Genomic DNA, 115,343 nt, shown 5'->3' with positions numbered 1-115,343 from the left:
CAAACCCATATTTACCTTGCCAATTACTACGATCTATCTTTTTGGGCTTATCGCACTCTCCTTCATTACCACCATTCCCGTTATCAGATTCACCTGGCGGTTCTTTTAATGAATCTGAACTATCTTTTTTTTGTGATCTGCCTTAAAACCAATCAGCATTTCCTTAAGCTTATTTATACTGATATTTGATGATGCTAGCTTGTCTATTAGCTCGTTACAAAATTTCACAAGCTCTACTATCGTTTGCTGTTCATCTCCCGTTAATGAACTTTCCTTGACATGCTGTATTAGTTCTTCTCGTTCTTCAGCACTTAAGGTCGCTACTTTTGGTTTTTTCATTTGATTAATTATCATTATTATTAATATTTCAAATATTATAATATGACTGCTACTTTTTCAACTAGTTTTTTTATTAATCTGTTTTTTATTAATCGGTGATATTTGCATAGTAGAAATCCAAATTTATACAATAAATTCATACTAGCAAAGAAATTAGATAGTGTTACGCAGTTTTGCTGCAAGTATACGTTTGATCTTAGAACTAGTGGTGGTAAGATTTTAAGTAAAACTGCCCGTCAACTGCTGTCTTTAATAGTGTTTCGTTTGCAAGTTTATCATGATAACAACATCGATGAACTACAAGAAAGTTATTATTTTTTCGAACAAGAACTTAAACTATGTCAAAGACGTATTAGGCAATGTATGCTTGAATTACAAGATGGTGGTTTTATTCATCTTCATCTAGCCACAATAGTCAAACATAAAATCAAATGTCGTAATACCCCCTGTATAAAATTGGCAAAAAATTTTCAGCATTACACAAAAAAATTTTTTGGTAAAAGCGAAGATAATTTCGGATCAACTCGAAAAAATTTTCAACCAGACAATATTATAGATAATAATAAATATAATAAATCTAGATCTAGCGAATCAGTTGTTTTAAAAAATGTTGTTGATAAAGATGATCCAGGGTTGGATTACACCCAAAACCAGCTGCAAGAAAAAAACTTGCAGCCTGAAGAGGTGAGAATAGACGAGAGAATAGATGAAGCTAAGGATATTGTTGAAGGTGCTGTACTCACGGCGACCTGATGAACAATTAGTTAAATTGTATTAAGGCATTAATAAAACGCTTTAAGTTATTTGATGACCAACCCATAGTAAGCATCATTTTTGGTTTGGTCTCTCTTTTGGTCTTTATTCTATTTAAAATATTCAATACAAACCTTCGGATAATAGCCATATTTGCAGGAGCATTGCCTTGACGTATGCTGCTCGCATCTTCATTAAATACCACATCGAGTACCCAATGCATAGATTCAATTCCCCAATGAGACCTTATGCTTTTTAACATCGCTTCAGCGGAATTATTAGAACTACTAATATAATAATTTACTGATTCTGATACTTTATTTTTTTCAACTACTTTTCTTTTTACTTGAATAACACAATTCAAACCAGCCCATTGCTCATAACCAAATATTTTTTTAACATCACGTATTACACAGCATTTTCTTTCTTCAACTCTACCATGTCCTTTATCATAAGTTTCTGCTACATCTGTTTCTAGAAACCTAGCTACATCTGACTCAAAGAACTTTTCAACCTCATTATACAATCCAGGATGATTCATCTTTAACCCTAAAATATAGTCAGCTTCTTTTTCTACAATCTGTTTGGCTATGTTTTTTTGACACCCCATGGCATCAATAGTAACTATTGCATTTTTAATATCTAAACATTCTATTGCTTCTGGAATAGCTGTGATTTCATTGTCTTTGCTATCAATTGCTTGACCAAATAAAGTGACCCCTGATTCAACTGCATAGACATTTAAAAAATGCAATGCTCTACTATCTTTACATTTTGAACCTCTAAGCGTCTTACCATCTATTGCATAATGTTTCTCGTTTAAATCATGATTAAAATATTTTATTAACACATTATTTAATTGCTTAGAATCACATCTAGTAATAAAACTTCTAATAGTACAATCACTAGGAGTGCCATTTTTAAAGGGTAAATATTCTCTTAAAGTATCAATATGAGCTTTACCAAATTCTTCAATTTCTTCCCAACTCTCTGCCCTTGCTGCAACCGCTACTACCGCTAAAAACAATAATTCTATTAACGGATAGGCTATTTTACTCTCTTGTCTATGTTCTTTAATATCGCAAAAATGTTCTGCAAAACTCTTGACAAATTCTTTTTCTTTTAACATCAATATCCCTAAAAATAATTATCTTATTTAGAGATTCTTACGTCATTTCTATACTTTTTGCAAAAACTTTATTATTACAATATCATTAACTTTTATTCATCAGACCGCCGTGGTGCTGTACTAGGGGCAGTACCGCTCTGCACAGCCTTAACAAGACTTACAGAAAAATTTTTTCTAACAACTGAACTGGTAGCATCAAGTTCCTCCAATGTGAAAGTATCAGATAACAGTAAGCCTGATAATAATAAGGGCTGGTTCAAGAAAAAGAAATTAGTTGATTTTTATCCACTAATAGAGGAAGACGCTGATTTACTGCAGTTGAGATCAAACCGAGAATTTAACTTAGCTTTTATTAATAAATTATTGCTAAAACTAGCGGAGCAATATCCTAATCATCATTTTTGTAACAAAAAAGTGGTATTGAACTATATGGCTAAAACTTTAGCATATGAATTGCGGGAGAGTAGCAGAGCTAATCAGGACAATTTTCAGTTTAAATCTAGCAATGAAGATACACTTAAAGAGCGATATTTGAAGAAGATTAAAAATAGTACAAATACTGATAGGCATGCCAAATTAAAGAGTAAGTTAGCAGGAGTTTTTGACTGTGATACTGCCTATGAGTTATTAACTAGTTGTGCATTTGGTTCAGTAATGCAAGATGAACAATATCAGATAAAGCTGTTAAAAGATATTTCTTTGTTAGAACATATTAAAGCTAAGATATTAGAGCAAGTACAAGCAGTATATGGTCATAAGGTAAAGCAGTTACAAATCATACCATTTACCCCCTTTATGATGGTAAAACAACAAGCCAAAAGTGAAAAAGTGCTTGCAGATGGGGAGAAACCTTACATGTCAGAGCTAAGTCCTGACTTAGTATGGGACAGGATCAGACGATCCATAATAGCAAGTTACGGGGTTACTATGGATCAAGTAATATTTAGTAAACTGACAGTAATAGAGGAAGATCGCATCAACAAGAGAGTAATTCTTAAACCACAGACAGATTTTATTAGTTATATGATAACTCGCAGTTATAGAAATATCCTAGAATCAGCTTTTCAAGCAGAAGGCTTCACTTATGAGCTACTTGCGGTAGATAAAAGTAATTAGTCAATAATTAGTAATAATCACTTCATAAGAGACTTTTCTTTGTTGCGATATGGAATATTTAATGTCTACAGTACGGATATTAAAGTCTTTGTATATATCTCTTATAAAATCAGTATCGCTATTAGAAAGTATACTTGCAGCAAAACTGCGTAACACTATCTAATTGCTTTGCTAGTATGAATTTATTGTATAAATTTGGATTTCTACTATGCAAATATCACCGATTAATAAAAAACAGATTAATAAAAAAACTAGTTGAAAAAGTAGCAGTCATATTATAATATTTGAAATATTAATAATAATGATAATTAATCAAATGAAAAAACCAAAAGTAGCGACCTTAAGTGCTGAAGAACGAGAAGAACTAATACAGCATGTCAAGGAAAGTTCATTAACGGGAGATGAACAGCAAACGATAGTAGAGCTTGTGAAATTTTGTAACGAGCTAATAGACAAGCTAGCATCATCAAATATCAGTATAAATAAGCTTAAGGAAATGCTGATTGGTTTTAAGGCAGATCACAAAAAAAAGATAGTTCAGATTCATTAAAAGAACCGCCAGGTGAATCTGATAACGGGAATGGTGGTAATGAAGGAGAGTGCGATAAGCCCAAAAAGATAGATCGTAGTAATTGGCAAGGTAAATATGGGTTTGATGATTATAAGGATGCGAATACCAGCTATTTAACTCCTGAGAATTTTTGTAGTGGTGATAGCTGTCCTCACTGCTATAATGGCAAACTATATAATAGTGAAGCTAGAAAATTGCTACAATTTACAGGTAATGCTCCAATTACAGTCAACAGATATGTAAAGAAAACGTTACGCTGTAATGCTTGCGATTATACAGTTATGAACAATAAAAATATCAACAAATGGACAAATAGTAGCAGAAGTGCAATAGTGTTACAAAAGACCTATGGTACTCCTTTCTACCGTTTATCTAGGCTACAGAGTTTAAGCGGGGTTCCTATAGCATACAGCTCGCTCTGGCAACAATATTTAGATGTTTGGCAAGAAGGTGGTGGAGCTGAAATTTACGGGGTATTATTGGAAATGGCTGCCGAATGTAGTTCACTGAACCTTGATGATACTAGAGCTAGGATTTTAGAAATTACTATAGCCAATAAAAAATTACGTACTCAAAATAAGAAAGGACGCAGCTGTTATACTACTACAATATGTGCTAAGACTGCAAATAATGAGGTAATAGTTTTATATTTTACCGGTAATAGGCATGGTGGAGAAAATATAGGTAACGTACTAAAGAATCGTAAGAATAGAACAGATTCTATCCAATTAATGACTGACGCAAGTAACAATAATAACCCGGTATTATCAGAAGCAGATAAAGAATTACTGGCAATAATAGTGATGATCAATTGTTTGTCACATGGTCAGAGAAAATTTACAGAAAATGAACTATATTACCCTGAAGAATGCGGATATTTTCTCAAACAAACACGTGGGATTTACCACAATGAACATCAATGTAAAGAGATGAGTCCTGAAGAGAAACTTGGGTATCATCAGGAACATAGCAGTAAATATATAGAAAACATATATAACAAAATAGACGAATTATTTAACGACAAGAAAGTTGAGCCTAATAGTAGGCTTGGACAAGCTATGAAATATTGGATAAATAATAAAGAAGGTTTGACCCAATTTTTAAAAATCCCAGTTAGCAATCTTGATAATAATTGGGCTGAGAGATCACTGCGTACCATTATTTTACAAAGGAAGAATTCATTATTCTTTAAAACAATCAATAGTGCTGAGATACATAGTGGTCTGTATAGTATAGTAAAGACTTGTAGTGAGAACGAGATCAATGCCTTTAAATATTTAAATTGGCTACAAGAGCATAGTAGCAAAGCAAAGAAGCATCCTGAGGATTATACGCCTTTTGCCTATGCAAGATATATGAATAATACGGAATTAATCGAGACAGCAGCTTAAACGACAGGAAGCCAATCATTAGAGAATTTGGCAGAACTAGGATCGCCATTATGAATAAGAATGTGTAAGGTTCTATAACAAATTTGGTAAGATGAATTATCAGATGGGAAAAGTTTTGCCGTAAATTTACCTTTGGATAGGCGTTTAGAGCATAGCCAAAAGCCTTGACCGTCAAAGGACAAAATTTTAATGGCAGTTCTGTTTTTATTATAGAATAAAAACAAGGAACCATTAAGAGGGTCAGAAGAAAGTTTTTGTCTACAAACAGCGATTAAGCCATCGATACCCTTGCGAAAATCGATGGCAATAGTGGCAACAAAAATAACTGACGCCGGGGTTAGTTGCAGCATAAAAATGTCTGAATTATAGTTTTTGGCTCTAGTGTTTGGATAATAAGCTTGGTACCATTTGGTTTAATAATGTGACAAGTATAGTGATTTTGCTTGGGAGCAGCTACAGGATCGGTATCTATAGAATTTACTAGTTGAAATGGGAGAAAATTAATATTTTGTTGTAGGGATTGATTTGAAGTTGAGACAGAAGAAGTTTTGATGGTAGGTTCATGGGCTTTTTTAGTTGAACTAATTGTTGCTTTATTAATATTAAGATGTTTAGCTATCTCTTGGTAAGAATAATGATGGAGTAATTGGTGAACTAATTCCTTTAGATGGTTTGGTATAGGATCAAACTTATTAGTTTTAGTTTGACGCCAAGCTTTAAATTGCTGAGCTACTTGCTCAATAGTAATCGATGGTATTTGCATAGTATGAAACCCAAATGTATAAAAAATTCATACTAACAAAAAAATTAGATAAAGTTATGCAGTTTTGCTGCAAGTATACATTAGAAATCATCGTCTTTACACCTTTACTACCTAGTTCTTTAACAAAGTCCCTAAGTCTGATTTGTTCACTTTGGTCAAATGGTAACATAGTATAGAATTTCTCGCCTGATTGATGATATGGTGGATCGAAATAAACAAAATCATTTTTCTGTGGTTCAATAAAGGAAAAATCCATGGCGTAAATGGATGTATCCATTAAAAAACTGCTACATTGTTTTAGCTTTTCATCAATGTCAGATGTGCCATATTTTTTAGTAGAAAAACATAGTGCCAACTTCCCGTCTTTCTTTAGTCGATATATGCTTTTAAAAGCGTACCTAGTGAGATATATGAACCTTGCGGTAATTTTGTTGGGATCGTTGGTATTATTATTTCTAACTTGGTAGTAATATTCTTTTGAATGATTTTCTTTATGTTCCTTCAGTAATTTACTCACTGTAGTTGGATCTTTTTTAACGCTATTATAGCTAGTAACTAAATCAAGATTAATATCAGACAAAAAGCATTTGTTGAACATGGGTCTTACTTGAAAAAATAGTGCACCTCCACCAAGGAATGGCTCGTAATAATTATTTAATCCTGAGGGGATATGTTCAATTAATTTATCAGTAATTTTTCTTTTACCACCGACCCAGTGTAAAAATGGTTGTGGTTTATTGGTAACGGATAACATAGCATTAATAGTTAAATATCTTAATGATAAATTATACCATAAAATAAACTGCAATGCCAGGTGAAAGTGCTATATTTAAAAGGTTTGTTCTATTTTTTATGACACGATTGATATTCTTGATGTCTCTTTTATACAGCTTTTTAGATATATTGGCAGAAATTTGTGCAAAATAGTGAAAAATGCTCTGTACTCCTCAGAAAAAGGGTGATAAATGTGATGGTGATCCTATATCAATCTAGGATCAAGCACAGAGGTTAAGTCATTAAGTTCAGCCTTACAGTTTAACCTCTATGCCTCCATTTTTGTAATCAAAAACAGTACAGATATAGTATGACAAATAATGTTAAGAATCAACAAGAAGATGTAAATGAAATCGATAATATTAAGCAAAATCTTACAGGACAGGGCTGGTATGTTACATTAGCTCCAACATTTGCTACATTAATACCAACATCTGACCAAAGCACAAATATAATGAACTCAGTAGGAAATTATGTTGATATTACTAAATTCAAAATTTTGGAACTAGAATTACAACAAGTAAAGAACAAACTTAAAGAATCAGAATTAATCAGGTTAGACTTAATCAACAATATAGGACATAGTATCAATACTCCTTGTAACGGGATTTTTTCACTATTAACCATTCTCCATGAGGTAGAGACTGAGCCTGACAAAAAGGATTACATAACTACTATTGTGAATTGTACTCAAGAGTTACTAGATTATTCCAATAATATGATTGAGTTTCTTAAAAGTCATGTCATGCCAACAGCTGTAATTTCTAAAAAATTTCACCTGAAGAAACTAGTTGAGCAAAGCATTACTAAAGCACAACCAGCAGCATCGCATAAAGGTTTAAGACTTGCCTGTAGTTTTCAATATGATATGGAGGATATTATCCTTGGTGATAATTACCGATTACAAGCAATATTAGATCAATTAATTAGTAACGCCATTAAGTTTACTGAGCAAGGGCATGTGATGATCACAGTTAATTTATTTGCAGCTAAAACTCAAGAACAAGATAAGGATATTCAAGATGCTAGAAATGTTATTTTAGAATTTATTGTTAATGACACAGGTATTAGTATCCCTATCGATAAGCAACGATATATTTATGAAAAATTAACTAAACTTGAATCTAGGACAAAATATAGGGGTCTTGGTTTGGGTTTGGCATTTGTCAAACAGTTCATAGAGGATTTGCATGGCGATATTGACGTGAGAAGCATCGAGGGTAAAGGTACAACTTTCGTATGTAACGTTCCGGTTAAATTACCTTTACTTGATGGTATGATTTATAATGAATTGTAAGTGATTTTATAGTTAAATATTATAAAATATGTTTAAGCGAAAGCCTTTATACACTAGAAACTTATAGAGGCTTATTATAGCAATCTTTTAGCAGGAGTATTCCAGATTCCTAAGTTATCAGAAAGACAATCAAAAAGATAATTGCTAGTGCTGATAGCTTATTTATGGTACAATTTACGTAATTAAATATTTATTTTTAAATATAATCAAATAATATGACTATTAAACTTTCTAATCATAATACAACCAATCAAGATATTTATATGGAAAGTAATATGCCACCAAGAATGAGAACAGGTACAGATGATTTTAAGACGTTATTGTTAAATAGTGATGTATTTGTTGATAAAAGCTTAATGATAAAAGAGTTATTAGCCGATAGTGGAGATGTCATCCTAATCACCAGACCAAGGCGGTGGGGTAAAAGTTTGAATATGAACATGCTTCAAAAATTTTTTGAGATAGAGGTGGATGAGGGAGGTAAGCCTTTACCTGAAGAGGATAGAGTAAATAACAAGCTATTTACTGGTGGTACAGTAGATTTAGGATTTGACGAAACTAAAGAACTAAAATCTTTGAAAATTGTGAGTGATGCAAGTAGCATGAAACGTCAAGGTCAATTTCCGGTGATTTTGCTCAATCTTAAAGATGTAAAAGGCAGTAGTTATCAGGAAATAGAACTAGGCATTAAGGATCAAATTATAGAATTATTTGCAAATCATCATTATTTAAATCATCATATAACAGAAGATACAGGACTATTAAATAATGCCCAAAAAGAAAAATTAAGGAGATATTTTGATGGGAAACTTGAGAAAAATGACTTAAAAGATAGTTTACGTGTTTTGAGTGAAGTACTATATAAACATTTTGGTCAAAAAGTTTACATATTGATCGATGAATACGATACGCCGATCAATAGTTCATACATTAAGTTTGGTAACAAGCCAGAAGAATTTGAACAGGTACTTGAAATGTTTCGCGGGATGTTTGGCAGTAGTTTAAAAACTAATCCTTATTTAGAGAAAGGCGTAATAACCGGCATATTACGAGTTGCTAAAGCTAATTTATTTTCGGATTTGAATAATGTTAGTGAATATAGCTTGCTTGATGAAAAATATTCTAAGTTTTATGGTTTTACTCAAGCAGAAGTTGATGAATTGTTAACAAAAGTAGCAACAGCAACTAATCCTGAGCAAATTAAAGCTTGGTATAATGGCTATAGTTTTGGTGGGGAGATTATCTATAATCCATGGTCGATTATGCAATGTTTGGCTCATAAAGGAAAACTTGATCATTATTGGCTTGATAGCGGTGGCACTGGGCTTGTTGATAAAATATTACTGTCCGATGAAATGCAAAGCGATCTCCAACAATTAGTGGTAGGTGTAAGTATAATCTCACCTATTACCAAACAAATTACTTTTGCTGATATCAATAAACCAATAGGACTGTTTAGTTTATTGTTATTTAGTGGTTATCTAAGCCCAACTGCCATAGCACCAGAAAGAAATATTTATGAATTATCGATACCTAATGAAGAAGTAAAATATATTTATGAAACAAGAGTATTGCAATGGGTAACCGATCAATTAAAGATAGATAGTTCTAGATACTATTCGTTTGCTAGTTTGTTGCCCGCAGGTAAAATAGAAGAATTCAAAGAAAGGCTGCAAGAATTATTACTAAACGCTACTAGTTTTCATCAAACTGGCGAGAAAAAAGCCGAGTTATTTTATAGCGGCTTTATGCTAGGTTTAATTAACACTTTATCTCCTGGCTATGTCATAGATAGTGAGAGAGAAACAGGCAGTGGTAGAGCTGATATTATATTGCTACCTAAGGCTGGGAAGCAGAATAATGCTATTATTATTGAATATAAAATATGCAAATCTCCTGATACTCTAGAATCTATCGCAAAAGATGGGCTAGATCAAATCATGAGAAAAAAATATGAGACTAAAATAAAAGAACACTCTCATGTTCAGAAAATTATCAAAATTGCTATGGCTTTTTGTGGTAAAGAAGTGGCTCTAGAATATCAGATTGATGTGGTGAATCTTTAAACTATTTAATATATAAATACAAGAACCTAAATAATAACAATTAACTTAATATTTCTTTAGGTTTTTGCAATGTATATGGTGATATTAAATCTTCCAGTAGGAGTCAATCATAAACTCAGAATTTCTTTTCTATGGTAGGAATTAGTCTTGTTTTACCAGCAGCTCCTATAGTCAATTGATGGGAAGTTGGTGACGTCGTCACTCGTCGCTCGCCTATTACTTATAGGCGTCGCTCCATCGTTCCTAGCACCAAATTCCCCTGAATTGACTATATCTGGTTACTATTAAGGTTAAGAGTAGTAATGGAGTTAGTAATTATTTGTTGTATAAGAGCTTGTTCTAATGGCATTTTTCCTCTCTTTTATTTTTGTCAAAATTTATTAATTACTTCATAGTCTCAGGTGGAGTAGACGTAATAGTAACCTATTACGCCCCTCATTAGATACGCATCGTGTCTTATTAAGGTAATGGGCTATAGTCATTCAACTTGATCTAAAAGATTAAATAATAATTTATTAAACAACCTATACTTGTAGCAAAACTGCTTTGCAATTTTTTAGCAGTACAAATCACATTTTAAAACTATGTCGCCAAGTAAATTTTTGGTAAATTCTTCATCTACCAGGTCACAATTGTCAAATTTCTGCTCCTCTGCTTTGGTAGCAAAATCTTGCCCTTGAGCAGCGGCATTAACCATAATGTTAGCAATTTTCTTGTAAACCTCAGACCTAAAATTTTTATCCTGATTTAGGCTGAATGCATGGTGATAATATGTTTTGGCTTTTTCAAATAAACCTATAGACTCAAAATACTCAGCCTGCTTTAGCATTATATCAGGATTTCTTTTATCTTGTTCTAACCATGCTTTAAAACATTCTTTTATCTCAAGTACATTATTAACTACTTTATAGCAGTCAATCGCCTTAGCATATTCACCCTTGTTAAAAAGTAGTTGTCCTAGTTCTTCATATATTTTTGGTAGGTGGCTATTGGCATCTATAGCTTTTGCATAGTAAGCCAATGCGGCTTCATTGGCACCATCATGCTCAGCAATACTATAGTAAATCAAATTGAATTAGGTGACAAAGAATGCAGAAATAGCTTTAGATAATGTACCAATTTCCGCTATTTTGTTTCGAATCCATCGCTTCATATTAGCCCAAAATTTTTCTATTGGATTTAAGTCTGGAGAATATGGGGGTAAAAAAATAACTTCACAACCAACTGATTCTATTAGCTCTTTTGTCTTTTGAGATTTATGAAAACTAACGTTATCCATCACTACAACCTGTCCTGCTGTTAACTCTTTAATCAAAAATTTTTCAACCCAATTATTAAATAGTTCTGTATTACAAGTTTTATTAAAAACAAAAGGGGCTATTGGTTTGTTATTTACTAAACCAGCTATTATATTAGTCCTTTGATAATGCTTCCCACTCTTCTTGCCAATCAATAATTCTCCTATCTTACCCCAACCTCTATCTTGGCAAATTGTCATATCTATCCCACTTTCATCAAGATATACTATTTTATCTTTATCATATTTACTGATCTTTTCTAAATAATCAGATCGTTTCTCTGCACTTGCTTCCAAATAGCTAAAGGTTTTTTTTTATAACTAAATCCTAACTTTTTTAATATATTAGCTACTTGAGAACCTGTAATTCCAAAATTCTTACCAATTTCTTGTAGCTTACTATTAGGGTTATTTGTTACGAAATATTCCAATGCTTTTTTATCAATCTTACTTTTAAATCCTAGTCTAGCTCTTGCCAGCACTGTTCCTTCTTTTCTTCTCCTTACGTTCCAACGGCTAATTGTATTTTTATGTATAGCAAATATTCTAGCAGCAGATTCTTGACTATTACCTTTTTCTATATAATTTATTACTTTTTCTCTTAAATCTTGACTATATGGACTTGTTGACATTTTTTCCTTTATTTATACCACATCTTATCACCTAATTCAATTTGATTTACTATAGCTAAGCAACTATAGGCTATAGCCTTAAGATTCTTGCAAGCAGGAGAGTCTTGATAATTTTCTAGATATTTTATAGCTTTATGATAATATTCTGGGTCAGATTGGTTCTCATCAATCTTCAAACTACTAACTTGGTACTCAAGATTTTCTGTTACTTTAGTATGGCAAGTTGTTATTAACTCTGCAATCTTTGCATGATCAGGTAATTTAGTTCCACAGACATTAGCGAAGAATTTCACATATTCATATTGCTGCTGTAAGCAATAACCATAGTCTTGGACTTGATTCTGAAGCTGAGAATTATCAGAGTCAGCATATTCAGCAAAAAGCTCCACTGCTATCTGCAAGATCATTAAGGCATCTGGTATCTTATCTATTTGATTATAGTTAAGCACTTTTTGCAATCTTGATAATAACTCCAACTCTGGAAAATATTCACCTTCACTATGTTGCTTTAGTTCATTGTAATTAATTGATGACGGAACCCAATCTTTGACAATCGCATAATTTTCGGAAAATGCATTGAGTGGATTAACATTTAAGCAGTGAGTTGCATCAGCAATAGCCTTCACTATAACTTCTAATAGTTGATTAAAATTATTACTCGCAGTATTTAACAGATGAGCAAGTGTACTCTTGTCAACCCCGGTATTACCAAAAAGCAATATCCCCTTTTTGCCATGTTCCTGTAGGTGGTCATTACCATCTCGGATTAAATCTAATACTTGCTTTATAGTAGCCTGATCATCATTGTTAAGCTGATTATCCTCACCTGCTACCTCAAATAATTTTACAACCGGTATATTGGGGATATATTCTTTTACTTCTTGTTCAGCTATGTATTGTTTTACTAGAGCCTCTTTTTTTGCTTCTGCAGGAAAGTCTTTATTAATCTGCAGGGCTGCTTTTATCTCACTTGCTACAATATCTCCTACATTCTTAAAACTAGTGCCAAAATTAGCAATAGATTTATTAATCTTTAAGGCTTCTGCTAGATACCTCACTCCCACAGATCCTATTGGGTTAGTACTATCAATGTAAAAATTAGTAATAGCTTTATTAACCTTTAAGGCTTCTGCTAGAGCCTGTGCTCCAGCATCTCCTATCTTGTTATTATTAAGGTTAAAATAAGTAATAGCTTTATTAACTTTTAAGGCTTCTGCTAGAGCCTGTGTTCCAACATTTCCTATCTGGTTATTATGAAGATAAAGAGTAGTAATAGATTTGTTATCCTTTAAGGCTTCTGCTAAAGCCTTTGCTTCAGCATCTCCTATCTTGTTATAACAAAGATCAATAGAAGTAATAGATTTATTAATCTTTAAGGCTTCCGCTAAATCCTTGGCTCCAGCATCTCCTATCCCTGTATTACTAAGATCAAGAGTAGTAATAGAGTTAGTTGTTATTTGATGTATAATAGTTTTGTCTAATGGCATTTTTTCCTCTCTTTATATTTAGGTCAAAATTTATCAATTACGTCATAGTCTCAGGTGGAGTAAACGTAATAGCCATCTACTACGTCCCTCATTAGATACGTATCGTACCCTATTAAAGCAATGGGCTATAGCCATTCAACCTGATCTAAAAGATTAAATAATAATTTATCAAACAACGTATACTTGTAGCAAAACTGCTTTGCAATTTTTTAGCAATACAAATCACATTTTAAAACTATGTCGCCAAGCAAATTTTTGGTAAATGCTTCATCTACCAGGTCATAATTGTAAAAATCATGTTCCTGTGCTCTGGTAATAAAATTTTGTCCCTGAGCAGCAGTATTAACCATAATATTGCCAATTTTTTCTAAAGCGGCAGCCTTAAAATTGTCATCATGACTTAGGCTAAATGCGTGCTGATAATATTTTTTGGCTTGCTCAAATAAACCTATAGACTCAAAATACTCAGCCTGTTTTAACATTATATCGGGATTCTCTTGATCTTGTTTTAGCCATTTTTTAAAACAGACTTTTATCTTAAATGCATTATTCACTACTTTGTAGCAGTCAATTGCCTTAGCATATTCACCTTTGTTAAAAAATAGTTGCCCTAGTTCTTCATATATTTTTGGTAGGTGGCTATTGGCATCTATAGCTTTTGCATAGTAAGCAAATGCAGTTTCATTGGCACTGTCATGCTCAGCAATACTATAGTAAATCAAATTGAATTAGGTGATAAGATGTGGTATAAATAAAGGAAAAAATGTCAACAAGTCCATATAGTCAAGATTTAAGAGAAAAAGTAATAAATTATATAGAAAAAGGTAATAGTCAAGAATCTGCTGCTAGAATATTTGCTATACATAAAAATACAATTAGCCGTTGGAACGTAAGGAGAAGAAAAGAAGGAACAGTGCTGGCAAGAGCTAGACTAGGATTTAAAAGTAAGATTGATAAAAAAGCATTGGAATATTTCGTAACAAATAACCCTAATAGTAAGCTACAAGAAATTGGTAAGAATTTTGGAATTACAGGTTCTCAAGTAGCTAATATATTAAAAAAGTTAGGATTTAGTTATAAAAAAAAACCTTTAGCTATTTGGAAGCAAGTGCAGAGAAACGATCTGATTATTTAGAAAAGATCAGTAAATATGATAAAGATAAAATAGTATATCTTGATGAAAGTGGGATAGATATGACAATTTGCCAAGATAGAGGTTGGGGTAAGATAGGAGAATTATTGATTGGCAAGAAGAGTGGGAAGCATTATCAAAGGACTAATATAATAGCTGGTTTAGTAAATAACAAACCAATAGCCCCTTTTGTTTTTAATAAAACTTGTAATACAGAACTATTTAATAATTGGGTTGAAAAATTTTTGATTAAAGAGTTAACAGCAGGACAGGTTGTAGTGATGGATAACGTTAGTTTTCATAAATCTCAAAAGACAAAAGAGCTAATAGAATCAGTTGGTTGTGAAGTTATTTTTTTACCCCCATATTCTCCAGACTTAAATCCAATAGAAAAATTTTGGGCTAATATGAAGCGATGGATTCGAAACAAAATAGCGGAAATTGGTACATTATCTAAAGCTATTTCTGCATTCTTTGTCACCTAATTCAATTTGATTTACTATAGCTAAGCAACTATAGGCTATAGCCTTAAGATTCTTACAGGCAGGAGAGTCTTGATAATTTTCTAGATATTTTATAGCTTTATGATAATATTCTGGGTTAGATTGCTCCTCATCAATCTTCAAACTACTAACTTGGTACTCAAGATTTTCTGTTACCTTAGCGTGGCAAGCTGTTATTAACTCTGCAATCTTTGCATGATCAGGTAATTTAGTTCCACAGACATTAGCGAAGAATTTCACATATTCATATTGCTGCTGTAAGCAATAACCGTAATCTTGTATCCGATTCTGAAGCTGAGAATTATCAGACTCAGCATATTCAGCAAAAAGCTCCACTGCTATCTGCAAGATCATTAAGGCATCTGGTATGTTATCTATTTGATTATAGTTAAGCACTTTTTGTAATCTTGATAATAATTCCAATTCTGGAAAATATTCACCTTCGCTATGTTGCTTTAGTTCATTGTAATTAATTGATGACGGAACCCAATCTTTGACAATCGCATAATTTTCGGAAAATGCATTGAGTGGATTAACATTTAAGCAGTGAGTTGCATCAGCAATAGCCTTCACTATAACTTCTAATAGTTGATTAAAATTATTACTCGCAGTATTTAACAGATGCAATGAGCAGTCCTTAGCTTTCTTCGAAATAGCTATGTTGACCATCTCACTATTAGCGTCAGAATATGTGGATGATTTGTCTATTTCCGCAAGTAAGTCAGGTACAGTTAACTCACCTTCTTCAATTGGTTTATAGAATAGATGTATTGATTTGAGCTTACTAATCAGGTCTTTGTGGTCATTTGTTGTCCCTTGGTTATCTTTTAATATTTTTTCTATAGATTTTTGGATATGCTGTGTATCCTTGCCTTTTGGTACCTGGGTAACTACTAAAGATATGCTACCCTCTATAGAGCCAATATCATTAAAACTTTTCATAAAATTAGACAAAGTTTCAAGGAAATCATTGCCTCTTTTACTCCTTAAATCTGATTCAACTATTACCAACACAAATTTTAATTGATCTGTAGTCTCAAAAAGCCTTTTAATATAGAAGTTGTTAGCAATTTCCTGGACAGGCTCGGTATCATTAAAGCCAGGGCAATCCCAAATGATTAGGTCTTTAACAAAACATTTATTAGGAATCTTAGTCTCGGAAGCCAGTTTATGACCAATGACAATATCAGTAAGAGGCTGCATCGCCTCAATAACCAGTTCGGCAGTTTCATCATCCCTAATAGCTTGCAGTTTTCTGCCACTAAGCAAGTGAGCTAGTGTACTCTTGCCAGCCCCGGTATTACCAAGCAGCAATAGCCCCTTCTTGCCATGTTCTTGCAGGCGATCGTTACCTTCTCGGATTAGCTCTGATACTTCCTTGATAGTAGCCTGATCATCATCGTTAAACTGATTATCCCCACCTACTACCTCAAATAATTTGACAACCGGTATATTGGGGGTATATTCTTTTACTTTTGCTTCCTCTATAGCCTTTAATCTAGCCGCTTCTTTGGCTGCCTTAACCTCCTCTTGTTCTTTAAGCTTTGCTTCCTGCTCAAGTCTTTCAGCTTCTTGCTGCTTTGCCTCCTCTATAGCTTTTAATCTAGCTGCTTCTTTGGCTGCCTCAGCTTCCTCTTGCTCTCTAATCTTTGCCTCCTTCGCAAGTCTTTCATCCTCTTTTTGCTTTGCCTGTTCGGCTATTTGTTTTGCTAGAGCCTCTTTTTTGGCTTCTGCAGGAAAGTTTTGATTAATCTGTAGGGCTGTTTCTATCTCTTTCTTTACAATATCTCCTATATTATTAAAAACAGTGCCAAAACTAATAATAGATTTATTGATCTTTAAGGCGTCTGCTAGATACCTCACTCCCACAGGTCCTATCGGGTTAGAATCAATGTAAAAATGAGTAATAGCTTTATTAACCTTTAAGGCTTCTGCTAGAGCCTGGGCTCCAGCATCTCCTATTTGGTTATTACGAAGGTAAAGCTGAGTAATAGTGTGATTAGTCTTTAAGGCTTCTGCTATAGCCTGTACTCCAGCATCTCCTATCTGGTTATTTTGAATATAAAGATTAGTAATAGAGTGATTATCCTTTAAGGCTTCTGCTAGCTCCTTCGCTTTAGCATCGTCTATCTGTTTATTATTAAGCTCAAGATTAGTAATAGAGTTAGTAGTTATTTGTTGTATAATAACTTGTTCTAATGGCATTTTTTTTCTCTCTTTAATTTATAGTTAACTAGATTAGTATGATGTCGTTGCAAGGAGCTGCTTAGCGGTGACGAAGCAAGCCTGTTTTGTGTCATCCCTGCTTCGGTGCGGGATCTAAAATAATGTCCAAAAAACCATGAAATATTATAGATCCCGCACCGAAGCAGGGATGACATAAAAATGGATTGCTTCGTCGGCTTACGCCTTCTCGCAATGACGTTCTTTAGACTCACATGAGTCCTATTCTATGGTATAATAAAGTAATCTTTACTATTAAAGTCTAATATGCTTTGTATAATATTAATATATTTTAATATGTAAAGTGATTTTTAAAGAAATTTGTGAAATATCAAATTTAGTGGTAATTATGCAATAAAAAACACGATGTAAAAATATCACGAAATATGATGCAAATTGTGATTTTTTATGGTATAATAATTCCCTTGAAATACAGATACTACAGGGGATTTATATGAGAAAAGTTACTATCAAATTTAACAAGTTACAAGATATAAAGCAGAGTTGCACATAACAACTACCAACGGCACTGAAATTATAACATTTTCTAAGGCTGCATAATTATATCGTACAGGGTGTTAATTCAGGTTAATTCACTATAAAAAAACAAAAAATTATAAAAATTTTGCTAATTAGCTATTAGTGGACAATAAAAAAGTAGTATAATGGATATTATAGTTGAAAGGAACAAGTGAAAACAATGATAGAAGGAAAAAATAAAAATAATGTTGATGATCAACCAACCATGCTAGTTGGTACTGATGATTTTAAGAAATTATTGCTTAATAGCAAAGTATTTGTTGATAAAAGCTTAATGATTAAAGAGTTATTGGCAGATAGTGGAGATGTCATCCTAATTACCAGACCAAGGCGTTGGGGTAAAAGTTTGAATATGAACATGCTACAGAAATTTTTTGAGATAGAGGTGGATCAAAATGGCGTTCCTTTACCTACAGAAGATAGAGTAAATAACAAGCTATTTACCGGTGGAGAAATCGATTTAGGCATTAAGGGAAAAAGAACTTTAGAGCCTTTAAAGATTAACGGCAATGAATATGCCATGGCTCAGCAAGGTAATTATCCAGTTATTTCCATAAATTTTAAGGATGTTAAAGGCAGTAATTACCAAGAAATTGAAAATGGGATAAAAAATCAAGTAACTAATTTATTTACAAACCATCGATACTTAAAGCGTTATATAACAACAGATGAAAAATTACTAGATGATGCACAAAAGGAAAAGTTAAATCGATATTTTACAGGAAAACTTGATAAGGAAGACTTAAAAGATAGTTTACGGGTTTTGAGTGAAGTACTGTACAAACATTTTGGTCAAAAAGTTTATATATTGATCGATGAATACGATACGCCGATCAATAGTTCATACATTGAATTTGGTGATAAATTAAAAGAATTTGATGATGTACTAAAAATATTCCGCGGAATGTTTGGCAGTAGTTTAAAAACTAATCCTTATTTAGAAAAAGGGCTAATAACTGGCATATTACGGGTTGCTAAAGCTAATTTATTTTCGGATTTGAATAATGTTCGTGAATATACTCTGCTAGATGAAAAATTTGCTAAGTTTTATGGTTTCACTCAAGCAGAGGTTGATGAGTTATTAACCAAAGTACCACTTGACACAAGTCCTGAAAAAATTAAAGCTTGGTATAATGGCTATAGTTTTGGTGGTGAGGTAATTTATAATCCATGGTCAATTATGTTATGCCTAGATACTAGAGGTAAGCTTGATCATTATTGGCTTGATAGCGGTGGCACTGGGCTTGTTGATAAAGCATTGTTATCAGATGAAATACAAATTGATATCCAACAATTAGCTAGCGGTAAAAGTATCATCGCACCTATTACCAAACAAATCAGTTTCAGCGATATTAATACGCGAAGTGGGTTATTTAGTCTGTTGCTATTTAGTGGTTATCTAAACCCAACAGCTATCGAACCTGCAAAAGATATCTACGAATTATCAGTGCCTAATAAGGAAGTAGAATATATATATGAAACCAGGCTATTACAATGGGTGAGTAGCAAGTTACAAATGGATAGTTCTTTATATTATTCTTTTGCTAGTTTGCTGCCGGCAGGCAAAATAGAAGAATTTAAAGAGAAATTACAAGAGTTATTACTAAACGCTACTAGTTTTCATCAAACTGGCGAGAAAAAAGCCGAGCTATTTTATAGTGGTTTTATGCTAGGTTTGATTAACACTTTATCTCCTGGCTATGTCATAGATAGTGAGAGAGAAACAGGCAGTGGTAGAGCTGATATTATATTGCTACCTAAGGCTGGGAAGCAGAATAATGCTATTATTATTGAATATAAAATATGCAAATCTCCTGATACTCTAGGTTCTGTTGACAAAATTTTATGTTAAGTTATCAGAGTAGAATAAAGAAGTTGCAATAGTAAGAAGAAATGGTAGTTTCTAGTTATCGAAACCAAGAAACTACCGATATGAAGTATTACATAGAAGACCAAGCATGGGAAGCAATTTTATCATTTTTTAAGAAAAAAAAAGCTATACACAACAAGAATGAGGAAAAAATAAGACAGTTTATTGAAGCAATATGGCTTATTGCTAGAACAGGTTGTCAATGGCGTCTTCTGCCTGATTATTATGGTTGTTGGTACAGTGTTTATCGCAGATTTAAGAGATGGGTTGACAAAGGTATATGGGAAGCTTTAATGGATCATGTTAAAGTAGATGTAGATATGGAATCAATGATGATTGATGCAACTATTGTAAGAGCACATGCTTGCTCATCTGGATATATTAAAGGTAATCAAGAGGAAGCAGCTTTAGGTAGAAGCAAAGGTGGTTTTAGTACTAAAATTCATGCCCTCGTTGATGCATTGGGTAACCCACTGAAGTTTATACTAACTGCTGGGCAAAGAAATGATATCACTCAGGCTGAAAATCTTACTAAAGATGTTCAGAATACGACGGTGATAGGTGATAAAGGATATGATAGTAGTGCGTTTGTAGAAAGCTTAGAAAATAAGGGGTGCGAGGTTGTTATCCCACCAAAATCTAATCGTAAAGTACAACGTGAATATGATAAACATATTTATAAAGAACGCCATTTAATTGAATGTTTCTTTGGTAAAATCAAACATTTTAGGCGTATATTTTCTAGGTTTGATAAAGCCCCAGCCACCTTTTTAGCCTTTCTAAATTTTGTTGGAGCTTTAATATGGTTACGTTAAAAATTTTGTCAACAGAACCTAGTAGATAAGGGAGCTACTGTTGATATTAAGGATAATAATGGTAATACTTCTTTACATTTGGCAGCAAAAAATGGACAGACTGAAGCAGTAAAATTGCTAGTAGATAAGAGAGCTGATATTGAGAGTAAAGATAATTATGGTAAGACTCCTTTACATTGGGCAGCAGAAAGAGGACGTACTGAAACAGTAAAATTGCTAGTAGATAAGGGAGCCAGTATTGAGAGTAAAGGTAATTCTGGGGAAGCTTCTTTACATTGGGCAGCATATAGTGGACATACTGAAACAGTAAAATTTCTAGCAGATAAAGGAGCTGAAATTGAGAGTAAAGATAATTCTGGTTGTACTCCTTTAGATTTGGCAGCATATAGTGGACATACTGAGGTAGTAAAATTGCTAGTAGATAAGGGAGCTGAAATTGACAGTAAAAATAAGGTTAGTTGGACTCCTTTACATTTGGCAGCATATAGTGGACATACTGAAACAGTAAAATTTCTAGTAGATAAGGGAGCTGAAATTGACAGTAAAGATAATTCTGGTTGGACTCCTTTACATTTGGCAGCACAAAATGGACATACTGAAACAATACAGTTTCTAGTAGATAAGGGAGCTGAAATTGACAGTAAAGATAATTCTGGTTGGACTCCTTTACATTTGGCAGTACAAAAAGGGCAGACTGAAACAGTAAAATCGTTAGTAGATAAAGGAGCTATTGTTGATATTAAGGATAATAATGGTAATACTCCTTTACATTGGGCAGCACAAAAAGGACAGACTGAAACAGTAAAATTGCTAGTAGATAAAGGAGCTAAAATTGACAGTAAAAATAATTCTGGGAACATTCCTTTACATTGTGCAGTACAAAATGGACAGACTGAAATAGTAAAATTGCTAATAGATAACAGAGCTACTCTTGATATGAAGGGTGAGGATGGAAACACTCTTTTACATTTGGCAGCATGTAGTGGACATATTAAGATAGTAAAATTTCTAGTAGATAAGGGAGCTACTATTGATATGAAGGGTAAGGATGGTAAAGCTCCTTTACATTATGCAGCAGAAAAAGGGGATACTGAGGTAGTAAAATTACTAGTAGATAAGGGAGCTACTCTTGATCTGAATTGTAAAGATGGTAAGGCTCCTTTACATTATGCAGCACAAAATGGACATACTAAAACGGTGCAATTTCTAGTAGATAAGGGGGGTAGTATTGATGTTAGAGACACGTGTTATGGTAATACTTCTTTACATTTGGCAGCAGGTGGTGGATATACTGAGACAGTAAAATTTCTAGTAAATAAGGGGGCTACTCTTGATATTAAGGATAAAGATGGTAAGACTCCTTTACATTGTGCAATACAAAATAATCGTACTGAGGTAGTAAATTTTTTGAAGGTAGCTGAGCTACCTGGAGAAAAGGAGGCAAGAGAACAAATAAGAAAAGCTGCAGAAATTTGTAGTGCCAGAAATGCCTACAAGGAAGGTAAAGAGCTATTAAAATCAAATAATAGTGAATTACAAAATAAAGCTCATAGCAAATTTAAGGAAGCTCATAAATTAAATGAGCAAGTAGAGAAGTATAAAGAATATATTCAACTGGCAAAAGGTATTAAGGATGGTAACGGTCACTTTGATAAGCGAGAATATAGCGAAGCATTAAATTATTATAAGAAAACTGCTAGTTTTTTAGGAGCTGATTTCTTTGTAGAAAAATCTCAAAAAGTTTTAGATTGGTTAAGCAATAAATTGCAAAAACAAACTGAAAAAACAACATATACTACTACTGTAAAAGCTCTACTAAAGGAAGTAATCAATTTTATAGATGAAGCCTTAAAACTTAATCCATCAAATATTAATGCTAATAATATCAAACTTAATGCTGAAAAGTAACTTGCAAAACATCAGACTGAAGTTTATATAGCAAAAGGTCAAGATTGTATGGAATCAAAACAATATGAACAAGCTCTAGAATTTTTTCAACAAGCTTTAGCTAATAATAATAGTGAAGAAATTCGTGTACTAAAAAAACAAGTAGAAGACATAATTGAAGAAAGACACACAGTAGAAGAAAAAAAAGCTATTGAAGTTGAACGTGCTTATAAAGAAGGTAAAAAGCTATTAAAATCAGGTAATAGTGAAGCCTACAATAAGTTTAAGATAGTACAGGATTTAGGTAAAATTATAGCTGAAGACTATATGAAGGCGGCAAAAGCCATTAAGTTAGCTAATCGTGATTTTGAAGCACAACAGTATAGTGTTGCATTAGAAAAATATAGTAAAATAATCGATAATCACAAAAACCTTGACTTTTTGATAGACGAGCTTTTTGCAAATAAAGCCAGGAAAATTTTAGAACAACTGGATTTAGAAAAAGCTCCTGGTAATGATACTAATGCAAAACTCCTAGAAATAATAATCAACTTTACCGATAAAGCCTTAAGCATTAATTTTGCAAATAGTAGTGCTATACAAACTAAATGGGAGGCTATAACCCAATTGGTTAAAGAGTTTAGTAATGAGCATGAGTATGTATTAGCCTTAGCATGTCTTGAGCAAGCCAAAGCTATCAAAAAACCATCAATAATTAAGCAAGAAAAATTTGAAATTTACAAAGCAGAAGCTGAGTATTTTATAAACTTAAAGCAGTATGAGAAAGCATATAAACCTATTAAAGAGGCTTTATTAAATAGCGATATTAAAAATCAAAATGCAAAAACATTAGAAGAATTAAAGTTTATAGCAGATACTCTTATTAAAAATTTATTGGAAGTACAAGAAGATAGTAAGCAAGGGGAAGAATTTTTAACAGTGTTAGTGCAGAGTTTTCCTGAAGAGCAATCTGTTGGATATCGCTGTGCATTAGTTAGTTGTTATTTGGTTGACCAAAAATTTGCTCTTGCCAAAATACATGCAGAACAAGTTTTAAAATTTGATAAAGAAGATACAACAGCACAATATATTGTAAATATGTTTGCAAAAAAAGAAGGCAGTGTCCCAAATAGTGTAGAAATGCTTGGAAGCCAAGATGACTATTTATTTGATATTGATCATAACAATCTTTAGTAATTTTTGAAAAAAAGTATGGGATTTGAAATATCACTTAAGAGTCATAACACATGGATGGGTTTTTCTGGATCAAGAAGTTCCCGTGAAATATCACATCATAAGGGTAATACCAATTGAAATAGTTAAGGAGGTATAGTTAAACCCGTTGAATTAGATGACATTATATGGTATAAATAAGAGAAAAAATGTCAACAAGCCCATATAGTAAAGATTTAAGAAAAAAAGTAATAAGTTATATAGAAAAAGGTAATAGTCAAAGAGCGGCTGCCAAGATATTCGATATACATAAAAATACAATTAGTCGCTGGAACGTAAGGAAGAGAAAGGAAGGAACGATATTAGCAAAAGCTAGAGTAGGTTTTAAAAGTAAAGTTGATAAGCAAAAGTTAGCAAATTTTGTAAGAAATAATCCAAATATGAGATTACAAGATATTGGTAAAGAGTTTGGAATTGCGAGGTCTCAAACTGGAAGGATATTAAAACAGCTAGGTTTTAGTTATAAAAAAAAACCTTTACCTACATGGAGTCAAGTGTAGACAGACGAGCTGAATATTTAGAAGAGATCAATAAATATGATAAAGGGCAAATAGTGCATATTGATGAAAGCGGTATAGATACAGGTATTTGCCAAGATAGAGGCTGGAGTAAAACAGGAGAATTACTGATTGGAAAGAAGAGTGGGAAACACTATCAAAGAACTAATATCATAGCTGGCTTGGTAAACAATCAATCAATAGCTCCTTTTGTTTTTAATGGAACGTGCAATACAGAGTTATTTAATAATTGGGTTGAGAAGTTTTTAATTAAAGAGTTAAAAGCAGGACAAGTTGTAGTGATGGATAATGCTAGTTTCCATAAATCAAAGAAAACAAAGGAATTAATAGAATCAGTTGGTTGCAAGCTTATTTTTTTACCGCCATATTCACCAGACTTAAATCCCATAGAGAAGTTTTGGGCTAATATGAAACGATGGATTAAAAATAAGGTAACAGAAACCAGCAAATTATTTGAAATTATTACTATGTTCTTTGTCACCTAATTTTATGGGTTTAACTATATATTATAATATGGGAATATAAACTTGAGCAGGTAGTAAAATGGCAAGAACATTAATATTACCAAAAGGTTTTCATGAGCATGATTTCATATGCCTAATGAAAAACGAGTTGCACGGAAGAAATCGCATACGCTTATTAGCAATGCATCACCTGCAATCAGGCAAGTCATTGAAAACTGTATCGATAATAGTTGGATCGCACTGGAAAACAGTACAATCTTGGCTTAGAAGATTTAGAAACTCTAGCTTTGATGGATTATTTGAATCACATAGGAGTGGTGCGTTTAGAAAATTCAATAGCTTACAAGAATCTTTTCTGTCTGATAAAATAAATATGTTGAGTGAAAGTAAGACAGGTGGTTATATAACAGGAAAGGAATTACATAATATGTTATTTGAAACATATGGTATTAAATGTAGTTTAAAAACAGTTTATAACACTATACATCGACTTGGTTTTAGCTGGATTACTTCTCGTTCAATACACCCAAAATCTAATCAAGCAACTCAAAATACATATAAAAAAACTTCGCCAATATGCTAAAAGTATTATTACCAAAAGATATTGATTGGAGTAAGGTTGACATTTGGTCACAGGATGAAACGTATACTTGCAGCAAAACTGCATAACTTTATCTAATTTTTTTGTTAGTATGAATTTTTTATACATTTGGGTTTCATACTATGCAAATACCATCGATTACTATTGAGCAAGTAGCTCAGCAATTTAAAGCTTGGCGTCAAACTAAAACTAATAAGTTTGATCCTATACCAAACCATCTAAAGGAATTAGTTCACCAATTACTCCATCATTATTCTTACCAAGAGATAGCTAAACATCTTAATATTAATAAAGCAACAATTAGTTCAACTAAAAAAGCCCATGAACCTACCATCAAAACTTCTTCTGTCTCAACTTCAAATCAATCCCTACAACAAAATATTAATTTTCTCCCATTTCAACTAGTAAATTCTATAGATACCGATCCTGTAGCTGCTCCCAAGCAAAATCACTATACTTGTCACATTATTAAACCAAATGGTACCAAGCTTATTATCCAAACACTAGAGCCAAAAACTATAATTCAGACATTTTTATGCTGCAACTAACCCCGGCGTCAGTTATTTTTGTTGCCACTATTGCCATCGATTTTCGCAAGGGTATCGATGGCTTAATCGCTGTTTGTAGACAAAAACTTTCTTCTGACCCTCTTAATGGTTCCTTGTTTTTATTCTATAATAAAAACAGAACTGCCATTAAAATTTTGTCCTTTGACGGTCAAGGCTTTTGGCTATGCTCTAAACGCCTATCCAAAGGTAAATTTACGGCAAAACTTTTCCCATCTGATAATTCATCTTACCAAATTTGTTATAGAACCTTACACATTCTTATTCATAATGGCGATCCTAGTTCTGCCAAATTCTCTAATGATTGGCTTCCTGTCGTTTAAGCTGCTGTCTCGATTAATTCCGTATTATTCATATATCTTGCATAGGCAAAAGGCGTATAATCCTCAGGATGCTTCTTTGCTTTGCTACTATGCTCTTGTAGCCAATTTAAATATTTAAAGGCATTGATCTCGTTCTCACTACAAGTCTTTACTATACTATACAGACCACTATGTATCTCAGCACTATTGATTGTTTTAAAGAATAATGAATTCTTCCTTTGTAAAATAATGGTACGCAGTGATCTCTCAGCCCAATTATTATCAAGATTGCTAACTGGGATTTTTAAAAATTGGGTCAAACCTTCTTTATTATTTATCCAATATTTCATAGCTTGTCCAAGCCTACTATTAGGCTCAACTTTCTTGTCGTTAAATAATTCGTCTATTTTGTTATATATGTTTTCTATATATTTACTGCTATGTTCCTGATGATACCCAAGTTTCTCTTCAGGACTCATCTCTTTACATTGATGTTCATTGTGGTAAATCCCACGTGTTTGTTTGAGAAAATATCCGCATTCTTCAGGGTAATATAGTTCATTTTCTGTAAATTTTCTCTGACCATGTGACAAACAATTGATCATCACTATTATTGCCAGTAATTCTTTATCTGCTTCTGATAATACCGGGTTATTATTGTTACTTGCGTCAGTCATTAATTGGATAGAATCTGTTCTATTCTTACGATTCTTTAGTACGTTACCTATATTTTCTCCACCATGCCTATTACCGGTAAAATATAAAACTATTACCTCATTATTTGCAGTCTTAGCACATATTGTAGTAGTATAACAGCTGCGTCCTTTCTTATTTTGAGTACGTAATTTTTTATTGGCTATAGTAATTTCTAAAATCCTAGCTCTAGTATCATCAAGGTTCAGTGAACTACATTCGGCAGCCATTTCCAATAATACCCCGTAAATTTCAGCTCCACCACCTTCTTGCCAAACATCTAAATATTGTTGCCAGAGCGAGCTGTATGCTATAGGAACCCCGCTTAAACTCTGTAGCCTAGATAAACGGTAGAAAGGAGTACCATAGGTCTTTTGTAACACTATTGCACTTCTGCTACTATTTGTCCATTTGTTGATATTTTTATTGTTCATAACTGTATAATCGCAAGCATTACAGCGTAACGTTTTCTTTACATATCTGTTGACTGTAATTGGAGCATTACCTGTAAATTGTAGCAATTTTCTAGCTTCACTATTATATAGTTTGCCATTATAGCAGTGAGGACAGCTATCACCACTACAAAAATTCTCAGGAGTTAAATAGCTGGTATTCGCATCCTTATAATCATCAAACCCATATTTACCTTGCCAATTACTACGATCTATCTTTTTGGGCTTATCGCACTCTCCTTCATTACCACCATTCCCGTTATCAGATTCACCTGGCGGTTCTTTTAATGAATCTGAACTATCTTTTTTTTGTGATCTGCCTTAAAACCAATCAGCATTTCCTTAAGCTTATTTATACTGATATTTGATGATGCTAGCTTGTCTATTAGCTCGTTACAAAATTTCACAAGCTCTACTATCGTTTGCTGTTCATCTCCCGTTAATGAACTTTCCTTGACATGCTGTATTAGTTCTTCTCGTTCTTCAGCACTTAAGGTCGCTACTTTTGGTTTTTTCATTTGATTAATTATCATTATTATTAATATTTCAAATATTATAATATGACTGCTACTTTTTCAACTAGTTTTTTTATTAATCTGTTTTTTATTAATCGGTGATATTTGCATAGTAGAAATCCAAATTTATACAATAAATTCATACTAGCAAAGAAATTAGATAGTGTTACGCAGTTTTGCTGCAAGTATACGATGAAACTCGAATTGGGCAGCAAGGTAGTTTAAGTCGCATATGGGCTAAACGTGGGAGCAGACCTAGGAAAGTAAGGCAACAACAATTTATCTCAACATACATCTATGGGGCTGCTTGCCATGATACGGGCGAATCTTTTGCGTTAATTTTACCATATACCAATACTGATTCAATGAATAAGTTCTTAGATGAATTTTCTTTGACTATTGATTCTGGTAGGCATGTTGCATTATTAACAGATAATGCCGGGTGGCATGCAGCGAAAAAATTAATTATTCCAAGTAACATTACCTTGGTACCGCTTCCGCCATACGCACCGGAATTAAATGCGATGGAACAAATTTGGCAGTGGATCAAAAATCACTTCCTATCTAATCAATGTTACGGTGTATACGAAGATATCGTTGCTAATGCTTGCTATGCCTGGAATCAACTTAGTAAAAATGTAACTTTAGTAAAATTAATTATGTATAGATAGTAGATTAATATACCGCGTTAATTGTTTCAATTGGTATTACACCAGCTAAGATTATTTGCAATAAGTATAATGTTTAGCCTGAATTCGATATAATAAGTTATTCCAAATTAGGTTATATCTATAAATATAACAGATTTTTTTGCTCCACTAATAGCTGTTTTCATTATTTTTGCAATATTGCTTATTTTTTCATTAGACCTTATATCTTGAAAATGTGATATAAGGTCTAATGTTTATGGTCATGATGATGGACGTAAAAACCAATTGCTGACAAGGTATTTAGGAATTCTTGGTTTTCTGCTAAATCATTTGGTTTGCCACTACAGCAGATATGACCATTTAAACATATTACTTGGTCGGAATTTTTCATTACCGTAAATAAATCATGTGAGATCATAAAAATTGTAATATTTAGACGTTTTTTTATTTGATTAATGATTCGGTAAAATTCTTGTTGGCTAGTAACATCTAATGATTGAGTTGGTTCATCTAAAATAATTAGATCAGGATTGTTCAGTAAGCTAGCAGTTAGCATTAACTTCTGAAATTGACCACCAGAAAGCTCAGAAATATCGTGATGCTTATAATTATCAAAATCAATAAAATTGCTCAATTCTTGCCAATCCTTGTTAGTACTATTTGAAGCTAATAAATACAAAAAATTTTCAGCTGTAATTGGTAAATCTGAAGCAAAATCTAATCTTTGAGGGACATAGCCAATTTTTAGATTAGGGTGAATTATTATGTTACCAGAGGAAGGGCGATCTAAACCTAAGATTAACCTAGCTATTGTTGTTTTGCCAGCACCATTTGAACCAATTAAAGTCGTTACTTCGCCTTTTTTGATAGTAAAATTAATATTGGTAAGGGGAATTTTTTTGCCAAATTGCTTAGATACATTACTGAACTTTATTAATATAGTATCTTCTGATTTAGAAATAGGCATTAGAATCCTTGCGAAACTTTACAAATGGCGTCATTGCAAGGAAGATCGTAGATCGACGAAGCAATGACGATGTGTTGCTAAATTTATGATAGTCTATTTAACAATTTCCCACTGCCCATCTGGTTTACGACAAGCTTGGCCATAAGCTTTCTCCTGCTTACCACCGACAACGACGGTTTGAGTATACTCACGACAATATTGCCCTTGATTGTTTTTAAAAGCTCTTTCTGGTGTTACATATCCGTAATTACCACTATCCGGATTACGCCACTCTACACTTTGACCACTAGAGCCAGTCTCCAATGCTTTTTGAGAGCTTAATTGTGCCAATTTTCTGTCATTCTCATCCATAGTTTGACCAATATGACCGCCAACAAGTGCCCCAATTAGAACACCTGCACCAGTTGCTACAAGTTGTCCTGTGCCTTTGCCAAATTGAGATCCTAAAAGCCCACCAGCTACACCGCCAATTAATGTTCCACCACCTTGTTTATTCATGCCAGAACAGCCGTACAACATTGTTGTTGCCAAAATAATTGCCGTAATTTTGAATGTTAAATTCATAAAAAACCATATAATTTTAAATTAAAGATATACAAAAAATCTTATTAAGTATCGTTAAATTTGATACACCTCTTGACTATAGTACACTAGCTGGATAATAATGTATTTTATATTATAAAACAATTGAAATTTTATATGACGACTTCAGAGCATCAAAATTTAATTAAATCGGCATCTTATGTATCTTTTATTTTAGCTGCATTCATCTTATTTATTAAATCTTATGGATGGATTGTGACTGATTCTCAGTCTATTTTAGCATCTTTAATTGATGCTATACTTGATATTTCATCGTCTTTTATTAATTTGATTGCTATTCGTTTTGCACTGCAACCCCCTGATTATCACCATAGATTTGGGCATGAAAAAATCCAAGATTTAGCAATTTTTTCACAATCAGTATTCTTTTGTGTTTCTGGTTTATTTATTTGTTTCTCTTCGATAAAATCTCTTATTGATAAATCTGTTCCAAGCAATATAGAGTCTGGTATCAATGTAATGTATTTGTGTATTATACTAACTTTTATTTTGGTAGCTTATCAAACTTATGTGATAAAAAAGACTAGTTCGGAAATAATAAAAGTAGATAAATTACATTATTTTACAGACTTACTAACAAATATTGCGGTAATCTTTTCTATAAACTTAACTACTCGTTTTTGGTTTATAGATTCATTATTTGGTATAGCTATTTCATTGTACATAATATACGCTTCTTATGCTTTGTTCAGAAAAGCTTTAAAAAATCTTATTGATGAAGAGTTACCAGAAAAAGATAGAAGAAAAATTATATCAATAATTAGTAGCTTTAAAGAAGTAAAAGGCATCCATGAAATGAAAACTAGATATGCTGCAAGTAAGCCGTTTATACAATGTCACATAGAAATGGATGCAGATATGTCATTATATAATTCTCATTATCATAGTGATCAAATTTGTAGTGCATTGCTATTAGAGTTTCCAGGGGCAGAAATAATTATTCATCTAGATCCATATGGTTATGAAGAAAAAGTTAATTACCGTGAAAAGATCAACAGAATTTAACAATTTTTTTATGGAGGAAGCTCTAAAGCAAGCACAATTTGCTTTAGATAAAAATGAAATTCCAGTAGGGGCTATTATAGTCAATAGAATAACTAACAAAGTTATTGCAAAGGCTCATAATATTGTTGAGCAAACCAAAAATCCGGTATTGCATGCTGAAATTGTAGCGATAAATCAATCTTGTCAGATTCTATCTAGTAAAAATTTATCAGATTGTGATATGTATGTTACTTTAGAGCCATGCGTTATGTGTTCTGGGGCAATATCTTTCGCTAGAATAGGTAGATTATTTTATGCGGCAAATGATCCAAAACAGGGGGCGATTGAAAATGGTGGACGTTTCTTTAATAGCAAATCTTGTTTTTACCGCCCTGAAATATATAGTGGCTTTTCGGCAAAAATTTCTGAAAATCTAATCAAGGAGTTTTTTTACAAGGTAAGATATCAAAAATGTAATCCCTAATCTTAATATTGTATGAAAGGATGGAGGCAAAATCCTCATAATAATGTATAATATATAATGTACATGAGCAAAATAAAGATAGTAATGCAACTTTTCTGAAACCTTTTATTAGCAAAATACAATGAATAAATATTTGATACTATTAATATTATTAATAATGCCTCTTAACTCATTAGCTCAACAACAAATAGCTAACCAGTTATCTAATTTTGTTGCACCAGTTACTTATTTTGTCGATCATGTTAAACAACTAGCTTTGCTTACAAATAACTTAATTAAATATCGACAAGCAAGTATAGTAGGAACTAGTGGCATGGGAAAAACCCAACTTGCTAGAATGTATTGTTATGAAAATCAAAATAACTATAAGCTTATTTGGTTTATTGACTGTAATTTAGATATTAATCAAGAACTACTAAAGCTAGCAAAAGTTATTAATAGTACTGCTAAATCTAATCTAATATCAGAAGATATAAGATTAGTCCGAAAAGAACTAATGAACTATTTATCAAATCAAGATAAATGGTTACTAATATTTGATAATCTAAAAGTAAATAAAAATAAGAAAGTTAAAGAATTCGTTGATTGGGAACATAATGGACATGTTATATTTTGCTCTCAATATAGTGAAATACTATCGAGTATAGTCAAAATGACTGCTTTTGGAAAAAATGATGCAATTACCCTTGCTAATAATATTCTAGAAAATCATAATTCCAAATTAGCAAAATTCTTGAACAAAGAGTTTGCTGGTTATCCTATCATGATAGTACAAGGGGCACAATTATTAAATAATGTAAAAGGTTTAGATAAAGTCGAATATAAGAAAAAATTCATCAATCAACAGACAAAATTAAATTAAATATTACATTAGCTATCAAGGAATTAAAGCCAAATGCTAAAAATTTGCTAAATAAAATAGCCTTAATAAATAATCAAGGTTTTTCGAAAGAACTTTTAAAAATTATCACTGATGATCCTAATACTCTGGATGATGATCTTTATCAACTATCTAAATTTGCCTTAATATCTAATATTGATTCTCATGAAACTAATCCTATCTTTGAAATGCATGATGTTATTGCTCAGAAAATAAGGGAGATAAGCGGAAATAGAAATAATAAAATATTATTAGAAGATATTATTTTAAAGTTACCTAAGCCTAAAGGTTCACAGATAGGGCATTTATTGAGAACCGCAAAAACTATTCCTGAAAATTTAGAAGCTCTGCTAAAAAGTTCTAAAAAATATAATATTAACATATATTCAATGCTTGATCTAAGAGCTGAACTGTTTGTTATATACGTCAATACTCAAAATATACATAAAGAAAGACAAATGATTGATTGGTTGGAACAAAAAGATAAAAAAGGTGACTTTAAGCTTTGGCAAATGTCCGAATACCAAAAATATTGTTACGCTAGATATTTAGGGTTAATAGGAGTGTATAATAGGATGTCATTAGCAAATTTTGAAATAGCCATTTCTTATTTCACTAGAGCATTAAACATTTTAGATACCCTTGGTGAAGAGTATGTTTTTTTAAAATTTAATCTTAATTCACACATTGCGGGGATTGAGGGATCTTTAGGAAATGTAAAAGCTATTGAGGAAAATTTAAAAAAAATGGAGGTATTATTTACACAAGGTGTACAAGAATCTGATATATTTATAATATATTATTTAAAGGCAAAATTATTTTTTATTAAAGGTAGATATCAGGAATCTTTAGATTACATCAATAAATCTATTGATGTAGTGGTGAAAAATGGATTTAATATTAAAGACCTACACCTTACCATTCCTTACATACTTAAAGCAGAAATACTAAATTTTTTGGGTAAATATCCAGAAGCTTATGTTCAAGCTCAGCAATTATATGACATGCATAAACCGGTAAAAAGTGAAGAACACGAAATATTTGGTCGTATTTATACCCAAATGGCAAAAAGTGAATTAGGGATGGGTAAAGTAGACCAAGCCTCAGAGCATGTTAATAAGGCTATTGACATATTTCTAGCTGATGAGCGTAGGAATCCTAAAGATGCAGATTATTCAGAAGATCCAAGTTTAGCAGCTAGTTATGTAATACAAGGTGATATTTTATTTGCTCAAGATAACGTAAAAGCCGCAATAGAGTCCTATAATAAAGCTTATACCGTATATCATTATTTATATAGGGATAATCGTAAAAATGTGGCACATGTTAGCTACTTATATAATCAAGGAGCTAAAGCATCATGTAAAGCAAAAGACTTATCTAGTTATAAATTTTTTGGTAATCAGCAAGTAAAAGAGTTTGGCATAAATCACTCCAATACGGTCTCTATGTTTAAGTATTGTAAAAAATATAATATGGATTTATGGGCAAAAGAAAAATAGATTAGGCAGTTTTTTGTTTTTTTATCTTGCTAAGCTTTATAATTTTTGTTACTATAATACATAAATTAAAGTTTGATTTATCAAATTTTTTTACAGGTAACAACTAAAGTTTTTATATAGATTATTATGATGAGTTATTTAAAATCTTTTCTTCACCTCATATTATTAGTATTTTTAATAAACCATACCGCTCAAGCTAGGTGGAGTAGCTATGAAGATGCCCCTATTGAGTTTAAATTTTATAATAAAGATATTAATATTAACCAAGATGGCACTTCTGAAGTAATAACAGAAATGCATGCAAAAATACTAAAAGAATCAGGACGCAATGATTTTTCCCAATATCGCTTGACTTATAATGAAAATAGTTCTGCAATTTCTATATTAGAAGCTAAAACTATTTATAATGGACAAGAATATATAGTCACTAAAGATATGATTGAGGATAAACCACTAGCCTTTTTTGGTAAAGGTTTTGATCAATTAAGACAAATAACCATATCATTTCCTAAAGCAGAACTTGGAGCAGAAATATATTTAAAATATAAGCATGTTGAAACAAAAGTTCCTGTAGATAATTTTTATGGTACTAGTTTATTTCTTAGTAGGAGAGGTTATGTGCAGGCAAGTCATACTAAGATCAATTCTAAATTACCTCTAAACATTAAAGTAAATGATCCAAAAGGCGTATTAAAAGTTATTAAAGATGCTGAGAGTGATTTTCATTCGGCAGAGATTATCTTAGCAAAGCCTGCTTACGATAACCTAACAAATGAACCAAGTCATGCTATATTAAATATTAAGCATACTACTTGGGTATCCTTGTCAAGTTTAACCAAATGGCAAGACTTGGCTAAACAACTTGCTCCTGGGTATTCTAGTGTAATTAACCAACCACTCCCTGCAATTTTCATGAATATAGCCGAATCTGCTGCAGACAAGAATACCGACGAAGAAAAAATTAATTTTGTCACTTCTGCATTAAATGAAAAAATCCAATATATGGGTGATTGGCGAACTGTATCAGGTCGTTTCTTTCCTAGAGATTTAGAAAAAGTAGCCAGTTCGCAAATTGGTGATTGTAAAGATTTTTCTGCAAGTACTGCTGCTATCTTGTAAAAACTTGATTATAAAGTTCAACCTATTTTTGTAATGCGAGGTATTACTAATTTTTCTAATCCAGATGCCTTACCTAACATGGGGAATTTTAATCATGCGATGCTTAAAGTAACTAATAAAAATGGCAAAGTATATTGGATTGATCCAACAAATCTTGTTAGTATGGCACAAGGAATTTTCCCAGATGTTGCTAATAAAATAGCATTGGTCTTAGATACTCAAGAAGCTGGTTATACCAAAGTTGCCAATATACAGCCTGAAACTTCACAAGCTATATCACGCGAGGAATTAGTTATAAAAAATAATATTGTAGAGTTGTCTGGTCAGTTTGATATGAAGGGAGAAGTGGCATCAAGCATGAGTGGTTGGGGATTATATTATTCAACTGAACAGTTAAAGGATTTTACTTTCCGTAGGTTGAGTGGAGAATATCTTAATGAAGAAGACAAAAAATTCTTAGAATTACCTGATCTTACTTCTCGTATTGTTAAAGATATTACAATCAAATATGCATTACAGCAAAGAAATAGAATTTCTAAAACAAATATGGGGGTTGCTTTAACTTCAAAGTCTAATAGATCAGATGATATCACCCATACAGCTTCTGACCAGATATCAGACATCTTTATAGGTATGCCTGAAACTAACAAGAAATATATGATTATCAAAAATATTATAGTTAAAGATTGTAAAAAATTAAACTTTGAGATTGATACTCCCTGGATATATGTGAATAGATCATGTAAATATCAGGATAAAGATACTGTATTCACAGATATAATAACCATAAAAAAGAGCTTGATTACCCAGGAAGAATTAAAAACTTCTCAGTATAAAAATCTTAAAACTAAGTTAGAAAATGAATTTGCTCAAGTTGCGATAATATTAGGTGAGTAAGCTGAGCTATTTTGTTTTTTTGTCCTACGTAAGACTCATCAATTGACTATAGCGGAAAAGCTATCTAAAATCAGCTCTACCTTCTATAGTCAATTCAGGAGAATTTGGGGCTAGGAGCGATGGAGCGACGCCTATAAGTAATAGGCGAGCATTGAGCGACGACGTCCCCAACTTCTCCTGAACTGACTATAACTTTCGATAGCTGTAAAGTAGAGTTGTACAAGAAATCTATTCTAATCTAGATAAATTTTTACTATCTTTTCGTCATTTTGTTATTATACTACAAGTTATGATTATAATGAACTATAATAACCATATATGAATCAACATATTGTAAATTCCTCTGCTAATTCCTCTGATTTTCTTGATGAAAAGCGTAATAACGCCCGTCAAGGAGGAGGGGGGGAAAGAATTGCATTGCAACATAAGAAAGGTAAACTTACTGCCAGAGAAAGGATAGAAGCATTGCTAGACCCTGAGAGTTTTGAAGAAACAAGAATGTTCGTTGAACATAGATGTGATAATTTCGGAATGGAAGAAAAGAAATTTCTAGGGGATGCTGTAATAACTGGACATGGTACCATAAATGGTAGGTTAGTTTTTGTGTATAGCCAAGATTTTACGGTATTCGGTGGCTCCCTTGGTGAGTATCATGCTAAAAAAATATGCTCTATACTCGATTCTGCTCTGGAGGTAGGAGCCCCAGTTATTGGGATAAATGACTCAGGAGGGGCAAGAATCCAAGAAGGAGTCGATGCTCTTGCTGGTTATGGTGAATTATTTCAACGCAATGTAATTGCTTCCGGTATTATTCCACAAATCACCTTAATTATGGGTCCTTGTGCTGGAGGAGCTGTGTATTCTCCTGCTTTAACAGATTTTATATTTATGGTTAAAAATACTTCCTATATGTTTGTAACAGGACCGGAGGTAGTTAAAACTGTTACAGGCGAAGAAGTAACCCAGGAACAGCTTGGTGGGGCAAGAATGCATACTACCAAGAGTGGTGTTGCTGACTTTGCTTTTAAAAATGATATAGAACTACTTATAGAAACTAGAAGATTTTTTAATTTTTTACCTCTATCAAATCGTAGCCCACTACCATGTCGTCGTACTGAAGATCCAGCCGATCGAGTTGATATGTCTCTAAACACCTTAGTCCCAAATATTCCAAACAAAGCTTACGATATGAAAGAATTAATTGAGCGTATTGTGGATGAAGGAGATTTTTTTGAGTTGCAACCAGATTTTGCTAAAAACATTATAACCGGCTTTGGTTATATGGAAGGAAGGTCTATAGGATTTGTTGCGAACCAACCATTACATTTAGCTGGCTGTTTAGATATTAATGCATCAAGAAAGGCAGCAAGATTTGTACGTTTTTGCGATGCATTTAATATTCCGATAGTGACTTTAGTTGACGTACCAGGTTTTTTACCTGGTGTCTCTCAAGAGCATAATGGAATTATCAAACATGGAGCAAAATTATTATATGCGTACGCTGAAGCAACTGTACCGAAAATTACCATAATTACTAGGAAAGCTTATGGTGGAGCTTATATAGTGATGAACTCAAAGCATCTTCGAGGTGATGTTAATTATGCGTGGCTCAACTCAGAAATTGCAGTACTTGGAGCTGAGGGGGCTGCTGAAATAATATTTAAAGAAGAATGTAAAGACCCAGAATCAAAAAAGCAAAAGATTCAGGAATATAAAGATACTGTTACTTCTCCTTTTGTTGCAGCATCTAGAGGTTATCTAGATGATATTATAAAACCTCAAAACACTAGATGGCGTATATGTAAAGCACTAAACTTTCTTCAAAACAAGAAAGTACAGTTACCATGGAAGAAACATGACAATTTACCACTTTAGTAGGCTCTTCTAAAAACCAGATTAGCATTATGCTAGTACTACAGTTGTAGATTGAATGTGAGTGTTCACGGAAAAAAGGTTAAAGTATAAGATGTAATTGCGAGGAGGTTGCCAGACCGACGAAGCAATCCAGGAAAGTGATTAGAAATGGATTGCTTCGTTGACCTTACGGTCTCCTCGCAATGACGCTTGGTGATCAGGTTTTTTTATTCATCACAAAAAAATAGCAAAAAAATCGTGAATGCTCACATCTAAACTACAACTGTAATACTAGGAGGTTGCCTGCAATAACGAAAGTAATTCATATTTGGTCTTTTTGACGGAGAGACTAATTAGTTATCGCAGGCAACCTCCTAGCCCCAAATTTTCCTGAATTGACTATATCTAAAATCTCAAATCTTGCCTATAAGATAGGAAATGATTTTGAAAAAGAGATTGTCATGAGCAAGGGATAGCACAACTTCTATAGTAATCAATATTATAATGATCCATTCAAGTCTAGTAGAGTGTTTACAGTTTAAGTCATTTGACAAAATATTGTAAAGTTCATGAATCATATTTAGTCGATTATTAAGAATATTCTGACGAATTTGAATATCTTGGAACTCTGCAGTCATTAAGTATAAAGGTTCGTAACTAGGACGACGCCAAAAGAATTCAGGAGTATCCAGTATATCGCTGTGTAAATTAATTGAATATCGTTCGTTAAATAATATCCCAATTTGTTGAGATATTTCTTTTTTGGAAAGTGATACACTACCTGTACTGGCTAGTTCTTGTTGAATTGGGGTGGTTTTTACAATTAGATTACTTACCGATTTTTCTAGTACACTAAGCTTAACTGACTGAGCTAAAGCATGCGAGATAGATAATTTTATAAAAGTTGATTTATCGGCAAGAATGATTTGGTTTTTTTCTTCATCGATAAATGTTTTACCAGTAGTTTCATCATAATCAAAATAAATAAAGTCGGAAACTAGCTCGTCATTTTGATTAGTTTTAAGAGCTGCTATTTCTGCAAGGAGCATTTTTTCTTGGCTTTCTTCAGCTCCCCATATAGTAACGCAACCGAAAGGGAAAAAGAAAACATCGATAGGATTTAAATTTTCCCCTTGTTCTTTTTGAATATATAGTACATCATCGAAATATTTAGGTTCAAGACCGATTTTATTGAGGTTTATTACTAAATCGTTCATTTTGTATTCAGAAGTAGTAAAGTAGGAAGTGCATCTCATATAATAAATAATTTATGGCAAACAATTGTTGCTTCATTATGCTATAGTAGTTATAAAAGTTACAAAGTCAATTAAAATGTAATAGTTGGTAGTTATGTATGAAATATTAACAAATAGATCAATCATTGAAGTTTCTGGTGATGATGCGATGAATTTTTTGCATAATTTGATCACTAATGATATAAAAAATAACGATTATTGTTATAGCTATGCTCTAACTAACCAAGGAAGATATTTGTTTGATTTTTTTGTATTGAAATTATCGGCAACAAGGTTTTTTATTGATATAAATATTAATCAGTCTGATTTATTTAAAAATCACTTAGTGCAGTACAAGTTACGTGCTAAAATTGAAGTGAATGACTTAACTAACGCTTATCAGGTTATTTACTCAAAGCAGCAATTGCCACTTAATAGCCACCAAGACCCTCGTTATAACCAGCTTGGTTTTCGTTCAATTATTAATAAAGATGATTTTTTAACAACCACAGCAACAGAAGGCTTATATCAGCAGGATAAATATAATTTTGCCATAGTTGATGGCTATGATGATTTAATTGCCAATAGGTCTATTCCCATCGAATATGGGGCTGAGGAGTTAAATGCTATAAGTTACAGTAAGGGTTGTTATATTGGGCAGGAAGTTGTTTCCAGAACAAAATACCAAGGAGTTGTAAGAAAAAAAATATTTAAATTATCCATTAACATAGATTCCGGTAATGTTGGTAGTTTAGATATCGCGAAAGACGATGAAATTATCGCCAATAATATAAAAATTGGCGTAGTATGTTCAGCTTATCAGAACATGGCAATAGCTTTAATTAGGGTGGATGATTATTATTCATTAGCAGATACAGTTATTACTGTAAGAAACTTACCAGTTTCTTTGGCTGTTCCACCTTGGCTTTATAGCTAAGCCGATTAGCTATATATTCAAATGATTTGAGTATAATTGTGTCTATACTGGGGTTAAGCCTAATTTTGCATAACCACCACATATTTTTACAATGTTCTCTAACTCTTCTAATGCTGTACTACTTGCATCTGCTATTTTCTCTTTTTGATACGCTAATGCATATGTAGCATAATGTAGTGCTACTAATTCAGCTGCTAAAGTAGCATTTTTCTCGGCAAGTTCGTGTAATAATTCTCTTTCTTTAGCTAGCAAGTTAGTTAATGATTGCAATTTAGCAGTTGTCTGCTCAAGAGCCTTAATATCCTTGGACAATTCATCTTCAAGCTCTTCAATGGTTGGTAAGGATGTTTTGTATACTTGCAGCAAAACTGCGTAACACTATCTAATTTCTTTGCTAGTATGAATTTATTGTATAAATTTGGATTTCTACTATGCAAATATCACCGATTAATAAAAAACAGATTAATAAAAAAACTAGTTGAAAAAGTAGCAGTCATATTATAATATTTGAAATATTAATAATAATGATAATTAATCAAATGAAAAAACCAAAAGTAGCGACCTTAAGTGCTGAAGAACGAGAAGAACTAATACAGCATGTCAAGGAAAGTTCATTAACGGGAGATGAACAGCAAACGATAGTAGAGCTTGTGAAATTTTGTAACGAGCTAATAGACAAGCTAGCATCATCAAATATCAGTATAAATAAGCTTAAGGAAATGCTGATTGGTTTTAAGGCAGATCACAAAAAAAAGATAGTTCAGATTCATTAAAAGAACCGCCAGGTGAATCTGATAACGGGAATGGTGGTAATGAAGGAGAGTGCGATAAGCCCAAAAAGATAGATCGTAGTAATTGGCAAGGTAAATATGGGTTTGATGATTATAAGGATGCGAATACCAGCTATTTAACTCCTGAGAATTTTTGTAGTGGTGATAGCTGTCCTCACTGCTATAATGGCAAACTATATAATAGTGAAGCTAGAAAATTGCTACAATTTACAGGTAATGCTCCAATTACAGTCAACAGATATGTAAAGAAAACGTTACGCTGTAATGCTTGCGATTATACAGTTATGAACAATAAAAATATCAACAAATGGACAAATAGTAGCAGAAGTGCAATAGTGTTACAAAAGACCTATGGTACTCCTTTCTACCGTTTATCTAGGCTACAGAGTTTAAGCGGGGTTCCTATAGCATACAGCTCGCTCTGGCAACAATATTTAGATGTTTGGCAAGAAGGTGGTGGAGCTGAAATTTACGGGGTATTATTGGAAATGGCTGCCGAATGTAGTTCACTGAACCTTGATGATACTAGAGCTAGGATTTTAGAAATTACTATAGCCAATAAAAAATTACGTACTCAAAATAAGAAAGGACGCAGCTGTTATACTACTACAATATGTGCTAAGACTGCAAATAATGAGGTAATAGTTTTATATTTTACCGGTAATAGGCATGGTGGAGAAAATATAGGTAACGTACTAAAGAATCGTAAGAATAGAACAGATTCTATCCAATTAATGACTGACGCAAGTAACAATAATAACCCGGTATTATCAGAAGCAGATAAAGAATTACTGGCAATAATAGTGATGATCAATTGTTTGTCACATGGTCAGAGAAAATTTACAGAAAATGAACTATATTACCCTGAAGAATGCGGATATTTTCTCAAACAAACACGTGGGATTTACCACAATGAACATCAATGTAAAGAGATGAGTCCTGAAGAGAAACTTGGGTATCATCAGGAACATAGCAGTAAATATATAGAAAACATATATAACAAAATAGACGAATTATTTAACGACAAGAAAGTTGAGCCTAATAGTAGGCTTGGACAAGCTATGAAATATTGGATAAATAATAAAGAAGGTTTGACCCAATTTTTAAAAATCCCAGTTAGCAATCTTGATAATAATTGGGCTGAGAGATCACTGCGTACCATTATTTTACAAAGGAAGAATTCATTATTCTTTAAAACAATCAATAGTGCTGAGATACATAGTGGTCTGTATAGTATAGTAAAGACTTGTAGTGAGAACGAGATCAATGCCTTTAAATATTTAAATTGGCTACAAGAGCATAGTAGCAAAGCAAAGAAGCATCCTGAGGATTATACGCCTTTTGCCTATGCAAGATATATGAATAATACGGAATTAATCGAGACAGCAGCTTAAACGACAGGAAGCCAATCATTAGAGAATTTGGCAGAACTAGGATCGCCATTATGAATAAGAATGTGTAAGGTTCTATAACAAATTTGGTAAGATGAATTATCAGATGGGAAAAGTTTTGCCGTAAATTTACCTTTGGATAGGCGTTTAGAGCATAGCCAAAAGCCTTGACCGTCAAAGGACAAAATTTTAATGGCAGTTCTGTTTTTATTATAGAATAAAAACAAGGAACCATTAAGAGGGTCAGAAGAAAGTTTTTGTCTACAAACAGCGATTAAGCCATCGATACCCTTGCGAAAATCGATGGCAATAGTGGCAACAAAAATAACTGACGCCGGGGTTAGTTGCAGCATAAAAATGTCTGAATTATAGTTTTTGGCTCTAGTGTTTGGATAATAAGCTTGGTACCATTTGGTTTAATAATGTGACAAGTATAGTGATTTTGCTTGGGAGCAGCTACAGGATCGGTATCTATAGAATTTACTAGTTGAAATGGGAGAAAATTAATATTTTGTTGTAGGGATTGATTTGAAGTTGAGACAGAAGAAGTTTTGATGGTAGGTTCATGGGCTTTTTTAGTTGAACTAATTGTTGCTTTATTAATATTAAGATGTTTAGCTATCTCTTGGTAAGAATAATGATGGAGTAATTGGTGAACTAATTCCTTTAGATGGTTTGGTATAGGATCAAACTTATTAGTTTTAGTTTGACGCCAAGCTTTAAATTGCTGAGCTACTTGCTCAATAGTAATCGATGGTATTTGCATAGTATGAAACCCAAATGTATAAAAAATTCATACTAACAAAAAAATTAGATAAAGTTATGCAGTTTTGCTGCAAGTATACGTCGAAGATGATAACAATGTAAATATAATAGAACTAATAATTAATGAGTTCAAGGTTGATCTCAGAGAACAAAAAGATTCAGCAGCTAAAGCAACTTTACTTGATCAAGCTGCTATCTATGGATCTGAAAAAATTGTCAGTTTTCTACTTAGCAAAGGATTTAATCCTAATAATCAAGATTTTCAAGGACAAACTTCAGTACATAGAGCAATAATTGCTAATAGTTTGCCAACTGTTATTACACTCATTAAAGCTAAAGCAGATTTAAATGTTCAAGATAATCAAAAATTTGCGTCTCTTTATTTCGCACGTTTACTTGAATATACTCCAATAGTCAACGAATTAAAAGCAGCCGGAGCAGAGCTAATTGCTCCAAGTGGTAAATTCTATAATTATGTAGCATTCGCCAAAGAGGTATTGAAGAACAAGGGAAAAGTAACAGCTAAACTTGTAGAACCGCAACCAGAGGAAGATAAAATCTTAGGCTTTTACAAAGGAATGGCAGATTTTTATAAAGCTATTTTATCAGAAAAAAATAACGAAAAATATTTTGTAGGTGCGATCGATGGTATAAAAAGCTTCCTTGAGCAATTAGCAAAACCTTCTGAGAAGATGTCATCTGATGAAATGCCATATGTCATTAACAGCTTAGAAACGTTAATTAGATTATATAAGCACTATCAATATCAAGAGAGTGCTGAATTGCAAAAATATATAATAGATAAAGCTACAACCTTGGAGTTATCTACTATTCTGACAGTATTATATAATATAATGTGTATAGAGTGCTTAGGAGTAGCAGATGACAATAATGCCATTAAATATGCTGAATATGCCCATAATTATCTAATTAAGAGTTTCAAAAAACTACCAGCTGGAACATATAATGAATCGTTATATGAGATCTTATTTAATCTAGGATTAGCGTGGAAACATTCTGATATAGCAAAGTCTTTAGAGTATTTTTCTCAGGCGGAAAAATTAACGCCAGATGATCAAGGGGCAATAATGGAACAATTAAACCATTATATTAATAATGGTGATATTTACAATATTTCAAGGCAAATAGCAAAAATTAAAGATAGTGCTATTAGAGAGTTGTATCAAATAATGCTTAATATTGTTGGGTCTGCACCAAATTTTTCTATTTTAACAGCATTAGAAAACCATGCAAAGACGTTAACAGATCCAGCACTGCAAAATTTATCTACAATAATGCTGCAATTTGCATCTAAGCAAGATGCTTCCCTTGCAGAATTAGGTACGTTTTTTCAGAATAATACACATCAGAACGATTATTTAGCGATTTATAAAGAAATATGGATAAAATTCTTTTTACAACATAAGGAATTTAACAAAGCCATTGAGTGTTGCAATGAAATCACTATTTGTTGTACAAAGGAGCTTAATATACCAATTAAATTATTTAAAATATTAAAAATTTGTAAAGAAGCTGGGTTATGGCAAGAAGGGTTAGAATTTATTAACCAGCAGTACAAACAATATCCTGAAATTTTAGGACATCATACTTTCCCTCTTCTTAAATATCTAGAATTTATATTTTATAAACAGAATGGTTTGGAAGAAAAATCTGAACCCTGCTTACAGTTTCTAAAAGAGAATGCTAGCTTAGGCGATAGGTCTGCTCTGTTACTATCCTCTGCTCAAGATTTTGCTTTTTATATAGCTGTAGAAAAAGAGGATTTTAACACAGCCATGTGTTATTTAAATAACGCAACTAGTTTAGATTCATCAACTATAGCTAAAATAAAGCTACTTAGTTCATTACTAGCAAAACTTCAAAAAGAGCAGGAACAAGCCCCCCTAGCCCAGCCTGCTATCATAGAGACTGCAGAAGAGAATAATATTGTTTCAATCAACTTGATCAAGGATCCTGGCAAGTTAAATGAGTTTATTAGTAATCTTACTCCGAGGTCAATACATGCTTATTTTCAATACCATTAATATTATAATTCTATTCTTAAATTTTGATTGACATGCTATAAATTAATTTGTCATTCCGAGTACTCTTGTCATTCACGCGTAGGCGGGAATCTAGTATAAACCCCTGCCTACGCAGGGGTGACATAAAGTTGAGATGACATAGAACAGAATTGCTTCGTCGGCTCAAGGCTCCTCGCAATGACGGTTGAGGCTCAAGGCTCCTCACAATGACAGTGCTGATAAAGAAGCGTTGCATCACCATAACTAAAAAATCGCATTTTTTGATCTATAGCATATTTGTAGATATTAGTTATTTCCTGATAGCCAGCAAATGCACAAACTAACATGAATAATGTAGATTTTGGCAAATGAAAATTGGTAACTAACATATCGACAATTTGAAATTTAAATCCTGGTCTAATAAAAATGGCTGTTTCAAATCCACCATTTGTTATTTGCCCATTATTTGCTATGGCGTTACTTTCTAATGCTCGTAAGGTGGTAGTGCCGACGGCTATTATTCGTCTATTTTCTTTTTTTGCCTTATTAATCATATCTTCAGTTTTTTTATCTATATGATAATACTCTGAATGCATTTGATGTTGATCAATATCTTCAGTTTTAACTGGTAGGAACGTCCCTGCCCCAACATGCAAGGTAATAAAGGCAGTTTCAATATTTTTTGCTTTAACTAATGCCAACAACTGTTCGGAGAAATGTAGCCCTGCAGTTGGGGAGGCTACTGCTCCATGGTTCTTGCTATAAACTGTTTGATATCTATTATAGTCAAATTCTTCTGAATTGCCTATATCATCCTCTAAATTAGCGTCCTTTGGTAAACTTTCTCCCCTTTTGATATAAGGAGGTAGCGGGATTTCACCATATTTCTCTAAAAACTCAAAAATTGAGATATTATCTAGAGCAAAAGCCACCTCAACTTGTCCCATTCCAAGCTTTTTACTTATAATAATCTTATTACCAGCAAACTCAAACTGATCTTCAATGGCAAGTCTTTTTGATGGCTTGGCAAAACCATGCCAATAATTATCACTTATTGCCTTGTTTAGGTATAATTCGATCTTTTTACCAGATTTATTCAGTAGCAATTTGGCGTTAATAACTTTCGTGTCATTAAATACCATTAAATCACCAGGGCATAGATAGTCGATTATATCATGAAACTTGGTCTGCACTAAGTGATTATTTGGGGCAGCTACCAATAAATTAGACTCATCTCGTTTTTTTGCTGGGTTCTGGGCTATTAATTCACTCGGTAAAGTAAAATCAAAATCAGATAATTTCATTAGTTCTCCTGCAAAACTTTACGTCATTGCGAGAAGGCGTAGCCGACGAAGCAATCCATTTGGATTGCCGCGTCGCCGCAAAGCAGCTCTGAGCCATGACGCTTGGCAAGAGGTCTATTCAGGCAATACTTCTCCATCATCACTACCATCTTGCATATTTTCTTCTTCTGTTTCAGGGCTTTCAGCAATCAACGCAACAGAAACTACTTTTTCTTCTTGCTCAGTTTTAAATAATATTACCCCGCTAGTATTACGTCCAGTGATACGTACCGATTCAAGTTTACACCTAATTAGTTTGCCGTTATTAGTAATTAGCATCAACTCATCAGATATATTAACCGGCATTACGCCAACAACCAAGCCTGTTTTATTAGACACATCCATATTAACAACACCGCTCCCACCACGATTAGTAATCCTATACTCATATGCCGAACTTCTCTTGCCAAAACCATTTTCCGTAACAGTGAGGATAAATTCTTCAGACAGTGCCATTTCCAAAATTTGTTCTTTAGTTAAATTTACCCCATATTCTTCTGGAGTAAATTCTTTACCATCAGCTATTAACAATCTTTCCTCTAGAGGAATTGATCGGTAAGTTTCTCTTTCATCCATAGTGCAGGAGATGCCTTTTAATATGGTCATAGAGATAACATAATCGCCTGAAGCAAGTCTCATCCCTCTTACTCCATCAGAAGTGCGGCTTTTAAATACCCTAACTGAACTAGCAGGGAATCTTATGGCTTTACCAGATTTTGTTGCCAGTAACACATGATCTTCATCTTTACAAACTTTAACATCTATTAAAAGGTCATTATCATCAAGCCTAATAGCAATTTTACCATTTGATTGAATACGTTTAAAGTCTGATAAATCATTTCTCCTGATATTACCTTGGCTTGTAGCAAAAATAATATTCAAACTATCCCACTCATCCTGATTCTCAGGTAATGGCATAATATTATTGATATGCTCTCCTTCTTTTAAAGGTAAAATATTGACTATTGGTCTGCCCTTACTCTGAGGATTACCGAGCGGTAATTTGTATAATTTTAAGCTATATACTTGACCAATATTTGAGAAAAATAACATTGGTGTGTGAGTACTACCAACAAATATTTGAGTAGTAATATCCTCGTCTCTCATTGACAGCCCTGACCTGCCCTTCCCTCCCCGGTTCTGTGCTCTATAGGTAGCAAGAGGTACGCGTTTAATATAACCGCCTAATGTTACGGTCACAACCATTTCTTCTCTTTGGATAAGATCCTCTATATCCTGATCGAAATCACCAAATTCAATGCTAGTAAGACGTGGTGTAGCGAATTCATCTTTAATTCTAATTAACTCGTTTTTTAAAATCTCTAAAAGCTTTTCACGGGATGATAAAATAGCAGTATAGCCTGTAATTTCCTCAGCAATTTCTCCTAGATCACTTTCTAATTTATTCTTCTCCATAGCAGTTAAACGTTGTAACCGCATTTCAAGAATAGCTTTTGTCTGTGTTTCAGTAAAATAACAGTTACCATCATCGGCTATCACCGCTCTATCATCAACAAGTTTTACTAAATTTATGATAGTTGATGCATCCCAAGTCCTTTGCATTAATTGCTCTTTAGCACTTGCCGGATCACTTGAAGATTTAATAATTCTAATAACTTCATCAATGTTACTAACGGCAATAATTAGTCCCAATAAAATATGAGCTTTATCCCGAGCCTTATTTAATAAATATATCGTTCTCCGAGTGATTACTATTTCTCTAAAATTAACAAAAGCCGCTATTACTTCTTTTAAGTTCATAACTTCTGGTAGCCCGTCTTTTAGAGCTAACATAATCACCCCAAAACTGGTTTGTAACTGAGTATAAGAATATATTTGGTTTAGCACCACTTCGGCTACCACGTCTTTCTTTATTTCAATTACTACTCTAATACCATCTTTATTTGATTCATCTCTAAGATCGCTGATACCCTCTATCCGTTTTTCTTTGACTAATTCAGCAATTTTCTCAACTAATTTAGCTTTATTAACCATATATGGTATTTCTGTAATAATAATAGCCTGTCTATTATTAGCAATCTCTTCAATTTCTGCTCGACCTCTAGTTAGAATACTCCCCCTGCCCGTTAAGTAAGCCGACCTAATACCGTTTGTACCAAGTACAATACCAGCCGTTGGAAAATCAGGACCTTTAACCACTGACATAAGTTCTAATATTTCTATATCATTATTATCAACATATAGGCAGCAAGCATCAATAATCTCTCCAAGATTATGAGGCGGAATATTGGTGGCCATACCAACAGCAATACCATTAGTACCATTTATCAAGAGATTTGGAAACATTGATGGCAATACTGTAGGCTCTTTCTCAGAACCATCATAATTTGGAGCAAAATCAACGGTTTCTTTGTCAATATCTTCAAGTAATGTATGAGTAACTTTAGCCAGTCTTGACTCTGTATACCTCATAGCAGCAGGTGCATCACCATCTCTCGAACCAAAATTACCCTGTCCATTAATTAGTGGTAATCCTAAAGAAAAATCCTGTGCCATTCTTACTAATGAGTCATAAATTGCCGCATCACCATGTGGATGATATTTACCCATTACATCACCAATAATTCTCGCTGACTTACGATGAGGTTTGTTAAAGTAGTTAGAAGCTTCATACATTGCATAAAGGATTCTGCGATGTACTGGCTTTAGACCATCGCGTACATCTGGAATAGCCCTACTGACAATTACACTCATTGCATAATCTAAGTATGAGCCTTTCATCTCATCTTCAATGTTAACAGATATTAAGTTTTGATGATCTATAATAGCCACAGTTAGAACCCACATTTATTAAAGTAATATTCGAATGGTTTAAGTATAGTACATATTCGGAAAGAAATCTATCGTTGAATGAGCATAGGCTAGCTAGGAAAGATATTTTTTTCAAGATGATTGAGATTATATATTTAATGATATATAATAATTATTTGAGGTAAGTATATTTAGGAAATATTTATGGACGATAAAAACCAAAATAAAAAACTGACATGGATGGAAATTTTTGAAAAATTGTCACTAATACCAACAGGGAATTCTTTTGATAAAGAAGGTAGAGCAGATTCACCAATTGAAGAAAAAGGAGAATCAAACAAAAGATATAGTGATACATATCCCTACTTCAATGATTTTTGATAAGGTATAGTCAATTGATGAGAAGTTGGGGATATAATCACTCCTAGTCCCAAATTTTCTTGAGTTGACTATAGAATTAACAACATAGAAGGAAGTAGTTGATATGCAAAAATATTTAGACCCAACAAATGATAGTCTATTTAAGAAAATCTTTAGTGATCTGGAGAGGCTAAAAGAATTTCTTAATAGTATTCTTGATTTACCTGAAAAGCATAGAATTAAGGAAATCAACTTTCTTTCATTAGAACATTTACCTAGAATTCATCAAGGTAAGAGAAGTGTATTTGATTTGAAAGTTAAAGATGAGTCAGATCATTGGTACATTATCGAGATGCAGAAAAGAAATGAAACCGATTATTTAAAAAGATTACAATATTATTCTGCTCATTCATATGTTCAACAACTTACAGAAGGGGTGACTCACAATGATTTATTACCGATAGTAGTAATATCATTAATGAAATCAAAAATATTTGCTGAAGAAGTACCATATATAAGTTTTCATAAAACTATTGAGACCACAACTAAGAAACAGCAACACATATTTGATATATCGTATGTCTTTATAGAGCTTAAAAAATTTAAAGATATTAAGCAACCATTATTGAGTATTGCCGATGAGTGGTTACATCTATTTAAATATGCAACAAAAGAAAATACCCCCCCTGTAGGAATTAAAAGTAGTAAGGTATTAGAAGCTTACCATGTTATCGAGATGCATGGACTAACACCAGCAGAATACGACTTATATGTAAGATGCAAATTGCAGGAAGATGCGGAAGATATTGCTTTAGAAGAAAGCTTTAAAGAAGGTGAAGCTAAAGGCAAAGCTGAGGGTAAAGCTGAAGGTAAAATAACCATGGCAAAGAAAATGTTGGCTAAAAGAAAGCCAATAGATGAAATCATTGAATTTACCGAACTAACCATTGAGGAAATAAAAGCGTTAAAGGAAGAAATAGAACAGTCAAAAAAGAATAGCCTATGAGCAAAAGTAAATGACAACTTACAATTGCTTTTTAGGCTAACGCATTCTTGCAATGATATTAGTTTTTTATAGAATTTTTAAAGAAAATGTTTAGATAAAAAAAACTGTAAATTAAATAATTCTAATGCTTCTGCTAATGATTTTGGTAATGGCACTAAATTATATTGTTGATCAAAAGCATTACCATATATTTTACTGATATTATTAATTTTATCAGGAAATTCCAGACCTAATAATATAGAATTTAAAATAGTGAAAATTGCCAAATAAGGATCGGTTAGTGGGCTTGCTATTCGATGTTCTAGTCTTCTAGGAAACGAATCAGGAATACGTACAGCAACAGTTCTATTGTTATTACCAAAAGACACATTAGTTGGTGCCATAAAATTTTTATCGAAGCGAAGATAATCATCTTCATTCGGCATAAATACCAAAAAACTATCGAGCATATAATGACAGATGCTCTGTCCTATTATATCTAATGAATATGGATTGCCACGATCACTACGTGATCTCGCAATGACGTTTGTATTATAACTCGTCATTGCGAGGCGGCGTGAGCCGACGAAGCAATCCAAATTTAATTTTTCTGGATTGCCACGATCACTACATGATCTCGCAATGACGTTTGGGAGAGTTTGCTTCGCTGCTACTAAAGTATCTTCTCTCAATAACGTTGAAGAATCTATAAAATTTACATGAAAATGCATACTACTACCATAATCGTTGGGAAATGGTTTGGCAGAAAAATTTACCTTGCCCTGCAATTTTTTTGCAATAATTTGTATTTTAGACTTAGTGCTACTAATTTTTCCTATATACTCAATTATGTTAGTAGAAGGTGGTAAATCTATCTCAAATTGATTATCACCTTTTTCTTTCTTAACTACTATGCCAAGCAGAGTTTGCAATTCGAGTGGAGCAATATTTTTGCTCAAATAAAACTCTATTTCCACTCCAATACAAGGGGTTAGTGAATAGTCTGTTTGGAATTTGTTGATGATTTTTTGCAATGCATTGTTCTTTTGCAAATGATCTGATAGTTTATAAATAAAATCCTGTGGAGTTGTCATGTGCATCAGTTAGTAAAGAATAAAGTATATTATAAAATTTTTGATAAAAGCTTCAAGCAATCTAGTCATGTTTATAGTAAAAAAAATAAGTCTGGTGTTTCTAATAACTTAGAAATTGTCCAAAATAATAGGTTAGCAGTAGTTCAACATTATAATGCTGATAACATTATCATTTTGCAGCAAATGCATGGTACCAAAGTTATTGATGCTGATCTTGATATTGATACTGATACTGATATTGAAGCTGATGGAGCCGTTACTACAAAAAAAAATCTAGTGCTAGCAATACAAAGTGCTGACTGTGTTCCTGTGTTATTTAGTAGCGAAGATGGTATGGTTATAGGGACTGCTCATTGTGGTTGGCGTGGGGCTAAAGCCGGTATCATTAATAATGTGGTAAAATTAATGCACAACAAAGGAGCTAAAAACATCAAAGCTATTATTTGCCCTAGTATTCAACAATGTTCTTATGAAGTTGATCAGGAATATTACGATAATTTTATAAAACAACGAGCTGATTATTCAAAATTCTTTATTAATTCCTTGAAAATAGGATATTATATGTTTGATTTACCAGCTTATGTAGAACTTCAATTGCAAGAAGCGGGTGTTAAAGATATAACCAGGATATTAGAGGATACCTATAGTAATCCTGAGAAATATATAAGTTATCGACGTTGTTGCCATACTGGAGAGTTATATAACCATACCATATTATCTACTATTGTAATTTGTAATTAAGAAGTAAATAAAGCAAATGTTTAAAATTTTAAAAATATCTTGTATTTTACTAATCGTATTATGCAAAAATTATGAGCTATGTGCAGCAGAATATAGCTTTGAAGAAGCAAAAAACAAGTATTATGATCTAAAATTATTGCAGCCTAAAGAAGATGATGATGGTCGAATTCAAACTCTTAATAAGAGAGGAGCAATGTCACCACAATTAGATGAGGTAACAAAGAAATTTATAGAATTTTCAAAAAACCGGATGGTTTTAGAAATCGGTGGGGCTTATGGAAAAGCTATGATGGAAACACTAAAGAAGCAACATAACGTTACTTACCATTTAAATGATCTTGATGAACGTCATCTTTTTATTGCAGCACACAACATAGAAACATTAAAATTAAACCAATCAACTTTAGATAAAATTAAATTTATCTCTGGTGATATTACTTCAAACTTAGAAATTCATGATAAGTATGATGCTATTCTGATAGCCCGGGTTTTACATTTCTTTTCTCCAGAGCAATTAGATAAGGCAGTTGCCAACATATTTAATCTGTTAAAAGATGGAGGAAGGGTTTATGCAATTGCTATTACGCCATATGTTAAGCGTTATGAAAGGTTTATTCCTGAATATGAGAAAAGAGTATTAAATAAAGAACCATTTCCTGGTTATGTTCAATCTGTAAAAAATTGGCTAAACACCTCAGTTACTAGCTCTAACCAGCTTGCGTCAATTAATGATGAACCGTTTATGTTTATGGATCAAAATGTACTAACTACCATCTTTAAAAAACATAATTTTAGAATAATTGAATGTAAAATAGCTGGATTAAAGTATAAATCAAAAACATGGTCTCTAGATGGCAGAGAGACGGTGATTTTGATAGCAGAGAAATTAAGTAACTAAAGATATTTAAGGAGATATTATGAAATCACATAGTTTTACATCTGATGATGCTATACAAAGTTCGGATAAAAATTTACAATTTATAGCAGAATGCTTTGATCCTAAATATGACAAAGATTATAAAGATGAGATTGAAGTACAACGTAGATTTAATAAGGATATAGAACGAAAAGCGGTCTTTTATATTGAGACTCCAAATGGGGGGCTAGTAGACCTAATAGCTCAGTGTAAGGTAGGTAAAGATGATGAGTATAAAGTAACCTATCAAGACATGCATAAGGCATTAACCAATGATTATAAATTGTCAACACAACAAACAGAATATATCTTAGCAGCAAATTATCAAGCTGGTATAGCTGGTGGTATGGCTGGATTTAACAAACTAAAAGCAAAAACATACGATGATTGCTACTATAAGGATGGTACGGATGTTATAATGAATGAGTGGCTAAGAGATGGTGTTGTGTCGAAGATTATTATAGATAAAGATAATAATCTATCATATGTTGGAGAACAGAAAGCCATATTTGATTGTAGTAAGTACGTTTTAGCTCCATTTTCAGACCTTAGAGATATGGTAGATACAAAATTTAATAGCCAAGATTTTATGGCGATAAATATTACAGCTACATTAGGAACAGTAGGAGAAGCCGAACCGAAACAGCAAGTAATAATTGATGTAGCTGGTACTGGAGAGGTTGCTAATCAATTTATTGGCAAGTTAGAAACAATCAAAGCATCCTGTCCTGCCAAAGATCCTTTATCAATTATTAAGAGTAATGGTGCTTTATCGAAGGAATTAGTAGCTGATGCTCTTAATGCTGAACAATATAAAGAAGCTGTAACAGAAAAAATTTCAGAAATTTTACATTCTGAACAAGATGAGACTAAAGCAATAACAGCATTAAAAAGACTAGATGGTGTTAAAGAGGCTTTAGCTGATTTGTTAGTAAAACAAATTGACCAAGCAATCGAAACTCAAAAAGATAAAAAAACCAATAAATTAAGTGCAGAGTCAATTAACGATATTGCTAAAGAAACTGTTGATCAGTTAAGTAAGTTTATTGCTCAACCAGACAAATATACAATGAATAAATTTTCTAAAGATTTAGTAAAAGAGCGAGCTACTTCATCGAATGTGATAGTTCCAAGGAAAAATTTTGTTGAAAAAATTTGTCAGTATTTAAAAAATAAATGGCACGGATATTCTTACGATAAAAGCAAGATAGCAGCACTTGAACAATTGCATGATAAAGCAAAAATTGTAGGACAGGCAGCAAAATCACATATTTCATCTAAAATATTAATATCACCACCTCCACATAATAAAAAAGAGGGGGTTAGGACAATTTAGAAAGAGTTATCGTAAGCAGAGGGCTAGATTCCCGCCTACACGCGGGAATGACAAGGGACTCAATGTCACCCCTGCTTACCTTAGTGTCACCCCTGCGAAGGCAGGGGTCTAAATTCCGCACCGAAGTAGGAATGACAAATTCACTCGTCCATATATGACTCTTTTCTGTGTAAACATATAGCCAATTAAAACCCCCGTATCCTTGCTATTGATTTGTTAGATCGCTCTTTGATAAAATTCAAAAATTGGCTAACTGAATCAACTATGTCATCATTTTTGCAATGTGGGAAATTTAACAATTCATTGAGTAATATACTATTAAAAGCCGATTGTTTTGGCAAAACTACGGCTGTAGATTGGAATAAAGCTAAAACTGAGGAGAATCTAGTAATTTTATCAAGTCTGGGCTTTATGGCAACTATATTAACAATCCCATCTAATCTTAGGTCTTGTATAACTTGCTGACCACTGGCTTTATCTTCAATTAATATATATCTAGGACAATATTTCTTGGCTAGTTTTTCTACTTGCCCCTTTAACTCTGGATAAGTAACTTTTTGCCTGAACATTGATACAAGATAATATTTCTTATCTAAAATACCCCAAGAGGTACAAACGCTATAATCAGCATTTTCTGAAATTTTAATGGCAGTATCCCAACTTTGCACAAAATAATCAAATTTTTTTGGTATGGTTTCATAAAAACTAATATCCTCAATATTTAACAATATACAATTATTAGATATTGGCTCTTGCAAATATTGAGCAGCATAATTATGCACACCAATTTCTTGTTCTAATTTTATCAGATAATCAGGATTATCGCGAAAACTATGCAAAATATCACCTGTAACATATTGATATTTATACTTATTGATTGAAAATATTTGTTCTCGTTTTGCCATAGCTGGAATTTTTAAATGATGCCAACAATTGGAATTTGCCAATAAATGTCCGCTTAAATCTTCTTCATGTAATCTTTGCATAACTAATACTATTGCTCCGGTATTTTTGTTGTTAAGTCTGGTGACAAAAGTTTGTTCAAACCATTCAATCACCCGTTTACGCATTTTGGGTGAATTGATTTGAGTAGGGTTATGTGGGTCATCAATAATGAGTATATCACCCCCCTCACCTGTTGCCGAACCACCAACTGACGTAGCAAACCTAAAACCATTATTATTTGTCAGAAATTTACTTTTTTGATTATGTTTCTTACTTAAAATAGTCTTCGGAAAAATTTGCTGATACCAATCGGAAGTAAGTACCAAACGACAATCTAAAGAATGTTTTACACTTAATACTTGAGAATAGCTGGCGGACATAATCCTTTTTGTTGGATCATGTCCTAATATCCAGGCTGGCCATGCTACTCCAATACATACAGATTTTAGAGACCTAGGCGGCATATTAATGATTAGCCTCTTAATATCTCCATTCTGTACTGCTTGCAAATATTCAGCAATTAGCTCAATATGCCAATTGGCTTGATATTCTACTCCAGGATTAATGGTATTAAATACTTTATTGATGAAACTATTAAAATCTTGCCTCAATATTGCATATAATAACTTCTTCGGATAAGTCATTGATATTTACTCAAAAATTCAGCTATAATTTCTTTGTCCTCTTCTTTCATTATGGTGTTTTCATTTAAATACTCATCTTTGCTAAGTTTATTTAGCTGAATAATTAAATTGACTAATTTATTCAGCGTTTCAGTAATATTCTTTTTAACTACTATCTCCCCCTTGGATTTTTTTGATTCTAGCTCATCTATTTCATCTTCAAGCAGAGAAACTATCTTAGCAATAAAACCATATAATGTAGTAATTGTATCGTTTGTCATAATCTATCTCCACCATCTATTGGTTTAAGACCGACAAGAGATCTCTTCTCGTTCAAAGTCATAAAACTAGCATTGGAGATTTTAGCCCATAAATTCTCTCGTTTTTCGGTCAATGCTGAAATACTATCCCGATCAAAATCAATAATAATCTCCTCTTGATACCAGTGAGACAACCAGTTACCTAAGGCGTCTGATAATTTATCAAGCAACGGAATTAACGTCTCTTCCCACAGAGCTAATCTAGCTTCTTGCATATTACTATAAGTATTATCACCATTGATACCTAACAATTGAGGGGGAATACCAAAAGCTAAAGCTATTTCCCTAGCTGCAGAGTTTTTTGCCTCGATAAAATCCATATCCTTGGGATTAATACTCATTTCTTGCCAGTCAAGTCCACCTTCTAAAAGAAGAGGCTTACCAGAATTATTGCTACTGGTAAATTTTTCGGTAAGTTGCTCGTGTAACCTATCAAACTGCTCATCACTAAGATAACCATTAGTTTCTTTGACTATCAATGCTCCACTTGGACGAGCTCCATTCCTCAGTAAAGAACTATTCCAGCTAGTAGCTTGCAAATGCAGATCGATTGACAAGGAAGCCGCATCAAGGCAAGATAGTCCATAATAACAGTTGGTAGGATGATAGTTTTTCAAATGTAGCACCTTGCTCATTCGATCAATTGATGAAATAGGATAAATTCTTTCTCCACTGCTATTTATATATCTATATGCTACTGGAGAATTCCTCTCTAATACTAATTCAGTCGAATTGGCAGGTAATAAGTAAATTTCTCGGGGACGATTATTTATTAATGTTACTAAAATATAAGCATTACCATATAACAGCTTACTTGCTATCACTTCACCAAAAAAATCTGCTCCAGCTTTTTCTGGATTAGGTTTTTTCAATAAATTATAAACAGGATGATTTGGCATTTTTTCAAAAGCCCCTCGGTTGTTTTTACTAACTATCCAAGGGACATGACTTGCTGACTGGGCTATTAAATTCACACATCGATAAACTATAACATTTTTACGATATGCCTCTATCCCAACTTTTACATCCCTAAATTCTGAATTCCCTAAACTATTAAAATCAATAAATGTATGAGATTTACAATTTTTGGCTTTAAAGACCTTTCTAAGATATTCTGTTATCATACTTACCTAAAATAAATTTCTTGTAATTACTTATAACATTATTTTATTGCTGCACTAAGTGTTGACGCATAAATATTTGTCAAATATTTAAATTTTTTTTATTGCATTACATACCTCCCTTGATTACAAATAAACCAACTAACCAATAAACAAGGAGAAATAATATGTCTAAGGAGAATTAAGATGACGAAAAGACCAAAACATGACCAGTTATTTAAGAAAATAATGGGAAATGAAATAGCAGCCCAAGAATTTTTAGAATATTATTTACCGAATAATTTTAAAGAAAAGATAGACTTATCCAAGATCAAAATAGAGCAAGAAAGTTATATTGAAGAGAGTTTGAGACGAAAATATAGTGACATAGTTTATTCGGTAAGAACTAAAAATGATGAGAGTGCATTCATCTATGTTTTGCTTGATCATCAATCGACATCTGATTATTGGATGGCACTAAGACTTTGGAGGTACACGTTATTATTATGTGAAAGGCATAAAAAGAGTGAGGATAAGCTACCATTAATTTGTCCGATTATCATGTATAATGGTGTAGATAAATATCATGCTCCAAGGAATTTATGGAATTTATTTACGGATTCTGAGCAAGCTAAAAAACTGATGACGGAAGATTACCAATTGGTAGATTTACAGAGTATGTCTGATGATGAGATAGTGCAGAAGAAACATTTAGGGATGATGGAATATGTGATGAAGCATATACATCAGCGAGATATGATAAAATTATGGGAGCAGTTTTTAGAAAGGTTTAAGTTAGAAATATTAGTGGATAAAGAGAATGGTTATATTTACTTAAGATCGTTTTTATGGTATACTGATGCCAAATTGCCTGAAGAAAAGCAATCGGAATTAGAACAGTTACTAGCTAAATATTTATCTGAAGAAGAAAAAGGAAATATTATGAGAACCATTGCACAAAAATATATCGATGAAGGAGAAGCTAGAGGAGAAGCTAGAGGAGAAGAGAAAAAAGCTATGGCTGTAGCTAAAAATTTACTTAAAGTTGGTGTGTCAATTGATATCATCTCTACATCCACAGGATTGTCTAAAAAAGCAATAGAAGAGTTGATGGTATAATAGGAAAAGCTTTAGCTAAGAAAATGGTTATAAGTCTGGCATCTGTATACCAAATACCAAAAATAACACCAAAAGGCTTAAGCAAAATATGAATATACCAATAATAAGATGACGAAAAGACCAAAACATGATCAATTATTTAAGAAAATAATGGGAAATGAAATAGCAGCCCAAGAATTTTTAGAATATTATTTACCGAATAATTTTAAAGAAAAGATAGACTTATCCAAGATCAAAATAGAGCAAGAAAGTTATATTGAAGAGAGTTTGAGACGAAAATATAGTGACATAGTTTATTCGGTAAGAACTAAAAATGATGAGAGTGCATTCATCTATGTTTTGCTTGATCATCAATCGACATCTGATTATTGGATGGCACTAAGACTTTGGAGGTACACGTTATTATTATGTGAAAGGCATAAAAAGAGTGAGGATAAGCTACCATTAATTTGTCCGATTATCATGTATAATGGTGTAGATAAATATCATGCTCCAAGGAATTTATGGAATTTATTTACGGATTCTGAGCAAGCTAAAAAACTGATGACGGAAGATTACCAATTGGTAGATTTACAGAGTATGTCTGATGATGAGATAGTGCAGAAGAAACATTTAGGGATGATGGAATATGTGATGAAGCATATACATCAGCGAGATATGATAAAATTATGGGAGCAGTTTTTAGAAAGGTTTAAGTTAGAAATATTAGTGGATAAAGAGAATGGTTATATTTACTTAAGATCGTTTTTATGGTATACTGATGCCAAATTGCCTGAAGAAAAGCAATCGGAATTAGAACAGTTACTAGCTAAATATTTATCTGAAGAAGAAAAAGGAAATATTATGAGAACCATTGCACAAAAATATATCGATGAAGGAGAAGCTAGAGGAGAAGCTAGAGGAGAAGAGAAAAAAGCTATGGCTGTAGCTAAAAATTTACTTAAAGTTGGTGTGTCAATTGATATCATCTCTACATCCACAGGATTGTCTAAAAAAGCAATAGAAGAGTTGATGGTATAATAGGAAAAGCTTTAGCTAAGAAAATGGTTATAAGTCTGGCATCTGTATACCAAATACCAAAAATAACACCAAAAGGCTTAAGCAAAATATGAATATACCAATAATAAGATGACGAAAAGACCAAAACATGATCAATTATTTAAGAAAATAATGGGAAATGAAATAGCAGCCCAAGAATTTTTAGAATATTATTTACCGAATAATTTTAAAGAAAAGATAGACTTATCCAAGATCAAAATAGAGCAAGAAAGTTATATTGAAGAGAGTTTGAGACGAAAATATAGTGACATAGTTTATTCGGTAAGAACTAAAAATGATGAGAGTGCATTCATCTATGTTTTGCTTGATCATCAATCGACATCTGATTATTGGATGGCACTAAGACTTTGGAGGTACACGTTATTATTATGTGAAAGGCATAAAAAGAGTGAGGATAAGCTACCATTAATTTGTCCGATTATCATGTATAATGGTGTAGATAAATATCATGCTCCAAGGAATTTATGGAATTTATTTACGGATTCTGAGCAAGCTAAAAAACTGATGACGGAAGATTACCAATTGGTAGATTTACAGAGTATGTCTGATGATGAGATAGTGCAGAAGAAACATTTAGGGATGATGGAATATGTGATGAAGCATATACATCAGCGAGATATGATAAAATTATGGGAGCAGTTTTTAGAAAGGTTTAAGTTAGAAATATTAGTGGATAAAGAGAATGGTTATATTTACTTAAGATCGTTTTTATGGTATACTGATGCCAAATTGCCTGAAGAAAAGCAATCGGAATTAGAACAGTTACTAGCTAAATATTTATCTGAAGAAGAAAAAGGAAATATTATGAGAACCATTGCACAAAAATATATCGATGAAGGAGAAGCTAGAGGAGAAGAGAAAAAAGCTATGGCTGTAGCTAAAAATTTACTTAAAGTTGGTGTGTCAATTGATATCATCTCTACATCTACAGGATTGTCTAAAAAAGCAATAGAAGAGTTGGTGGTATAATTTTACAAAAAGCTCTGAGATGTTATAGATTCCGCACCGAAGCTACGATGGCAAGATACGCAGGAACGACAATTTAAGATTACTTAGTCGGCTTACGTCGCTTTGCAATGATGAAGTAATGTTATAATCAATTGATGAGAAGTTGGTGACGTCGTTACTCATCGCTCCTAACCCTAAATTCTTCTGAATTGACTATAGTCGAATTAGCTATAAAGAAAAATGTTCACAACAAACTTAGTAAAATTGCTTGTCATTTTGTTTCCATTCTATTAAAGTATTAGTATGTACTAGCCTAATAAGTTATGGTGGTGTTAATGATAACAATTTTATCAAGGCAATTATTATATGTTCAGCACTCTTAAATATTCGTTTACAGCTATTCTTTTGATAGTACCAATGCTTGCTTGTGCCAACATAGAACCCAAATATAAGGTCAGAAATTTTATGGTATAAAATAATGTTGTAGCTAATCTGACGTCATTGCGAAGAGGTATAAAGTCGACGAAGTAATCCATTTGTGGTTACTTTATGGATTGTTTTGTCGCTACTAAAGTAGTTCTGAGCCATGACGTTGTGTTGCAAACATTAAAACATTAATGCAAGATGCATTAATGTAAAGAATTTAAACAATGAGTTATATTAAATGTCTGCTCAAATAATAGAGTTATTAATTTTTGCTGCGATTGCTTTTTTTATTATAAATAGGTTAATTGCTACGCTTGGCTCTACATCAGATGAAGATCCATCTAAAGGTAAATCTTCCTTTTTCGGTGAAACAGGAATCAGAGACGTTACTTGCACAGCAAAAGCTGATACTAGTGTTTTTTTTAAGAAAAATTTACCTCAAACTATGGTAAAACCAGCCCCTATCAATCCTATGGAATTTGATGGATTAATAGTTGATGAAGATTCTGTGGCTATAATAGCTGGAATTCAAGCTATATCTGCTAAACTTCCATCATTTCAAGCAAGAAAATTTTTGCATAGTGCAAAGGCAGCCTTTGAGCTGATCATTGAAGCTTCTAACGATGATGATATTGACGATTTACTGACATTAGTGGATAAAAGATATATTCAAGAGTTTCATATTTTTTCTCAAACCTATGGAGAATTTGTTCATGGTAGCGTACTAGATGCCCAAATTTCTGAAGCTTATACATTTGCGAATAATATTTTTCTAAAAGTATTATTCACAGGTAAAAAGGTAACTAGTAAGATAAAAAACATGAAAGAAGAATGGACGTTTTCCAGAAGTCTTATTTCTAAAAATACAGATTGGTTTTTAACTAATGTTGTTCGCCTAGAAAATGAGGAACAGCTAACTTCTTAGCCTCTGATGATTCACCAGTATAAATTATATTTTGGTAATTAAGTTTGATAACAGTAAACAAAGCTGGGTGATCGTTCTCTACATTAACAATAATTTTTACGATTTGGGGGAATTCTTTGGTTAATATCTTAAACATATAATCAAGCACTAGCATACCGTAATATCTCGTACTACCAGTTTTATTAGTTAAAATAACAGGATCGTGAAATTCAGATAAAAACTCTCGTGCATCACTTAAGTTTTCTATTGTATAAGTTGTTGGGTTTGGCATTTTATAAACCTATATAGTAATTGATAAGAAATTACTGACGTCACCACTCATTGCTTTTGCTAGCCAATTCTTGAAAGCAGAGAAATATAAATTTGTTCACAGCTCCTAATAAAATCTTTTACTAATAAAACAGCAAATTGGTATAGACAAAATATATATAGAGGCAATGAATGGTAATAAATACCATGGATATATAATAAGACTTATGATGATAACAGCAAACACCATCATAGCTAATGATAAATATTCGTGTTTTATCTTAATATTTTTTGTCGAAAATGTTGGCAACCTACTAGCCAGTAAAAAAGCAATTACCACAATATATAGACCTATTATAATGGTATGGGTACGAATATTGATACCTAAAATGCCACTCACTTCAAAATCTAAAATCATGGGAATTAGAGCAAGTAAAGCTCCACAAGGAGCAGGTACACCAGTAAAAAAATATTCTAGTTTCTTATTATTTGCCTCATGAAAAATAGCAGTATTAAATCTTGCAAGCCTTAATGCCATACATACGATAAATAGCAATATAGTTCCCCATGAAAATACTTTATATTCATATTGTTGAAAAGACCATAAATATACAAGACAAGCCGGCACTACTCCAAAATTAGCAAAATCACATAATGAGTCCAGTTCAGCACCAAAAGGACTAGTAGCATTTAGCATCCGTGCTATCCTACCATCAATTCCATCTATTATAGCAGCAACTAAGGTGCAATATACAGCCCTTTCCCATATACCATCCAATCCAAATTTAATGGCACTAATACCAATGACAAGCCCCAATAGAGTGATAAAATTAGGAAGCAATTTTATAAACGGAATTGGTTTTGTTATTCTAACTTTGCGTATTCTAATCAATTTATACCTATATACTTACATTAAAGTAGCAATAGCCTCACCTTCTTTCAAATTTAAGTTCAGATGTTTTTTTGTTCTTAAAATCAGCAATAATAGTTTCTCCACCAACTGCAGTTTGCCCTTCAGTAACACAAAGGGCAGTTTTAAGTGGCAAATAAACGTCCGCTCTACTACCAAAACGGATAATACCATATCTATCACCAATTCTAACCTCAGTATCTTCTTCTAAGTCACATAATATCCTTCTGGCTATTAATCCTGCTATTTGGACAAAAGCAATTTTATGCCCACTTTTTGTTTCCATTAAAACAGATTGACGTTCATTATAGATACTGGCTTTATCAAGAGAAGCATTAAAAAACTTTCCTGGATTATAATGTAGAGATAAAATCTTACCGTTAGCTGGAATACGATTTACATGAATATTAAAAATATTCAAAAAAATACTAACTCTAATCATCTCCTGATCACCAAGACCAAGTTCTATCGGCGGAACTGCTTCAGTTATTTTTTGTACTATTCCGTCTGCTGGGCTAACCACCAAATCGTCACTAATCGGGGTAAATCGATCCGGATTTCTAAAAAAATATACACACCAAATTGTCATAACCAATCCTATATACCCACAGGTATTATTGACAGTAAAGAGTAAAAAAGTTATCACAGCAAAGCTTACAATAAATATGTAGCCTTCTCGATGAATAATCTTCGACAAATCATTATATTGCTTCATTCTCACTCTCTAATTTGTATTATTTACTTTTGGCAATATTGTTATTATACATTATATTATTAATGACACTAATAGGTAATTGCATTTTATTTTTATTTTTTTTTATTATTCACCTTATGCAACCCTCATAGCAATTTAAAAATTGCAGACAAGTACCCATCATTGCGAAGAGTGCATAAACCTCAAACGTCATTGCGAGAAGCTACTATTTTAGTAGCGGTGAAGCAATCCATTTTTAATAACTTTTCTGGATTGCTTCGTGACCTTACGGTCTCCTCGCAATGACGGTTTCTCAATTATTGTTTTCTTAAACTACGCCTATGCACAATGACGGAAATAATTTTAGCCAAACGTCATTGCGATGAGGTGCAAAGCACGAACGAAGCAATCCATCCAGATATATCATATATCATCGCTAATATCATTATTACTTTCTGATTCTTCATTTTTTTCAGCTCTATCATCCTCTTCTTGGGCTGAACCAAGAGCATACACACATAATTCTTCAAGTAATACATTATTCTTATTAGCCAGTTCTTGTAGTTTAGTAATTGCATCCATGACCTCTGCTGGTATTTTTCCACCACGTTGCTTTGATAACCAGTCATCCTGAAAATGCAAAGGATGATGTCCCGGCTCAGGCTGCCCTACATATATGGTAAACGGTGCCATTTGCCCACCAAAATCACAATTAACAGTAAATTTCTTCATAATATAACATCAAATTATTAAAAATCCCTATATAGCAAATCTAAATCATTTTTGTGTCACCCCTGCATAAGCAGGGGTCTAGATTCCCGCCTACGCGGGAATGACATGGTAAAAACGTCATTGCGAAGAGGCGTGAGCCGACGAAGCAATCCAAGAAAATGGTTAGAAATGGATTGCTTCGACCTACTTGCGTGGTCTCGCAATGATGTCTGAGGTTTGTATACTCATACTACTCAGGTTAGCTATAATAAATGTTCAAATTTCTTAGAAAGTTCATAATTAGTAGCAACAAACATTTCATCATTATTTATTATTGCTCCACCTGCTTCTCGGACGATTAGATCAAAGCCAGCTTTCAAAGTATAATTTAATGATGAACAATAAACAACATCAATCTTACCAGCTGCCAGTAGTAGCATTCCATAACAATGACAACCAAGAACCCTAGCATTTTTCAAAAAAACTGGGTTAATATTAAGATCATCGGTAGCGATTAGAAAATTATCAACACTATTACAACCAGAAACCCTTAATCTACTATTGTTACTAGTATTATTTTCTGACCATACCCCTCTTCCTTTTTCAACATAATAAATCTCATCAAAAGCTGGAAAATTTATCACCGTACATATCGTAGTTAAAATTTGATTAATCTTCTTTAAACACGTTATAGATACAGCAAAAAATGGTAGGCTCTTTTCTAAATTACTAAAACCATCCAGCGGATTTATTAGTAAAACCATCTCTTCACTATTATCTAGTTTAAACTTATCCTCTGGAAAGAATAACGCACTTGTATATTTTTGCAACTCATTACGTAATAAATCTTGTGCTTTAACATAAGCTTTATTACAAAAATCATAATTTCCTTTACTAGACCTTTGAAGCATTCCTAGCTCCAAAAAATCTCTATGCAAAAATTTAACAGCTTTACGTGAAGCAGCAATAAGTAAACTGGTTATCGGTTGTTGCATAAGATATTACTTAGCTCTTTCAACAAAGCTAACATCTTCAATTTTTACCACTATTTTCTCACCTACCACTAAATAAGGTGGTACCATTACCTTTACTCCATTAGTTAAAATTGCTGGTTTGTAAGAAGATGTGACCATAGCCCCTTTAATTACGGGATCAGTTTGCATAATTTCAGCAATAACGGTTTGTGGTAATTCAACACTTAAAGCTTTTTCCTCATAAAACTGTACCTTTAATACCATATTATCTTCAAGGAATGGCAAACTTTCACCAAGAATTGACTTATTAATTAAAATTTGCTCAAAGGTCTCATTATCCATTAACACTAGATTATCTTCCTCAAAATAGAGGAATTGTAAATCTTTGGTATCAAGTTGTGCTTTTTCAACATAATCAGATGAATTAAACCGCTCGTTAAGCTTTGTACCAGTTTTAAAATTTTTCATCTCTACTTGTACATAAGCCCCACCTTTACCGGGTTTAGTATGTTCAGGCGTTTTATGCACAACCCATAGCTCATTATTATACACTATAATGTTGCCAGCTCTAATAGCATTTGCTGAAATTTTCATATTATTATTACTTTATTATTATACTTATCTAAAATCTAGTCCCAAATTAACTATTAAGAACATGAATTTATTAGGAAGAATATACAATAACTGCTATAAAAACAAGTATATTTAAGTAATATAATTTCAGAGTAGTTTAGAAATCGTAGGAAAAAACAAACGATGTCATTGCGACGAAGCAATCCATTTTTGTGTCACCCCTGCTTTGGGGCGGGGTCTAGATTCCCGCCTACGCGGGAATGACAGGGTAAAAACGTCATTGCTAGGAGGCGTAAACCGATGAAGCAATCCAATAATGTGTGGATTGCCGCGACCACTATGTGGTCTCGCAATGACGTATACTTCTATAACTCGTCATTGCGAGGAGGCGTAAGCCAACGAAGCAATCCATTTTTGGTTACTTCTTATGGATTACTTCAATGCTACTTAAGCTCCTTGCAATGACGTCTTGTACTTTCCTGCAAATTTTAAATTATCCTGATAATAATTTAGTAAAATTACTTAGTGCTATAAAAAATTATGATACAATCACAATAGACCTATTGCATAACCTAATCTAATTGGTAATTTTGTTGTCAAAACTCGTCTCCGTTCCTCACGTACATCTTAGTACGCTGCGGTACTCGACTTCGTTTTTCCTAAAAATTCCTCAATTATCTTTAGGTTATGCAAGAGGTCTAATATTATAAAAAACATAAAGAGAATATATTTATTTTATGACTGCCAATGTACTAGTAGTTGATGATATAGAAGCAAATATTAAATTACTGGAAGCTAAACTTTTAGGGGAATATTACACTGTCTTTACTGCCAATAACGCCAAAGACGCTCTAAATGTTCTTGCCATTAATAGAATTGATATTGTATTGCTTGATGCCATGATGCCTGATATGGACGGATTTGAAACCTGTAGAAGAATTAAGTCTAATATTTCTACCATGCATATACCAGTTATTATGGTTACAGCCCTTTCTGATACTGAAGATCGCATCAAAGGTCTGGAAGCTGGAGCTGATGAGTTCTTAACAAAACCTATTGATGATACTGCTCTTTTTGCCAGGGTACGATCTCTTGCTAGAATGAAGGCGGTTATTGATGAACTCAAACTAAGAAATACTACTAATGCTGAATTAGGTGGCTCTGTCATAGAAATACAAGATAATTTTTCAGATAGTAAAATACTGTTAATTAACGATGATATAGTACAGGCAAGAAATATCAATAAAATGCTTCTAACTCTTACCCCCAATATCAAAATAATATCTGATATCAATGAATTGGAGAAAGATAGTGAAGATACTCTAGATTTAGTAATTATTAGCTGTCAATTAGAACAAGGAGACCCTTTGAGAATAAGCGTGATGTTACGCTCTAATACTAAATTTCATGATATAGTGCTGATATTACAAGCTGAAGAAGAAAATAGAGCAACAGTTATCAAAGGTTTAGAACTGGGTATTAATGATTATTTTATGTATCCAGTAGATAAGAATGAGCTGTTAGCTAGAATTAGAACTCAACTGAGAAGAAAACACTATCAAGATAAATTACGCAATGATTTAGAATTAAGCGTAAACTTATCTATTAAAGATGGTTTGACTGGTATATTTAACCGTCATTATTTTGATACGCATATAAAGCAAATGGTAAAAAAAGCTGATGATAGCAAAAGACCTTTATGCTTACTAATGTGTGATATTGATTATTTTAAACAAGTTAATGATAATTATGGTCATCAAGCGGGAGACGTAGTGCTAAAAACCGTTGCTAATGTTCTGAAGAATATTTTTAGGGTTACAGACTTAATTGCTAGATATGGAGGTGAGGAATTTGCTGTCCTGTTAAACGATATAACAATTGACGAGGCTATGTATGTAGCGGAGCGGGTAAGAACAAGAGTGGAATCTATTGAGTTTAAAGTTAAAACTCAAGAAAATCCTATTAAAAAAACTATCTCAATAGGAGTAACTGAATATAAAACTGGAGAAACTATTAGTGATTTTATAGAGCGTGCCGACAAAGCTCTTTATCAAGGAAAGGAACAAGGGAGAAATAGAGTGATTAAAATAACTTAAGATTAATAATTTAGGTACACAAATGAAGAGCAATCAGGTATAATAGGTTGAGAGATGGGCATTTTGCAAATCTGCCTTTCATACAAAACTTAAGAATATGAAAAATAAAACTCTTCGTAAATGTTACCATGAATTACCATACAGACCAAGTGTAGGTATGATGATAATTGATGGTACTAATAGAGTGTTTGTTGGTAAAAGAATCGACACTAAAATATCGGCTTGGCAAATGCCCCAAGGCGGTATAGATTTGGGAGAAACACCCAGTGTTGCAGCTCTTAGGGAAATGCTAGAAGAAATAGGTTGTAATAAAGGTGATATTCTTGCAGAAAGCAAATATTGGTATAGTTATGACGTACCTAAAATTTTAATACCTAAATTATGGAATGGTAATTTCCGAGGGCAAAAACAAAAGTGGTTTTTAATTAGGTTTAAAGGCACTAATGAAGACATTAATATTAACACTAGTAACCCAGAATTTGAGGAATGGCGTTGGGTTAAATTTGACGAATTATTGTCAATTATAATTCCCTTTAAACGAAAACTTTATAAAGCTGTAGTTAAAGAATTTTCTCCGATCATTAATGATACACTATGTTCTGTAAAGTAAGAAATTAGAAATTAAATTTGGTATTATGACTAATAAAAAACAGTTGGCTTTTGGTGTAGATTCTCGTAGATGCGAGAAATATAGTTTGCGTCAAAGTAGATATTACGTTATTTCAAAAGATGTTAGTCGTATTGTAAGTGAAATTAAATCTAAAAACCAAAGAGTAAAGTTATTAGATATTGGTGTTGCTTCTGGTGTGTCTCGGCGTTATATCGAAAATCAACCAAATAATGAAGTAATAGATTATTATGGAGCAGATATTGAAATAAGAGATGATATATATAAGAAGGAATCTTATAGTTGTTTATACCAAGCTGATTTAATGCAAGGAATGTTAAATGTTCCGAGCAACAGTTTTGACATTGTAATTTGTGAACAAGTTTTAGAGCATTTAGATGAATTAGAACTTGCTTTTAAATCGATAGAAAGAGTATTAAAGCCTGGCGGGACGTTATTTCTGGGGGTTCCAATTTTCCCTCATGGAATACATTTAGTACGTCGATATTTAGTGCCTTTAATTGATAAAATATGTCGAGTAAAAAAAATTAGAGGTCATGTTCAAGCATTTTCATTAATTACATTTACAAAATTACTTCATAAATATACTGAATTGGAAATTTTAGAGCATAGAGGATTTCGAGTTATTTCAGGAGGTATTCTTCGACCACTTGAAAATCATAAATGGTGGTTAGATTTTAACCATAAATTAGGTAAACTAATTCCTAGCCTATGCATCGAAATTCAGATTGTTGCTAAGAAGAACGAACAGCACGATAGATAGTTACAATGAGTGCATAGCTATATTTACCATATAAATATAAAAAACTTCTTAATAAAAATCTGTATAAAATAAAATAATATGATGCAACATGAACATATAATTAGACTAAGCATCATGGAATTGGGCAATTTATTTTCTGAAATTTTCATATCATCCCTACATAGGTGGGGTTCTAGATTACCGTTTTCGCGGGAATGACAATTTACAGGCTTATAAATAAATATCACAAGCTTTGCTAAATAAAGTGCAGAGAATAAAGTACTTAAAGCTAGCACTCCCATAACTAATATTTGATTTTGCTCAGCAGCGGCAAGCATAATATAAAATTTACTAATAAAACCACCAAAGGGGGGAATGCCGATTAACGATAAACTGGCAATACATACCATAAAGCTAGTTTTTGGCATTTCTTTACCAGCATTGATTAGGTCAGATATCTGGTTAGTCTTCTTTAAGCTATAAATACTTCCCATTCCATAAAATAAACAGATTTTAGTAAATGAATGTGAAGATAAATGTAGGATAGCTGCTCCTATAGATTTTGAGGTAAACATCAAGCTACTAAGTAAAGCTATCCCTAATTGGTTAATCGTAGAGTAGGCTAGAATCTTCTTAATATTATCACTAGTTAATGCCTTAAAGGAACTATAAAATATGGTGATAATAGGTAAGAAAATGATCCAATTAAATTCGGCAAAAATAGAGTGTAAATATTTAAGACCAAAAATATATATCAGAATTTTATAAATACAAAAAAGTCCAGTTTTAACAACTACCACTGCATGTAGCAAAGCACTTACAGGGTAATGTGCTACCATTGCCGCTGGTAACCATTGATGCAAAGGATATAAGGCTGCCTTTGATGTGCCAAAAATAAACATTAATAACAAAATTATGGTTTGATTCTTGGAAAAATAATGCTCGATAAAACCTTGGGAGGTAAAGTTACCATGCCCTGCTTTAGCATAAATAATTATTATAGCTGGCAAGAATAGTAATATCCCTGAGATCATCAATATTTTTAAATATTTATAGACTCCTGCCATAACTTTATCTCCACCACTATGACCAATTAATGGAGCAGTTGATAATGTTAATATTTCATAAAAAATAAACATCGTAAAGAGATTTGAAGATAATGCTACCATCCCCCCAGATAATACGCTTAGATTAATGAAGAATAGAAAACGACTAGAATTATCAATATTATTAATTGCCAAATATTTAGTGGTGTAAATTAATGCACAAATCCATAAGAAGCTCAGTAAGGTTAAGAAAATGAGACTGAGAGCTTCTAAATGCAGTCCAATAGCAAAATTACTAAAGATGGTTATTGATAGATTGGCTCTTACGCCCTTCAGAAATAACCAATCAATAATTAAAATATTGACAAAAAAGAAGCTACTAATGGTAATTAATAAAGAGTTACGTGTATTATTATCACTATTACTGATAAAAGGTGTAACTAAATTTAACATAGCTAAAAGTAAAGTTGATATAATCAAAAAACTAGGGGTAACAGAAGGGTACATTAACGCCCTCCTAATAGTTGTAATTGGTTTAAGAATATTGGTAGGAGAAGTTGTATTACACTAACAAAAATTAGCCCATAATATTTATACTTAGTGCTAGACTGTAATAGTGTATAATTAGAGTGATTAGCATTTAACCATAGTAAACTGGCGTCATTGCGAGAAGGCGTAAGCCGACGAAGCAATCCAAATTTATTGTTTTCTTGGATTGCTTCGTCGCTACTATAAGTAGCTCCTCGCAATGACAACTGGGAATTTGGCGTGATATTAGTCGGGTTAGCTGTATAATTAGAGTGATGCCAACATAGTTTTTTGGCAATCTTATAATGATAAAGTAATGACATAGCAGAACTGATAACAACAATCACCAACTCGAGCCACAGATTTTCAACAATCAACAACTCAAAAATAGAAAGCTTAATGAAAAACATACTACTTATTGGCAAACCACAGCTACAAATTAGACTAAATACTACCAAGACACGCCATAACATACTGGTACTGGGTATGCTATGAGTATCAAAATAAGCAATGATTAGAAATAGAGCAATCTTATTAAGGCTATCAGCTAACAAAAATGGAGTTAGGATTAATTCACCTCTAGGAACGACTAATAACAAAAATATATAACCAATTTGTACTGCCGAAGAATATATCACAATATTTCTGACTTTTTCTTTGCTTCGGCAAGCAAAATATGTACATAAAATAATAGTTACCAAAGCGATCGGTTTGATAAAAATTGCTAAATCATTAATGATTATACTGTAATCAATGGTAAAATGAATGAACCTCAATATTATATAAAGACCCATTATACTAGAGATACTGGCAAGATACGTCAAAATGACCGGAGCAACCGAAGAATAGCTTCGAATCATCCAAAAATGCATCGGGAAAAAAGCCGTTTTTAATATAGCTCCAATTAGAAAAAAACTAATAGCTAGCTTGACTATTTTACAGTCATAATTTGTTTGAAGTAACATTGAAACATCTGACATATTGAGACTACCAGTACTACTCAATAAAAATCCAATGGCTATTAATATCAAAGTTGCCCCGACTGTACCGAGCATAAGATAATCGAAAGCACCGATAACAGCCTTGGGGTTATTACCCTGTGCTATTAGGGCATAAGCACTTAATGAAGATATTTCAATAAATACATAAAGGTTAAAAAGGTCATTAGTACTCAATATACCGAGATATCCGCTATGGGCAAATAATAAAAGTGCGTAAAATAACGATTGCCTTTTTTGATCAATAAATTTAAGTACGGTAGTTGCCAGCAATTTGTTACAGAAAATTAGAAAAAATAATAATACGCCATTAATGTAGGTAATTATAGGTTGATTCAGGTAGTCTAGTCTATATTCAATACCTATGGGGGCATGCCAATTACCAAAATCATATGATATGGTACCTTTATTAATTACCGATAATCCATAAATACTTAAAAATAAACTTAGTGCAATCGAAATAACTGCTATAATTCGAGTGACACGCACATAACGAAAAGTTAGTATTGAAAATAATGCCCCAAAAAATGGCAACAATACTTGTAAAGCTGGAAAATGTTTAATTAATATCATTTATTTCAATCATTCGGAGTCGCTTCGCTAAAATTAATTTCATGCTCCGATATAGTATTAAATTGCTTAGAAATACGATAAATCAAGCTAAGCCCTAATGACAATGTAGCAAAACCAACAACAATAGCCGTGAGCATTAGCACCTGAGGTAATGGGCTTACATAAAGCTGAGAATTCTGCAGTAAACTACGCTCAATTGGCACAATACCCCCATTTACCTTACCAAGCATCAGGTAAAAAATTAGCACAGAGCTTTGCATAACACTAAGCCCTATGATTTTACGAACATAATTATCACTGATTAACATTATAAACAAACCACTAGTTAATACGAGCAGTGTTAAAAAATATAAAATTTTTGAGATATATATAGCTTCTAAAAACATTGTTCCTTAATTAATACACCCAATATCATTGCAATGACGTCAGGTTGTTTTTTCTATTACTTTTATGCCATGCGTATAGTCAATTCAAGAGAATTTGGGGCTAGGAACGATGGAGCGACGCCTAAAGTAATAGGAGAACGGCAAGCGATGACGTTCCTTCTCATCAATTGACTATATATTAATCACCGCGTTGCAACCAATGCCCTTCAGCCGGCGATAGGTCACTTGCCACAGCTCTCCTATCATCAAATACAAAACATTCTCCTTGCCATAAATTGCTATGATTATGGGTATCTTCTAAATATTGTAAGATACCACCTTTAAGATGGTAAACATCATTAAAACCAAGTTTCTTTAGATAGGCTGTTGATTTTTCACATCTAATTCCACCAGTACAATACATCGCTATTTTCTTGCCAACAAGTAGGTCTTTATTTTGTTCTACCCATTTTGGAAATTGCTTAAATGTCTCTGTTTTTGGGTCTATAGCACCTTTAAAAGTACCGATACACACTTCATAGTCATTCCTAGTATCTATTACTACCACATTATTTTGGCTAATGAACTTGTCCCAATCTTTTGCTTCAATATACTCTCCCTTAAGATTGGCAATATCAATATCGCCAACTGCCATAGCAATAATTTCTTTTTTAAGCTTTATTCTCAATTTTTGAAAAGGATGAATATCACAGTAATTTATTTTAATATTTACATCTTCCGCTAACGTAAGGCTAATAATTTCATCTAATAAAAAATTTACCTGTTCTTTTGCTCCAGAAATTGAACCATTAAACCCTTCAGGAGCTAAAAGAATAGTCCCCCTAACCCCTCTTTTCTTGCCAAGATATAAAATCTTTGGCAGCAAAACTTCAAGATTTTCTAGTTTAGTAAAACTATAAAAACTTAATACTGATATTTTAACATTATTATCCATAGTAAACATTATATTTTTTAAATTTAAAAAGCATATTTATTTCCAACAGTCTCCCACAACTATTGTAATTCCAAGTTAAATTGTCATTCCTGCTTCGGTGCGGAATCTAAGACCCCGCACCGAAGCAGGGGTGACACTAAGTCAAGCAGAGGTGACATCTTTTTATAAAAATACCAAATCTAATTTGTTACCGGCAAAGCTATAAACATAGAAACACCCCTCCTCTGTACCAATAAGATTATATTTTGTTTCTTCATAGCTCTGGCATTTTCATACAACAAATTTAACTGCTCTACTGAAATTATTGGTTGTTGATTACATGCTATTACTAAATCACCAACTTTAAATTTATAATTTTTTCCATCCTTAGCAAGATCAGTTACAATAATACCATTAGCTTTATTGCCAATGGCGAATTTTTGTTTAAAATTATCGGTTAAATTACTAAAAGTAATATTATTTTTTACAATAGAGGTTTTATCACTCACCTTATCGCTTGCTATTCTAGCCTCTGGTTCCTCTTCTTGACTAATCTTACCACTTAGCTCGTGATTCTTACCATCACGTACGACTACAATTTTTACCTCTTGATCAACGGTAGCTTCAGCAACCATTACCTGTAACCTTCTTGAACTTTTTACTGGTTGTCCAGCAAACTCTATTATTACATCTCCAGGCTTTATACCAAATTTCTCACCTGCACCATCTTTTTGCACTTCCACTACTAATGCTCCATAGGCTTCTTTTAACCCAAATCCTTCAGCTATTTCATTAGTTACTTCTTGAATTATTATCCCAAGACCACCACGATTAATTTTTCCATTTTGCCTTAGTTGGTTGATAATTGATTTGGTGGTATTAGATGGAATGGCAAATCCAATACCAATATTAGTCCCAGAAGGTGAGAACATTACGGTATTGACTCCTATAACTTCACCATCAATATTAAACATTGGTCCACCGGAATTACCATTATTGATAGCCGCATCAGTTTGTATAAAATCATCTACTATACCACTATCAATATCACGCCCTTTTGAAGATATGATACCAGCAGTGACAGTTCCTCCAAGTCTACCAAAAGGATTACCGATAGCAATAACCCAATCCCCTACCCTAGCTTTACCAGAATCCCCAAATTTTACAAAAGGCAAAGGATTTTCTGCCTCAATTTTTAAAAGAGCAAGATCGGTTTTTTGATCACTACCTACTAATTTAGCTAACATTTCTCTATTATCAGTTAATTTTACGTGAATCTCATCCGCATTAGCAACTACATGATGGTTAGTAACAATAAAACCAGCCGCATCTATAATAAAACCAGAACCAAGCGGAACAGATTTAGGATTTGAATACATTTCATCAAAATTAAAAGGTAAATTAAAACGCTCCAAAAGTTCATTTAAATAATCAAACGGAAAATATTCAAAAGATTTTTTATGAAAATCTTCTGACTTTTGACTATATTGTACGGTATAAACATTTACCACAGCTGGAATAAGTGGCTCAACAATATCGGCAAAACTATAGCGAGGAGATTCAGAGGCTTTTATTGATGGTACACTAGATTCCTCAGTAGCAGCATCCTTAGTTAACGAAATTTGATTTAATGGAATATTTTCAGCAAAAACAGATGATGCCAACCATAGGCTCATCAGAAAAGCTATAAATAAATATTTTAGTAAATTATTATACTTAATAATATTTTGAACCATATCATCTATTTAATTAACTGTAAAACGTCATTACGAAAAACTGAAAATAACTAACCGTCATTGCGAGGAGACCGCAAGGTCGACGAAGCAATCCAGGAAAGTGATTAAAATAGATTGCCACGACCACTATGTGGTCTCGCAATGACATATATGTAAACCAAACGTCATCAATTAACTATTATTTCCCCAAATTTAAATATTTAAATAACTCGGCTTCTGGAGACAACACAAAAGAAGTATCCTCTTTCTTTAAAGTATTTTTATATACTTCCAACGATCTATAGAATTTATAAAATTCTGGATCAACAGAATAAGCAAGGTTATATATCTTGGCTGACTCCCTATCTCCTTCTCCTTTAATAATTTGAGATTGCATATAAGCTTCAGCAAGCAATATTTTACTTTCTTTATCAGCTCTTGATCTTATTCGAGATCCTTCTTCTTGCCCTTCAGCTCTTATTTGAGTTGCCTCTTTTTCACGAGCAGTTTGCATACGACGATAAATTGCCGCACTATTTTCTTTCGGTAAATCAGCTCTTAGAATTCTAACATCAATTACATCAAGTCCAAAATTTCTTGCCTCTTGATTAACTTGATTTAGGATATTTGACATTATCTCAGATCTCTCATTGGTAAGAAGGCTAGTTAAAGGTAATCTACCTATAACTTTTCTCATTGAAGATTCTAGGTTTTTATTAAGCCTAATTTTAACGCCCTGGTAGTTATGAACAGTTTTATAAAACATCACAGGATCAGTAATACGAAATTTGGCAAAAGCATCAACGATTACCCTTTTTCCATCAGAAGCAGTTAGCTCCTTTGCCTCTGCCTCTACGTTTAAGATACGTTTATCAAAAAACTCAACATTTTGAATAAATGGAATTTTGATATTTAATCCAGGTTTTTCAATTGTCCTTACTGCTTCACCGAATTGAAATACCACAGCAGAATAACGTTGATCAACAGTAAACAAAGCACTAATAACTGCTAAGAATAATCCAAGAGCTACAAAACTTATATAATAAATTGTCTTCATCCAGTACTACTCCTTAATTTTATTTTGCTGAATTGCCATATGCGGCAAAACGCCATTAGTACCCATAATAACCTTACTGGTATCCGTTAGAATTTTTTCTATAGCTTCTAAGTAAAGACGATCCTTAGTTATCGATTTATTAGCAACATATTGTGTATAGACAGCAGCAAATCTCTTACTATCCCCTTCAGCCTTTGAGATAACTTCTTGCCTGTAACCTTCCGCTTCTTGCAATATTCTAGCAGCTTCACCCCTTGCTTTAGGCAAAATATCATTATTATAGGATAGCGCCTGATTTATTTCCCGTTCTTTATCAGCTTTAGAAGTTTGTACATCCCTATAAGCATCGATTACTTCAACTGGTGGCTCAGCTTTTAGTAGTTGTACTTTTTCAATTTCAACACCAGCATTATAATGAACAAGGATTTCCCTGGTTAAAGCCTCAATTTTATTAGTAATTTCTTGTTTTTGGTCTGATAATATTGAAGAGATAGGGGTATTGCCGATCACTTCTCTTATCGCACTTTCAGCAACTATTTTTACCGACTCTTCTGGATTGACAATATTAAAAATATATTTTTCCAAATCGCTAATATGCCACATTACGTCACAATTTAGTGCAACAATATTCTCATCACCTGTAAGCATAGTGCTTTCAGCCATTATAGCTTTTGTATTATCCGTATTAGATCTAAGGTTATTTGCCGATCTATAACCAATCTCAATTCTCCGAGATTGGTTTACCTTCTCAACTACTACCTGTTCAAATGGCAGAGGAAGGTGATAATTCAAACCAGGAGACCCTTTGCGAACAAATTGACCAAACCTCATTACGGCTGCCTCTTCGCCCTCCTTAACTTCATAAACTCCGGAAGCAAACCAAATGGCAACTAATGATAAACACACTAATATCATTATGTTGTTGTTGAAACCAAAATTATTAAAAAATTCCTGGAAATTAAACTTATTTTTTTTCCTTGGTCTAGTAAATATATTATATTCACCTTTTTCATCCTCTTCAGAATCTCCCCAAGGGGATTTTTTTAAAATTTGATTAAACATTTTATGCTATTGCTATTTTGTTAATTTGTATATTATATCACTAAATATAGTTAGCACTAATACCTTATAAAATAAATTAGGAGGCGGTCTGCGATAACTAATTAATTATATCTTGTATCTCTAACTGCGTCAAGTTCGTTACCAAAAAAAAACAGCAATTATAAATTCAAAAGTAAAGAATGGATCATAATATATTTGAAATTAAATCTTGACTTCTATATAAAAAAGCTATTTTATCAATTTTAATAGTTTATGTTAACTTTTTTGTTAAATTAAACATTAATTAATATTTACAAATAGGACGCGATTTTTATGAAATATTTTTCCCTTAGTTATCTTATCACCTTCTGTGCTGTTGCAAATGCTGCTGCCGGAAGGTTTTTTAAGAACTCTAGCAATTTCACCAATAATACAACCCTAGACAATTATAGCCTTAATGCTATAGCCAAAAATAACCCTCACTTGCTAATTACGCATGAAACATTAGATAATGATTGGCTATTTCATCAATCCGGAGATCATGCTATAATTATTAGAGAGAATGGATTTAATATAGAGATTTTTACAAAGGAAGTAAAAAATAACACTTTTAATAAGTTGGTTTTATTGGAGAATCTAGGATACCAAGAAATAAAACAGATTATACAAGCGTGTGAAAATACTACAATTAGTGAGCTAACTGTGTCTATTCCCAACATAGACACAGAACTGGTAGTACAATTTCTACAAGAATTGCAAAAGACTAATATTACTAACTTGGTTTTTAAACCAAATAGTCTAAATACTCATGATTTGTATAAAATTGCTGAAGAAATAGCAAAAACCAACATTGCTACATTAGAGATATCAGACTCCCATGTAAGAGCTCAAGAACTAACAAATCTTATATTAGGGCTTAAAGGCAGTAAAATTAAGGAATTGAAGGTATCAAAAAACAATATAAATCCACTCGATCTAGAAAATTCAGGAGAATTTCTATCAGCCGTTGAAAAGACTGATATTATCTCTCTTAATATCAAAGGTATAACTGATAAAAATTTGCCTATATACAAAGCGATTCAACAAATACTACAATCGCATCAACAAACAAATTCTTTAGAAAGTTCTACCACTCAGCAAGAATCTGCTGCAGATACTACAGAGCCTAATAAAGAACTTGAGGAATTTCTTGATTTTACAGCAACCCCATCCAAGCAAAATACTACAAATTCATTTTCACTTCCCCTTACATTAACATTTCTGGGAGTGGGGGCAGCATTGCTGGGTAGTATTGCTGCTTGCTGCTATAAACATTTCAAATCAGGCAATGGTGATAATTATAATGATTCTACTGTTGATTTAGTTGGTGATGACGGGGTAACAAATGTTTAGTACTAATATTTTTTTAATCGTGTGCATTTAAATCATTAGCTACTCAGTAATTATTGACGAATATGTCTTAAATTGCTAATTTTTGTAACATCTAGATTGCTACTAGACCTTATAGGGTTAATATCTATGCCTCCACGTCTTGTATATCTGGCATAAACAGTTAATTCATCGGGTGTACAAAACTTACTAATATCACAAAAAATACGCTCAACACATTGTTCATGAAACTCATTATGATTACGAAATGACACCAAATATTTTAATAAAGAACTATGGTTAATTTTTTTGCCTCGATAGCTAATTTGTACTGATGCCCAATCTGGTTGATTAGTCACTAAACAATTTGATTTGAGCAAATTAGAATATAGTACCTCATCGACGATCTTCGTATTATCTTCCAATAATTTTGGCAAATTTTGACTAATTTCAAAACTAGTAATTGTCACATCTAATTTATCGAGATTTATACCTGAAAAAGACTGCAGCCTAGTGCCATCATATGACTCTAAATCTTTTAAAAACACTATTACATCTGACCCAAATATTAGACCTAAATCCCTGGTAATTAACTCTATTACTTGCTCTGAACTGTTAAGCTTAGTATTACTAAAAGAATTTAAGTAAAGTTTTAGTGACTTTGATTCTATAATATTAGGTGAATCGCTACTCACCATAAATTCCAATATCCGTATCTCAGGTTTACCAGTTTGGTTTAGCCAAGAGACCTCATAACAATTCCAAATATCAAAGCCATAAAAAGGTAAATCACCTATTATCTGTAATTGCTCTCTAGCAAATTTACGACTAATTGGCTGTAATAAACTATTATCGTACACATCTATATACGCAGTTTGCTTGCCGAGTATAGTTTCAAAATCCATTTTATTTTATCCAGTAAGTCATGTAATTCGGATGTTCTACACCATTTAATAAATATTTGAAACCCATAGCAATCCTTAATATAAACCACACCAACAAACATATATACAATACAGGTCCAATTAGTATTATAGTGGTTATTATAGATATCATCATACCAACGAATCCTATCCAAAAAGTCCGCCATATAAAAATATAATGGCTAGATAAATATTTATTTTTAATATCCTTATTAATATAGGAAAAAACTGCACCAATAATAGGTAATAACGGAGCAACTATTCCACACAAAAATAATATATAAATTACCACTAGATTAGTTCTTCCGGCTGCTATATATTTTCTAACTTCCTTATCCATTTTCATCTCTTTAAAATTAGTATATCTACCGTTATTGCAAGAAAGAGCGTAGGTTGACAAAGCAATTGTAAGTTGTCATTCTTAACAATGGCAGGAATCCCTGCAGGTATGAGACAAAACAACATTGTTTCATCACCCCCTCGCTAATAGCAGAGTAATGCTAATAGGGTTGCCTATAATTATACAACTAGTATATAATCATATGAATTTCAAGCCATTATTTTAAATTTTTATAATGGCTTGATGATTGTTCTAACTAAAATATAAGCAGCTTCATTACCCTGAGATGCTTATACCAACTGATAATTAACTAAAAGACGAGGCTCTAGTCGTAATTATACCTGAATTATAACATATTTATTATAATATTTGATAGATAATAAATCTACCTATAATTTTGTTTTAAATAATGATTTTTTACTATTTACTGATTTTTGTTGCGATTGCTTTCTAAAGTTAGATTTGCTCTTATGTAGCTCTATAATTTCCTTGGTTACCTTTACTACAAAAGCTGGTTCAATCTCACCTTCCATACAAGTTGTCTTAAAAGATTCGCTACCACCAAAAATCCATGATTTTGCTTCTAGTTCAAGCTTTTTTGCAACACGTAATTCTGATATATTGGTTGCATCAATAATTGCTTGGGTAATAATAGCTTTACGTAAGATGACATCAGGTGAACTAGTGTATGATTTAAGGCGTTCAAATGGGGAAGGGAATTTAATAACATTAGATATATTTATTTTGTTTACCATAAATTTATTACCATATATTGATTTCAATTAGGTTCTGCATGCAGAACCTAAGAAGTATAATGATTTTTATGGTTGTACTAATAGTTTCGAGATAAAAATTTGTAAATATTTTAAATTATCTTAATATTTATAGATATTATGTGGTATAACTCACCTTATACTCGATAATCAAGTTTTTTTGCAGATTTGAATAAAATATAGGATAATGGTTGTCACCCCTGCTTTACTATACCGTCACCCCTGCGTAAGCAGGGATCTTAGATTGCCACATACTCACATAAGCGTCAATTTAAGAAAACAAGAATTGAAAAACCGTCATTGCGAGGAGACCGTAAGGTCAACGAAGCAATCCAGAAAAGTGATTAGAAATAGATTGCCACGCCACCTACGGTGGCTCGCAATGACGACTTATTTTCTTAAGCTGACGCCTATGTGCCTACGCGGGAATGACAATTTATAACTTAGTGTCACCCCTGCGTAAGCAGGGGTCTAGATTCCCGCCTATGCGGGAATGACAATGGGAAGAAGCGGGAATGACAAGTTTAAATATAGTCAACTTATCATCAATTGACTATATCAAAAACCCTAAATATAAATATTATCTCATCGGCTGCTTCTTTTAGATAATCGAAACGACCAGAAGAGCCTTTATGCCCTGAATCCATATTAGTTTTTAGCAATAATATGTTATTATCTGTTTTTGTTGCTCGAATCTTTGCTGCCCATTTAGCTGCTTCCCAATACCCAACTCTAGGGTCAGAAATTCCAGCCGTGATAAATAGACTCGGGTAGTTTTGAGCTTTTATATTATCATACGGAGAATAAGACTTAATATAGTTAAAATAATCTAGCTCTTTAGGATTGCCCCACTCCTTAAATTCACTAGGGGTTAATGGCAGTTCTTCATCGAGCATAGTATTTAATACGTCAACAAAAGGCACATGGGCAAGGGCTGCTTTAAATAATTCTGGTTGTTCATTAATGACCGCTCCAATTAACATCCCCCCTGCACTTCCCCCACAAATTACTATATTACCCTGGCTAGTATATTTTTCTTTAATTAACTGTTTAGCAGAAACAATAAAGTCATCAAAAGTTCTTTTTTTATTGAGGAATTTAGCAGCTTGATACCAATCATGCCCAAGATCGTCTCCACCTCTAATATGAGCAAGAGCATAAACAAACCCACGATCTACAAGAGAAATAGCGGTATTCCTAAAGGATACTGGTATGCTGATACCATATGAACCATAACCATATAAATATAAAGGATTCTTCCCATCCTTGTTAAATAATGATTTTTTATATAATAAGGTAATTGGTACTTTAACCCCATCATTATCAGCAAATATTCTTTCCACCATATATTCTTCAGGATTAAAGCCACTTGGTATTTCCTGTACTTTCAATATTGATAGTTGCTCACTGTTAAAATCATAACTATAAGTGGTGTTCGGTCTAGCAAGCGAAGAATAATTTACTCGAATATCATCTTCATCAAAATTAGTAGAGAAGGCTGAAGCAGTAAAAGCAGCATCCGGGAAATGAATAATTTTTTCATTCTGCTCTTTAAGATGCTTTATTTTAATAACTGGTAATCCTTGATCACGATAATTAACTATTAAATAATTGTTAGTAATATTAAAACTAGCTAAATATTTAGTTGGGTCTTCTGGTATATAATTATTTTCCCATAAATCATTTTGAAAATTACGCACATTTACTAACACTATGCGAAAGTTTTTTGCCCCTTCATTGGTATTAATATAAAAATTATCACCATTATGCTCAACATCATAAAAAACTCCTCCCTTTAGAGGTCTAAGAAGCTTAGGCTCAAAGCTATGATCCCACATTGCTAGAACATATGTTTCATTTGCATCATGACCAGATACATCAACGAAAATATATTGTCGACTGGATGACTTACTAACGTTCAACTGATATAATGGATCTGTTATATGATGTACTAACTTATCATCGGAAATTGCATGATCTATGAAGTGAATCATTAATTTATCATGACGAAAATTCTCATTAATCGGCATATAAAAGAACCCTTTCAGATATTCATGCCAAATTATAGTGCGACTCACATTATGTATTTCATCTGGTAAATATTCTTTGGTCTTTAAATTATAGACTTTAATTGTATATTTTTCATCCCCGGTAAAATCAACACTATAAGCTAGTAGCATATGATCGGGAGAGATTGATACTAGACCTAGATCAGTAAATTTATTATCTTTAGCAATAACATTGATATCTAATATAATTTCTTCCAGAGCATCTATTGACCCAATTTTTCGGCAATATATAGGATATTCAGCATTTTCTTCAGTTCTGGTATAATAATAGTAATTATCTTTTTTTACGTAAGTTGACTGATCAGCAAGTTTAATTCTGCCCTTTAACTCCTCAAATATTTTATCTTTTTCTTTTTGTAATGGCTCAAAAAATTGCTCGGAATATTTATTTTCTGCCTGTAAATATTCTATGATTTTTTTATCGCTAACATTAGGCCATTCGATATCTCTAAGCCAGTTATATTGATCTGTAAATTTTTTACCGTGCAATGTAAAACTGTAATCGATCTTATCGGCTATAGGTGGCTGCATTTTGCCCTCATTTAGTGCTTATTATTATAAAAGTAATTAACGATATAATTACGACTAATAGACTTGTTGATTGATTATGCAAAGATTTTATCTTACGTAAAGCATTTTTTTCTACTCTTTTCAAAACAGGGTATTCCGCCCCTAGTCTATCATTAAAATCGTGTCCCACTAAGTGATATTTGTAATAAATACGACGAAAATTATTTTCAACAAACTGAAATAAATCTAAATTTATGTTAGCAGTTGAACGTCTAGAAATCTTTTTACTAAAAACCACACTAAGCAATATACCTATTATTATTATTACTATTTGCTTTACTATATCCAACCAATTTATATCAAGTGTTTCAACAGGATAAGATGACCATACTAATTTTAAGCCTTGCTCTAAAAAGAAATTAGTTGCCAATACAAATGATAGCATGACCAATAAGCTGACTTTGCTCAAAATATTCACTATAGGGTAAAAGTCCTTAGTCAGAGATTTGTATTTAACCGTAGAAAATAAAGCCGCACATGTTATAATTTTTAATAGGAAAATAGCATAATAATTAATATCCTGATTCAAAACATTGGTCACAATAATTTTGCTAACAAAACTAGCAAGAGGAGGTAAGGCTATAATGAATAATACACTAACTATTGAACTACCAAGCAATAAAGGGCTTCTCCATGAGTAAAGCCCTTTTATCTCAGAGCAATTTTCTACATTACCTTTATCTATTAATATAGCAACATATAGACCAAATAAAGCTTTATACAATATATGGACAAAAAGAAAAACTATGATTCCTAAATTTGCTTGTTGAGATTTTGTGCCAATGGCAATCACCATGAATCCAAGCTGAGAAACAGTAAGATAACAGACTAATCTCTTGATGTTATCTTCTATACAAGCATAAACCCCACCATATATAATCATTAATAATCCAAAGAATTTAAGTATTTCTAAACCACTAAATAATTTAAGAAGTATAATGATCGATATTTTACTAGTAAAGCTGGTTAAATATATCATCCCTGAAGTTGAGGCAAATGGATAACAATTAACAATCCATCCGGAAAAAGGTATGCTCGCTACATTAATTAAGCAACCACTAAGTATTAGAACATAAAAGATAAAAGAAGCATCTCTGTTCTCTATCAATTGGCTAAGAGAAATAATTTGTATGTTAGAACTATTGGTGATTATATAACTAATCCCTATTAAGATAAGACTACCACTTATAAGATGCGTAAGGAAATACTGTCTTGCCGCCCTAATACTATTTTTACAATTACCGTAAAAAATTAACAAAGTGGCACATATCATCATCATTTCTAGAGCAACAAACATCGAGATAAAATCCCCAGCAAATAAACAGATCAAGGAAGAGGCTGAGTATAAACTACCTATCAATACCTCAAATTTTCTGTTTTGGCTAATGGCATATAGGTTAGTCCCCAACGTTATCACCATAAAAGCAAGTGCTATTAATTTATTTTCATTACTAAAATTAATAATAAAACTATTATTATATAGATTAATTACCGCCTCATTTTGGTTGTTAATTAATAATATACCAGCAATTATTGGATAGATTATTGAGGTAATATAAAATGTCTTTCTAAATTTAAAATAGAGAAACAGGATAAACAAAAGAATAAGTAAGGTAGGGTAAATCATCATTAACTAGATTATGGTTTTATATAGCTGATCAGTTAAGGTTTTGATAATTCCTCCTAGTAGCAACGAATCAAAGCTGCTTCTCGCAATGACGTTTAGGGGGGCTTAGAGTAGTATCAAAAACTTATTCTGGTTAGCTAATCAGATACTAATAATCATATAGTATATTGATCGTATAATATAGTAAATTCATATTAACGTATAATTGCTATGTCAACTCCCCTTATTGACATTCTGTATCAGATGTGATGCTATTGAATAATAAATACAATTGGAGCGATCTTATGGCAGCTAAACGATTATTAGTGTCTTTAGACGAGAAAATATTTAATGAAATTGTTGATATTGCTAAAATCAACAATGAATCCCTATCTAAAATAGCAAAGGATCTTATTATAACTAGTTTAGAACTTCAAGAGGACAAAATATTAGCTAAATTAGCAGATGAACGAATAGATAATACTAAGGAATGGATTAGTCATATGGACAGTTGGAAATAATGTATAATCTTCTTTATTCAGATCAAGTTATACACAAAGATATCTCTAAGCTTCCTACACTAGTAAAATCTTTAATAAAAATAACCATTGAAAAAAAGCTATTATCTGATCCAATAAAATTTGGCAAACCTTTAAAACATAGCCTCAAAGGTTGTCGCTCCCTCAGGATTGGTGATTATAGAGTGATTTATCAAATAATAGATACGACAATTAAGATATTAATAATTCAACACCGCAAAGATTGCTATAATCATTAGCCTCCCACCTTTCATCAATTGGGTTAAGTATATCACCTTTAATTTCAGCCTTTCCCTTTATAGTCAATTGATGAGAAGTTGGTGACTTTGTCGCTCAATGCTTGCCTATTACTTATAGGCGTCGCTCCATCGTTCCTAGCTCCCAAATTCTCCTGAATTGAATTGACTATACGTCAAAAGTGTGGAATGGTGGAGGAGAAGATACTGTCCATTCGAGAGTATTAGCCCCATCGCCCCAAGGATTATTTGGGCATTTTTTGCCATATTTCAGAGTGTAAATAACAATGAATACAAAGTAAAGAGCCGCAATAAAGGAAATAACTGCTCCGATAGATGATACCATATTCCAGCCGGCAAAAGCATCCGGATAGTCCGGTATTCTTCTTGGCATCCCAGCTAATCCCAGAAAATGCTGAGGGAAAAATGTCAAATTAACGCCGATAAACGTAATCCAAAAATGAATTTTGCCCATCATTTCAGGATATTGTCTTCCTGATATTTTACCAAACCAATAATAGAATCCAGCAAATGCAGTAAATAAAGCCCCAAGCGACATAGTGTAGTGAAAATGTGCTACCACATAGTATGTATCATGTAAAATTCTATCGATTGCCGAATTTGATAATATTATGCCGGTAACTCCACCAATAGTAAATAACAAGATAAACCCTATGGAAAACAACATAGGGGTTTCAAAAGTAATTGATCCTCCCCACATTGTGGCAATCCAGCTAAATATTTTAATACCAGTAGGCACCGCGATAATCATTGTACCAGCGGTAAAATAGATTAATGTATTGTATGAAAGACCAACAGTAAACATATGATGAGCCCAAACTATAAAACCGACAAACCCTATAATTACCATAGCTATCACCATACCTAAATAACCAAATATCGGCTTACGAGAGAAAGTAGAAAGAACCTGACTAACTATCCCAAACCCTGGCAATATTACGATATATACTTCTGGATGACCAAAAAACCAAAATAAATGCTGAAATAATACTGGATCTCCGCCCCCTTCAGGTTTAAAGAAAGTAGTACCAAAGTTTCGATCAGTCAATAACATGGTTATTGCACCACCTAATACTGGAATTGCTAGTATCAGCAAGAAGGCAGTAACCAGAATTGACCAAATAAATAGAGGCATTTCAAATAACCCCATACCATCGGTTCTCATATTAAAGATAGTAACAATCATATTGATTGAACCAAGAATAGAAGAAAGTCCTGTAATATGTAAACTTAAAATAGCCATATCGACTGCTGCCCCAGGATGTACCACTAGAGTACTTAGAGGGGGGTAAAGCGTCCAGCCAGTACCTGCACCACCATCAACAAAAGCCGAAAGCATTAATAACATAAAAGCAGGAACAAGCAGCCAAAAACTTATATTATTTAGCCTTGGAAAAGCCATGTCCGGTGCACCTATTAAAATTGGTACAAAATAATTACCAAACCCACCAAATAAAGCTGGCATAATCATGAAAAATACCATAATTATCGCATGAGCAGTAATTAATACATTATATAGTTGGTAATTTGCCCCTAATATATGCCCACCGGGCATTGCTAATTCTAGCCTAAAAATAACAGAAAATAACCCTCCAACAATCCCAGCAAATATGGCAAATATAATATACATTATGCCAATATCTTTGTGATTGGTAGAGAAAATCCATCTTTTTATACCTTTAGGGGTTTGGTGATGATCTGTTGTTTGATTCATAAATTATCCTTTTCTATCTTGAGATTATTATAGCAGAAAAGTCATAAAGAGTAGCATATTTCGCATAGGCGTCTACGTTTTATAGTCAATTCAGGAGAATTTGGGGCTAGGAGCGATGGAGTGACGCCTATAAGTAATAGGCGAGCGACAACGTCCCCAACTTCTCATCAATTGACTATACCTATTCACACTTTTTAAGTTGCTCAATATCTGCTCCTACTATGAGCTTGATATTTCTAGTAACTTTATCATAATCCCAATTCCACCATTTTATTTGTACTAACTCATTAATTATATCATCGGAGAATCTTTTTTTTATAATTCTACTAGGATTACCTGCAACGATAGAGTAAGGTGGTACATCCTTAGTAACCACTGCATATGCTCCAATAATTGCTCCGTCTCCTATTGTGACTCCCGGCATAATGACTGCATTAGTACCAAACCACACATCATTACCAACTATTGTACTCCTTCCTTTATTAAGAGTTGGTATATAATTATTCCAACCTTCGAAAATAAAAAATGGATAAGTAGAAAAACCATCCATTGGGTGATTGACATCATCCGCAATAAAAGTAGTTCCTCTAGCAATAGTACAAAACTTACCAATAATTAATTTACACTGATAATATCCTACAACGTTATTACATTCAAAATGTTCTGGATATCGGTGATCATGATAATAAGTATAATCACCTACCATTATGTTAGGATTATGAATAAAATGTTTTAAAAATATAATTTCTTTAACATGTTTTTGGTAAATATGTGGATAGTGATTGTTGGAGTGTACCATATGGCTCTTGTTCATTTAGTTAATGTTATCCTTGCTCGACTTAGTGTCATACCTGCTCGACTTAGTGTCACCCCTGCGTAAGCAGGGGTCTTAGATTCCGCACCGAAACGAAAATGACAATTTATTGCTTCGTCGTCCTCATGGTTTCATCGCAATAACGTTTGTCTTTACTTTCATAGAAAATTTTGTTTTTGCCGCAATCAACCAATCTTGAAATTCTTCTTTGCTTACTACTTCAATGGCAATAGGCATAAAGCCATGATTAACACCACAAAGCTCTGAACACTGACCATAATACACACCTTTTTTACTAATTTTAGTCCAGGTTTCGTTAACTCTGCCAGGCACAGCATCGAGCTTTATACCTAATGCTGGTACTGCAAAACTATGTATAACATCCCCTGCAGTAATTAAAAATTTTACGGTAGTATTTTCTGGTATAATAATACGATTATCAACTTCTAATAATCTTTTTTGACCAGGTTTTAAGTTTTCATCAGTAATTAAACAACTATCAAATTCAAGATTATTATGATCAGGGTAGATATAGTGCCAATACCACTGATATCCTACAACTTTAACCGTCATGTCTATTTCAGGAATATCTTCTGCAATACGTGCAACACGAAATGATGGTACAGCAATAATAATTAAAATAACTATAGGAATTATCGTCCAAATAATTTCAACCAATATATTATCAGAAAATTTTGCTGGAATAGGATTGGCTTTGGCATTAAATCTGATGCAAACATAAATTAATAAAACAATGATAAAAGCAACTATTCCTCCTGATATGAGCAGTAGGAAATTATGAAACTCCTGAAGCTCTTCCATAAGATGACTGGCTGGAGTCTGTAACAGCATTTGCCATGCCTGAGGTTCTGATGCTAGGCAATCGTGAGCAAATAAGAGATATAAAATTAGACTTGCTACATAAGTCAATCTAGTTGATGATTTTGTCGTCGAAACTCGCCTTCGCTCCTCATGTACGTTTATGTACACTGCGGTACTCGGCTTCGTTTCTCCTAAAAATCCTTCAACTATTTTTGACTTATGCAGCAAGTCTATTATAAATTTTTTCATAAATAGTACTTAGTGGACTCAATTCTATATGTTATAGTTAGACAATATAAAACGATATACAGTTTTATTAAAGTAAAAAATAAAGTATGGTGAAAAAACTTGAGGAATTTACTATTGACTTTAAATTGCCTTCTGATACATTCGGCTTACTCAATAATGATTTAAGATTACAACATGGCAGGTCATTCAAAATTTAAAAATATCCAGCATCGAAAAGGTGCACAAGATAAAAAAAGGGCAAAAATTTTTACTAAGTTAGTTAGAGAAATTATTACTGCTGCTAAATTAGGGGCTGATATAAGTAATAATCCACGGTTGCGGAGTAGCATAGCTGCCGCTCGGAGTCAAAATTTGCCAAAGGATCGAATAGATAAGGCAATAAGTGCGGCAAGTGATTCGAATAACAACGAAAATTATACCGAAATTAGATATGAGGGCTTTGCTCCCGGTGGAATTGCAATAATAATAGAGGCTTTAACTGATAATAAAAATCGTACGGCTGCAGAAATTAGGGCGGCTTTTAGCAAATTTGGTGGCAATTTAGGTGAAACGGGCAGTGTCAGCTATATGTTTGATCATCTCGGAGTAATACAATATCCAGCAAATTTAGCAACAACCGAGGCTATGTTTGAAAGTAGCCTAGAGGCTGGAGCAAAAGATATGATTTCTGAAGAAGATACATATTTAATCTATACAGATATTGAGAACTTTGTGCAAGCTCTTGAATTTCTGACCAGTAAATATGGACATCCTGAAGAATCTTACATAGGTTGGGTGCCTAAAAATACCATAATTATAGAAGAGAATGATAAAGCCGAGAAGTTGTTAAAATTAGTGGATATTTTAGAAGAAAGTGATGATGTGCAAAAAGTTTTTGGTAATTATGAATTATCTGATGCAATTTATGAAACTATGAAGGACGTTTAATATGGATTGCCAAGTTATTGTTCTAGCTGCAGGTAATGGTAGAAGAATGGAATCTACCTTACCAAAAGTAATGCATAAAGTTGGTGGTAAATCGATGCTTGATAGGGTAATAACCAATGCCCAACAAGTTAGCAATGAAGTTATTTTAGTCCACTCCTGGCAATTAGAAAAACATATTGCTTGTTATAAAGATAGTTGTAAATTTGTTTTACAACCAGAACCCCTTGGTACTGCTCATGCGGTATATAGTGCTTTGGACTTAATTGATGACAATAAAATTGTAGCCGTACTTTATGGAGATAATCCTTTAATTACGCCAGAGATTATTAATGATTTACTAAAACATCTAGTTTCGACAAATTCTGCCATAACAACCTTGTGCTTTGAGCGAGATAATCCTGGGCAATATGGGCGAATAGTTACTGATAAACTAGGAAATTTTTTGAAAATTGTTGAATTTAAACAAGCAACGAGTGAAGAATTAGCTATAACAACTTGTAATTCTGGTATTATGGCTTTTGCCAATGGTGTGTTAAAAAAATATTTACCTACTATTTTTTTTAAGAATCCTGATAAATCAAAAGAGTTGTATTTAACGGAACTGGTAAAAATCGTTAAGGATAATGGCGAAAAAGTATCGTATTTGCTATCCGCCAACCACGACATAGTGGTCGGAGTAAATACTAAACAAGAGCTAGAAGAAGCTAATAGAACTATTGCTAAGTTAGCAGGGATATAGTGAATTAACTTGAATTGGCAACGTTATAAATCCGATTAGTATTTAGCTTCAGCGTCATTGCGAGGAGCCACTTTAGTGGGCGACGAAGCAATCCAAAAAAAACGATTAAAATGGATTGCTTCTGAGGCTTACGCCTCCTCGCAATGACGATTGGTATTAAATTAATAACTTAATTAAGAGCTTAAAAAAATGACTAAAAATGAAATATTATCCTATCCGGAAGTAAAAAGTTTGGACAGCCAATGTAAAAAACTTGTGGTATTGTTACATGGGCTTGGTTCAGATGGAAATGATTTAATAGGATTGGCTCCCTTGATGTCTAGGGAATTCCCCGATTGTCACTTTATTGCCCCACATGGCGTTGAAAAATTTGATAGTGCACCTTATGGTCGACAATGGTTTAGTTTAAATAACCGTAACCCTGATTATGTTAGGGAATTAGTTGCTAAAAATACTGGCTTAGTTACTGACATAATCCAAAAGAAACAAGCAGAATTAAATTTAACTAATAAAGATACTATCCTAATTGGCTTTTCGCAAGGTACCATGATGGGGTTATATTTGAATTTTATACAAAAAGAACCTTTTGATTCTATGGTAGGGTTTTCTGGCAGATTAATTGCCCCACAAGAATGTATCAATAAAACTACACCAGTTTGCGTGATACATGGCGAATTAGACGATGTGGTTGATGTAAGTAGTATGGATGAAACAGTAGAATATCTAGAGAAATATGATATTCCTTATAGTAAATACAAAATACCAAATCTTACACATTCTATTGATGATAGGGGGATACAGTTTGCCATTAAGTTTATCAAAATAGGTTATTACATAGACTGAGATCATTTGAAACATGCAAGCTAAAATGTTCTGGACTTTGTGATTAAGAATTATAAAGCGGAAAATGTTGTTTTTGTGTAGGCACGGTTATTTTTTATGACTTTTAAACTGCCCATTAAATAGTAGGTTAAATTAATGAATATCTTTACTAAAAAATTATCTGAAACAGATAATGCAATATATCAAATTATCGATGGTGAAAAAAAACGTCAGCATGATTTTATTGAATTGATTGCTTCTGAGAATTTTGTAAGCCCGGCAGTATTAGAAGCTCAAGGCTCGATTTTGACTAATAAATATGCTGAAGGATACCCGGGAAAACGTTATTATAACGGGTGTAGTGAGGTTGATAAGGCTGAGCTTTTGGCTATAGAGCGGGTAAAAACACTATTTAATTGTAAATATGCTAACGTTCAGCCTCATTCCGGATCTCAGGCTAATCAGGCAGTATTTTTAACTCTATTAAAACCACATGACACCATACTTGGTATGTCGCTAGATACAGGGGGGCATTTGACACATGGTGCTCCACCTAATTTGTCTGGCAAATGGTTTAACTCGGTGTTCTATTCTGTAAATAAGGAGAGTTATCTAATTGATTATGCCCAAATAGAGCAATTGGCAGTTCAGCATAAGCCAAAATTGATTATAGCTGGTTATTCTGCCTATTCGCGTCAATTAGATTTTGCTAAATTTAGGGAAATTGCTGATAGAGTAGGAGCGTATTTACTAGCAGATATTGCTCATATTTCTGGACTGGTTGCGGTAGGTGAACATCCAAGTCCCTTGCCTTATGCTCATATTGTGACTTCCACTACTCATAAAACCCTACGTGGTCCGCGAGGTGGTCTTATTCTGTCAAATGATGAGGAATTGGGTAAGAAGATAAATCTCGCTTTATTTCCTGGGTTGCAAGGTGGACCATTAATGCATATTATTGCAGCAAAGGCAGTGGCATTCTTGGAAAATTTACAACCAGAATATCATCTTTATATAAAACAGGTTGTTAGTAACGCTAAAGCTCTTGCTAATAGTTTAATGGCAAGAGGCTATGATATTTTAACTAATGGTACTGATAATCATATAGTATTAGTGGACTTACGAAAATATGGTATAACTGGTAAGGTGGCAGCAGATTCGCTTGAAAGAGCCGGTATAACTTGCAATAAAAATGCGATACCGTTTGATGCCACTTCACCATTTATTACTTCTGGTATTAGGCTTGGCACTTCAGCATGCACCACTAGAGGATTCAAAGAACAAGAGTTTATAGAAGTTGGTAATATGATTAGCGATGTATTGGATGGGTTGAAAGATAAAAATGATGGGCAAGATAATAGTGATTGTGAGACAAAAACTTTCCAACAAGTTAAAAGATTAGTAGATGCTTTCCTAGTTTACGTTTAAGCTATAAACCATAAGTTAACAGGCTATAAGAAATTATTGCTATCCGTTATAACGTTTTAAAAAGGTAAAGTTTATGAGGTTTTATACAGGTAGGAATAAATCTAAATCTGATATACAAGCTCCCAATGATAACTCACGTTCTATAGAGTTGCAAGCCATTTCGAGTATAAATAATAATGCAGTTGAGCTAACTAAAAGAACACTATTTTCTTAAGTTGACACCCATAGGTAATGACGTAATTTTTTATATTTTTAATAATTTTTTAAAATCTTCTTGACAGGTTATAGGAAGTTGCTATTGTCCGTTCGTAACGATTTAATTAAAGGAGAATTTATGACAGTTTTTAATAATTATTTGCTAGAAAGAATAAACTCTAATACATCTGAGGGTATTATTAACTTACGGGAGGAGAATATAGGAGATGAGGAAGTTGAAGCTTTAGGAAAAGTTCTTCAGAATAACAATACAGTTTGGTCCATTCAATTACCACGCGAACATGGTAATATTACTGATAAGGGGCTTAAGTTTTTTGTAGAAAAGATTGCTCTTAGAAAAGAGCTGCTTGTTGTCGAGGCTAATAATGGGCCGTGGAATGAAGCATTTAGGTATATTGAGGAGAGCAAAAGGTTAGGACAAGAAGTCGATAAACTTGCTGATTTCTTACCTATTAATGTGCAAAATGATAAGTCAGCAAGTGATTTAACTGATTCATCTAAATCTACAACATCACTAGCTTTAGAAGAAGACAATGTAGTAGAAGAAGTTCCAGTGGTAGAAGAGCTAGTAAAAGCAGCTCCAGTGGTAGAGCTAGTAGATAAAGCGGAAGAAGCAAAAGAGGGGTTAGTAGAGCTAGAATTGACTAAATCGGTAGAATCGCTGCTATCAGATGATTCTGTAGATGGTTCTGTAGATGATTCTGTAAATAATTCTGTAAATGTAGTACTAGAAAGTTTTTATACAAGTTACCAAGAAAATCCTGCTACTATTTCACCTAATGATATAAAAAGTGTAAAAATAAAACCAACATCGTTCTTCGCAAAGATATCTAATGCTTTTACAACTATGAAGGATACATTGACTTCATTATTTAATCATAATACTACTAAGGACTACTATTCTTCAAAGTTCTATGTTACAAAAGAGGATATGTTCCAAGAAGATACTGATGCTTTAGGGTGTGTGGATGATATGAGTAACGACTAGAATTTAAGTAAGTAGTAATGTATAGCTAACCCGTTAGTATTTCATAAGCGTCAGTTTAAGAAAACAATAATTGGGAAACCGTCATTGCGAGGAGACCGTAAGGTCACGAAGCAATCCAGAAAAGCTATTAGAAATAGATTGCCACGCCACCTACGGTGGCTCGCAATGACGATTTTCTACTTTATTTTCTTAAACTGACGCTTATGCTTCAGTGCGGGATATAGATTCCCGCCTACGCGGGAATGACAATTTACAATCCGTTACAATAGTTTTAAAACAGGTAAAGTTTATGAAGCGGAAGATATTTAAGAGTAAATCTAACTCTAATATACAAGCTCTCAATAAGAACCAACATTACATTGAATCGCAAGACCTTCCAAGTAAAAAAGTATCTTTTAAATATCCACTTGTAACTGAAATAATTAACTATGAAGAAAAAACAGATGAAGAAGATGATGAGGTAGTAGTACAAGCAAAACCAATCGGATGGCGTACAAAAGTTTGGGACTCCTTGAAAGATATTTTTACTCGAACTAATCATAATGATGGTTATTCTGCTAACCATGATGAAGTTAATTCTTACCCCAATACAGTTAATCTTGATGTCAGCGACACTGTTAATTTAACAGGAGCTGAAAGTGCTATGATATAGCTAGCCCATTAGTATTTCATAAGCGTTAGTTTAAGAAAACAATAATTGAGAAACCGTCATTGCGAGGAGACCGTAAGGTCACGAAGCAATCCAGAGAAGTGATTATAGTCAATTGATGGGAAGTTGGTGACGTCGTCACTCGCCTATTACTTATAGGCGTCGCTCCATCGTTCCTGCTACCCAATTCCCCTGAATTGACTATAGAGATAGATTGCCACGCCACCTATGGTGGCTCGCAATGACAGATAACGTCATTGCGAGAAGGCGTTAGCCGACGAAGCAATCCATTTCTAATTTTTTTGGATTCTTGCCATAATCTTTTCGGAAATATTTGATGGAGTAAGACCGAAATATGAGTATAAATCATTAGAGGGAGCAGAGAGTCCAAATTGTTCCATTCCGAAGAACATCCCGTTCTCTCCGATGATTCGATGCCAGCCAAAGCTACTTGCAGCTTCTATAGCAACTTTTAATTTGGCATTGGATAGGATATTTTGGATATAGCTAGGCTGCTGTTTAAAAAACAACTCAAAACATAACATTGAAATCACATTGGTACTAAAGCCATTTTTGCTTAGTATATCTTTTACCTCTAATGCTATTGACAATTCAGAACCGGTGGCGAAGATAGCAACATCTACTGTTTCTTGATTATTCCCTGACAGTATATACCCACCTTTAGAACATAAATTTTGCGAAATATTTCGGCTATAGTCAATTGAGGAAAAGTTGGTGACGTCGTTACTCGTCGCTCGCCTATTACTTATAGGCGTCGCTCCATCGCTCCTAGCACCAAATCCTCCTGAATTAACTATAACTATTTGAGATACTGACTGTCTGGTTAAAGCAAGAACAGAAGGGCCATCTTTATTAGCTAAAGCAATTCGCCAAGATTCAACTGTTTCAAGATAGTCTGCCGGGCGTAATACCATCATATTTGGTAAGCTTCGAAAGGATGCTAGATGCTCTATTGGTTGGTGAGTAGGGCCATCTTCTCCTACCCCAATTGAATCATGGGTCATGATGTAGATCACTTGCTGCTGCATAATAGAAGAAAGCCGCATAGTTGGCTTCATATAATCAGAAAATACTAGAAAAGTAGCCCCTACGGGTAAGAAGCCTGATAATGCGAGTCCGTTCATGATAGCCCCCATAACATTTTCACGAACCCCATAATGGATGTAATTGCCAGTAAAATCATCTTTATTAATTATGTTACTAGCAGTATTTTTGATATTGTTGGATAATGATAAATCAGCTGAGCCAAAAATAATTTTATCTGATAGTTTGGTTAGATATTCTATAACTCTACCAGATGAACAACGGGTTGCTTCAGCTTTTTCTGGAATAGGGATATTATCAAGAAAAGAGCAATCTATATCAGCTTTATTGCAATAGGCTTTTTGCTCTGGAGTTATATCAGCAAACTTCTCTTGCCAATTAGTATAACTCGCTTGATTTCTTAACCAAGCTGTACCCCATATCTCTTGTAATTCCTTTGGTATAGTAAACGCCTGATCATTAAAACCTAAATTTTCTTTAAGAAGTTTAACCTCATCTTTACCAAGCGGGCAGCCATGGGCGGCATTTGAATTCACCTTGTTAATAGAGCCTTTGCCAATTAAAGTACGGCAGGCAATCAAGTATGGTTTATCAGAATTTTGTGCCTTAATTAGGCTGGCATTAATTTGCTCAAAATCATGCCCATCAATAGATTCGGTATTCCAGCCCATGGCGGCAAATTTCAGCAGATGGTTTTCAGATACAGTAAGGTCGGTAGAGCCATCGATGGAAATTTTATTATCATCAAATAAAACTATTAAGTTATTTAGGCATAAATGCCCAGCTAAAGAAGCAGCTTCATAGCTTATACCTTCCATTAGGCATCCATCTCCAATTATACAATAAATTTTGTGTGCACTAAGATCTTTGCCCAATTTTTGTTGATATTTTTTTTGGGCAATCGCCATCCCAACTGAAGTACCAAACCCCTGCCCTAAAGGTCCTGTAGTAGCCTCAATAGCTTCATATGCCCCATATTCTGGATGTCCAGGAGTTTTTGAATGTAATTTTCGAAATTGTTTTAAATCTTCTAGATGAAAATTTTTATAATTTGTTAAATAATAAAAACTATACAGCAACATAGAACCGTGTCCAGCTGATAGAACCAGGCGATCACGGTCAAACCAAGTTGGATCATTAGGATTGAATTTTAGAAAATTAAATACTAGTATGGTCATGACATCTGCCATACCAAGAACCATACCTGGATGCCCTGATTGAGCATATTCTATACTATCACTTGCTAAAACTCTAATACAGTTACTTAATTTAGAATATTTTTCTGAATATTTGGGGATTTTATTAAACTTCATTATAATAAATATTAATTTTGTGTTAAAAGATATTGATATAGATAACCAGATTAACATTACGCGTCATTGCGACGAGGCGTGAGCCGACGAAACATCCAATAAGTGTGGATTGCTTCGACCATTACATGGTCTCGCAATGACGTTAGGGGTTAATTATAAAAATTTTTTATGAATCTACATCAAAATAGATATTATGACAACAAAACTATTACCCTTTTTTTCATGGTTTAGCACGTTATTGCATCAATTGTGGTTATCAATTAGTTCAGTAAATTTCTACCAAGATGTTTATAAATCATATAAAGGATATGGGATTAAGTATATATTTGCTGTGTCTTTTATATCATCATTGATCTATTGTATTGTTATATTTAATTACTTGTTAGTCCTCACCGATTACTTTACTGAGAATCGTTTAACAAAAGGCACAATAACTATCGAATATATATTTAAACAATTACCGGAAATCTATTATGATGGTAGTAAAATTTCAGTTGATCAGGATGAACCTATATATTTATTCGATGAGAATGGCAATAAGCTTGCGGCTATAGACTCAAAAAATCAATTATCTTATGGGGAAAAACTTAAAGTTCCCGTCCTATTTAGTAGTAACAATATAACCCTTACTACAGTAGAAATAACCGATAAAAAAAAGAGTGTGTTTAATATTGGATATGCTAAATTATTTACTCCTGATCAAAAAATCCTCACTGAAGAAGTCATTAAAAAGCATTTTGCCAAAATCCTAACACAAGCACCGAAGATATTTATTTATATTTTAATGCCTATAATAATAGCCTTTCGTTTTATAACAATTTTATTTGAAAAAAGCTTTATTATCATCTTAGTATATTTGTTAACTAACTATTTTGGTCCTAAGTCCTCTTGGCAAACCTGTATTAGAATAACCTTATTTTCAAGTGGCATAGCAATTTTATTACAACCTATGATGGTTATATTTTTGCCAGAATTTAGTAGTATTATATTTTTTATACAGATGTTCACCAGTTTGTTAGTGCTTTTAGCAATGTTGCAAATACGAAATAAATAGGAATAAGCCCCCTGCTTACGCAGGGGTGACATCTAACTTTTTCATCATTCCCGCTTCGGTGCGGAATCTATATCCCTGCTTACGCAGGGGTGACAAGCATTGTCCTATATTTTATTAAAATCTGCAAAAAAACTTGATTATCGAGTATAAGTAATAGGCGAGCATTGAGTGACGACGTCACCAACTTCTCATTAATTGACTATAATCTTTCCTCTATCCTATCTGTCGTAATTTCCTTTAAATTTATGCCTTAAAGTTGGGAAATTTATTACTTAGAACATATTAGATTTTTCTGAGTATTACTGATATTGTTATAACCCAAAATTTATTATTTTCAATTTTTCATATTTTTTTGCCATTATTAAGCAAATTATCAATCTATTAATATTAAAGTAACGGTAAAAAAATTGATAGTATATCAAGACCATAGAGTTCTAACAATAGAACAAAAAAAAGCGATTGATTTGTTGTCAATTGGAACATTTTTAGAATATTTTGACTTGATGCTTTATGTACATATGACAGTATTGTTGAATGAGTTATTTTTTCCACAAAGTGATCCACAAACTGCTAATCTTCTATCGACTCTCACCTTCTGTGCTACTTTTGTTTTTCGACCAATTGGGGCTGTGTTATTTGGTTGGATAGGTGATAAAATAGGTCGTAAAGTTACGATAGTTATCACAACTTTTATGATGGCATTTTCTTGTTTACTGATGTTTATTTTACCTACTTATGCACAGATTGGTATTACTGCTTCGATATTAATTAGCATTTGTCAGATAATGCAAGGTATGTCATCCTTAGGAGAAGCAATAGGGGCTGAATTATATTTAACGGAAATGATCAAACCACCCTTACAATATCCTGTTGTTGGTTTTATTTCAATATTTGCTGATCTAGGGGCAGTATTTGCTTTAGGTGTTGCAGTACTGACTACTTCACATGGCTTTAATTGGCGGTATGCTTTTTTATTTGGATCAGTGATTGCTATGGTGGGAACGATGGCAAGAACACAGCTTAGAGAAACACCAGAATTTGCTGATGCAACCAAAAGATTGATAAATAACCTGAAACTTTTTGGTTTAAAGAAAAAGGATATTATTGGAAAAGAAGGTAGTGCCAATTGGCAGATGTTAAATGAGAAAGTTAATATCAAAACTATATTAGCTTATTTAGCAATTGAATCGCCTTCTCCAATTATCTTTTATTTGATATATATCTATTGTGGTATCATACTTAAAAACACCTTCAATTATAGTTTTGAACAAATTATTATCCATAACTTGCTTGTTAAAATAACAGAGCTACTTATCAGCATCCTATATACTTATTTGAGTTATAAGATATATCCACTAAAAATTTTAAAAGTAAGATTAGGAATCTTTGCTAGTATTATTATATTTTTGCCATATATATTAACTAATATCCCCTCTCCTTCTTATTTGTTATTATTACAGTCTTTTATATTGCTATTTCAGACAGGATCATTTCCAGCCGCCTCAATATTTTATAAGCAATTTCCTGTGTTTAAACGTTTTAGATGTGTCAGCATCTCATTCGCTATGGTAAAAGCAATAATGTATGTTGTTGTTTCTTTTGGATTAGTTTATTTAATAAAATATTTTGGTAATTGGGGAATAGCAATGTTTTTTGTGCCATTCATGGTGGCATATGGATTTGGCTTGTATCATTTTGAAACATTAGAGAGATTACGCAATATGTAGTTATAGCTAACCCGCCTGTGTCATTGCGAGAAGCTACTTTAGTAGCATTGAAGCAATCTCACGTAGTAATCTCGCTAATAGCGTCTTGTACTTTTCTGGAATTTTTAAATTGTCATGGGGTTTATGCGTAAGGTAAGTGATAAAGTAAAATAAATGAAATATTTTACTTATTATATCATTATTGGTATTAGTGTGTGCAATATTTAGTGTATTATTGAATAATTAGAATTGCTGGGTTAGAGTTTACTTTCTCTATCATTTATTCAAATATTCTATTATTGTTATTATATTAAATAGAAGAGGACGCCACAATGAAAGATATCTGTAAAAAAGTTAAATGTATAGTATACTTGCTTATATATGGGGTGGTCACTTGGATTATCGCAAAAATTATACTTATATCAACATTCCCAGATGATGGGCAATGTCACTGCTCCGAAACTCCAGCCTTACTACATTATATTTTGGCTTTGATAGTAACTACAGCCCCAGTGATAACGTATATATGTACGAAAAATTGTAAGCTGAAAACAAAATCTGATACTAAAAAATTATGATTGGTAAACTAAAAGGCACAATAGATGCATGTTTTAATGATTATGTCATTATTGATGTTAATGGTGTTGGATATTTAGTGTATTGTAGTAGTAAAACTCTAAATAAATTAGTGGTTAATGAGTTTTGTCAATTATTTATCGAAACGCATGTAAGAGAAGATCATATTAATCTTTATGGCTTTTTATCACTCGAAGAAAAGTTTGTTTTTAATTTATTACAATCAGTAAACGGTATTGGGACAAGGATGGCTTTAGCTATTTTATCAAATTTATCACCTGAGCAAATTCAATCAGCGATAGCTAGGCGGGATAAAGAAGCTTTTAAAGCCGTTTCCGGTGTTGGACTAAAATTAGCTGAACGAATTATCATAGAGTTAAAGGATAAAGCCTTAACTAACCTTACTACCAATCTTCCCATCGATAAGAATGATAGTGATTTATCTAAGATATCATCTGATGCTACATTAGTTTTAACCTCACTTGGAGTTAATAGAACTGAAGCCCATAATTTGGTACAGGAAATTATTGCAAAGGATCCTGATATCTCTATTAATGAGCTAATTAAACTCGCACTAAAGGCCCGTAGTTCCAATGTCTAAAAACCCAGTTTCTAAAAATGTTTTATCAGCTGATATATTGCCAAACGATCAAGAGTTCTCTCTACGACCTAGCTATTTAAAAGAATTTGTTGGGCAACAACAGATCAAAGAGAATTTATCTATTTTCATCCAAGCCGCTAAAAATAGGTCAGAACATTTAGACCATACCTTATTTTATGGACCGCCTGGACTTGGTAAAACCACTCTTGCCCAAATTATTTCTAAGGAGATGGGAGTAAATTTTAAATCCACTTCAGGACCTGCTATATCAAAAGCAGCTGATTTAGCTGCTATACTTACCAATTTGCAAGATAATGATGTGTTATTTATTGATGAAATTCACCGTCTTAGCACCAATATTGAAGAAGTATTGTACCAAGCAATGGAAGATTTTGCTTTGGACATAGTTATTGGAGAAGGTCCCGCCGCAAGGTCAGTAAAAATCAATTTACCCAATTTTACTTTAGTTGGAGCAACTACTAGACTAGGTCTATTGAGTAACCCTTTAAGAGATAGATTTGGTATACCACTACGTTTACATTTTTATAATGTGGCTGAATTAAAACTTGTTTTGAGTAGAGCTAGTAAATTGCTGGCAATTAATGTAACCGATGAGGCGTTAGAAGAAATAGCAAAGCGTAGTAGAGGAACTCCAAGAATTGCCCTTAGGCTAATTAGACGGGTGAGAGACTTCGCTTCTGTCGATGATCAGCTAGAAATTGATAGGAATATTGCCAATCTCTCGCTGAATCGATTAGAAGTTGACAAAATAGGTTTAGACAGTAATGATTATAGATATTTAAAGTTTATCGCTGATAATTATGATGGGGGTCCGGTCGGTATAGAAACAATTGCCGCAGCTCTATCAGAACAACGCGATGCTGTTGAAGAAACTATCGAACCCTATCTAATACAAATAGGGTTATTACAACGTACCCCAAGAGGCAGAGTTATTACCAAAAATGCTTTTGACCATCTGGGAATATAACAATCTATAGTTAATAAAGAAGTAATTTATGAAAATAATTAACATAAAACAACTAACGATCCTGCTGACTTTAATTTTACTCCCCTTTAGCAAAGTGGTTGCCAATAGTCAACAACATTTTGAGAAAGCAAATACTTTAACAATGGAGGGCAAATGGCAAGAAGCAATTGACTCCTATGATTTGGCAATTAAATATAAGCCTGATCTTGCTGAAGCTTACCATAACAAAGGTACAGCTTTGTATGAGTTAGGCAAATGGCAGGAAGCAATTGACTCCTTTGATTTAGCAATTAAACATAAGCCTGATTTTGCTAATGCTTACAACAATAAAGGTACTGCTTTAGGCAAGTTAGGCAAATTGCAGGATGCAATTGACTCCTTTGATTTAGCAATTAAACATAAGCCTGATCTTGCTGATGCTTATTACAACAAAGGTATAGTTTTAGGCAAGTTAGGTAAATTACAGGAAGAAATTGTTGCTTATGATTTGGCAATCAAACATAAGCCTGATTTTGCTAATGCTTATTATAACAAAGGTATAGCTTTAAAGGAATTAGGTAAATTGCAGGAAGCTATTATAGCATATGATTTAGCAATTAAACATAAGCCTGATCTTGCTGATGCTTACAACAATAAAGGTACTGCTTTAGGCAAGTTAGGCAAATTGCAGGATGCAATTGACTCCTTTGATTTAGCAATTAAACATAAGCCTGATCTTGCTGATGCTTATTACAACAAAGGTGTAGTTTTAGGCAAGTTAGGTAAATTACAGGAAGAAATTGTTGCTTATGATTTGGCAATCAAACATAAGCCTGATTTTGCTAATGCTTATTATAACAAAGGTATAGCTTTAAAGGAATTAGGTAAATTGCAGGAAGCTATTATAGCATATGATTTAGCAATTAAACATAAGCCTGATCTTGCTGATGCTTACAACAATAAAGGTACTGCTTTAGGCAAGTTAGGCAAATTGCAGGATGCAATTGACTCCTTTGATTTAGCAATTAAACATAAGCCTGATTTTGCTGATGCTTATTATAACAAAGGTATTGCCTTGAAGCAGCTAGGTAAATACTCGCAGGCAAAGGAAGCATTTAGCAAAGCAGAGCAATTTGAGATAAAACACTAAAAACTATAGAATTATGCTAACCCTACTAACATTACTCCGTCATTGCGAGACCACGCAAGTAGGTCGTGGCAATCCAAAAAATGATCAAAAATTGATTGCTTCGTCGCTACTGAAGTAGCTCCTCGCAATGACCTTGGAAGCTAAAATCGTCATTGCGAAGAGGCGAAAGCCGATGAAGCAATCCACTCTTTTATGGATTGCCACGCCACCTACGGTGGCTCACAATGACGGAATAATGTTAGGCATGGTTAGCTATAAAACCAAACTAAAAGATACTTAAAGAAGAAATATTATATGCAAAAAGCTCTAACTTTTATAATTGCTGCCGCAATTATTTACTCTATTGTACAAATGAAAATGCAATCTCCGCCTGAGGAAAATGCCCCTAAGGTTCAGACAAGTGAAGCTGAAAGTAATAACAATACTAATACCCCTGAGCAAGCAAATATACCATTAACTGGTAATTTCCTTGAAAAGACTGTTTCAAAAGTTTTGATCAATGCTCTTAAAACAGAAGAAGGTCGACTATTCTTTGAAAATTTACTACAACCAACTAACAAACCTATTGCTGATGGTAAATATACTATAGAGGTTAATAGAGATTTAATTCAGCCAATGTTTAAGATTAACACCTTTGGTAATGGGACTGTCGGTCCAGCGACTTGTGGTCATGTAGTTACATTACATTACCAATTATTGGATATTAACAATAATTTACTCAGCGAAAATACTAAAACCTTTACTCTTGGTTCTAGGGCGATCATGCCAGGAATTGATTCTGTAGTAGTAGGGATGATGGTTGGACAAACCAGACAAGCTATATTTCCTACAAAATATACATCTTCTAACGAAGAAAATAAAGACTATGATGCACCTTATAGGGTTAATATTGTCTTAAATTCAATATTACCTAATAATTTTGTTAATAGTAATGAAGTAAAGATATTTGATGATGAAATAGCTTATAGGATGCCATTATTATGTGGAGATAAAGTAGGAATTGACGCAAAGATTACTAAATTATCGAATGGGCAGGTACTTTATGACTCGACACAAGAAGGGAAAAAGCTAGATATAAAAATTGGTGATATTAATTACCCATTAATTGTATCATATGCTCTACATGGTAAAGTACCAGTTGGCACTAGAACAGTAATTGCTAAAGGTAAGTTATTTAAAGCCCTTGGTTCTAATATCAATAAAATGCTTAATCAAAGTAAGATTCCTGTGGATGAATATTTAATGCTGGAATTAACAAATTTTCAAACAGATTAATTGAGGATAAAAAATGCACGATACTACTTATAATACTAAAAGAGCAACTGTACCAGCTCTCGAACAATTATTATTTGAACCGATAAAAGTACTAGATCATGGTTTCATTAGAGTTATTGATTATATGGGGGATGATAGTAGCATAGTACAAGCAGCACGAGTATCATATGGTAAAGGGACAAAACAACTAAGCCAAGATAAGGGGCTAATTAATTACCTGATGCGTCATAAACATACCACACCATTTGAAATGTGTGATATCAAATTTCATATTAAACTACCTATTTTTGTTGCAAGACAGTGGATACGTCATAGAACTGCTAGTGTTAATGAATATTCAGCTAGATATTCTATATTAGGAAATGAATTTTATTTACCAGAGAAACAGAATCTTGCTGCTCAATCTACAATAAATAAGCAAGGAAGAAGTGATGAAAAAATTCCAGAAAAAATTGCAGATAAAGTATTAGTGCTACTAGAAAAAGATGCTAAAATATGCTATCAGCATTATACTGAAATGATGAATCAGGATGAACATGGCAATATTATTGATGAAAATACCTTAGGTATTACTAGGGAACTGGCAAGAATGAATTTAACTTTGAACTATTATACAGAATGGTATTGGAAAATTAATTTGCATAATTTATTAAATTTTCTGCTACTCCGAGCCGATTCTCATGCCCAATATGAAATCAGAGTATATGCAGAAAAAATGCTAGAAATAGTACAAGCTTGGGTACCTTTTACTTATGATGCCTTTAAGGAATATAGGCTAGAGGGTAATAATATTTCTAAAAAAGGACTGGCTGTCATAAAAAGACTAATTAATAAAGAAGATGTCACGCTAGAGTCTAGTGGTATGACCAAAAGAGAATGGGATGAATTAATGCAAGTTATTGGTGGATAAAATAATAAAGGAGGTGTTTAGATACAGTCAATTCAGGGAAATTGGGTAGCAGGAGTGACGAGTGGCAACATCACCACCTTCTCATTAATTGACTATATCTGGTTTTTAAACATTATCTCCTGTAACTCGTACTATATTTGCCCCACAGTTACTTAATTTTTTTTCCAATGTTTGATATCCACGATCTAAGTGGTAGATTCGACGTATTTTTGTTGTATCGTTGGCGGCAAGTCCAGCTAATACTAGAGATACCGATGCTCTGAGGTCGCTTGCCATAACTTCAGCTCCCGTCAGAAAAGGTACTCCGTGTATTATAGCACTATTTCCTTTAATTATTATATTTGCCCCCATTCGGCATAATTCAGGAACATGCATAAAACGGTTTTCAAAAATAGTTTCGGTGATGGTAGAAGACCCGCTGCAAAGGGTCATAAGACTCATAAACTGAGCTTGAAAATCTGTTGCAAAACCTGGATATGGACTTGTATGAATATCCACAGGATTTAATTTATCTACATAAGAAACTCTTAAACCATTATCAATGGGTTCAACTTTTATGCCAGCTTCAATGAGTTTTAATACTATATTTTCAACAATATTGCCGTTAATTCCATAAATATTTAAACTGCCTTTAGTAATGGCAGCAGCCATCATGTAGGTACCAGCTTCAATACGATCCGGCATGATCGAATAGTTGGTATGTTTTAAATAAGATTTACCAATAATTGTTATTTCACTTGTACCAATTCCATTTATTTCTGCCCCCATTTTGTTAAGGCAATGGCATAGATCAACAATTTCTGGTTCTCTAGCACAGTTAGATAATATCGTTTCCCCTTTAGCCAAAGTAGCAGCCATTATAGAATTAATTGTTGCTCCAACAGATATTTGTTTAAAAACAAAATGTACAGCTTTTAATCTGCCTGTGATTTTAGCATTAATATAGCCATGATCCACATCAATATCTGCTCCCATAGCTTGCAATGCTGCTATATGTAAATCCACTTGTCGAGCCCCTATAGCACATCCTCCAGGTAAGGAAACTTTAGCTTTAGAGAATCTAGAGAGTAATGGTCCAAGAACCCAAATAGAAGCACGCATTTTACGTACTATATCATATGGGGCAGTAAAATTATTAATATTGCTACTATCGATATCCATGCTTAAGTAATCTTGATGATCAGTTACCGTAACAACACTGCCTAAATTCTCAAGTAATTTCTTCATTGTGAGAATATCAGTAAGCTTTGGAATATTATTAATACTAAGCTTATCTGTAAGAAGTGCAGCTGTCATAATCGGTAATGCCGAATTCTTAGCTCCGCTAATGCTAATATTACCTTCAAGGGGAATACCACCTTTAATTATTAAACTGTCCATAGGAATTCCTTAATATATAATAATCTGAATTGAATATAACAAACTGACGTCATTGCGAGAAGGCGTAAGCCAAAGCATAAGCGTCAGTTTAAGAAAACAATAATTGAAAAACTGTCGTTGCAAGGAGGCTTTAGGTCGACGAAGCAACCCAGAAAAGTGATTAAATTTGGATTGCTGCGACCACTACGCGGTCTCGCAATGACGTTGGAAGCTAAAATCGTCATTGCGAGAAGAGGCGTGAGCCGACGAAGCAATCCACTCTTTTATGGATTGCTACGCCACCTACGGTGGCTCGCAATGACAACTTTTCTACTTTATTTTCTTAAACCAACGCTTATGCACAATAACGTCGGTGTTTTTACCTCGACTTTAAACAATTTATCATTTTTTACTATCGTCAAGAGCTGCTCCAAGTATGTCTCCTAGACTAGCACCACTATCAGCAGAACCATATTCTTTGATAGCTTTTTCTCTCCTGTCTATTTCAAGGGCTTTTATTGATAAAGTAACTTTACGAGATGCTTTATCAATGGTGATGATTTTTGCATCAATTCTGTCATTAGGGGCAAATCTTTCAGTTTTTTGTTCGGTTTTTTCACTAGAAAGATCAGCCTTCTTGATGAAGCCCGATACTTTATCGTCTAAAGCCACTTCTATTCTATCATCTTGAACTGCAGTGACTAAGCAAGTAACGATCATATTTTTTTTATACAGCTCAAATTCATCTTGCTGCGTCTCTTCAGTTAATTGTTTAATACCTAAACTTATACGTTCCTTTTCAATATCAATTGATAAAACCTTACATTCTATTTGGTCATTCTTTTTATATGTTTTTAACAATTCAATACCATTACCGTCCCAGCTTATATCCGTTTCATGAATCATGCCGTCAATATTGTCATCAAGTGCTACAAACATACCAAAGTCAGTAATATTTCGTATTGGAGCTTTAATTATACTACCTATTGGATTACGCTTAGCAAACTCAATAAGGGGGTTATCTTGACATTGTTTAATACTTAAAGATATTCTATGTTTATCAGTATCAACTTCTAAAATGGTAAATTGCACTTCTTGACCGATAGTAAGCATTTTTTTAGGATGCTGATTTAATTTCACCCAACTAATTTCACTTGAATGTACAAGACCCTCAATACCATCTTTTAGCTCAATAAATACTCCATAATCAGCAATATTTGTTACTTTACCGGTCATTATCGTACCAACCGGAAATTCTTCTTTTATACTTTGCCATGGATTATGATCAAGTTGCTTCATACCAAGTGAAATTCTCTTAGTTTCTTCATTAAATTTTATAACTATAACCTTAACTTTTTGATCTAGCGATAAAACTTCTGAAGGGTGATTTATTCTGCTCCATGAAATATCAGTAACATGCAATAGACCGTCTACATTACCTGAACTACCTAAAGCAATAAATGCACCGTAATCAGTGATATTTTTTACTGTACCATCTAATATTATCCCTTCCTTAATTTTCGATAACATTTCATCCCTAGCCTCAGATCTTGATTCCTCAAGTATGGCTCTTCTAGAAACCACAATATTACCAAGTTTCTTATCCATTTTTAAAATTTGGAATGGCTGCTTGATACCCATTAACGAAGAAATATCTTTTATTGGTCTAACATCTACCTGACTTCCAGGCAAGAAAGCAACAACCCCTGATACATCAACGGTAAACCCACCTTTAACACGCCCAAATATTACACCATCCACAAACTGCTTTTGAGCACATGCAATTTCTAAATGTCCCCATGATTCTTCTCTAATAGCTTTTTCACGGCTTAATATAGTTCTACCGTTGCGACCTTCAATTTTCTCAATATAGACATCAACTATATCACCAACTTCTGGTAAAGGTTGATTACTAGCCAAGGCAAATTCTTCTACCGGAACTCTACCTTCATTCTTTAGGCCAACGTCAACTATGATAATTCCTTTGGCGATACCTACTACTTGACCTTTGACAACAGTACCTTCTTTTATATGGCTAGTACTTATGCTTTCAAGCATTTGTGCAAAATCTTCATGAGATTGAAGGCTAATTTCTGCAAGTTGGGAAACAAATTTTTTCTTAATTTTTTGCATATTATTCTCTAATACTAGTTGTGCCACCTAGTATAATAAATATAGTTAATTGATTTGAATTTGCTCGAGTGAGTTGCTTAGATGTTGACCTAAATTTAGGTTTCACTTCTATCACACTGATCAGCAAATCCAACTAAATTAACTATGAATGGTTAATAAATGTAGATAAAACAACCTATTGCACATAAAATATGTTGATATTACCTAACTAAAATAAACTCCATAATCTTATCAATCACTTTTTCTGGTGATAGATAAGAAGTATCAATTTCTAAAGTTCCTGGAGAGATAGTTAACGGAGCGATATCACGCTCTATATCTCTTTTATCTCTTGTTTCCAGTTGCTTTAGAACTACATCAAAAAGACATTCTCCATCTTTCTTTTGCAGCTCTTTATACCTTCTTTTTGCTCTAATAACAATATCTGCTTTAATAAAAATCTTTAAATCAGCCTTCGGTGCCACTACTGTTCCAATATCTCTACCTTCCATTACAATTCTAGGAATTGTTTTTATTAATTTTACCAAATATATTCCCAGATTATTTCTTACTTCCGGTATAACGGCAAGCTGTGATGCTATATTACCTACAACCTCACTATCAAGTTCTGAATTTTTTATATATTCCGTGGATTTAGATAATTCAATTATTCTATTTATATCAGTAAGATCAATTTTTTGCTTTATACAAGAAAGAGCAAGGCTTCTGTATACAATACCTGATTGAAAATAGGTGAGCTCAAGTTTTTGTGCTAACATTCGTCCAATTGTACTTTTACCTGATGCCGCTGGACCATCCAGTGCCACTACAAAATTATTGCAGATATCCAAAGCTTGAGATTTTAAGGTCATTTATTCATAATTTTATGCTAGGAGGCTGCCTATAATAACTGAACTAATTAATTATATTTTGAGCTATTTTTCGGCAAGAATAGATATGATTTTTACAGGATAGTGTATCTATTTCAAAAAAATCATGTTTATTCGCAGCCAAAAAGAACCCGATATAGAATTACTTTCGTTATCGCAGACACTCTCGTAGATTTTAGCTGAATATTTAAAATAATGCAAATAAAACTTGAAATTAGGGCTATTATAGATTAGACATGTTACTTGAATATTTTGTTGCTTTAAGTATAAAATTAAAGCAGGAAAAAATAAGGGCGGTTAGCTCAGTTGGTTAGAGCATTACGTTGACATCGTAAAGGTCGGTGGTTCGAGTCCACTACCGCCCACCAGTATTTATCAGCCATTCACGGTTTTTTATAGTCTTAATAACCATTTCATATGTAACTCATATGTCACTTCTCAGACAGAAATCCTAATGTTATCTTTTTAGACTATAGTCTGGTTAGCTATATTTGCCCAAGGCTTCTTCAAGTAATTTTTCTTGCTGCTCATTATGTATGTTCAGTGCCCCAACGGCAGGTGAAGCAGATTCATTTCTACCAACATATTTAAATTGATTATTAATTGACATATCTTTTAGGGTGTCATTTAAGTGGTCTTTAATGAAATTCCACGCTCCCATATTTTTAGATTCTTCTTGACACCAAATAAACTCCTTAGCCTTATTATATTTACCTAATATTTTAATGATAACATCTTTTTCAAACGGATATAATTGCTCAACTCTAATAATTACCATATCTGAAATAGTTTTTTCTTCCCTTTTTTCTAATAAATCATAGTATACCTTGCCACTACATAATATAACTCGTGTTACTTCCTTGGCATTTATCGTCTCATTAATTTCGTCTAGTACAGGGGCAAAGCTTGTATTCTCATCAATATGCGATAGAGGGGATACAGCCATTTTATGTCTTAATAAAGATTTTGGTGACATTACTATTAGTGGTTTACGAATATTACTGTATATTTGACGACGTAATAAATGAAAAAATGAGGCTGGGGTTGTAGGATAGGTAACTTGAATATTATCTTCAGCAGCAAGCTGTAAAAATCTCTCAAATCTTGCAGAACTATGCTCTGGACCTTGCCCTTCCAATCCGTGTGGTAGTAGCACTACTATACCACTCATTCTGAGCCATTTGTTTTCACTACTGGAAATGAATTGGTCAAAAATTATTTGAGCTCCATTAGCGAAATCGCCAAACTGAGCTTCCCAAATTACTAAATTTTTTGGATTAACTAATGAATAGCCATACTCAAAACCTAAAACTGCATATTCAGATAAATTACTGTTAGCAATTTCAAAGTTTGCTTGGTTTTGCGATAAATTATTTAATGGTGTATAGGTACTATTATCTACCTGACTATGCAATACTGCATGACGGTGAGAGAAAGTGCCACGCTCAGAATCCTGACCAGTAAAACGTATTCTGGTACCTGAATTTAATAGACTGGCAAATGCTAATTGCTCTGCAGTTGCCCAATCGATCGGTTTATCTTGCTTTAAAATATTTGCTCTTAATTCAAATAATTTTACAAGTTTAGGATTTAAAGGGAAATCTTTTGGTATTTGACAAAGCCTTATACCAAGCTCTTTTAAAGTATTTTTACTAACACCAGTAGAGAGTATTTTAGCATTTGACCTAGTGTAACCAGACCATAACCCCTCTAAGTACTGAGCTTGTGTTTGATAATTTTTAGCATATTCATACTCTTGATCTAATTTTAGTTTAAATTGTTCTTTTAACGTAGGAAAATGATTTTGGTCAATTATTCCTTCTGCAATCAGTTCATTGGCAAAAACTGTTGCTGGGGATTGTTTATTTTTTATTACATTATACATAGCGCCTTGAGTATACATAGGCTCATCACCTTCATTATGACCGTATTTACGATAGCATATGATCTCAATGACTATATCTCTAGCAAATTTATGTCGGTAATTCACTGCCATATTAGTAGCTTTGAGTACAGCTTGAATATTATCACCATTTACATGTAAAATTGGACTATTAATTATTTTAGCAAATTCAGTAGAATATCTACTTGGTCTGGTATCATAACTATTTGTTGTAAAGCCAAGCTGATTATTAATAACAAAGTGAATAGTTCCGCCAACATGATAAGCCTTTAAATTCGACATAAATAAACTTTCAGCTACTACACCTTGACCACAAAAAGCAGTATCACCATGCACTAAAATACCCATTACTTTTTGACGATTAACATCTTGAATGTTGTCTTGTTTTGCTCGTACTTTACCAGCTACCACTGAGTTTATCGCTTCTAAATGCGAAGGATTATCTGCCATAGAGAGGTGAACCTTAGATTGACCTCTTATTCGATCTGACGAATAGCCAATATGATATTTTACATCACTCGAAATACCTAAATCATTTGACAAGATACTGCCAGTCATAAATCCAGATAGAATAGCTTTATAAGCTTTAGTCATTACCTTAGTTAAGGTACTAAGTCTTCCTCGATGTGCCATACCTATTACGACATCTTCTACTCCATGAACAATAGACATATCTATAGCTTTATCTATAGCTACTACAGCTGCCTCTCCCCCCTCTACTGAGAAACGCTTTGCCCCAGGAAATTTTGTGTGTAGATATTGTTCAAATCCCTCAATTTCTACTAAATCTTGTAGTATATCCTTCTTATCTTGTGTTAATACATTAAAAGTTTGAATGTTACTTTCCATTTGTTCACAAAGCCAGGTTTTTTCATCTTCATTGGTCAGATGATCAAACTCTATAGCAATATCTTTAGCATAAGTTTGATCGAGCAAATTAACCAGTTCACTAACTGTGCATGATTTTATTCCAAAAAATTGATCGTCAATTTCTATAATATTATTCAACTGATCTTTAGTAAAACCAAAATCTTCTATATTAAGCTTCAACTGACTTTTTGTTTTAAGAGCTTCAAGATTCAATGGATCTAGTTTTACTAAATAATGTCCATATTTGCGATAGCTGGCAATCAGCATTTTTACTCTAAGTTTGTTAGTAACAGTAGAAAAATCCGTATCAAGCCCCTCCCCTCTTTCACAAGGCGAAGTGATAATATGAGCAATGCTTTTTGTAACCTGATGGCTATTATAGTCAATTGATGAGAAGTTGGTGACGTCGTCACTCGTCGCTCGCCTATTATTTATAGGCGTCGCTCCATCGCTCCTAGCATCAACTTCTCCTGAATTGACTATATTATTTTCAATATTTTGGAAATAATTTTGCCAGCTTTTATCAACTGCTGTATGATCTGATAAATATAGTTGATATAATTCTTCTATAAAGATAGCATTGCTACCAAATAAAAAGCTGGTTTGTTTAAAGTTTTTGTCCATAACTTCTTATTCCTGATTAGGTTATGTTTATAAACATAGCAGATTTTTTTGCTCCACTAATAGCTGTGTTCATTTTTTTTTTTTTTTGCGGTATTGCTTATTTTTTTTCATTGACCACTACGTGGTCTTGCTATAGGCATATACGTCATTGCGAGCCACCGTAGGTGGCGTGGCAATCGATTTTTAATCATTTATGGATTGCTTCGTCGACCTTACGGTCTCCTCGCAATGACGGTTTCTCAATTATTGTTTTCTTAAACTTATATCTGACGCTTATACGTCATTGCGAGCGAATGTACGTGAGCGTGGCAATCCACGAAGCTTGTTATATTGCTTCGTCGGTTCATGCCCATAGTACTCTACAATTTTTATTCTATAAGTATTAAACAGCATAAAAACGCCATTGCGAGGAGGCGTAAGCCTACGAAGCAATCCATATAGTCTTGATGTATCTATACTAATTCTTATGGATTGCTTTGTCGCTACTAAAGTAGCTCCTCGCAATGACGCTTAGCAGTAAGCTTTTTTACTCATCATAAGGAAATAAATAAAAAATTGTAGAGTACTATGGCTCATGCCTCTTTGCCACGACAGCAAATTTGCTTTACCCTTTTGCTCATAGTAGAATCACCAAACTTTAAATTGTCAATTGATGATTGTTCCAGAGCATGCACCAATAACATATTATTTGCTATGTCAAGCGTTACAGTTCCTGGCGTAAGGGTAATAGAATTAGCATATACTACAAGACTAGTATCGTTTTTTTGCTCTGAATCAATCCACTCAAAAACTGGTTGCAAGTTAAGATTCTTCCGCCATATAATCTTCATTACCCCTAAGCTAGATAGCAGTATTTCTTTAATTAGCCAAGTAAAATATAGTATAGAATGATAATTTAAATAAACCCTACGGGGCATTAAATTGAGTTTTATCGCAAAAAGATAAGTTATACTGACAATAATCGAGGAAATCAACAACGTAAAAATATCTGTAGGTAAACCTGTTAGACCAAACAATATCAATAACAACATAATTAAAGTAAAGATTCTAGTGTGCATCATATCCTTTTATCCCGCTAACAATCGATGTATAGTTAATTGATGAGAAGTTGGGAACTTTGTCACTTATTACTCCTAGCCCCCAATTTTCCTGACTTGACTATAGTTTTAAATTTTTTCATACTAGATCAAATTAACAATATTTGCTATAGTATTATTTAATCTTATTTGTTATATATACTTGATAATCAAGTTTTTTGCAGAGATATCTTTAAACGCAAAATTTGTCATTCCCGCTT

General features: G+C 33.0%; 110 protein-coding genes, 1 tRNA gene and 1 pseudogene. 59 read left to right on the top strand and 53 right to left on the bottom strand.

Features of this window, described 5'->3' with window-relative positions:
* Positions 1–105: 105 nt before the first annotated feature.
* Complete coding sequence (locus tag ACQH6S_RS07890) at positions 106–354, bottom strand: hypothetical protein (protein ID WP_341758049.1); 249 nt, start codon at positions 352–354, stop codon at positions 106–108.
* Between the two features lie 87 nt (positions 355–441).
* On the opposite strand from ACQH6S_RS07890, the gene ACQH6S_RS07885 reads away from it, so the two are divergent.
* Positions 442–1,092, top strand: coding sequence for a hypothetical protein (locus ACQH6S_RS07885; RefSeq protein WP_425364494.1), 651 nt, complete (start codon positions 442–444; stop codon positions 1,090–1,092).
* Between the two features lie 7 nt (positions 1,093–1,099).
* Here ACQH6S_RS07885 and ACQH6S_RS07880 read toward each other — a convergent pair whose 3' ends face one another.
* The gene (locus ACQH6S_RS07880; RefSeq protein ID WP_425364493.1) at positions 1,100–2,221 is read right to left on the bottom strand and encodes an ISAs1 family transposase; all 1,122 of its coding nucleotides are present in this window, start codon (positions 2,219–2,221) and stop codon (positions 1,100–1,102) included.
* A 57-nt stretch (positions 2,222–2,278) separates the two neighbouring features.
* Between ACQH6S_RS07880 and ACQH6S_RS07875 the strand changes: the two genes are divergently transcribed.
* From ACQH6S_RS07875 to ACQH6S_RS07865, 3 genes are all read left to right on the top strand, one after another.
* Positions 2,279–3,337, top strand: a complete 1,059-nt coding sequence (locus ACQH6S_RS07875) for a hypothetical protein (protein WP_425364492.1) — start codon at positions 2,279–2,281, stop codon at positions 3,335–3,337.
* 301 nt (positions 3,338–3,638) lie between these two features.
* On the top strand, positions 3,639–3,887 hold the full coding sequence (locus ACQH6S_RS07870) for a hypothetical protein (RefSeq protein ID WP_341758049.1): 249 nt from the start codon (positions 3,639–3,641) through the stop codon (positions 3,885–3,887).
* A 302-nt stretch (positions 3,888–4,189) separates the two neighbouring features.
* Complete coding sequence (locus tag ACQH6S_RS07865; protein ID WP_425364395.1) at positions 4,190–5,299, top strand: IS66 family transposase; 1,110 nt, start codon at positions 4,190–4,192, stop codon at positions 5,297–5,299.
* Here the strand turns inward: ACQH6S_RS07865 and tnpB (ACQH6S_RS07860) are convergent.
* The 3 genes from tnpB (ACQH6S_RS07860) to ACQH6S_RS07850 are packed head-to-tail and all read right to left on the bottom strand — an operon-like array spanning position 5,296 to position 6,816.
* The gene (tnpB, locus tag ACQH6S_RS07860; RefSeq protein ID WP_341752109.1) at positions 5,296–5,649 is read right to left on the bottom strand and encodes an IS66 family insertion sequence element accessory protein TnpB; all 354 of its coding nucleotides are present in this window, start codon (positions 5,647–5,649) and stop codon (positions 5,296–5,298) included. The two genes, ACQH6S_RS07865 and tnpB (ACQH6S_RS07860), sit on opposite strands and share 4 nt — an antisense overlap.
* Positions 5,637–6,062, bottom strand: a complete 426-nt coding sequence (locus ACQH6S_RS07855; RefSeq protein WP_341758053.1) for a hypothetical protein — start codon at positions 6,060–6,062, stop codon at positions 5,637–5,639. Before ACQH6S_RS07855 ends, tnpB (ACQH6S_RS07860) begins: the two co-directional genes overlap by 13 nt.
* A complete protein-coding gene (locus tag ACQH6S_RS07850; RefSeq protein ID WP_425364720.1) occupies positions 6,037–6,816 on the bottom strand; it encodes a DNA adenine methylase in 780 nt (259 codons plus the stop codon). The genes ACQH6S_RS07855 and ACQH6S_RS07850 overlap by 26 nt, the downstream gene beginning before the upstream one ends.
* 330 nt (positions 6,817–7,146) lie before the next feature.
* Here ACQH6S_RS07850 and ACQH6S_RS07845 point away from each other — a divergent pair, with 330 nt between their 5' ends.
* A complete protein-coding gene (locus ACQH6S_RS07845; RefSeq protein WP_425364491.1) occupies positions 7,147–8,133 on the top strand; it encodes a sensor histidine kinase in 987 nt (328 codons plus the stop codon).
* A 215-nt stretch (positions 8,134–8,348) separates the two neighbouring features.
* The gene (locus tag ACQH6S_RS07840) at positions 8,349–10,199 is read left to right on the top strand and encodes an AAA family ATPase (protein WP_425360435.1); all 1,851 of its coding nucleotides are present in this window, start codon (positions 8,349–8,351) and stop codon (positions 10,197–10,199) included.
* A 556-nt stretch (positions 10,200–10,755) separates the two neighbouring features.
* On the opposite strand, the gene ACQH6S_RS07835 is transcribed toward ACQH6S_RS07840, so the two are convergent.
* The 5 genes from ACQH6S_RS07835 to ACQH6S_RS07815 form a co-directional block, all read right to left on the bottom strand.
* On the bottom strand, positions 10,756–11,268 hold the full coding sequence (locus ACQH6S_RS07835; RefSeq protein ID WP_425364490.1) for a tetratricopeptide repeat protein: 513 nt from the start codon (positions 11,266–11,268) through the stop codon (positions 10,756–10,758).
* Positions 11,269–11,274: 6 nt separating this feature from the next.
* Positions 11,275–11,793: an IS630 family transposase gene (locus ACQH6S_RS07830; protein WP_425364377.1), complete on the bottom strand. Its 519-nt coding sequence runs from the start codon at positions 11,791–11,793 to the stop codon at positions 11,275–11,277.
* Positions 11,757–12,128, bottom strand: coding sequence for an IS630 transposase-related protein (locus tag ACQH6S_RS07825; RefSeq protein WP_425364376.1), 372 nt, complete (start codon positions 12,126–12,128; stop codon positions 11,757–11,759). The genes ACQH6S_RS07830 and ACQH6S_RS07825 overlap by 37 nt, the downstream gene beginning before the upstream one ends.
* Positions 12,129–12,136: 8 nt before the next feature.
* Positions 12,137–13,615, bottom strand: coding sequence for a hypothetical protein (locus ACQH6S_RS07820; RefSeq protein WP_425364489.1), 1,479 nt, complete (start codon positions 13,613–13,615; stop codon positions 12,137–12,139).
* Positions 13,616–13,824: 209 nt separating this feature from the next.
* Complete coding sequence (locus ACQH6S_RS07815; RefSeq protein WP_425364488.1) at positions 13,825–14,337, bottom strand: tetratricopeptide repeat protein; 513 nt, start codon at positions 14,335–14,337, stop codon at positions 13,825–13,827.
* 41 nt (positions 14,338–14,378) lie between these two features.
* Here ACQH6S_RS07815 and ACQH6S_RS07810 point away from each other — a divergent pair, with 41 nt between their 5' ends.
* A complete protein-coding gene (locus ACQH6S_RS07810; protein ID WP_425364376.1) occupies positions 14,379–14,750 on the top strand; it encodes an IS630 transposase-related protein in 372 nt (123 codons plus the stop codon).
* Positions 14,714–15,232, top strand: a complete 519-nt coding sequence (locus ACQH6S_RS07805) for an IS630 family transposase (RefSeq protein WP_425364377.1) — start codon at positions 14,714–14,716, stop codon at positions 15,230–15,232. The genes ACQH6S_RS07810 and ACQH6S_RS07805 overlap by 37 nt, the downstream gene beginning before the upstream one ends.
* Here ACQH6S_RS07805 and ACQH6S_RS07800 read toward each other — a convergent pair.
* Entirely contained in the window at positions 15,197–17,455 is a 2,259-nt protein-coding gene (locus ACQH6S_RS07800) for a hypothetical protein (protein WP_425364487.1), read from the bottom strand. The two genes, ACQH6S_RS07805 and ACQH6S_RS07800, sit on opposite strands and share 36 nt — an antisense overlap.
* 718 nt (positions 17,456–18,173) lie before the next feature.
* Here ACQH6S_RS07800 and ACQH6S_RS07795 point away from each other — a divergent pair.
* The 9 genes from ACQH6S_RS07795 (at position 18,174) to tnpB (ACQH6S_RS07755) (ending at position 26,290) form a co-directional block, all read left to right on the top strand.
* Positions 18,174–19,865, top strand: a complete 1,692-nt coding sequence (locus ACQH6S_RS07795) for an AAA family ATPase (protein WP_425360431.1) — start codon at positions 18,174–18,176, stop codon at positions 19,863–19,865.
* 80 nt (positions 19,866–19,945) lie between these two features.
* Positions 19,946–20,698: an IS5 family transposase gene (locus tag ACQH6S_RS07790; RefSeq protein WP_425364719.1), complete on the top strand. Its 753-nt coding sequence runs from the start codon at positions 19,946–19,948 to the stop codon at positions 20,696–20,698.
* 45 nt (positions 20,699–20,743) lie between these two features.
* Positions 20,744–22,606 carry an ankyrin repeat domain-containing protein gene (locus tag ACQH6S_RS07785; protein WP_425360911.1) on the top strand — a complete coding sequence of 621 codons (1,863 nt, stop codon included), beginning with the start codon at positions 20,744–20,746 and terminating at the stop codon, positions 22,604–22,606.
* A gap of 48 nt (positions 22,607–22,654) precedes the next feature.
* Positions 22,655–23,779, top strand: a complete 1,125-nt coding sequence (locus ACQH6S_RS07780; RefSeq protein ID WP_425360430.1) for a hypothetical protein — start codon at positions 22,655–22,657, stop codon at positions 23,777–23,779.
* Between the two features lie 188 nt (positions 23,780–23,967).
* Positions 23,968–24,318: an IS630 transposase-related protein gene (locus ACQH6S_RS07775; RefSeq protein ID WP_425360020.1), complete on the top strand. Its 351-nt coding sequence runs from the start codon at positions 23,968–23,970 to the stop codon at positions 24,316–24,318.
* The gene (locus ACQH6S_RS07770) at positions 24,303–24,821 is read left to right on the top strand and encodes an IS630 family transposase (RefSeq protein WP_425360021.1); all 519 of its coding nucleotides are present in this window, start codon (positions 24,303–24,305) and stop codon (positions 24,819–24,821) included. Before ACQH6S_RS07775 ends, ACQH6S_RS07770 begins: the two co-directional genes overlap by 16 nt.
* Before the next feature lie 58 nt (positions 24,822–24,879).
* The gene (locus ACQH6S_RS07765; RefSeq protein ID WP_425364486.1) at positions 24,880–25,383 is read left to right on the top strand and encodes a helix-turn-helix domain-containing protein; all 504 of its coding nucleotides are present in this window, start codon (positions 24,880–24,882) and stop codon (positions 25,381–25,383) included.
* A 140-nt stretch (positions 25,384–25,523) separates the two neighbouring features.
* A complete protein-coding gene (locus ACQH6S_RS07760; protein ID WP_341758053.1) occupies positions 25,524–25,949 on the top strand; it encodes a hypothetical protein in 426 nt (141 codons plus the stop codon).
* Complete coding sequence (gene tnpB / locus ACQH6S_RS07755; protein WP_341752109.1) at positions 25,937–26,290, top strand: IS66 family insertion sequence element accessory protein TnpB; 354 nt, start codon at positions 25,937–25,939, stop codon at positions 26,288–26,290. Before ACQH6S_RS07760 ends, tnpB (ACQH6S_RS07755) begins: the two co-directional genes overlap by 13 nt.
* Here the strand turns inward: tnpB (ACQH6S_RS07755) and ACQH6S_RS07750 are convergent.
* Positions 26,287–27,396, bottom strand: coding sequence for an IS66 family transposase (locus tag ACQH6S_RS07750; protein WP_425364395.1), 1,110 nt, complete (start codon positions 27,394–27,396; stop codon positions 26,287–26,289). The genes tnpB (ACQH6S_RS07755) and ACQH6S_RS07750 overlap by 4 nt on opposite strands.
* 302 nt (positions 27,397–27,698) lie before the next feature.
* Positions 27,699–27,947: a hypothetical protein gene (locus ACQH6S_RS07745; RefSeq protein ID WP_341758049.1), complete on the bottom strand. Its 249-nt coding sequence runs from the start codon at positions 27,945–27,947 to the stop codon at positions 27,699–27,701.
* 158 nt (positions 27,948–28,105) lie between these two features.
* Here ACQH6S_RS07745 and ACQH6S_RS07740 point away from each other — a divergent pair, with 158 nt between their 5' ends.
* Positions 28,106–28,600 carry an IS630 family transposase gene (locus ACQH6S_RS07740; protein WP_425364485.1) on the top strand — a complete coding sequence of 165 codons (495 nt, stop codon included), beginning with the start codon at positions 28,106–28,108 and terminating at the stop codon, positions 28,598–28,600.
* Positions 28,601–28,826: 226 nt separating this feature from the next.
* Here ACQH6S_RS07740 and ACQH6S_RS07735 read toward each other — a convergent pair whose 3' ends face one another.
* Both ACQH6S_RS07735 and ACQH6S_RS07730 read right to left on the bottom strand, forming a co-directional pair.
* Positions 28,827–29,546 (bottom strand): metal ABC transporter ATP-binding protein, encoded by a 720-nt coding sequence (locus ACQH6S_RS07735; protein ID WP_425364484.1) that lies wholly within the window; start codon positions 29,544–29,546, stop codon positions 28,827–28,829.
* A 93-nt stretch (positions 29,547–29,639) separates the two neighbouring features.
* Positions 29,640–30,110 (bottom strand): RT0821/Lpp0805 family surface protein, encoded by a 471-nt coding sequence (locus tag ACQH6S_RS07730; RefSeq protein ID WP_341759114.1) that lies wholly within the window; start codon positions 30,108–30,110, stop codon positions 29,640–29,642.
* A 135-nt stretch (positions 30,111–30,245) separates the two neighbouring features.
* Between ACQH6S_RS07730 and ACQH6S_RS07725 the strand changes: the two genes are divergently transcribed.
* From ACQH6S_RS07725 to ACQH6S_RS07695, 7 genes are all read left to right on the top strand, one after another.
* The gene (locus tag ACQH6S_RS07725; protein ID WP_341748767.1) at positions 30,246–31,154 is read left to right on the top strand and encodes a cation diffusion facilitator family transporter; all 909 of its coding nucleotides are present in this window, start codon (positions 30,246–30,248) and stop codon (positions 31,152–31,154) included.
* The gene (locus ACQH6S_RS07720) at positions 31,111–31,617 is read left to right on the top strand and encodes a nucleoside deaminase (protein ID WP_425360429.1); all 507 of its coding nucleotides are present in this window, start codon (positions 31,111–31,113) and stop codon (positions 31,615–31,617) included. Before ACQH6S_RS07725 ends, ACQH6S_RS07720 begins: the two co-directional genes overlap by 44 nt.
* A 121-nt stretch (positions 31,618–31,738) precedes the next feature.
* Entirely contained in the window at positions 31,739–32,479 is a 741-nt protein-coding gene (locus ACQH6S_RS07715) for a hypothetical protein (RefSeq protein ID WP_425360428.1), read from the top strand.
* A 44-nt stretch (positions 32,480–32,523) separates the two neighbouring features.
* On the top strand, positions 32,524–33,999 hold the full coding sequence (locus ACQH6S_RS07710) for a tetratricopeptide repeat protein (protein ID WP_425360427.1): 1,476 nt from the start codon (positions 32,524–32,526) through the stop codon (positions 33,997–33,999).
* A 126-nt stretch (positions 34,000–34,125) separates the two neighbouring features.
* Positions 34,126–35,118 carry a DUF3857 domain-containing protein gene (locus ACQH6S_RS07705; protein ID WP_425364483.1) on the top strand — a complete coding sequence of 331 codons (993 nt, stop codon included), beginning with the start codon at positions 34,126–34,128 and terminating at the stop codon, positions 35,116–35,118.
* 99 nt (positions 35,119–35,217) lie between these two features.
* Entirely contained in the window at positions 35,218–36,015 is a 798-nt protein-coding gene (locus ACQH6S_RS07700; RefSeq protein ID WP_425364482.1) for a hypothetical protein, read from the top strand.
* A 318-nt stretch (positions 36,016–36,333) separates the two neighbouring features.
* On the top strand, positions 36,334–37,890 hold the full coding sequence (locus ACQH6S_RS07695; protein ID WP_425364481.1) for an acyl-CoA carboxylase subunit beta: 1,557 nt from the start codon (positions 36,334–36,336) through the stop codon (positions 37,888–37,890).
* A gap of 392 nt (positions 37,891–38,282) precedes the next feature.
* Here ACQH6S_RS07695 and ACQH6S_RS07690 read toward each other — a convergent pair whose 3' ends face one another.
* The gene (locus ACQH6S_RS07690) at positions 38,283–39,086 is read right to left on the bottom strand and encodes an RMD1 family protein (RefSeq protein ID WP_425360424.1); all 804 of its coding nucleotides are present in this window, start codon (positions 39,084–39,086) and stop codon (positions 38,283–38,285) included.
* Between the two features lie 133 nt (positions 39,087–39,219).
* Between ACQH6S_RS07690 and ACQH6S_RS07685 the strand changes: the two genes are divergently transcribed.
* On the top strand, positions 39,220–40,041 hold the full coding sequence (locus tag ACQH6S_RS07685) for a YgfZ/GcvT domain-containing protein (protein WP_425360423.1): 822 nt from the start codon (positions 39,220–39,222) through the stop codon (positions 40,039–40,041).
* 42 nt (positions 40,042–40,083) lie between these two features.
* On the opposite strand, the gene ACQH6S_RS07680 is transcribed toward ACQH6S_RS07685, so the two are convergent.
* Positions 40,084–40,407 carry a hypothetical protein gene (locus tag ACQH6S_RS07680; RefSeq protein ID WP_425364480.1) on the bottom strand — a complete coding sequence of 108 codons (324 nt, stop codon included), beginning with the start codon at positions 40,405–40,407 and terminating at the stop codon, positions 40,084–40,086.
* A 158-nt stretch (positions 40,408–40,565) separates the two neighbouring features.
* On the opposite strand from ACQH6S_RS07680, the gene ACQH6S_RS07675 reads away from it, so the two are divergent.
* Positions 40,566–40,814: a hypothetical protein gene (locus ACQH6S_RS07675; protein ID WP_341758049.1), complete on the top strand. Its 249-nt coding sequence runs from the start codon at positions 40,566–40,568 to the stop codon at positions 40,812–40,814.
* A gap of 302 nt (positions 40,815–41,116) precedes the next feature.
* Positions 41,117–42,226, top strand: coding sequence for an IS66 family transposase (locus ACQH6S_RS07670; protein WP_425364395.1), 1,110 nt, complete (start codon positions 41,117–41,119; stop codon positions 42,224–42,226).
* Here the strand turns inward: ACQH6S_RS07670 and tnpB (ACQH6S_RS07665) are convergent.
* Together tnpB (ACQH6S_RS07665) and ACQH6S_RS07660 are read right to left on the bottom strand one after the other, a co-directional pair.
* Positions 42,223–42,576 (bottom strand): IS66 family insertion sequence element accessory protein TnpB, encoded by a 354-nt coding sequence (tnpB, locus tag ACQH6S_RS07665; RefSeq protein ID WP_341752109.1) that lies wholly within the window; start codon positions 42,574–42,576, stop codon positions 42,223–42,225. The genes ACQH6S_RS07670 and tnpB (ACQH6S_RS07665) overlap by 4 nt on opposite strands.
* Entirely contained in the window at positions 42,564–42,989 is a 426-nt protein-coding gene (locus ACQH6S_RS07660) for a hypothetical protein (protein ID WP_341758053.1), read from the bottom strand. The genes tnpB (ACQH6S_RS07665) and ACQH6S_RS07660 overlap by 13 nt, the downstream gene beginning before the upstream one ends.
* A 64-nt stretch (positions 42,990–43,053) precedes the next feature.
* Here ACQH6S_RS07660 and ACQH6S_RS07655 point away from each other — a divergent pair, with 64 nt between their 5' ends.
* Positions 43,054–45,033, top strand: a complete 1,980-nt coding sequence (locus tag ACQH6S_RS07655) for an ankyrin repeat domain-containing protein (protein WP_425364479.1) — start codon at positions 43,054–43,056, stop codon at positions 45,031–45,033.
* A gap of 191 nt (positions 45,034–45,224) precedes the next feature.
* Here the strand turns inward: ACQH6S_RS07655 and queA are convergent, their stop codons facing one another.
* Together queA and gyrA are read right to left on the bottom strand one after the other, a co-directional pair.
* Positions 45,225–46,316 carry a tRNA preQ1(34) S-adenosylmethionine ribosyltransferase-isomerase QueA gene (gene queA / locus ACQH6S_RS07650; RefSeq protein WP_425360284.1) on the bottom strand — a complete coding sequence of 364 codons (1,092 nt, stop codon included), beginning with the start codon at positions 46,314–46,316 and terminating at the stop codon, positions 45,225–45,227.
* Between the two features lie 114 nt (positions 46,317–46,430).
* Positions 46,431–49,097 carry a DNA topoisomerase (ATP-hydrolyzing) subunit A gene (gene gyrA, locus ACQH6S_RS07645; protein WP_425364718.1) on the bottom strand — a complete coding sequence of 889 codons (2,667 nt, stop codon included), beginning with the start codon at positions 49,095–49,097 and terminating at the stop codon, positions 46,431–46,433.
* 234 nt (positions 49,098–49,331) lie between these two features.
* Here gyrA and ACQH6S_RS07640 point away from each other — a divergent pair, with 234 nt between their 5' ends.
* Together ACQH6S_RS07640 and ACQH6S_RS07635 are read left to right on the top strand one after the other, a co-directional pair.
* On the top strand, positions 49,332–49,508 hold the full coding sequence (locus tag ACQH6S_RS07640) for a hypothetical protein (protein ID WP_341748929.1): 177 nt from the start codon (positions 49,332–49,334) through the stop codon (positions 49,506–49,508).
* 103 nt (positions 49,509–49,611) lie between these two features.
* On the top strand, positions 49,612–50,493 hold the full coding sequence (locus tag ACQH6S_RS07635) for an Rpn family recombination-promoting nuclease/putative transposase (RefSeq protein ID WP_425360285.1): 882 nt from the start codon (positions 49,612–49,614) through the stop codon (positions 50,491–50,493).
* 77 nt (positions 50,494–50,570) lie between these two features.
* On the opposite strand, the gene ACQH6S_RS07630 is transcribed toward ACQH6S_RS07635, so the two are convergent.
* On the bottom strand, positions 50,571–51,566 hold the full coding sequence (locus ACQH6S_RS07630; protein ID WP_425360286.1) for a glutamine synthetase: 996 nt from the start codon (positions 51,564–51,566) through the stop codon (positions 50,571–50,573).
* Between ACQH6S_RS07630 and pgeF the strand changes: the two genes are divergently transcribed.
* The 3 genes from pgeF to ACQH6S_RS07615 are packed head-to-tail and all read left to right on the top strand — an operon-like array spanning position 51,567 to position 54,559.
* Positions 51,567–52,307 (top strand): peptidoglycan editing factor PgeF, encoded by a 741-nt coding sequence (gene pgeF / locus ACQH6S_RS07625; RefSeq protein ID WP_094649672.1) that lies wholly within the window; start codon positions 51,567–51,569, stop codon positions 52,305–52,307.
* Positions 52,308–52,323: 16 nt separating this feature from the next.
* Positions 52,324–53,205 carry a class I SAM-dependent methyltransferase gene (locus ACQH6S_RS07620; RefSeq protein ID WP_425360287.1) on the top strand — a complete coding sequence of 294 codons (882 nt, stop codon included), beginning with the start codon at positions 52,324–52,326 and terminating at the stop codon, positions 53,203–53,205.
* A gap of 19 nt (positions 53,206–53,224) precedes the next feature.
* On the top strand, positions 53,225–54,559 hold the full coding sequence (locus ACQH6S_RS07615) for a hypothetical protein (protein WP_425364478.1): 1,335 nt from the start codon (positions 53,225–53,227) through the stop codon (positions 54,557–54,559).
* A 185-nt stretch (positions 54,560–54,744) separates the two neighbouring features.
* Here ACQH6S_RS07615 and terL read toward each other — a convergent pair whose 3' ends face one another.
* From terL to ACQH6S_RS07600, 3 genes are read right to left on the bottom strand one after another with little or no spacing between them, the layout of a single operon-like run.
* A complete protein-coding gene (gene terL / locus ACQH6S_RS07610; RefSeq protein ID WP_375333853.1) occupies positions 54,745–56,148 on the bottom strand; it encodes a phage terminase large subunit in 1,404 nt (467 codons plus the stop codon).
* Positions 56,145–56,408, bottom strand: coding sequence for a hypothetical protein (locus ACQH6S_RS07605; protein WP_341749493.1), 264 nt, complete (start codon positions 56,406–56,408; stop codon positions 56,145–56,147). The genes terL and ACQH6S_RS07605 overlap by 4 nt, the downstream gene beginning before the upstream one ends.
* Entirely contained in the window at positions 56,405–57,571 is a 1,167-nt protein-coding gene (locus ACQH6S_RS07600; protein WP_425360289.1) for a phage portal protein, read from the bottom strand. The genes ACQH6S_RS07605 and ACQH6S_RS07600 overlap by 4 nt, the downstream gene beginning before the upstream one ends.
* A gap of 183 nt (positions 57,572–57,754) precedes the next feature.
* Here ACQH6S_RS07600 and ACQH6S_RS07595 point away from each other — a divergent pair, with 183 nt between their 5' ends.
* The 4 genes from ACQH6S_RS07595 (at position 57,755) to ACQH6S_RS07580 (ending at position 62,024) form a co-directional block, all read left to right on the top strand.
* Positions 57,755–58,666 (top strand): Rpn family recombination-promoting nuclease/putative transposase, encoded by a 912-nt coding sequence (locus ACQH6S_RS07595; RefSeq protein ID WP_425364477.1) that lies wholly within the window; start codon positions 57,755–57,757, stop codon positions 58,664–58,666.
* Between the two features lie 108 nt (positions 58,667–58,774).
* Positions 58,775–59,686: an Rpn family recombination-promoting nuclease/putative transposase gene (locus ACQH6S_RS07590; protein ID WP_425364477.1), complete on the top strand. Its 912-nt coding sequence runs from the start codon at positions 58,775–58,777 to the stop codon at positions 59,684–59,686.
* A gap of 108 nt (positions 59,687–59,794) precedes the next feature.
* The gene (locus ACQH6S_RS07585) at positions 59,795–60,694 is read left to right on the top strand and encodes an Rpn family recombination-promoting nuclease/putative transposase (protein ID WP_425360290.1); all 900 of its coding nucleotides are present in this window, start codon (positions 59,795–59,797) and stop codon (positions 60,692–60,694) included.
* A 643-nt stretch (positions 60,695–61,337) separates the two neighbouring features.
* Complete coding sequence (locus ACQH6S_RS07580) at positions 61,338–62,024, top strand: Tim44 domain-containing protein (protein WP_425360291.1); 687 nt, start codon at positions 61,338–61,340, stop codon at positions 62,022–62,024.
* Here ACQH6S_RS07580 and ACQH6S_RS07575 read toward each other — a convergent pair.
* The 6 genes from ACQH6S_RS07575 to efp form a co-directional block, all read right to left on the bottom strand.
* On the bottom strand, positions 61,981–62,295 hold the full coding sequence (locus ACQH6S_RS07575; protein WP_425360292.1) for a hypothetical protein: 315 nt from the start codon (positions 62,293–62,295) through the stop codon (positions 61,981–61,983). The genes ACQH6S_RS07580 and ACQH6S_RS07575 overlap by 44 nt on opposite strands.
* Positions 62,296–62,400: 105 nt before the next feature.
* Complete coding sequence (locus tag ACQH6S_RS07570; protein WP_341748945.1) at positions 62,401–63,165, bottom strand: phosphatidylcholine/phosphatidylserine synthase; 765 nt, start codon at positions 63,163–63,165, stop codon at positions 62,401–62,403.
* 37 nt (positions 63,166–63,202) lie between these two features.
* Positions 63,203–63,898: a phosphatidylserine decarboxylase gene (locus ACQH6S_RS07565; RefSeq protein WP_094649169.1), complete on the bottom strand. Its 696-nt coding sequence runs from the start codon at positions 63,896–63,898 to the stop codon at positions 63,203–63,205.
* A gap of 402 nt (positions 63,899–64,300) precedes the next feature.
* Positions 64,301–64,609 carry a DUF2610 domain-containing protein gene (locus tag ACQH6S_RS07560; RefSeq protein ID WP_341748947.1) on the bottom strand — a complete coding sequence of 103 codons (309 nt, stop codon included), beginning with the start codon at positions 64,607–64,609 and terminating at the stop codon, positions 64,301–64,303.
* A 242-nt stretch (positions 64,610–64,851) separates the two neighbouring features.
* Positions 64,852–65,583, bottom strand: a complete 732-nt coding sequence (locus ACQH6S_RS07555; protein ID WP_425360293.1) for an inositol monophosphatase family protein — start codon at positions 65,581–65,583, stop codon at positions 64,852–64,854.
* Between the two features lie 6 nt (positions 65,584–65,589).
* A complete protein-coding gene (efp, locus tag ACQH6S_RS07550; RefSeq protein WP_425360294.1) occupies positions 65,590–66,156 on the bottom strand; it encodes an elongation factor P in 567 nt (188 codons plus the stop codon).
* 716 nt (positions 66,157–66,872) lie between these two features.
* Here efp and ACQH6S_RS07545 point away from each other — a divergent pair.
* The 3 genes from ACQH6S_RS07545 (at position 66,873) to ACQH6S_RS07535 (ending at position 69,622) form a co-directional block, all read left to right on the top strand.
* Entirely contained in the window at positions 66,873–68,231 is a 1,359-nt protein-coding gene (locus ACQH6S_RS07545; protein WP_094649165.1) for a PleD family two-component system response regulator, read from the top strand.
* Positions 68,232–68,328: 97 nt separating this feature from the next.
* The gene (locus tag ACQH6S_RS07540; protein ID WP_094649164.1) at positions 68,329–68,841 is read left to right on the top strand and encodes an RNA pyrophosphohydrolase; all 513 of its coding nucleotides are present in this window, start codon (positions 68,329–68,331) and stop codon (positions 68,839–68,841) included.
* Between the two features lie 25 nt (positions 68,842–68,866).
* A complete protein-coding gene (locus ACQH6S_RS07535) occupies positions 68,867–69,622 on the top strand; it encodes a class I SAM-dependent methyltransferase (protein WP_425360295.1) in 756 nt (251 codons plus the stop codon).
* A 23-nt stretch (positions 69,623–69,645) separates the two neighbouring features.
* Here ACQH6S_RS07535 and ACQH6S_RS07530 read toward each other — a convergent pair whose 3' ends face one another.
* The 7 genes and pseudogenes from ACQH6S_RS07530 to hflK all read right to left on the bottom strand — a co-directional run bounded on the left by ACQH6S_RS07530 (position 69,646) and on the right by hflK (position 77,879).
* On the bottom strand, positions 69,646–71,154 hold the full coding sequence (locus ACQH6S_RS07530; RefSeq protein WP_341748952.1) for a proton-conducting transporter membrane subunit: 1,509 nt from the start codon (positions 71,152–71,154) through the stop codon (positions 69,646–69,648).
* A 317-nt stretch (positions 71,155–71,471) separates the two neighbouring features.
* A pseudogene (locus ACQH6S_RS07525) lies at positions 71,472–72,746 on the bottom strand (proton-conducting transporter membrane subunit); the annotation flags it as partial.
* Between the two features lie 5 nt (positions 72,747–72,751).
* Positions 72,752–73,111 (bottom strand): Na+/H+ antiporter subunit C, encoded by a 360-nt coding sequence (locus ACQH6S_RS07520; RefSeq protein ID WP_094649174.1) that lies wholly within the window; start codon positions 73,109–73,111, stop codon positions 72,752–72,754.
* A gap of 199 nt (positions 73,112–73,310) precedes the next feature.
* Entirely contained in the window at positions 73,311–74,066 is a 756-nt protein-coding gene (locus ACQH6S_RS07515) for a rhodanese-like domain-containing protein (RefSeq protein ID WP_425360298.1), read from the bottom strand.
* 179 nt (positions 74,067–74,245) lie between these two features.
* Complete coding sequence (locus ACQH6S_RS07510; RefSeq protein ID WP_425360299.1) at positions 74,246–75,781, bottom strand: Do family serine endopeptidase; 1,536 nt, start codon at positions 75,779–75,781, stop codon at positions 74,246–74,248.
* A 178-nt stretch (positions 75,782–75,959) separates the two neighbouring features.
* On the bottom strand, positions 75,960–76,817 hold the full coding sequence (hflC, locus tag ACQH6S_RS07505) for a protease modulator HflC (RefSeq protein WP_094649661.1): 858 nt from the start codon (positions 76,815–76,817) through the stop codon (positions 75,960–75,962).
* Between the two features lie 6 nt (positions 76,818–76,823).
* Positions 76,824–77,879 (bottom strand): FtsH protease activity modulator HflK, encoded by a 1,056-nt coding sequence (hflK, locus tag ACQH6S_RS07500; protein WP_425360300.1) that lies wholly within the window; start codon positions 77,877–77,879, stop codon positions 76,824–76,826.
* Between the two features lie 312 nt (positions 77,880–78,191).
* Here hflK and ACQH6S_RS07495 point away from each other — a divergent pair, with 312 nt between their 5' ends.
* Positions 78,192–79,250: a hypothetical protein gene (locus ACQH6S_RS07495; protein WP_425360301.1), complete on the top strand. Its 1,059-nt coding sequence runs from the start codon at positions 78,192–78,194 to the stop codon at positions 79,248–79,250.
* Positions 79,251–79,300: 50 nt separating this feature from the next.
* On the opposite strand, the gene queF is transcribed toward ACQH6S_RS07495, so the two are convergent.
* The 5 genes from queF to ACQH6S_RS07470 all read right to left on the bottom strand — a co-directional run bounded on the left by queF (position 79,301) and on the right by ACQH6S_RS07470 (position 85,528).
* Positions 79,301–80,131, bottom strand: coding sequence for an NADPH-dependent 7-cyano-7-deazaguanine reductase QueF (queF, locus tag ACQH6S_RS07490; RefSeq protein ID WP_425360302.1), 831 nt, complete (start codon positions 80,129–80,131; stop codon positions 79,301–79,303).
* A 1-nt stretch (position 80,132) separates the two neighbouring features.
* A complete protein-coding gene (locus tag ACQH6S_RS07485) occupies positions 80,133–80,489 on the bottom strand; it encodes a DUF4870 family protein (protein ID WP_425360303.1) in 357 nt (118 codons plus the stop codon).
* 389 nt (positions 80,490–80,878) lie between these two features.
* Positions 80,879–81,244 carry a hypothetical protein gene (locus ACQH6S_RS07480; RefSeq protein ID WP_341748958.1) on the bottom strand — a complete coding sequence of 122 codons (366 nt, stop codon included), beginning with the start codon at positions 81,242–81,244 and terminating at the stop codon, positions 80,879–80,881.
* A gap of 563 nt (positions 81,245–81,807) precedes the next feature.
* The gene (locus ACQH6S_RS07475) at positions 81,808–83,862 is read right to left on the bottom strand and encodes a S9 family peptidase (RefSeq protein WP_425364476.1); all 2,055 of its coding nucleotides are present in this window, start codon (positions 83,860–83,862) and stop codon (positions 81,808–81,810) included.
* Between the two features lie 7 nt (positions 83,863–83,869).
* The gene (locus tag ACQH6S_RS07470) at positions 83,870–85,528 is read right to left on the bottom strand and encodes a proton-conducting transporter membrane subunit (RefSeq protein WP_425364475.1); all 1,659 of its coding nucleotides are present in this window, start codon (positions 85,526–85,528) and stop codon (positions 83,870–83,872) included.
* Between the two features lie 254 nt (positions 85,529–85,782).
* Here ACQH6S_RS07470 and ACQH6S_RS07465 point away from each other — a divergent pair, with 254 nt between their 5' ends.
* Entirely contained in the window at positions 85,783–86,028 is a 246-nt protein-coding gene (locus ACQH6S_RS07465; protein WP_133062958.1) for a hypothetical protein, read from the top strand.
* Positions 86,028–86,285 carry a type II toxin-antitoxin system RelE family toxin gene (locus ACQH6S_RS07460; protein WP_094649631.1) on the top strand — a complete coding sequence of 86 codons (258 nt, stop codon included), beginning with the start codon at positions 86,028–86,030 and terminating at the stop codon, positions 86,283–86,285. The genes ACQH6S_RS07465 and ACQH6S_RS07460 overlap by 1 nt, the downstream gene beginning before the upstream one ends.
* Before the next feature lie 166 nt (positions 86,286–86,451).
* On the opposite strand, the gene ctaD is transcribed toward ACQH6S_RS07460, so the two are convergent.
* From ctaD to coxB, 3 genes are all read right to left on the bottom strand, one after another.
* Positions 86,452–88,017, bottom strand: coding sequence for a cytochrome c oxidase subunit I (ctaD, locus tag ACQH6S_RS07455; protein ID WP_425364474.1), 1,566 nt, complete (start codon positions 88,015–88,017; stop codon positions 86,452–86,454).
* A 181-nt stretch (positions 88,018–88,198) separates the two neighbouring features.
* Positions 88,199–88,816, bottom strand: a complete 618-nt coding sequence (locus ACQH6S_RS07450) for a CatB-related O-acetyltransferase (protein WP_425360307.1) — start codon at positions 88,814–88,816, stop codon at positions 88,199–88,201.
* Between the two features lie 138 nt (positions 88,817–88,954).
* Complete coding sequence (coxB, locus tag ACQH6S_RS07445; protein WP_425360308.1) at positions 88,955–89,902, bottom strand: cytochrome c oxidase subunit II; 948 nt, start codon at positions 89,900–89,902, stop codon at positions 88,955–88,957.
* Between the two features lie 174 nt (positions 89,903–90,076).
* On the opposite strand from coxB, the gene ACQH6S_RS07440 reads away from it, so the two are divergent.
* From ACQH6S_RS07440 to ACQH6S_RS07410, 7 genes are all read left to right on the top strand, one after another.
* The gene (locus tag ACQH6S_RS07440; protein ID WP_341748963.1) at positions 90,077–90,829 is read left to right on the top strand and encodes a YebC/PmpR family DNA-binding transcriptional regulator; all 753 of its coding nucleotides are present in this window, start codon (positions 90,077–90,079) and stop codon (positions 90,827–90,829) included.
* Position 90,830: 1 nt separating this feature from the next.
* Positions 90,831–91,568: a sugar phosphate nucleotidyltransferase gene (locus ACQH6S_RS07435; protein WP_341748964.1), complete on the top strand. Its 738-nt coding sequence runs from the start codon at positions 90,831–90,833 to the stop codon at positions 91,566–91,568.
* A gap of 189 nt (positions 91,569–91,757) precedes the next feature.
* A complete protein-coding gene (locus tag ACQH6S_RS07430; RefSeq protein ID WP_094649077.1) occupies positions 91,758–92,411 on the top strand; it encodes a dienelactone hydrolase family protein in 654 nt (217 codons plus the stop codon).
* A 135-nt stretch (positions 92,412–92,546) separates the two neighbouring features.
* Positions 92,547–93,818, top strand: coding sequence for a serine hydroxymethyltransferase (gene glyA / locus ACQH6S_RS07425; RefSeq protein ID WP_425360309.1), 1,272 nt, complete (start codon positions 92,547–92,549; stop codon positions 93,816–93,818).
* Between the two features lie 73 nt (positions 93,819–93,891).
* Positions 93,892–94,032, top strand: a complete 141-nt coding sequence (locus ACQH6S_RS07420; RefSeq protein WP_157905652.1) for a hypothetical protein — start codon at positions 93,892–93,894, stop codon at positions 94,030–94,032.
* A 120-nt stretch (positions 94,033–94,152) separates the two neighbouring features.
* Positions 94,153–95,022: a hypothetical protein gene (locus ACQH6S_RS07415; RefSeq protein ID WP_425364473.1), complete on the top strand. Its 870-nt coding sequence runs from the start codon at positions 94,153–94,155 to the stop codon at positions 95,020–95,022.
* Between the two features lie 211 nt (positions 95,023–95,233).
* Positions 95,234–95,674 (top strand): hypothetical protein, encoded by a 441-nt coding sequence (locus tag ACQH6S_RS07410; protein ID WP_425364472.1) that lies wholly within the window; start codon positions 95,234–95,236, stop codon positions 95,672–95,674.
* 25 nt (positions 95,675–95,699) lie between these two features.
* Here ACQH6S_RS07410 and ACQH6S_RS07405 read toward each other — a convergent pair whose 3' ends face one another.
* Positions 95,700–95,897 carry a hypothetical protein gene (locus tag ACQH6S_RS07405; RefSeq protein ID WP_425364471.1) on the bottom strand — a complete coding sequence of 66 codons (198 nt, stop codon included), beginning with the start codon at positions 95,895–95,897 and terminating at the stop codon, positions 95,700–95,702.
* Between the two features lie 67 nt (positions 95,898–95,964).
* Positions 95,965–98,049 carry a transketolase family protein gene (locus tag ACQH6S_RS07400; protein ID WP_425360313.1) on the bottom strand — a complete coding sequence of 695 codons (2,085 nt, stop codon included), beginning with the start codon at positions 98,047–98,049 and terminating at the stop codon, positions 95,965–95,967.
* Between the two features lie 193 nt (positions 98,050–98,242).
* Here ACQH6S_RS07400 and ACQH6S_RS07395 point away from each other — a divergent pair, with 193 nt between their 5' ends.
* From ACQH6S_RS07395 to thyX, 7 genes are all read left to right on the top strand, one after another.
* A complete protein-coding gene (locus tag ACQH6S_RS07395) occupies positions 98,243–99,103 on the top strand; it encodes a DUF1189 family protein (protein ID WP_094649082.1) in 861 nt (286 codons plus the stop codon).
* 407 nt (positions 99,104–99,510) lie between these two features.
* On the top strand, positions 99,511–100,830 hold the full coding sequence (locus ACQH6S_RS07390) for an MFS transporter (protein WP_425360314.1): 1,320 nt from the start codon (positions 99,511–99,513) through the stop codon (positions 100,828–100,830).
* A 553-nt stretch (positions 100,831–101,383) separates the two neighbouring features.
* Positions 101,384–101,986 (top strand): Holliday junction branch migration protein RuvA, encoded by a 603-nt coding sequence (gene ruvA, locus ACQH6S_RS07385; protein ID WP_425360315.1) that lies wholly within the window; start codon positions 101,384–101,386, stop codon positions 101,984–101,986.
* The gene (gene ruvB / locus ACQH6S_RS07380) at positions 101,979–102,974 is read left to right on the top strand and encodes a Holliday junction branch migration DNA helicase RuvB (RefSeq protein WP_341748971.1); all 996 of its coding nucleotides are present in this window, start codon (positions 101,979–101,981) and stop codon (positions 102,972–102,974) included. The genes ruvA and ruvB overlap by 8 nt, the downstream gene beginning before the upstream one ends.
* A 28-nt stretch (positions 102,975–103,002) precedes the next feature.
* Positions 103,003–104,103 carry a tetratricopeptide repeat protein gene (locus ACQH6S_RS07375; protein ID WP_425360316.1) on the top strand — a complete coding sequence of 367 codons (1,101 nt, stop codon included), beginning with the start codon at positions 103,003–103,005 and terminating at the stop codon, positions 104,101–104,103.
* A gap of 294 nt (positions 104,104–104,397) precedes the next feature.
* Positions 104,398–105,378 carry an FKBP-type peptidyl-prolyl cis-trans isomerase gene (locus ACQH6S_RS07370; RefSeq protein ID WP_425360317.1) on the top strand — a complete coding sequence of 327 codons (981 nt, stop codon included), beginning with the start codon at positions 104,398–104,400 and terminating at the stop codon, positions 105,376–105,378.
* A gap of 13 nt (positions 105,379–105,391) precedes the next feature.
* Positions 105,392–106,288, top strand: coding sequence for an FAD-dependent thymidylate synthase (thyX, locus tag ACQH6S_RS07365; protein WP_094648792.1), 897 nt, complete (start codon positions 105,392–105,394; stop codon positions 106,286–106,288).
* Positions 106,289–106,393: 105 nt separating this feature from the next.
* Here thyX and murA read toward each other — a convergent pair whose 3' ends face one another.
* The 3 genes from murA to cmk all read right to left on the bottom strand — a co-directional run bounded on the left by murA (position 106,394) and on the right by cmk (position 110,631).
* Complete coding sequence (murA, locus tag ACQH6S_RS07360; protein ID WP_094648791.1) at positions 106,394–107,668, bottom strand: UDP-N-acetylglucosamine 1-carboxyvinyltransferase; 1,275 nt, start codon at positions 107,666–107,668, stop codon at positions 106,394–106,396.
* 381 nt (positions 107,669–108,049) lie between these two features.
* Entirely contained in the window at positions 108,050–109,780 is a 1,731-nt protein-coding gene (locus ACQH6S_RS07355; protein WP_341748974.1) for a 30S ribosomal protein S1, read from the bottom strand.
* Positions 109,781–109,980: 200 nt separating this feature from the next.
* Positions 109,981–110,631, bottom strand: coding sequence for a (d)CMP kinase (gene cmk / locus ACQH6S_RS07350; RefSeq protein WP_425360318.1), 651 nt, complete (start codon positions 110,629–110,631; stop codon positions 109,981–109,983).
* Positions 110,632–110,940: 309 nt separating this feature from the next.
* Here cmk and ACQH6S_RS07345 point away from each other — a divergent pair.
* A tRNA-Val gene (locus ACQH6S_RS07345) sits at positions 110,941–111,017 on the top strand.
* A 113-nt stretch (positions 111,018–111,130) separates the two neighbouring features.
* On the opposite strand, the gene ACQH6S_RS07340 is transcribed toward ACQH6S_RS07345, so the two are convergent.
* The gene (locus ACQH6S_RS07340) at positions 111,131–114,046 is read right to left on the bottom strand and encodes a 2-oxoglutarate dehydrogenase E1 component (RefSeq protein ID WP_425364470.1); all 2,916 of its coding nucleotides are present in this window, start codon (positions 114,044–114,046) and stop codon (positions 111,131–111,133) included.
* Positions 114,047–114,618: 572 nt separating this feature from the next.
* Positions 114,619–115,077 (bottom strand): Na+/H+ antiporter subunit E, encoded by a 459-nt coding sequence (locus ACQH6S_RS07335; RefSeq protein WP_425364717.1) that lies wholly within the window; start codon positions 115,075–115,077, stop codon positions 114,619–114,621.
* Positions 115,078–115,343: the final 266 nt, after the last annotated feature.

Origin of the sequence: Candidatus Tisiphia endosymbiont of Mystacides longicornis (assembly GCF_964031095.1) — a bacterium.
Classification (GTDB): Bacteria; Pseudomonadota; Alphaproteobacteria; order Rickettsiales; family Rickettsiaceae; genus Tisiphia.
The sequence above is the reverse complement of the archived record's forward strand: the minus strand, read 5'-3'. Positions and strand labels throughout refer to the sequence as shown.

What these genes read in the sequence shown, in the direction of transcription:
- ACQH6S_RS07840 (WP_425360435.1), top strand. Translation starts at nt 8,349, where the DNA reads ATGACTATTAAACTTTCTAATCATAATACAACCAATCAAGATATTTAT.
- ACQH6S_RS07510 (WP_425360299.1), bottom strand. Translation starts at nt 75,781, where the DNA reads ATGGTTCAAAATATTATTAAGTATAATAATTTACTAAAATATTTATTT.
- ACQH6S_RS07620 (WP_425360287.1), top strand. Translation starts at nt 52,324, where the DNA reads ATGTTTAAAATTTTAAAAATATCTTGTATTTTACTAATCGTATTATGC.
- ACQH6S_RS07370 (WP_425360317.1), top strand. Translation starts at nt 104,398, where the DNA reads ATGCAAAAAGCTCTAACTTTTATAATTGCTGCCGCAATTATTTACTCT.
- cmk (WP_425360318.1), bottom strand. Translation starts at nt 110,631, where the DNA reads ATGACCTTAAAATCTCAAGCTTTGGATATCTGCAATAATTTTGTAGTG.
- ACQH6S_RS07375 (WP_425360316.1), top strand. Translation starts at nt 103,003, where the DNA reads ATGAAAATAATTAACATAAAACAACTAACGATCCTGCTGACTTTAATT.
- ACQH6S_RS07615 (WP_425364478.1), top strand. Translation starts at nt 53,225, where the DNA reads ATGAAATCACATAGTTTTACATCTGATGATGCTATACAAAGTTCGGAT.
- ACQH6S_RS07780 (WP_425360430.1), top strand. Translation starts at nt 22,655, where the DNA reads ATGGAATCAAAACAATATGAACAAGCTCTAGAATTTTTTCAACAAGCT.
- murA (WP_094648791.1), bottom strand. Translation starts at nt 107,668, where the DNA reads ATGGACAGTTTAATAATTAAAGGTGGTATTCCCCTTGAAGGTAATATT.
- ACQH6S_RS07600 (WP_425360289.1), bottom strand. Translation starts at nt 57,571, where the DNA reads ATGATAACAGAATATCTTAGAAAGGTCTTTAAAGCCAAAAATTGTAAA.
- ACQH6S_RS07335 (WP_425364717.1), bottom strand. Translation starts at nt 115,077, where the DNA reads ATGTTGTTATTGATATTGTTTGGTCTAACAGGTTTACCTACAGATATT.
- ACQH6S_RS07515 (WP_425360298.1), bottom strand. Translation starts at nt 74,066, where the DNA reads ATGGATAATAATGTTAAAATATCAGTATTAAGTTTTTATAGTTTTACT.
- ACQH6S_RS07800 (WP_425364487.1), bottom strand. Translation starts at nt 17,455, where the DNA reads ATGCCATTAGAACAAGTTATTATACAACAAATAACTACTAACTCTATT.
- tnpB (WP_341752109.1), bottom strand. Translation starts at nt 42,576, where the DNA reads ATGCTGCAACTAACCCCGGCGTCAGTTATTTTTGTTGCCACTATTGCC.
- ctaD (WP_425364474.1), bottom strand. Translation starts at nt 88,017, where the DNA reads ATGAATCAAACAACAGATCATCACCAAACCCCTAAAGGTATAAAAAGA.
- ACQH6S_RS07810 (WP_425364376.1), top strand. Translation starts at nt 14,379, where the DNA reads ATGTCAACAAGTCCATATAGTCAAGATTTAAGAGAAAAAGTAATAAAT.
- ACQH6S_RS07685 (WP_425360423.1), top strand. Translation starts at nt 39,220, where the DNA reads ATGTATGAAATATTAACAAATAGATCAATCATTGAAGTTTCTGGTGAT.
- ACQH6S_RS07845 (WP_425364491.1), top strand. Translation starts at nt 7,147, where the DNA reads ATGACAAATAATGTTAAGAATCAACAAGAAGATGTAAATGAAATCGAT.
- ACQH6S_RS07605 (WP_341749493.1), bottom strand. Translation starts at nt 56,408, where the DNA reads ATGACAAACGATACAATTACTACATTATATGGTTTTATTGCTAAGATA.
- ACQH6S_RS07695 (WP_425364481.1), top strand. Translation starts at nt 36,334, where the DNA reads ATGAATCAACATATTGTAAATTCCTCTGCTAATTCCTCTGATTTTCTT.
- ACQH6S_RS07790 (WP_425364719.1), top strand. Translation starts at nt 19,946, where the DNA reads ATGAAGTATTACATAGAAGACCAAGCATGGGAAGCAATTTTATCATTT.
- ACQH6S_RS07770 (WP_425360021.1), top strand. Translation starts at nt 24,303, where the DNA reads ATGGAGTCAAGTGTAGACAGACGAGCTGAATATTTAGAAGAGATCAAT.
- ACQH6S_RS07355 (WP_341748974.1), bottom strand. Translation starts at nt 109,780, where the DNA reads ATGCAAAAAATTAAGAAAAAATTTGTTTCCCAACTTGCAGAAATTAGC.
- ACQH6S_RS07745 (WP_341758049.1), bottom strand. Translation starts at nt 27,947, where the DNA reads ATGATAATTAATCAAATGAAAAAACCAAAAGTAGCGACCTTAAGTGCT.
- ACQH6S_RS07765 (WP_425364486.1), top strand. Translation starts at nt 24,880, where the DNA reads ATGGCAAGAACATTAATATTACCAAAAGGTTTTCATGAGCATGATTTC.
- tnpB (WP_341752109.1), bottom strand. Translation starts at nt 5,649, where the DNA reads ATGCTGCAACTAACCCCGGCGTCAGTTATTTTTGTTGCCACTATTGCC.
- ACQH6S_RS07460 (WP_094649631.1), top strand. Translation starts at nt 86,028, where the DNA reads ATGTATAATCTTCTTTATTCAGATCAAGTTATACACAAAGATATCTCT.
- ACQH6S_RS07595 (WP_425364477.1), top strand. Translation starts at nt 57,755, where the DNA reads ATGACGAAAAGACCAAAACATGACCAGTTATTTAAGAAAATAATGGGA.
- ACQH6S_RS07535 (WP_425360295.1), top strand. Translation starts at nt 68,867, where the DNA reads ATGACTAATAAAAAACAGTTGGCTTTTGGTGTAGATTCTCGTAGATGC.
- ACQH6S_RS07855 (WP_341758053.1), bottom strand. Translation starts at nt 6,062, where the DNA reads ATGCAAATACCATCGATTACTATTGAGCAAGTAGCTCAGCAATTTAAA.
- ACQH6S_RS07690 (WP_425360424.1), bottom strand. Translation starts at nt 39,086, where the DNA reads ATGAACGATTTAGTAATAAACCTCAATAAAATCGGTCTTGAACCTAAA.
- ACQH6S_RS07585 (WP_425360290.1), top strand. Translation starts at nt 59,795, where the DNA reads ATGACGAAAAGACCAAAACATGATCAATTATTTAAGAAAATAATGGGA.
- ACQH6S_RS07560 (WP_341748947.1), bottom strand. Translation starts at nt 64,609, where the DNA reads ATGAAGAAATTTACTGTTAATTGTGATTTTGGTGGGCAAATGGCACCG.
- ACQH6S_RS07430 (WP_094649077.1), top strand. Translation starts at nt 91,758, where the DNA reads ATGACTAAAAATGAAATATTATCCTATCCGGAAGTAAAAAGTTTGGAC.
- ACQH6S_RS07415 (WP_425364473.1), top strand. Translation starts at nt 94,153, where the DNA reads ATGACAGTTTTTAATAATTATTTGCTAGAAAGAATAAACTCTAATACA.
- ACQH6S_RS07635 (WP_425360285.1), top strand. Translation starts at nt 49,612, where the DNA reads ATGCAAAAATATTTAGACCCAACAAATGATAGTCTATTTAAGAAAATC.
- ACQH6S_RS07750 (WP_425364395.1), bottom strand. Translation starts at nt 27,396, where the DNA reads ATGAACAATAAAAATATCAACAAATGGACAAATAGTAGCAGAAGTGCA.
- ACQH6S_RS07420 (WP_157905652.1), top strand. Translation starts at nt 93,892, where the DNA reads ATGAGGTTTTATACAGGTAGGAATAAATCTAAATCTGATATACAAGCT.
- ruvB (WP_341748971.1), top strand. Translation starts at nt 101,979, where the DNA reads ATGTCTAAAAACCCAGTTTCTAAAAATGTTTTATCAGCTGATATATTG.
- ACQH6S_RS07555 (WP_425360293.1), bottom strand. Translation starts at nt 65,583, where the DNA reads ATGCAACAACCGATAACCAGTTTACTTATTGCTGCTTCACGTAAAGCT.
- queF (WP_425360302.1), bottom strand. Translation starts at nt 80,131, where the DNA reads ATGGATTTTGAAACTATACTCGGCAAGCAAACTGCGTATATAGATGTG.
- ACQH6S_RS07850 (WP_425364720.1), bottom strand. Translation starts at nt 6,816, where the DNA reads ATGTTATCCGTTACCAATAAACCACAACCATTTTTACACTGGGTCGGT.
- ACQH6S_RS07495 (WP_425360301.1), top strand. Translation starts at nt 78,192, where the DNA reads ATGAAATATTTTTCCCTTAGTTATCTTATCACCTTCTGTGCTGTTGCA.
- ruvA (WP_425360315.1), top strand. Translation starts at nt 101,384, where the DNA reads ATGATTGGTAAACTAAAAGGCACAATAGATGCATGTTTTAATGATTAT.
- ACQH6S_RS07530 (WP_341748952.1), bottom strand. Translation starts at nt 71,154, where the DNA reads ATGTACCCTTCTGTTACCCCTAGTTTTTTGATTATATCAACTTTACTT.
- ACQH6S_RS07575 (WP_425360292.1), bottom strand. Translation starts at nt 62,295, where the DNA reads ATGCCAAACCCAACAACTTATACAATAGAAAACTTAAGTGATGCACGA.
- ACQH6S_RS07700 (WP_425364482.1), top strand. Translation starts at nt 35,218, where the DNA reads ATGCTTAAAGTAACTAATAAAAATGGCAAAGTATATTGGATTGATCCA.
- efp (WP_425360294.1), bottom strand. Translation starts at nt 66,156, where the DNA reads ATGAAAATTTCAGCAAATGCTATTAGAGCTGGCAACATTATAGTGTAT.
- ACQH6S_RS07870 (WP_341758049.1), top strand. Translation starts at nt 3,639, where the DNA reads ATGATAATTAATCAAATGAAAAAACCAAAAGTAGCGACCTTAAGTGCT.
- ACQH6S_RS07820 (WP_425364489.1), bottom strand. Translation starts at nt 13,615, where the DNA reads ATGCCATTAGACAAAACTATTATACATCAAATAACAACTAACTCTATT.
- terL (WP_375333853.1), bottom strand. Translation starts at nt 56,148, where the DNA reads ATGACTTATCCGAAGAAGTTATTATATGCAATATTGAGGCAAGATTTT.
- ACQH6S_RS07580 (WP_425360291.1), top strand. Translation starts at nt 61,338, where the DNA reads ATGTCTGCTCAAATAATAGAGTTATTAATTTTTGCTGCGATTGCTTTT.
- ACQH6S_RS07470 (WP_425364475.1), bottom strand. Translation starts at nt 85,528, where the DNA reads ATGATTTACCCTACCTTACTTATTCTTTTGTTTATCCTGTTTCTCTAT.
- thyX (WP_094648792.1), top strand. Translation starts at nt 105,392, where the DNA reads ATGCACGATACTACTTATAATACTAAAAGAGCAACTGTACCAGCTCTC.
- ACQH6S_RS07540 (WP_094649164.1), top strand. Translation starts at nt 68,329, where the DNA reads ATGAAAAATAAAACTCTTCGTAAATGTTACCATGAATTACCATACAGA.
- hflC (WP_094649661.1), bottom strand. Translation starts at nt 76,817, where the DNA reads ATGAAGACAATTTATTATATAAGTTTTGTAGCTCTTGGATTATTCTTA.
- ACQH6S_RS07340 (WP_425364470.1), bottom strand. Translation starts at nt 114,046, where the DNA reads ATGGACAAAAACTTTAAACAAACCAGCTTTTTATTTGGTAGCAATGCT.
- ACQH6S_RS07720 (WP_425360429.1), top strand. Translation starts at nt 31,111, where the DNA reads ATGAAGAAAAAGTTAATTACCGTGAAAAGATCAACAGAATTTAACAAT.
- ACQH6S_RS07795 (WP_425360431.1), top strand. Translation starts at nt 18,174, where the DNA reads ATGATAGAAGGAAAAAATAAAAATAATGTTGATGATCAACCAACCATG.
- ACQH6S_RS07865 (WP_425364395.1), top strand. Translation starts at nt 4,190, where the DNA reads ATGAACAATAAAAATATCAACAAATGGACAAATAGTAGCAGAAGTGCA.
- ACQH6S_RS07485 (WP_425360303.1), bottom strand. Translation starts at nt 80,489, where the DNA reads ATGGATAAGGAAGTTAGAAAATATATAGCAGCCGGAAGAACTAATCTA.
- ACQH6S_RS07775 (WP_425360020.1), top strand. Translation starts at nt 23,968, where the DNA reads ATGTCAACAAGCCCATATAGTAAAGATTTAAGAAAAAAAGTAATAAGT.
- ACQH6S_RS07880 (WP_425364493.1), bottom strand. Translation starts at nt 2,221, where the DNA reads ATGTTAAAAGAAAAAGAATTTGTCAAGAGTTTTGCAGAACATTTTTGC.
- ACQH6S_RS07590 (WP_425364477.1), top strand. Translation starts at nt 58,775, where the DNA reads ATGACGAAAAGACCAAAACATGATCAATTATTTAAGAAAATAATGGGA.
- ACQH6S_RS07705 (WP_425364483.1), top strand. Translation starts at nt 34,126, where the DNA reads ATGATGAGTTATTTAAAATCTTTTCTTCACCTCATATTATTAGTATTT.
- ACQH6S_RS07435 (WP_341748964.1), top strand. Translation starts at nt 90,831, where the DNA reads ATGGATTGCCAAGTTATTGTTCTAGCTGCAGGTAATGGTAGAAGAATG.
- ACQH6S_RS07715 (WP_425360428.1), top strand. Translation starts at nt 31,739, where the DNA reads ATGAATAAATATTTGATACTATTAATATTATTAATAATGCCTCTTAAC.
- ACQH6S_RS07395 (WP_094649082.1), top strand. Translation starts at nt 98,243, where the DNA reads ATGACAACAAAACTATTACCCTTTTTTTCATGGTTTAGCACGTTATTG.
- ACQH6S_RS07450 (WP_425360307.1), bottom strand. Translation starts at nt 88,816, where the DNA reads ATGGTACACTCCAACAATCACTATCCACATATTTACCAAAAACATGTT.
- coxB (WP_425360308.1), bottom strand. Translation starts at nt 89,902, where the DNA reads ATGAAAAAATTTATAATAGACTTGCTGCATAAGTCAAAAATAGTTGAA.
- tnpB (WP_341752109.1), top strand. Translation starts at nt 25,937, where the DNA reads ATGCTGCAACTAACCCCGGCGTCAGTTATTTTTGTTGCCACTATTGCC.
- ACQH6S_RS07440 (WP_341748963.1), top strand. Translation starts at nt 90,077, where the DNA reads ATGGCAGGTCATTCAAAATTTAAAAATATCCAGCATCGAAAAGGTGCA.
- ACQH6S_RS07725 (WP_341748767.1), top strand. Translation starts at nt 30,246, where the DNA reads ATGACGACTTCAGAGCATCAAAATTTAATTAAATCGGCATCTTATGTA.
- ACQH6S_RS07640 (WP_341748929.1), top strand. Translation starts at nt 49,332, where the DNA reads ATGGACGATAAAAACCAAAATAAAAAACTGACATGGATGGAAATTTTT.
- ACQH6S_RS07675 (WP_341758049.1), top strand. Translation starts at nt 40,566, where the DNA reads ATGATAATTAATCAAATGAAAAAACCAAAAGTAGCGACCTTAAGTGCT.
- ACQH6S_RS07730 (WP_341759114.1), bottom strand. Translation starts at nt 30,110, where the DNA reads ATGAATTTAACATTCAAAATTACGGCAATTATTTTGGCAACAACAATG.
- ACQH6S_RS07660 (WP_341758053.1), bottom strand. Translation starts at nt 42,989, where the DNA reads ATGCAAATACCATCGATTACTATTGAGCAAGTAGCTCAGCAATTTAAA.
- queA (WP_425360284.1), bottom strand. Translation starts at nt 46,316, where the DNA reads ATGAAATTATCTGATTTTGATTTTACTTTACCGAGTGAATTAATAGCC.
- ACQH6S_RS07735 (WP_425364484.1), bottom strand. Translation starts at nt 29,546, where the DNA reads ATGCCTATTTCTAAATCAGAAGATACTATATTAATAAAGTTCAGTAAT.
- gyrA (WP_425364718.1), bottom strand. Translation starts at nt 49,097, where the DNA reads ATGAAAGGCTCATACTTAGATTATGCAATGAGTGTAATTGTCAGTAGG.
- ACQH6S_RS07480 (WP_341748958.1), bottom strand. Translation starts at nt 81,244, where the DNA reads ATGGTAAACAAAATAAATATATCTAATGTTATTAAATTCCCTTCCCCA.
- ACQH6S_RS07475 (WP_425364476.1), bottom strand. Translation starts at nt 83,862, where the DNA reads ATGCAGCCACCTATAGCCGATAAGATCGATTACAGTTTTACATTGCAC.
- ACQH6S_RS07630 (WP_425360286.1), bottom strand. Translation starts at nt 51,566, where the DNA reads ATGACAACTCCACAGGATTTTATTTATAAACTATCAGATCATTTGCAA.
- hflK (WP_425360300.1), bottom strand. Translation starts at nt 77,879, where the DNA reads ATGTTTAATCAAATTTTAAAAAAATCCCCTTGGGGAGATTCTGAAGAG.
- ACQH6S_RS07890 (WP_341758049.1), bottom strand. Translation starts at nt 354, where the DNA reads ATGATAATTAATCAAATGAAAAAACCAAAAGTAGCGACCTTAAGTGCT.
- ACQH6S_RS07760 (WP_341758053.1), top strand. Translation starts at nt 25,524, where the DNA reads ATGCAAATACCATCGATTACTATTGAGCAAGTAGCTCAGCAATTTAAA.
- ACQH6S_RS07545 (WP_094649165.1), top strand. Translation starts at nt 66,873, where the DNA reads ATGACTGCCAATGTACTAGTAGTTGATGATATAGAAGCAAATATTAAA.
- ACQH6S_RS07825 (WP_425364376.1), bottom strand. Translation starts at nt 12,128, where the DNA reads ATGTCAACAAGTCCATATAGTCAAGATTTAAGAGAAAAAGTAATAAAT.
- ACQH6S_RS07670 (WP_425364395.1), top strand. Translation starts at nt 41,117, where the DNA reads ATGAACAATAAAAATATCAACAAATGGACAAATAGTAGCAGAAGTGCA.
- glyA (WP_425360309.1), top strand. Translation starts at nt 92,547, where the DNA reads ATGAATATCTTTACTAAAAAATTATCTGAAACAGATAATGCAATATAT.
- ACQH6S_RS07565 (WP_094649169.1), bottom strand. Translation starts at nt 63,898, where the DNA reads ATGAAGCAATATAATGATTTGTCGAAGATTATTCATCGAGAAGGCTAC.
- ACQH6S_RS07400 (WP_425360313.1), bottom strand. Translation starts at nt 98,049, where the DNA reads ATGAAGTTTAATAAAATCCCCAAATATTCAGAAAAATATTCTAAATTA.